This window comes from Catenulispora sp. GAS73 (genome assembly GCF_041262085.1).
Lineage (GTDB): Bacteria > Actinomycetota > Actinomycetes > Streptomycetales > Catenulisporaceae > Catenulispora.
In genome coordinates this window covers 1-113,245 of sequence record NZ_JBGCCM010000025.1, presented here as the reverse complement: position 1 = coordinate 113,245, position 113,245 = coordinate 1, and the positions used below count along the sequence as shown (strand labels likewise).

Here is a 113,245-nt window from a genome sequence, read left to right as displayed (position 1 = left end):
GCGTATCGCCGCCGGGGGGCCGACTGCGACGGCGGGCCAGACCCTTGAGGCGGTCCAAGACAGCCGCCGAAGGCTGCGCGTGCTGGCGGCGGTCGACCGCGGAGCCGCTGATCCCGTCGGGCACGCTCAGGTCGCGACCAGGACTGAGGCACTCCTTTCCATCCTGGACGCCGCAGCGCCGGTGGAAGGGGTGCTCCGCGCCACTCTCGGCCACCCCTCTGTGGGTTTGTGGGCCAGGGCGTGTGTTTCCGGCCGGGCCGGCGTCGACCACCTGGCGTCGGTGGCCGCCGCGGCGGCTGTGCGCGCCGACCTCGACGTGCAGGTCCCAGTCCCGGTCCACAGGGCGGGTGTGGTGCTTCCCGGGTTGGGTATCCTGCCGGTCAGCGGGGTCCGCAGCGCCGTGGTGGCCAAGGGCCGCCGCGGTTGGGAGGTCCGGACCGACCGGGAAACCCACCTCATACCGTTCGGCACGGACCGGCCGGCCGAATCGGCCGGCTGGCGCACTCCGCACCTGTTCACGTTCCCCGGTCGCACGACGGGGTGGGACTGGACGGTCTCGGCCGAATTCGCCGATCCGTTTCTCGCCCTCCCCGCCTGGCGGGCGCCGGCGTTGACAGCTCTGCCCTCGGCGTTCGTCGCCGCCGTTCTGGGGCCGGCCTGGCGCGTGCTCGCCGAGCGGCATCGCGACAACGCCGCCGAGGTCCGAACCGGCGTCTCGCTCGTTGTACCCCTGCGCCGCGGAGTGCGGGCTGACCTTGTGAACGCGACCAGCCTCGACGCCGCCGGTGCGGTGTGGCTCGGGCTGCCCGCTCCCGCGCTGCGGCTGGCGGCGGCTCTCGTGCACGAGGTGGAACACGGCAGGCTGGTGGCGCTCCACGACCTCGTACCCTTGTATGCACCCGAGACAGCGGCTCGTCACCGGGTTCCGTGGCGTGACGTCCCCAGGCCGATAGGAGCGTTGCTGCACGGGTTGTTCGCGCACGCGGCTGTGGCGGAGTTCTGGTCGGTCGAGACCGCCGCCGGGCAGGAAGGCGCCAAGCAGCAGCTCGAGCGCTGCCTGCGCTGGACTACGGCGGCGCTACGAGGGTTCACCGACCGGCACGCGTTGACCCCGTCCGGCGCCGAAGTGGTCGAGTATGTGGCGGCGCGACTGGATCTTGTGACATACGGTGATCGAGGCCTCACTGGAGATACAGTGACTTCATATACGAAGGCGTCCGCCGATCCTCGGCGGCAGCCCGTCTCGCAGGAGATCATTGTGGACGACGAGCAGGTGCGCGCCGAGGACCCGAAGGGTGCTGAGCCGCCGACGAAGCCGACCGTTCCGCTCGGCCCCGCGGCCATCGTTTATGCCTCGATGGACCGCATGTGGGCCGAGTGGGTCCGGGAGCAGTACGAACGCGCGGGGACCAGCGCGAACCTCGTCCGGTACACCCGCGACCCCAAGACGACGCTTGGCCTGCAGATCGACGCAGCCCTCGTTGACTTCAGCCAGGTCGTCGTCTTGTTCAGTCCCCAGTTCATGGTGTCCGTCTCGGGAGAGGACGCCGAGTGGCAGGACGCCATCGACCGGTCATACGACCGCAAGGAACGCGTGGTACCGATCCTGGTGGGGCGCTGCGAGCTGCCAGGCGGTTTCTGGCGCCTGGAGCCGGTGAACCTGTTCGGGGTCGACAACGAACAGATGGCTCGGCGGCGACTGCGAGCCCGCAGCGGCCTGGCCGACCAGGTGGGCGAGGGTGCCGGCTTCGTCCGGTATCCGGGCCGCGAAGCCGTGCTGGTGAACCACATCCCGGCCCGCAACCCGCAGTTCACGGGGCGCCGCGAACATCTGGACCGGATCCGCACCGGGTTGACAGGCAACCGGGTGGCGCTCTTGCCGCAGGCGCTCTATGGCCTGGGCGGCATCGGCAAGACCGAGATCGCGCTGGAGTACACCCACCGCTTCGGCACCGACTACGACCTGATCTGGTGGATCCCCGCCGACGACCGGGCCACCGCCCGCGAGCGGCTGGCCGAACTCGGCGTCGCGCTCGGTTGCCAGGACCCCGAAACCGACCAGGGCGAGCGGGTCCGGTTCGCCCGCGAAGCGCTGCGCCGAGGCGAGCCCTACTCGCGGTGGCTGCTCGTCTTCGACAATGCCGATGACATCGACAGCGTGCTTCCCGAGCTGCCGGGTTCCACGCAGACCGGCCATGTGCTCATCACCTCGCGCAATCCCGACTGGGCCGGCCACGGTGACAGCGTCGAGGTGGACCTGTATCCACGACGTGAGTCCGTGGAGTTCCTGCGTCGGAAGGCACCCCGGATCAGTGTGAAAGACGCCAACGGCCTGGCCGACGCGGTCCAGGACCTGCCACTGGCGCTGGAGCACGCCGCCAGTTGGTACAGCCAGACCGGTGGTGATGCCCAGACGTATCGCCGGCTCATGGAAACCGAGTTCGAGCCCTTCTTCGAGCAGACAGAGGAGCTGAACCGGCGGCACAACTATTTCAATACCGTCGCTTCCACGTGGCTTGTGACCCGGAACACACTGAAGGACGATCAGCGGACCAGTGCCATCAAGCTGCTCGAGCTGCTGGCCTTCTTCGCTCCCGTACCGATCCACATGGACCTGATCCAGGCCGTGCCGGCCGATGTGCTGCCGGCCAGCCTGGCGGCCGAGCTCGCCGACGACCAGTCCCGGCAGCGAATGGTGAACGCCATCTCCAGCCGGTCGCTGGCCAAGGCCCACCCGGCCGAGCCGGGCCGCGGCCAGGTCTTGGAGATGCACCGGCTGGTACAGCTGTTCATCGCCACCACCGTGAAACCCCCAGAGGCCGAGAAGTACCGCGCCGCAGTGCGTGCCGCGCTCGCGGCCACGCGCCCGGCCAACCCTCTCGAGCCGCGCAGCTATGCTGGCTTCGTCGAAGTGATAGCGCATCTCGAGCCCAGCGGCGCCCTCACCGGCGAGGACCCGGCTATGCGGCTGCTAATCATCGACACTTGCCGCAGCCTGCTGTCTCAAGGTGAGTACCGCTCGTGCCTGCGGCTCATCGACAAGGCTCTTCCGCTGTGGCAGCATCGGTTGGAGTCCTCCGACGACGAGATGTTGACCCTGCAGCGTGCCAAAGCCCTGGCTCTGGGCAATCTCGGCGACCAGCAGGCACGTCTGGAACTCGACCGGGAGGTCTACCGCATCGCCGTCGAGGCCCGCGGTGCCAACGACGAACGCGCGCTGCGAGCCCGGGGCGGTATCGCCTCTGCTCTGCGCTCGCTGGGCTTGGTGTCCGAGGCCGAAGAGGTCTGTCGCGATGTGCTGGAGCGAACCAGGGTCAAGTACGGGCCCGACGACCCCGAAACCCTGCGTGCCATGCATAACTACGCGGGCCACCTCCGACTGGCGTCCCGTCCGGACGAGGCACTGCAGCTTGACACCGTCGTCTATGACAAGCGCGTTGCCCGCGACGAGGCAGAGTTCTCGGAAACCCTGGGCACTCGTACAAGTATGGCCCATGACCTCCGTGAACTGGGCCGAGTGTTCGAAGCTGTGCAGGTGCAGGAGGACAACTACGCCACCTGCGTAGACGTCCTGGGTGCAGCCAATCCCGAGACCATGCGCGCCACGATCGAGCTGGCCGTTCTGCGCCGTCGCACCGGCCGCTACGAGGAGGCGTTCGACATCGGCCAGACGTCCGTCGAGCGCCACAAAGCCCGCTATGGCACAGAGCACCCGGAGTACATCTGCGTCTTGACGAACTTTGCGGGCGACTGCCGGTTCGTCGGCGACCTCGATCGCGGCTTCGACGCCGCTAGGGATGCGCATACCAAGGCGAGCAAATTGCTGGCCGCACCACACCCGACCCGCGCCGTGACCGCCACCAACCTCGCGGTGTTCCTGCGTCTGAAGGGTGACCTGAATGGCGCGACCGCCCTGGACGCCGAAGCCCTTGCCGAACTGACCGAGGTCCTCGGCGAGGCCAACCATTACACCCTGGCCTGCATGATCAACCTTGCTGACGACGCCGCGTTGGCCGGCGACCTCCAACAGGCCCGGACCCTGCACGAGAAAGCTTGGGGTTGGCTGGGCCGGCTGCGCGGCGAGCAGCACAGCCACACCATGTTGGCGAAGGCGAACCTGCTGCTGGACCAGCTGGCCCTCGGTGAGGTGGGCGAGGAAGCGCTGGCAGAGCTGCTCGCCGACTCCGAGAAGGCTGCGCGCCGCGGGTTCGGGCTGACATCGTCGGAGCGGGCTGCGATCGCCGAGCGGCGGTGGCTGAACTGCGATCTGGACCTACCAATGTACTGACGACTCGGTTCATCGCTGTGGGCGCTCGGCCGACCGGACGGTCCGGTCTTACCGCGTGCTGTCGGTGATCATCGAGGACGCGGGTTGCTGTGGTCCTGCCTGACGGATTTCGTCGAAGATTCCGCGTCGAATGAGGTCAGGTGAGGGCGTCGATCCATGCCGTCAGGCGCCAGCCTTGGGCGGTCATGATGTTGGGGTCGCGCAGGGTGTCGGTGAGCATGGACATGCCCTTGGTAAGCGGCGACGAGTTCGTGAGTTCATCGGCGCCGACATCAAAGTGACCTGCATTGGGATCCGCGCCCCGAGGCCAGAACTTGATTATGGAATGGTGGCCCCGCAGCCTTCGTGCCAGCAGCTAAATCGAGCGCTACCTTGCAGTGCGGGCGACTGCCGCACTTGACCTGCGGTCAATGGGGTTAGCCTCACTCCGGAGAAACGCCAGGTCAGCGACCTGTGGTCGTGAGCCGCGTTGCTGTCGAAGTCGTGCATAGCGTTCGCTGCCGCGCGTTGAGTGCGGACCATGGGTTGCCTCCAGCCCCCAATTGGCCCCCAAAACATATCAAGGGCCTCAATCCGATCCCTCGGATTGAGGCCCTGACCTGCGACGTCCCCGTCGGGCTGACAGGATTTGAACCTGCGACCCCTTGACCCCCAGTCAAGTGCGCTACCAAGCTGCGCTACAGCCCGCTGCCCGCACTAGCGGGCAGGAAGACAATACCGCACCCGGGGCCTTTGAATCACATCGGTTGGCGGCGGCGCGCCGGGTGGGGTGTGGGCGGGGGTGGGTGTCCTACTTCTTGCGGTCCTTGTTCTTCTGGCGGACCTTGACTGAGATCTGGATGGGGGAGCCGGTGAAGCCGAACTCTTCGCGGAGGCGGCGTTCGATGAAGCGGCGGTAGCCGCTCTCTAGGAAGCCGCTGGCGAAGAGGACGAAGCGGGGGGGTCGTGTTGATGCCTGGGTGCCGAAGAGGATTCTTGGCTGCTTGCCGCCGCGGAGGGGGTGGGGGTGTTCCGCTACCAGGGTGCCTAGGAAGGCGTTTAGTTTGGCGGTGGGGACTCGGGTTTCCCAGCCTTCTAGGGCCTGTTCCAGGGCTGGGACCAGCTTGTCTACGTGGCGGCCTGTCTTTGCCGCGAGGTTGACGCGGGGGGCCCAGCGGACTTGGACCAGGTCGCGTTCGATTTCGCGTTCGAGGTAGAAGCGGCGTTCCTCGTCCATCAGGTCCCACTTGTTGTAGGCGATGACTAGGGCTCGGCCGGCTTCGGCGACCATGGTGATGATGCGGAGGTCTTGTTCGGTTAGGGAGTCGCTGGCGTCGACCAGGACTACCGCTACCTCTGCTTTTTCGATTGCTGCCTGGGTGCGGAGGCTGGCGTAGAAGTCGGCTCCGTAGGTGTGGTGGACGCGGCGGCGGATGCCTGCTGTGTCGACGAAGCGCCAGGTCTTGTCGCCGAGTTCGATCAGTTCGTCCACCGGGTCGCGGGTGGTGCCGGCGGTGGCGTCGACGACGACGCGTTCCTCGCCGGCCAGTTTGTTCAGGAGGGAGCTTTTGCCGACGTTGGGTTTGCCGACCAGGGCTACGCGGCGGGGGCCGCCCACGATCTCGCCGAAGCGGACCGCGGGGGTCTCCGGGAGGACGTCCAGGACGGCGTCCAGGAGGTCGCCGGAGCCGCGGCCGTGTAGCGCGGATACCGCGAAGGGCTCGCCGAGGCCCAGGTTCCACAGCGCGGCTGCCTCGGCCTCCGCGCGCTGGTCGTCGACTTTGTTCGCGGCCAGGATCACCGGCTTGCCGGCGCGGCGCAGGACGCGGACCACGGCCTCGTCGGTGTCCGTGATGCCGACGTTGGCGTCCACCACGAGCATCACCGCGTCCGCGGCGTTGATCGCCGCCTCGGCCTGGAAGGCGACGGCCTTGGCCATGCCCTCCACGTCGCGCTCCCAGCCGCCGGTGTCGACCAGGGTGAAGCGGCGGCCGTTCCAGTGCGCGTCGTACGACACGCGGTCGCGAGTGACGCCCGGCATGTCCTGTACGACCGCCTCGCGGCGGCCCAGGATGCGGTTGACCAGGGTGGACTTGCCCACGTTGGGGCGTCCGACCACTGCGAGTACCGGCAGTCGGACGCCTTCGCCCTCGCCGCGCTCCCAGTCCTCCGAGTCGAGTCCTTCGGCGTAGGCCTCGTAGTCGAAGTCCTCGTCGAAGTACTCCTCGGCGGGGGCGGCGCTCGCGGCGCTCAGGTCGCCGGGAGTGTAGTCCTCGGTCTCGGGCTGCATCAGGGGGTCCTCATGTCTTGATCAATGCGTCGGGGAAAACGTTCGGTCGGCGGTTCCCCTGCTCAGGGGGGCCGCCGACCGGACAGGTCAGTCTTCGGGTCCGGGTCCGTCTCTAATTGTCGCGCCCGGTGAGCTGCTTGGCGTACTGCACGTGCGCCGCCAGGCGGACCCGCAGCTCCTCGCTGATGGCGGCGATCTTCTGCCGCCGGCCCAGGCCCTCGGACCCCAGGGACAACTCCTCCAGGCTCACCGGTGTTCCGTACACCAGGTCCAGGTGGGTGCGCGGGGTCGGCAGCGAGCCGACCGTCTTGCCGTTCGAGGCCGTCCCCAGGCACGCCACCGGCAGCACCGGGGCGCCGGTGGCCAGTGCGAAGTAGGCCAGGCCGTTGTGCACCGACTCGAACTCGCCGGTGGTGCGGGTGCCCTCCGGGAAGACGCCCAGCACGCCGCCGGAGCGCAGCGTCGCCAGCGCGGACTGGATCGCCGCGCGGTCCGGGTGGTCCCGGTCGATCGGGATCTGGCCGAACCCGTATTGCAGTATCGGGCCCAGCGGGCCGACGAACATCTCCTTTTTGACCAGGAAGTGCACCGGGCGGGGCGCGACGCCGGCGATCAGCGGGCCGTCCAGGAAGCCGGTGTGGTTGCCGGCCAGCAGCAGCGGGCCGTCGGTCGGGACGTTGGCCGTGTTGTGCTGGGTGACGTGCCACAGCGAGTGCATCAGCGGCACGCCGATGCGGTGCGCGCGCTTGGCGCCGCGGGCGCTGGGCGTGTGGTTGTGCGCGGCGGAGTGGTCGCGGTCGCGGCTCTGTCCCGGACCCTGCCCCGGACCGGAACCGGAACCGGAACCGGAACCCTGACCCTGCCCCGAGCCCTGGCTGCCGGGCGCGCCTACGCCCGCACGGGCCCGGACCCGCCAGGGCACCGACGGTCGGTCGTGTGAATCGCGGAGAACCTTCATCTGGTGAGTCCCACCCCTTGGGAAGCGGCGTCCGGGGCGGGGCCCTGGGCCGCGTGGATGACGATGTCGGCGACCTTCTCGATCACCTGCTCCAGTGTCAGCTCGGTGGCGTCGACCACCACCGCCCCCGGCGTCGCTTCCAGCGCGTTGGTCCGGTTGTCGATGCTGTCCCGGCGGGTCAGTGCGTCGCGCGTGGCAGCCACGGTGCCGGCCCCGCCGCCGTTCTCGCTGTTGCGGCGGGCCGCGCGCGCGTCCTCGGATGCCGTCAGGAAGACCTTGGCGTCGGCCCGCGGGGCCACCACCGAGGCGATGTCCCGGCCCTCGACCACGATCCCGCCGATCCCGATGATCTCCCGCTGCAGCGCGATCAGCCGGGCCCGGACCTCGGGCACCGCGGCCACGGCGCTCACCGCGCCGGTGACGTCCGCCTCCCGGATCGCCACCGCCACGTCGTGCCCGTCCACGCTGATCGCCGGCGCCGCCGGATCGGTCCCGGAGACGATCGCCGGCGCCTCGGCGTCGGCGGCGATCGCGGCCGGGTCGCCGAGGTCGACCTTGTTCTGCAGCATCCAGTACGTCATCGCCCGGTACTGCGCGCCGGTGTCCAGGTAACGCAGCCCGAGCCGCGCGGCGACCCCGCGCGACACGCTCGACTTGCCCGACCCGGAGGGGCCGTCGATGGCGACGACCGTTCGGGACAGGGCCTGCTGGCTGGGCAGCGACATGCGGGTGACTCCAAGTGAGGTGGTCGACAGGGGCGAGACCTGCGGCGCTTCAAGACTGAACAAGACTATCTGGTGGTGTGGCTCACGGGTTTCGCATTGGCCTGGAGGTCCCCGAAATTGATGGGGTGGGTCATCGGATGTTCGGCGGAGGTTCCGGGCCCGCATCCGGCGCCTGGACGCGGACGGCGTCGCCGGCGTCGTTGGCGACGGCGCCGCGGCCGTCCGGGATCGCCGGATGTGTGATTGGTCTCAAAACGAAACACTGAGCGGTGTGCGCGCGGGCGCGCCTCGGCGGCGCGCCCGGTTTATACGGTTCCGCTGGATCTGTCAGGGCACGACGACGTGCGAAATCCCGACCCCGCCCCGGGTGTCGGCGCCGTACCGCTCGATCTCCTTCTTCAGATCCAGCGGCAGCGTGAAGGAGCCCTCCGGCAGCTGCGCGTCGCCGACCCGGTCGGCCGGCACCAGCCACGACATCTCGAACTCCAGGCCGTCCGGGTCGTGCGCGTACAGCGCCTTCGTGGTCCCGTGGTCGCTCGCGCCGACCAGCGCGCCGTGCGTCTTCAGGATCTCCTCGAAGCGCGCCAGCTCCGTCAGGGTGTCCACCTCCCACGCCAGGTGGTACAGCCCCACCCGGGAGCGCCCGGCCTCGGAGGACCCGGCCTGCGAGCCGATCGCGAACAGGCCCAGGTCGTGGTCGTTCGTCGAGCCCGGCGCGCGCAGGAAGGCGGCGTTCGGAGCCTGCGTCAGCACCTCGAAGCCCAGCAGGTCGCGGTAGAACGCCACGCTGCGATCCAGCTCCCGGACGAACAGCACGGCATGGTTGAGACGGGTCACAGGCATTGTTCGACTGCTTTCTTCCGGAACGGGCGACCTCCATCGTCGCCGGACGCTCTACACTGCCGCAAGCGCGGATCGGCTGCACGGCAGGACGACCTGGGGGAGTGCGTTGAGCGAGGGTGGACTGCCCGGGATGGGCCTGAAGCTCGGACCGGAAGTGCTGCGGGTCTCCGACGGCGTGTGGTACTCGGCCACCGGCGCCGACGGCCGCACGCTCGGCGTGCTGCGCTTCGATCCGGCCCGGGTCAAGGCGGCCGGCGGCGTCCAGCGCCTGGTCGAGCGCACCGTCGCGGCGCGCGGCGGACTGCTGCCGGGCACCCTGCCGGTGCTGGACCTGGTCCAGGACGCCGGCCTGATCTGGCTGATCACGCCGGTGGTGCCGGAATCCGCGGACGCCGCCCGCACTGTCGAGCTGCTGCTCGGCACGACGCCGGTGTCGGCCCCCGGCGGCGTCGTGAACGGCCACGGGACCCAGGTGCCTGCGAAGAAGGACCTGAAGGACGGCCTGCCCAGCCGCATCATCCGCACCCTCGTCGGCCTGGTGCTGGTCGGCGCGGTGCTCGGGGCCGCGGCGTTCGCGGCGGTGAAGCTGAAGGAGAAGAAGCCCACGACCCCGGTGCAGATCTCCAGCATCTCGGTGCACAACTTCGCCCCGGTGCAGCCCTCAGGCATCTGCGACACCTCGGTGGACATGGTCGCGGAGCTCACGACGAACGGCGGAACCGGCGTCGTGGACTACGAGTGGGACATCCCGGCCAAGAACCACACGACGCAGGCCGTCGCCGGGACGGAGACGGTGAGTGGCAAGTCGCCGAAGGTGCATCTGGCGTGGCAGCTGAAGCTGTCCGGGAGCGGGACGGTGACCGCGACGTTCCGGATCACCAATCCCGAGGTGCTGGCGGCGGGGGCGGAGACGGCGAGCGCTGGAGATCTGAAGTATCAGTGTCCGTAGTTCTGTGCGGCACCCCCACACCGAACAGGAGCGCCGTCAACCTCCCGCCGCCTCCAGCAAAGCCTGCCCCAGATAGCCGTCACCCCGCGCCGCCGGCACCATCGCGAACAAGGCGCTGGTCTCGTGCGTGGTGAAGCGGTTCAAGGCGTCCATGTCGCGCGTCAGGTGCTGCTGGACCGGGATGAAGGCGCGCCCCGGGTCGGCCTGCCAGGCCAGGAACAGCAGGCCGGCGTCCGGCTCGCCGTCGGGGGTGAGGCCGTCGTCGTAGCTCAGGCCGCGGCGGAGCATGGCGGCGCCGCCGTTGTTGGCCGCGGCGGCCAGGCGGATGTGTGCGTCGCCGCGGATGGCGAGGGAGCCGTCGGGGTTCTGTGCCGCGAGGTTGACCGGGGTGTGCTCGACGCCGCCGGACAGGGGAGCGCCGGTGGCCTTGTGCCGGCCGATCACGCGCTCCTGCTCGGCGGTGGTCTGCGCGTCCCACGAGGTCAGCAGCATCCTGATACGCCGGAAGACGAGGTACGAGCCGCCGCGCATCCAGGTGGTCGCGGCGTCGGGGGCGACGTAGACCTTGCTCGCGAAGTCCGGCTGCGCGGCGGTCGGGTTGTTGGTCCCGTCGAGCTGGCCCATCAGGTTGCGGCCGGTCGCGGTGGGATCGGGCGAGGAGCCCGGCGCGCGCGAGAAGCCGGACATGATCCAGCGCGGCTTGGCCGTTCCGGCGGCGAGGCGGGTGAGCGTGCGCAGCGCGTGGAAGACGACGAGCGCGTCGTCGGCGGCCAGCACGACGCCGAGGTCGCCGTCGCTGCGCGCGGGATCGAGCTTCTCGGCGCGGAAGGCGGGCAGCGGCGCGAGCTGCGGCGGCCGGGAGGCGGGATCGAGGCCGGCCTTGCCGAACAGCGAGGGGCCGAAGCCGACGGTGATGGTGAGCGAGCAGGGTCCGCTGCCGAGCGCGGTGGTGTCGGCGTCGCCGCTCGGGGTGCGGCCGGCGGTGAGGTCGGCGATGGCGGTGGTCCAGGTTTGCATCAAAGCTTTGAGATGACCGGCGTCGGCGCCCGGGACGAGGTCGAACGCGGCGACGGTGCCGTGGCCCTGCTGGGTCGCGGGGACGGAGATGCCCGCCTGGTGCGGGAAGGGGGTGGCGACGGTTGTGGTGCCGAGGCCCGCGACGAGGCCGCCGGTGGGATTCGCGGAGTGCCCGTTGCCGCTGCCGTTGTCGTTGAGGAGAAGCGCGGAGGCCGCCGCACCGACCGCCACGCCACCGATGCCGGTGGTGCCGACGGTGAGGAAGGAACGGCGGCTGGGCCGGGTGCGGGAAGCGGCGGTCGGGGATTCAGTGCTGTCTTCGATCATTGATGTTCTCACTTGCCCACGGCGACGTTCAGAATGACCGTCGCCTGGTCGATGTCGGTGGTCCGAACCGTCACCAGCACCTGCCACGCGCCGGACATCGGCACCAGCACGTTGCTCGCGGTGTGGTGCCCGGGCCCGGCCGCCTGCAGGGTGATCTTGATCGGCCCGAGCTGCTGCGCCGGCAGCGCCAGCGAGGCGTCGACCTCGGGCACCGACTCCGGCTTGCCGGTCTTGTCCAGGACCGTGATCTGCAGCTGGTCCGCGCCGACGCGTGCCGGGTCCAGGGCGACGTCGACCGTGCCGGTCCCGTTGGCGGACCCGGTGTCGAACGGGGACGAGACGGTCACCGGACCGGCCTTCGGCGCCGGCTCGGAGGCCGGCTGCGACTCCACGAGCAGCGCCGTCACGGCCAGCACGACGATCGCCAGGCCGAACTCGGCGGCCACCGAGCGCCTCAGCCGCGCCAGATCCGGCGACGACGCCGCCAGGATCCGCCGCGCCAGGAAGCCCAGCGCGATCAGGACCAGGAAGATGCTGGACTTGATGATCAGCATCCGGCCGTAGTCGGTGTTGAACAGCGGGTCCCAGTGCCGGACCTGGCGCCAGCCCTGGTAGACGCCGGTGGCGGCGAGGACGCAGACGGCGGTGAAAGCCGTGGTCGAGAAGCGGCGGACCAACTTCAGCCGTGCCTCGTCGTCGATCCCCGCGACCCGCGGTCCGAGGACCGAGGCGGCCAGCGCGGCCAGCCCGCCGATCCACGTCGCCATCGCCAGCAGGTGCAGCACGTCGGCCGGCAAGGCCAGCGCGACCTGCGAGCCGGTGCCGGAGTGGTCGGCGATGGACCAGGTCGCGGCCAGCGCGACGGCGACCGCCGCCCCGAAGCCGCCGGCAGCTTGGCGAGTTCGTACCGAGGCTTCGGCGAGCCGCGTCGCGATCCACGACACCATCACCCCGGCCGCGCCGAGCAGGATCAGGCGCCAGGCCAGTGCCGTGCCGAGCCGGGTGTGCAGGGTGGCGCGCAGGACGTCCACGTCGAACGTGCGGCCGAGGCCGAACCCGCCGCCGTAAGGACCCTGCAACAGCAGGCTCGCGACGGTCCCGACCAGCAGCGTGAACCAGCCGCCGCCGATCAGCAGCCGCAGCCGGCGGTCGGGCGCCAGCTTCGGCGCGAAGGCGATGAGCAGCAGCGAGCCGCCGGCCAGGGCGGCGAAGCCGAGGTAGGCGAGCCAGCGGGCGACGCCGTAGACGACGCCGACGGTGCGCGATCCGCTCGGCGCGGCCTCGGCGCCGCCGGAGTTCGGTGCGGAGGTGGTGCCGATGGAGAACGTCCAGGCGCCGCGCACCGGATGGGAGTCCGCTGAGATGACGCGCCAGGAGACGACGTAGGTGCCGTTCTTCAGGCCGGACTTCAGGGGCACGCTCGCGGTTCGCGGCTGGCCGGCGAGGTGGTCCGCCGAGCCGATCTCGACCTGCGATCCGTCGGGGGCGAAGACGCGCAGCGCGCCGAGTTGGAGCGACACGGCCTCGTTGTAGGTGACGGTGACGCGGGTCGGGGCCGTGGGGAGCACCGCGCCGTCGGCCGGGTCGGTCGAGACCACGGTGGCGTGCGCGGAGGCGGCGGGCGCGACGGCCAGGCCCCATACGCACAGGACCGCTGTCAGGACTGCGACGACGCGGCGGCGTATGAGGCCTTTGCCATGGGCGCTGCTGGTCACTGGCCGGGTGCCGGGTCGAGGATCCCGATCACCGGCGCGGTCACGGTGATCGGCCCGGACGCGGCGAACGTGAACGTCAGCCGCACCGTCGTCCCCGGTTTGAGGGGGCCCGGATCGTCGATCATGAGGTGGTTGCCTCCGGGGGAGAAGTCCAGGCTGCCGTGCGCGGGGACCGGGGCCGAGGAGAGGGCGACCATCAGCGCGCCGTTGGTGGTGTGCATTGTGGCACGGCCGGTGGAGGCCGTGACGCCGGTGAGCGTGTCGTCCCCGCCGCCCTTGTTGGCGATGGTGAAGTACGCCGCCGCCTCCGCGGGGTTGGCCGGCTCGCGCACGTAGGCGTCGCTCACCGCCAGCTTCGCCGAGTGCACCTCGGCGTCGCCGCCGGACCACAGCAGCAGGCCGGCCCCGGCGGCGAGCACCGCCACCGGCGCGACCAGCGCGCCGGCCTTCAGCGGGAGGTTCATGACAGCAGTGTGATGTCGTGGGCGATGTCCTTCGGCGCGACGCCGGAGAGCCAGACGACGTGCGCGAGGCCGTCGGTGCCGAAGGCGTTGACCTGGGTGCCGTGGTCCACCTCGACCGAGCCGTCCGGGTTCTTCTTCGGCGGCTCCACCGGCGTCGCGGCGAGCTTGGCGGCGTTGTCGACCTGCGCCACGGTGCCGGTCAGGCCGATGAAGGAGGGGTCGAACTTGCCCAGCCAGGCCTTCATCACCGGGCCGGTGTCCCGGTCGGGGTCGGTGGTGACGAAGACGACCTGGACCTTCGCGCGGGTGTCGGCGGGGATCAGGCGCAGGGCCGAGGCCAGGTCGGCCATCGTGGTCGGGCACTCGTCGGGGCAGTGGGTGTAGCCGAAGTAGACCAGGGTGAGCTTGCCGGCGGCGTTGGCCTTCAGGTCGTAGGGCTTGCCGTTGAAGTCGGTGAGGGTGACCGGCGGGATCGGGGTGGGGATCCCCAGCTCGGTGCCCTTGTACTTGGACTGCTGCGAGGAGACCTGGGAGGCCTGCGCGACCTCCTGGGAGGGGCTGGCGCAGGCGGTGCTGAGCACGGCCAGCGCCCCGATGGCGGCCGCCATCGGGACGAGGCGTGCGATCCGCGTGGATCGCGGGTTCATTTCTTCTTCTCTCCGGGTCGGGATGTCGGGAAGTCGGGGTCAGGAGGGCTGGTTGTTCTTGCGGCGCAGGGCCACGATCGCGGTGCCGAAGCCCAGGACGCCGATGCCGAGGCCGGCGATGCCCAGGGTTCGGGCGGCTGAGTCGCTGGTGCCGGCCGCCTTCGCGGTCGCGGCGGTGTCGCTGTTGGCGTCGGCGGCCAGGCTGACTGAGGGGGCAGTGGTCGGGGCGCCGGTGGCGGTGCTGCCGGTGGTCGTGCCGGTGCCGGTATTAGTGCCCGTGCCCGTCGCGGCCGCCGGGGTCAGGTGCAGCACCGGCGCCGGGTGGCCGGGTTCGGGCTGGCCGGGCTGCTGGACGTCGATCCAGCGCACGACGGTGCCGTCGGAGTAGGTCTGGAGCGCTTTGAAGACGATCTTGTCGGTGTCCTTCGGCAGCGGGCCGAGCGAGACGTCGAACTCCTGGAACTGCCCCGGGTCGATCTTGCCGCCGGTCCAGACGATCTTGGACACGGCCTGCGTGACCTGGCCGTCGTCGGTCTTGATCGGCGTCGCCAGCTGGCTGGTGGTCGCGGTCGCGGTCCACCCGGGCACCGGCCGTACCGAGACCGAGGCGATCGGGTGGTCGACCGGGATGTCGACCTCCAGGCTGGTGGTCGAGGCGTTCGCCTCCTCGTTCGGGACCCGGAAGGAGACCTTGGCGTAGCCGCCCTGCGGTTCGGTGTTGGGGTTCACGGTCACGTGCGCTTCGGCGGCCGAGGCCGCGGCGACCAGCGAGACGACCGCGGTGGCGAGCAGGACGGTGGTCCGGCGCGTGCCGGAGGTGAGCTTCGTGGACATGCCTATCCAGGGGATGGGCCACGCGGTTTTGGGCGTGGCGGATCGATGACGGTGTGGGGAGGCCGCATCGCGACAGGCGTGCTTGGGAAGCTTCGATGAGTCCCGACGCGTGTCAGGCGAACGCGGCGGCCGTCATCGGCGGACCGCGCCGCGCCAGGTCGAAGCGCAGGAGCCGGTCGGGACCGACGCGGAACGGGGTCCGCGTGGCGATCGCGACGGCGTGGCGCGGAGGCGTCCACGCCACGAGCGCGACGACCAGCAGCACCAGCGGCGCGATCAGGGCGAGGCCGAGCGTCCGGGCCAACGACCACACCGCCGCCTCGCCGCGCCGCAGCCACCAGGAAGCGACCAGCGCGGCGACGACGTGCGCGGCGAGCATGCCGCCGGTCATCGAGTGTTGCGGCGGGGCGGCGGGCATGGCAATGTTCTGCATCACCTGCGTGACGCCGGCCGGCTCGGCGTGTCCGCACCAGAACTCGCCGCGCGGCGGCATCGCCATCGGCATGGTCATGGGAGCGGAGCCGCGCTGCGCGGCGGCGAAGAGCTCGTGCAGGCCGACCTGAACGCCGGCCATCAGCACGAGGATGGTCGGCAGCCCGAGCTCACGCTGCGTGAGCGGCGCCACGACCAGCACCACGGCCGCCCCGCCGACGAGGAGCGCCCACACAGGGATCGCGCCGACGGAGAACGCGTCGTGACCGACCGCGCCCACGAGCACGCAGAGCGCCGCGAAGACCACGGCGCGCGCTGCGCGCAGGGTCGTCGGCTGCGGTGGCTGCGGTGGTTCGGCGGTCGGCATGGCACCAGACATGGTGCCAGGCGGGGGCGCGCGGGACGGCGGCGGGGTCAGGGTTTCGGCCGACTCGTTCTTTCACCCCGCCCCATCCGGGGGTCACACCACCCTCGGCTCAATGATCCCAGATCGTCAAGGCCCGAATGAAGTACTCGCGCGCCTGAACCGCCCGATCGGCGCAGCGCTACGCAGCCGCCAGCATCCGATCCAGCCGCCCCAGCGCTCGCCGCGTCGCCAGCGCGATCCCCGGGGCCGAGGCGCGGATCGCCGCAGCGGTCGGGAGTGCCGCGTCGATGGCCATGGTCCAGGCGACGCGGGTGCCGGCGGGGGTGTCCAGGACTGCCCACTGCTCGGCCATGGCGCGGATGCCGGGGACGGTGGTGCGCTCGATGCGGTACGCGTACCTGGTCGGGGTGTCCCAGGCGAGGATCTGCTCGTGGAAGGCCACGCCTCCCAGCAGCTTCACCCGGCGTTTCGTGCCGACGCCGAAGGGGCCCGGGCCGCCGTACTCTGCCTTCGCCACTGCGCCGTACCAGCGCGGGAGGTCGGCCACATCGTGCGCTATGGCGTCGAAGACCGCTTTCGGCGCGGCGGTGAGCGTGCCGGCGAAGGACAAGCGGATCGGGGCCGTGTTCAGGAAGTCGAGGTCTACCGGTCGCGTCGCGTACATGCGCTTACTTTAGGTGCTCAGCTTATGCGACTGACCAGCAGAGCCCTGTCGTCCCCCGCGTACGCCTCGCCGGGCAGCAGCATCAGGTGCCGGCACACCGTCTCCGGCGGCTCCGCGCACACCAGCTGCGCCGCCATGCGCAGCCGCTCCATGCCGTCCTCGATGTCGTCGCCGGGCTTCTCGACCAGGCCGTCGGTGTACAGCACCAGCGTGTCCGAGGGCACCAGCGTGAACTGCGCGACCGGGCGGTGCTCGGTCTCGCGCACGCCGAGCGGCAGGCCTTTGGCCTGGTCCAGCCAATGCGTGACGTACGCTCCCGCGCGCTCGACCACCAGCAGGGGCGGCGGGTGGCCGGCGCCGCTGTAGCGGACGCGGCCGGTGGCGCGGTCCAGGACCAGGACGCAGGCGGTCGCGGTCGTGTCGTTCGGCAGGTACGCCGACACGAAGCGGTCCAGACGCCGCAGGATCTCCGCCGGGTCGTGCGTGTCCAGGGCGTAGGCGCGCAGTGCGTTGCGCAGCTGGGCCATCACCACGGCTTCGCCGAAGCCGTGACCGGCCACGTCGCCGATGACCCAGGTGACGGTGCCCGGGACGGGCTCGAAGACGTCGTACCAGTCGCCGCCGACGTTGTGGTGGCGGGCGGCCGGGACGTACTCGGCGGCCGTCACCAGGCCTTTGACCTCCAGGACGGAGGGGAGCAGGGAGCGTTGGAGGCGTTCGACGATGCGGGCGTCGTCGTCCTTGGGCGCGCGAGGACGCCCCGGCGCGGCCGCCTGCTGCGGCCGCGGTTCCTGCGCGTGCACGTCACCTCCAACGCGGGGATACCGGCTCCGGCGTATCCGAAAGCCCAGTTCATTGTGCAGGATCATGGTGTCGCCGCGCCGTGGTGACCACCGGGCGTCGGCATGGCGGCATCGAGACCGACACCGTCCGTCGTACTCAGAGTATTCCCTCCGTGACTCACTACGGAGTAGGAGCCGCGCTTTCGTGCCGAAAAGCGACCCGATTCTTACCGCTCTCACAGCCGTGGGAAGCTGGGGACGATGAAGTACCGCTTCCTGTTCCGCCCCGCCTGGCTCGCGGCGATCACGGCCCTGATCGTGCTCACCGCGGCCTTCGTCGGCCTGGGTATGTGGCAGTGGTCGCGGGCGCACCGCACGCACAAGCTGAGCCCGCAGGCCGCCGCGGCGTACGTGACGCCGGCCCCGCTGGCCCAGCTCCTCAAGGACGGCTCCCCGGCCACCGACGACGCCATCGGGCACGCGGTCAGCGTCTCCGGGGTCTTCGACGGCGCGCACCAGCTCCTGGTGCCGGACCGCCGCTTCCCGGACGGCCCGATCGGCTACATCGTCATCGCCCCGCTGAAGCTCTCCGACGGCGGCGTCGTGGTCGTCAGCCGCGGCTGGTCGGCGCAGCGGATCATCCCGCCGCCGACCCCGTCCGGCCAGGTCACCGTCACCGGCTGGCTCTCCGCCGAGGAGCCCGCCGACGGCGCCCCGCCGGACGCCGCCGACGCCGCCGCGAAGGATCCGGCGCACCTGATCGCCTCGGTGGACGTGGCGACACTGGTGAACACCTGGCCGTATACCAACCTGGACCAGGCCTACGTGAACGAGCTGACCCCGGGCGCCGGAGACCTGACTCCGATCCCGGCGCCCGCACCGCCTAACACCTCGTCCTGGTACATCCTCAACGTCGGCTACACGTTGCAGTGGTGGTTGTTCGGTGTCGTCGGCCTCTGCTGGTTCATCATCTACGTCCGCCGCCTGGCGAACCCGGTCGAACCCGAGGAAGACGAGGAAGACGAGGAAGAACTCACTCAGCCTGAGCAGGCTCCGGCGACGGCTCCGTAGCGTCCCCGCCCTGCGCGCCGACCGCGACCGCGGTCTTGGTCCGCGCCGCCTTCGCCGCAGTCTTGGCCTTCTTCTTCGCCGCGCGCTCCTGCGCCTCGGCCAGCAGCCGCTGCGTGTCCTTGACCACGATGCGCTCGTAGTAGAAGGCCAGGAACGGCACCACGCCGACCAGCAGGATCAAGATGGTGCGGATCGGCTTGTACCGGGCCCGCAGGCACAGGTCGAGCGCCACGATCAGGTACAGCATGTAGCCGTAGCCGTGGATGATCGCGACCGGCTTCTCCAGCGTCTTGTTGTGCGCCCACAGCTGCAGCGGGATGACCACGAAGGTGAGCAGCAGCAGCATGGTGCCGGTGAACAGCGCCATCACGCGGTAGCGCTTGATGGCACCGGAGGTCAGCGTAGTCATTCGGAGGACCTGTCCTGGTTTCGGCGTTCGGTTCCCCGCGAGCCTACTCGCCGTTCCTCGGCGCTCCCGAAGGCGGTCGCCAATGCGGCGCCGACCGCTGCCGCCGCGGCGATCGCGACCAGGACCGGCCGGTACGCCCCGCTCGACGCCGGCAGCGCGACCAGCGCCGTCGCCCCGGCGATCAGCGCGGCCAGCGTGATCAGGAACACCGGGGAGGCGGTCCGCCGCAGCACTCCCGGCGGGATGGTGAGCACGTCGGTCAACAGCAAGTAGCCGGCCAGCAGCACGGCGTCGACACCGGCGGCCCACGCCTGCGGCTTCTCGCACGCGACCAGCACCACGAACGCGCCGACCAGCAGCGTGTTGCGATGGACCGTCGCCACATGGTGGATGCGCATCGACGTCAGGACTGGCCGGCCGGTGTACGGCTGCGCGAGGGCGGAGAACACCACGACGCAGAAGGCCAGCTCCAGGACCGATTCCGCCTTCGGCGGCCAGGACCACATCGGCACCCGGGTGCCCATCACGGCCATCACGATGCCGTAGGCGGCCCAGAACAGGGGGCTGACGAGCAGGCCTTCGACGAAACCGCCCCCGCTGGAGTCAGTACCACCAGCGCCGCCATCGCCGGCCGCACTCATCGCGCCCTCCCGGCCAGCGGAGCCTGCTGCAACGGAGCCAGCGCCAGATCCAGCGGCTCGATCCCGTCCCACGTCACCACGGGCACCCCCAACTCCCCGAGCACGAACCGCACCGCCTGCCGGTCGAGCCGCCACAGCCGCAGCGCCAGCGCGTCCAGGTGGTCCGGCTTGGCGCCGGTGGTCGGCGCCGGCTCGTGTGCCAGCACGTCGATCACCACCAGCGGGTGCCCGCGGTCGGCGAGCTCGCTGATCGCCTCGACCACGCCGGGGTCCAGCAGGGGGCTGAAGACGTAGACCATCGCCCCGCGCGGCAGTACACGCGTCGGCAGCCGGCTCAGGCCGCCGATCTCGTACGTGAAGTCCTTGCGCAGGTCCATGACCGTCTGCGCGATCCGGTACAGGTATCCGTTGCCCGATCCCGGCGTCAGCCACTGGACCCGGCCGGACAGTGTGACCAGGCCGATCCGGTCGTGCGCCTTGAGGTACGCCTGGGCCAGGCCCGCCGCGCCGCGCACCGCGGTGTCCAGCGTCGAGCGCGGGCGCGGGTTGTCCGGATCCGGCGGCTGCGGCAGGTCGGACAGCGCGTCCACGACCACCACCGCCTCCGCGGCGCGTTCCGCCTCGAAGGTGTTGACCTGCAGCTCGCGCCGCCGGGTGGTGGCCGGCCAGTTGATCCGGCGCTGGCGGTCGCCGAACACGTACGGCCGCACCTGGATGAACTCCACGCCCTCGCCCGGCGTGCGCGCCGAGTGCTCGCCGAAGCGGTCCGGGAAGCGCACCGGGGCCAGCGTCGTGTCGTCGGGGGCCGGGACCGGGAAGGCCTCGACCTCGCCGAGGCCGGCCTGCAGCGAGGTGAGCCGGAGTCCGGCGGTGTCGTGGACGTCGATCGCGACCGCGCCGAGCGACCACCGGCCCCAGCGCGGGACCAGCAGCTTCACGGTGATCACGCCGCCGGTCAGCTCCAGCGACTCCAGCGTCACGCCGGAGGGCGCCGGGGCCCCGCCGAAGTCGTGGTCGTCGCGGGAGCGCGGCGGCAGGTACTCCTGGCGGGTCCAGCCCGCCGCGGCGTCGGCGGCCAGCCGGATGGTCGCGGTCAGCGTCTCGCCCTCGAAGCAGCGCCGTTCCGGGACGTCGACCTCGGCGCGGAGCCGCTTGGGGTGCGTGCCGCCGTGCGCGGTGAGCATCAGCAGCGGCACCGCGGCCAGCGGCACACACCACCACGCGCCGAAGACCACGGCCGGGACCACCGCGCAGACGGCGGCGGTCAGCAGCCGGGCGGCGCGCAGGGAGGGGCGCCAGACGGCGGGGGCGGTCGAGGCGGTCGAGGCGGTCGAGGGTGCGGTGCCGGGCTTGGCTGCCGAGCCCGGCTTCGGCGTGGCCGTGGTCGGCGACGACAGAGAAGACAGGGAAGACAGGGAAGAGATGGATGCCCGCGGTGCGCCGACCGAGGCCGCAGCCGAGTTCGAGGCGCGGGCCGCGGCCGCTGCGCCGGGGTTCGGCGTCGCGGCGCCGGCCGAGCTCTGCGGCGGCTCGCTCATCGGTGCGCGCCGGCCGACTTCTGCGCCGGCTCCTGAGCCCGGCTCGGCGCGGCGCCGCCGGTGCCGTTCGCGCTGGCAGCATTAGCACCGGCACCGGCCACGGCGTCCTGCTGCCGCGGCAGCGTCCGCGGCGTCGGCGTCGCGGCCAGCAGCGAGGCCACGACCTCGTCCGCCGACACCCGCCGCACCCACAGCTCCGGCCGCAGGGTGATCCGGTGTGCCAGCGCCGGGACGGCGACGGCCTTCACGTCCTCGGGGATCACGTAATCGCGCCCTGACAGCACCGCGCGCGCCCGCGCCAGCTGCACCAGCGCCAGGCCGCCGCGCGGGCTCGCGCCGACCTGCACCTGCGTCGCGGCGCGGGTGGCGTTGACCAGGGCCACCACGTAGTCCACGACGTCGGCGGAGACCTCCACCGTCTCCAGCGAGGCGCGCATCGCCAGCAGCTCGGCGGCGTCGACGATCCGCGCCAGCTCCACCTTCTCGGCCCGGCGGTCCAGGCGGCGCAGCAGCATCGCGGCCTCGTCGGTCGGCGGCAGGTATCCCATCCGGACCCGCAGCAGGAACCGGTCGAGCTGGGCCTCCGGCAGCGCGTAGGTGCCCTCGTACTCGATCGGGTTGTCCGTGGCCAGCACCACGAAGGCCGGGTCCAGCGGGTGCGACTTGCCGTCCACCGACACCTGGCCCTCGCCCATCGCCTCCAGCAGCGCGGCCTGGGTCTTCGGCGGCGTGCGGTTGATCTCGTCGGCCAGCAGCAGCTGGGTGAAAACCGGGCCGGGCCGGAACACCATGTCGCCGCCGCGCTGGTCGTAGAACGGGGCGCCGGTGACGTCCGAGGGCAGCAGGTCCGGGGTGAACTGGATGCGGGTGAAGTCCAGGCCCAGGGTGGTGGCGAAGGACCGGGCCATCAGGGTCTTGCCGAGCCCGGGCAGGTCCTCGATCAGCACGTGGCCGCCGGCCAGCACGCCGAGCAGGACCAGCTCCAGGGCGGCGCGCTTGCCGACGACGGCCTTCTCCACCTCGTCCAGCACGGCGAGCGCCTTGCGGCAGGTCTGCTCGGGGGTCAGGTCGTCGGACATCGCGTCTCCTCTGGTCTGGTCTGGCTGCCCGCTCACATCCGCTCCAGTCGCTCGATCAGCTCGGCGACCGCACGGACCGGGATCTCGGCGGGCCTGCCGCCCGGCGGGTTCGCGCCCGCGGCGGCGGTGGTACTCGTGATCGCCGCCGGATCGACCAGCGGCCACAGATCTGTTCCGATCAGCTGCGCGGCGGCCTGCGGGTTCCGGTACAGGTTCACGCCGTGCTTCTCGGCCACGCGCGCCGCCGCCAGCCGCGTCAGCTCCCTGCGCAGCCCGCGTTCGTAGCCGCCGCGTTCGCGGGTGTTGCGGAGCATCGAGCTGTACCAGGCCACCCCGATGTAGTGGCGCTCCAGCACACGCTCGCGGACCTCGGTGTCCATCCCGAGGGTGCGGCCGGACACGGTGTACCAGGCGCCGATCGCGATGGCCGCGACGCAGGCGCCGAGGGCCGGGCCCAGCCAGCGGGTGCCGAGGACCAGCTCGGCGACCGAGCCGACCACGGCCGTCATCGCGACCAGCGCGACGCCGATCGCGATCCACCGGCGGCGCTCGACGCCGGACAGTCCGTCCATCAGCCCCTCCCGGTGGTCTGTGTCGATGCCGATGCTGATCCTGATGCGGCCGCCGCTGCAGCCGTGGCAGCCTTGGCTTGCGCTCTCGCGGCTTCCAAGGATTCCGCGCGCACCCGCAGATGCTCGGAGATCGTCCGCAACGCCTCGCGCGCCGCATCCCGCTGGCTCTCGGCGATCGGGTGGTGCGAGAAGCGGGCCTCGCGGAACAGGTCGGTGAGGTTGCGCGCGGGCTCCTCGGGGATGAGCTGCGCCCCGGTGACGCGGCGCAGGAACTCCTCGGGAGTGTCGGTGGCGCGCCGCAGTCCGCCGCCGGCGCTGACCGCCAGCTCCATCGCCGAATAGCAGGCGATCACGGCTTCGCGGGCGTCGCCCTCGTACTCCAGCGCTTCAGCCCCGGCCGCGACGGCCTCGGCGAGCTGTTCGAGCTCGGGGACCAGCGACTCGAAGTCGATCGTCTCGACCGGCTTGCTCAGCCAGCGGCGTGACAGCAGCCGGATCAGCATGAAGGCGACCAGTGCGACCGCCGCCGCGATGATGAGGATCAGCACGGTGTCCACGATCCAGGCGGCGATCGACGCGCCGGGGCGGCCGGTGGCCGGCTTCAGCGTCACGCCGGGGTCGATCTTGGGGGTGCGCGTGCGGGATCCCGAGGGATTGGGGGCCACCGGATACGGCGGCGGAAGCTGGGGTTTGCGCCCGAGGAACACCAGGCCTATCGGGGTCAGGACGGCGGCCGCGGCGAGCAGCACGGCGGTGGCCGTGCCGGCCCGGTGCAGGACGCCGTAGCCGTCGTCCCGGTGCTTGGCGAAGTTCGTGGCCACGACGACCAGGACGATCACGGCGCCCAGCGCCATGGCCGGCCGGGCGCCCTCCCACAGGCCGGTGCCGACGCCGGGGTTGAGCGGGCCGTCGTGCCGGGCCGCGACCGCCATCGCCGCGACCGCGAGGACGACCACCGCGGCCGGCAGCCAGCGGCGAGGCCTGCCGGGGGTGCTGGACTTGGCGGGGTTGCTGGGCTCGCCGGGATTGCCCGTCATGCGGTTCCGGCGTTCTGCTCCGCGGCGCGCTTGGCGCGGATCTTCGCGGCCTGCCGGGCCAGCGCGTGCTCCAGGCCCCGGTCTATGTGCCCGCCGACCTGGCGGACCTCCTCGATCTCGGCGCTGGCGGCCTGGTGCACCTCGGACGGGATGGTCTTCAGGTTGGCCGGCAGGGCCTTGACCGCCTCCCACAGTGAGATGTCTTCCATGCCCATGGCCAGTTCGGTGTGCTTGCGCATCAGGGTGACCAGATGGCGCCGGCGCATGTGGGCCAGGCTGTCAGCGGCCTTCAGCGCGATCGCCCAGATCAGCAGGTTCAGCACCGGGACCGCGATCAGCCAGGTCGCGTAGTGGATGTTGTCCGCGGTCAGCCAGGACGGCCGGTGGTGCATCCGCTCGGCGGAGTGCTTGACCTGCTGTTCCATCCAGGCCGGGAAGCCCATCACGGTCGCGGTGCCCAACGAGGTCAGCGCGAACGGGATGCCTATGTACGCGCCCCAGCGCGGCCAGGTGGTCGTGGCCTGCAACCGGTGGCGCAGCCGCATGAAGGGGCACGGGAACAGCACCGACGCCAGGTTGCCGGCGGCGATCGGGGCCAGCGGCAGCTCGGCGATGATCGGCCAGTTGTGCTTGACCCAGTGGTGGTCCTTGGTCAGCAGGATCACCAGGCCGGCGACGCCGAAGGCGAATCCGGCCTCGAAGATGTAGAGGACCTGGTTGCGCACGCGCAGCATGCGCGCCGGGTCGCCGCCGCCGGACAGGACCCTGATGGCCCACTCGGGCTCGGCGGCCAGCTGGTTGGTCAGCGAGGCGTCGGCGACCGCGGTCAGCACGGTGGTGACGATCAGGGTCAGCGGATCGCGCACCTGGTGCCCGAAGGGGTCCCAGTACAGGAAGGCGCCGGTGGCCAGGCCCATGCCCATCGAGGCCAGCATCCCGAACAGCCAGTCCGGCCACACCCTCAGCACGCGGATGAGCTCCCGGGGGAGCGTCACCTTCGGCGCCGGGAGCGGGTTGGCTCCGGCCAGGGCCGTCGTGACGGCCTCGGTCATGGTGTGGCTCCCCCCTGTCGCGCCCCGTGAAGGCTACTTCATGGCTCGCCAAGGGAGGATAACCCGTTTGGGCGAGCCACGGCGGGTGATGGGGCCTCCGCGATCAGTAACCCGTCTGGCAGATTATGACAAAGCGGCCAGGCCCGGCGAAGACCAAGCTGGTCGGGGACAGCTCTGTCTTCTCGGTGCGGTTGCCCCAGCAGGAGGATGTATGGTCACGGTCCGCGATGTGATGACCGAGGCACCCAAGTCGGTGCTGGAATCGGACAACCTGGTGCACGTGGCCCGGGTGATGCGCGACGAGGACGTCGGCTGCGTGCCGGTGGTCGACGGCGCGGGCAAGCTGCTGGGCATGCTCACCGACCGCGACCTGGTCGTCGAGGCGATGGCCGCGAACGACGACCCGACCGTCCGGCAGGCCGGGGAGATGATGCGCGGCGGGATCCACACCGTCGACGCCGACGCTCCGGTGACGAACGCGGTGGAGACCATGGGCCGGCACCGGATCCGGCGGCTGCCGGTGGTGTCGGGCGGGAAGCTGGTCGGCGTGGTCGGGGTCGCGGATTTGGCCAAGAATTTGCCGACCGCGGCGGTCGGCGAGCTGATGGCGCTGATCTCGAAGTCGGGCCACAAGGACAAGCTGCCGTAAAGCGGTCAGGTGGTTGATTCGGGGGTGGCCTGAGAGCGTGACCCCTGGAATCGGTCCGGGCCGGAGGTGAACGTGTCGCCTCCGGCCCGGACCGTCGTTGTGCTCGTGCTCGTGCTCGTGCTCGTGCGAAGGGCTACTTGCCCAGGCCCACGGACGCCAGCCACGTCTTGGCCACGTCCGAGGTGTCCTTCTTCTCGGTGACGACCTGCTCCACCAGCGAGGTCAGCGTCGTGGTGTCCAGCTTGGCCGAGACCGCGTTCAGCGCGTCCACGCCGGCCTGCGGCAGGTTCTTCTTGTCCACCAGCGGGATCACGTTCTGCACGCCGAACAGGCCCTTGTCGTCGTCGAGCACCACGAAGCCGTTGGTCTTGATGGCCGGGGTGGTGCTGTAGAGGTCGACGACCTGGGCGTCACCGTGCTGGAGCGCGGAGACGGTCTGCGGGCCGGAGTTGTCCAGCGCCTTGAAGTCCTTGAAGGTCAGCCCGTACTGGGACTGCAGGCCCAGCAGGCCCTGCTGCCGCGTCTTGAACTCCGGCGCCGAGCCGATGACCAAGTCCTTGGCGTAGGGGCCGAGGTCGGAGATGCTCTTCAGGCTGTCCTTCGTCGCCAGCGCCTGGGTGACCACGAGCGAGTCGTTGTCCTGGGCGGCGGCCGGCTGCAGGATCTCCAGGTTGGCGGGCAGCTTCCCGCTCACCGCGGAGTCCACGGCGGACTGGGTGGTCTCGGTCGCGGTCTTGTCCAGGTAGGCGAGCAGGGCGCCGTTGTACTCCGGGACGACGGTGATCGAGTCCGACTTCAACTGCTGGAACAACACGTCGCGCTGCCCCACGTTGGGTTTGCGCTCCACGGTGATGCCCTTGGCCTCAAGTGCCTGGGCGTAGATCTCCATGAGCAGCACGTTCTCCGGGAACGCCGCCGAGGCCACGACGACCTTCGAGCCGCTCTTGGAGCTCGACGAGCAGGCGCTCAGGGCGCCGGTGGCGGCCAGGGCGAGCGCGAGTGCTCCGCCGACGACCCGGGTCTTGGAACCAGTAGTGCGAAGTTGCATGGTTATTCCCCTCCAGACACATAGACATGTCGAACGTAGCAACCGCCGCCGACAGCGGCAGCCTTCCCACAAAGCCGTTTCGAGACCTTTTCGAGACCGTTTGTGGCTGCGACCGGCCCGGTCTGGATCAAGATGCTGTGGCCGAGGGTTCAGTGGCGTATCGGCCATCCGCGTTACACGGTCGGGTGATGCGTGGTCGAGCTGGGTGCGGGCGTGGCCCCGACCTGCCTACGGCAGCGCCGGCTTGCCGCCCGGTTCGGTCGGCAGCCCGGCGGCGGCCCAGGCGCGGAAGCCGCCGACCAGGTCGGTGGCGTGCGTCAGGCCCAGCAGCTGCAGGTCGCGGGCGGCCAGGCTGGAGGCGTAGCCCTCGTTGCAGAACACGATGACCCGCGACTCGGCCGTGACGCCGGGCAGGCGCCACTCGCTGTCCGGCGAGAGCCGCCACTCCAGGTGGATGCGCTCGACCGGCAGCGCGCCGGGGATCTCGCCCTCGGCCTCCCGGTTCGCGAACGGCCGGATGTCGATCAGCAGCGCACCCTCGCCGCGCAGCGCGTCGGCATCCTCCGGCGTGACGCGCGTCAGCCCGGAGCGGGCCTTCTCCAGGAAGGCGTCCACGGAACTCAAACCAGGTCCTCCAGGCTCTCGTACTCCCGGGTGGGGAGCAGCGGGGGCGAATAGGCGTGCACGGTCGCGGCAGGACCGATACCCGATTGCCGGACGCTATGCGCGCGATCGCCGCCGAATCCCAGACCGTCACCGACCTGTAGCTTCCGTACCCCGATGGGCCCGCCCGGGTACCGGTGCTCCTCCTGCACCTCGCCGGTCAGCACGGCGAACGAGCCGGCGGCACCGCCGTGGTCGTGGGGCCGCGTCCCCTGCCCGGGCAGCCAGCTGAGCAGCCACACCTCGACCCCGCGGGTCAGGGCCAGCCGCGTCCACCAGCGCTGCGGCTCGGTGTACCGCACCAGCGGACGGAGGCGGTCGGCGTAGGCGCCGCCGGCCAACGCCGCGGTCAGGTCCCTGAGCTGCGTCGGGGTCCACAGGGGGCGGTCGGGGATGACGAGGTCGCGCAGAAAGGGATCGGCGACGTCGTAGTCGAGGTTGGCGCCGAGGCCGAGGTCAGGCGTGGGCGTCTGCAAAGCCGAGGACATGTCTGCTCCGAGGTCCGGGATGTGAGGTCGAGGTCGGGAAGGCCTCGGTACACATGCAGGACGCCACGCGCAGCAGGTCGACCGGGCGGTCGGACCAGGCGAGCAGCGGAGCGGACATGCGCAGATGCTGACACGTGTGGGCGCTGCCGTGGCGGAGGCGCCCGGGATGTGGACGCGGGCGCGTCTCATGGGGTGTCGGATGGCGGACGCGGGGTGTCCGGGATGCGGACAGCAGCCGCCTACCGCAGCTTCGCCGCCTTCAGCCAATCATCCGCGACCACATCGATGTCCCGCTTCTGATTCATCACCTGCGCCATCATCCCCGCCAGCGCCGCCGTGTCCAGTTTCGCCGACACCTCGTTCAGCGTGGCCACCGCGACCGGCGTCATGCTGTCGCGGTATGCCAGCGGCGTCACGTTCTGGGCTGTGAACACCTGTTCGGGGTCGGTCAGGACCTTGAAGCCGCGCGAGGTGATGTTCGGGTCCGTCGTGAACAGCGTCGCTACCTGCACTGAGCCGTCGGCGAGGGCTTTGACCGTGATCGGGCCGGCGGTGTCGAGGGAGGCGAAGCTCTTGAACGTCAGGCCGTACTTGTCCTTCAAGCCCGGGAGGCCCTGGTAGCGCTCCTTGAACTCCGGGGGTCCGCCGATGCTCATCGAGGGTGCGTAGGGCGCCAGGTCCGCGATCGAGGCCAGGTGGTCCTTCGCGGCTGTCGCGGCCGTGACCACCAGGGCGTTCTTGTCCTCGGCGGGGGAGGAGTCCAGGATCTCCAGTTTCGCGGGCAGCTTCGCCCGCAGCTCGGCGTTGATGTCGGCGGTGGTGGCGGCGCGCGTCTTCGAGTCCAGGTACGCCAGCAGCGCGCCGTTGTACTCCGGCAGCACTGTCAGCGAACCCTGCTGTACCTGCTGGTACAGCACCTCGCGGCTGCCGACGTTGAACCGGACGCCGACCTTCACACCCTTCGCCTTCAGCGCCGAGGCGTAGATGTCGGCCAGCAGCACGTTCTCCGGGAAGTTGGCCGAACCGACCGTCACCTGGCCCTTCTTCGGGCCGGGGACCAGGGGGTTGCCGCTGGTGCAGGCGGTGATCGCGAGTGTGGCCGCGGCCAGAGCGGTGGCCGCGGCCGTCGTCGACAGCAGGGTGCTGGAGGTCTTGCTCATGCGGGGCGTCCTTCGTGCGTGCTGAAAGCCGGCCCCCCTGCTTGGCGTTAAACGGTCTGTTTCTTCTGCCTCAATCCCGGAGACACCAACAACTTCCGCAGGACCGCGAAGAACACCAGGTTCAGAATCGCCGCGATCACGATCAGGATCGCGCCCCCGGCCACCATCCCGTAGTCGGTCGTCGCCAGGCCGTCGATCACGAACCGCCCCAGTCCCCCGAACGAGGAGTACGCCGCGATCGCCGTGTTCGCCACCGCGTTCACCGCCGCGAACTGGAACCCGGTCAGGATCAGCGGCAGCGCCGCTGGCACCTCGGCCCGCCACAGCACCTGCCACGGCCGCAGGCCCATGCCCTTGGCCGCGTCGGTGAGCTGCGGGTCGACGTTCCGCACGCCCTCGTAGGTGTTCAGCAGGATCGGCGGCACGGTCAGCGCCACCAGCGGGATCATCACGGCGCGGAACTTCACGCCCATGACCACCACCAGCAGCACCACCAGGCCCAGCGTCGGCAGTGCGCGGGCCACGTTCGCCAGCGAGGTGACCAGCAGCCCGCCGCGCTTGACGTGCCCGGTCAGCAGGCCCAGCGGGAAGGCGATCAGGGCCCCGATGAGCACCGCCTCCACCGAGTACTCGAAGTGCTGCAGGAACCTGGTCGGGATCCCGTCGGACCCGTGCCAGTTCGCCGCCGTGGTCAACCAGCCCCAGGCCTGGCTCAGGACGTTCACGCCGACCTCCGCTTGTTCCACGGCGTGAGCAGCCGCTGGGTGACCACCAGGAGCAGGTCGCAGGCCAGGGCCAGCGCCACGATCACCACGATGCCGGTGATCGCCAGGTCCGACCGGCTCAGCTGCGCCGCCGCCGTGAACAGGGCGCCGAACGCCCCCACGCCGATGACCGTGCCGACGCTGACCATGCTGACGTTCCCGACCGTCGCCACCCGCAGCCCGGCCATGATCGGCGGCACCGCGAGCGGCAGGTCCACGGCGATCAGGCGGCGCGCGCCGGTGTAGCCCATGGCCACCGCGGCCAGGCGGACGTCCTCGGGGATCCCGCGCACGCCCTCGACGATGTTCGGGACCAGCGCCGCGAGGCTGTAGAACGACAGCGGGATGATGACCGTGGTCTGCGTCAGTCCGGTGGAGGGGACCAGCAGCACGAACAGCGCGATGGACGGCAGCGAGTAGATGACGGTCAGCAGCCCGACCACCGGCGCGTAGATCTTCGGGAAGCGCACGCACAGCAGCGCCACCGGCATCGCCAGGATCAGCCCGAACAGCACCGACAGCAGCGCCATCGTGAGCTGCTGCTGGATCAGCGAACCGTATGTGCCCAGATAACTGGGGATGTGGGGGAACAGGCCCGCGGACCTCATCAGACGGTCTCCGGGTTTTCGCCGGTGCCGGTGTCTGGAACAGCGTCGCTGATCTCGGAAACAGTGTCGCCGATCCCCGAACCGCCGATCGGCTCGGCGTCCGGGCTGTCGCCGCGGATGGCCGCCGGAGTGCTGCCGTCCTGCGCCGCTCTGATCGCCGGCACCAGTTCCTCGACGGACGCCACGCCGATGACCCGGCCGCCGTCCCCGACGCCCACCGCCCGGCTCGACGGCGACAGGATCGCCGAGTCCAGCGCCGCGCGCAGCGAGTCCGTCTCGGCGTCGAACGTGTGCCCGTACGACGTCAGGTCCCCGACCGGCACCCGGCTCAGGTCCCCGTCGGCCGGCACCTGGTCCGCCGGCAGCCAGCCCAGCGGCTTGTGCTCGCCGTCCACGACCAGCAGCCACGGCTGCGAACCCCGGCGCGCCAGCACCTCGGCGGCCGGGGCGTCGAACGCCACCACCGGCTCGGGCCGCAGCGGCACGCCGGAAGAGGAGAAGAAGGACAGCCGCCGCACTCCGCGGTCCACTCCCAGGAAGCTCTCGACGAACGCGTTCTTCGGATGCGCCAGCAGCTCGGTCGGGGTGTCGAACTGCTCCAGCACCCCGCCGGTGTTCAGCACCGCGACCTTGTCGCCGAGCTGGATCGCCTCGTCGATGTCGTGGGTGACGAACAGGATCGTCTTGCTCAGCTCCGACTGGAGCCGCAGCAGCTCGGTCTGCAGGTCCTTGCGGACCACCGGGTCCACGGCGCTGAAGGGCTCGTCCATCAGCAGCACCGGTGGATCGGCGGCCAGCGCCCGCGCCACGCCGACGCGCTGCTGCTGGCCCCCGGAGAGCTGGAACGGGTAGCGCTTCGCGTGGGACTCCTCAAGCCCGACGGTCGTCAGCAGCTCCATGGCCCGCTCGCGCGCCTTGTCCCGGGACCAGCCCAGCAGCCGCGGCACGGTCATCACGTTGGCCAGCACCGTCCGGTGCGGGAACAGCCCGGCGTTCTGGATCACGTAGCCGATCCCGCGCCGCAGCTCCGGCGCGGACTTCGACCGCACGTCCACCCCGTCGATGAGGATTTCGCCGCTGGTGGGGTCGATCATCCGGTTGACCATCCGCAGCAGGGTGGTCTTGCCCGACCCCGACGGACCGACCAAGACCGTGATACGGCCGCTCTCGGCGGTCAGGTCGGTCGCGGCGACAGCCACCGTCCCGTCCGGGTAGGTCTTTCCGACCTGCACGAAGGAAATCACCCCGCGAGCCTAGCCGCTCGGTCCGTCAAAGGTCGGTCAAGTACAGGCGAGTACAGGCAAGCTCCACGATGCGAACAGTGCCTGTCTCATTCTTATTATGATCCGCATACTAGAACCTGTTGCAGTTTTGCGCGCGTGCCCCTACCGTCCGCACCATGCGAACCCCGCTCTCGGCATCCCTGGGCCTCGAATTCCCCCTGTTCGCGTTCAGCCACTGCCGCGACGTCGTCGCGGCGGTCACCCGGGCCGGGGGCCTGGGCGTCCTGGGCGCCGTCTACTTCACCCCCGACGAGCTGGAGACCGAGCTGCGCTGGCTGGACGCGCACACCGACGGCAAGCCGTACGGCGTCGACGTCGTCATGCCGGCCTCGGTCTCCACGTCAGTGGACGAGGTCTCCGCCAAGGACTCGGCACGGACGAGCATGGAGGAGACGCTCAAGTCCTACATCCCCGCTCAGCACCGCGACTTCGTCGAGGGCATCCTCGACAAGTACGAGGTGCCCGAACTCCCCGCCGACGGCGACCACAGCCACCAGCTGCTCGGCTGGACCGACGCCACCGCGCGCCCGCAGGTCGAGGTGGCCCTCGACCACCCGATCGCGCTGCTGGCCAGCGCGCTGGGCCCGCTGCCCGCCGACATCGTGGAACTGGCGCACCGGAACAACGTGCGCACCGCGGGCCTGGCCTCCAGCGCCCACCACGCGCGCAAGCAGGTCGACTCCGGCGTCGACATCATCGTCGCGCAGGGCACCGAGGCCGGCGGCCACACCGGCGAGATCTCGACCATGGTCCTGATCCCCGAGGTCGTCGACGCGGTCGGGGACACGCCGGTGTTGGCCGCCGGCGGCATCGGCAACGGCCGCCAGGTCGCCGCCGCGATGGCGCTGGGCGCGCAGGGCGCCTGGACCGGCTCGATCTGGCTGACGGTCGCCGAAGCCGACACCGATCCGCGCGTGGTTCCCAAGCTGCTCGCGGCGTCCTCGCGCGACACCGTCCGCTCCCGCGCCCTGACCGGCAAGCCGGCCCGCCAGCTGCGCACCGACTGGACCGACGCCTGGGAAGGCACTGATTCCCCCGGCACGCTGCCGATGCCGTTGCAGTACATGCTGGTCTCCGAGGCGCACCGCCGCATCGCGCGCGCCGGGCGCACCGAGCTGATGGGGATGCCGGTCGGGCAGATCGTCGGCTCGATGACCGACGTACGACCGGTGCGGGAGGTGATCTACCAGCTGGTCGAGGAGTACGCGGCGGCCGTCGAGCGGCTCGGCGCGATCACCGACGCGTGACGGCCGCGTGACGACCGTTGCGTGACAACCGACGCATGACAGACGTCTGCTGACAGACGGCGCGGCTGTTCGCGACTGCGAACGCCCGTAAGGGGTAGAGGCGGAAAATCATCCACATCCGCCGATAACCGTGCGGTCACCGCCTGTCACGCCGTACTCTGCGAACTGGCACCGGTGACCCCTGCGGTCGCGGTGCCCCAACCGGTCGCGCCGAGGGCAGACGCGAACGGGGCACCGGGGTCTCTTTCCGCGCTCTAGAGGCCCCGGTGTCGGCTGTTCGTCTAACGTGAGCCGATGGGCGACTTCGTATATGAGCAGAGCCTGGTCCAGGCCTTGCTGCGGGAACAGCACCCTGATCTGGCGGACCTGGAGATCCGGGACGTCGCCGGGGGTTGGGGCAACCAGCAGTTCCGCCTCGGAGACGAGTTGGCGGTGCGGCTGCCGCGCTACGGCGAAGCCCCGTTCCAGTTGCGCCAGGAACAGAAGTGGCTGCCGGTGTTGGCCGAGCGGCTGTCGCTGCCGGTTCCCGTGCCGGTGCGCATCGGAGAACCCTGCGAGCTGTTCGAGCACCCCTGGACGGTGATGCGCTGGGTCGAGGGTGAGCCAGCCGATCAGACGCCGATCACCCGCGCCGAGTCGGCGGAGAGCCTGGGGGCCTTTCTCAGTGCGCTGCACCACGACGCCCCCGCGGATGCTCCGGCCTATCCCCGGCATGCCGGTCCCAGTGCCGTGCAGCCGGGGGACTTCGAGCGGTGGCTCGACAAGATCGAGGGCCATCCGAGCGCCGACGACGCGCTGAAGGTGTGGCAGAAGGCTGTCGCGGCGCCGGTCTGGCAGGGCGTGCCGCAGTTCCTGCACGGGGATCTGCATCCGGCCAACGTGATCGTCCAGGACGGCGCGCTGGCCGGGGTGGTCGACTTCGGGGACATGGGGGCCGGCGATCCGGCGATCGATCTGTCGGCGGCCTGGATCCTGTTGCCCGCGGGTTCCGCGAACCGGTTCTTCGAGGTCTACGGACGCGCCGACGAGGCCGGCATCGCGCGGGCCCGCGGCTGGGCGGTGCTGCGGGCCCTGAATCTGATCGCGATCGGCCGGGCCGGGCGGCTGGGCAAGCCCGGGGGCAAGCCGACCTGGGAACCGGCCGGGTACGCCACGTTGGAGCGTGCGCTGGCTGAGGTTTGAGAGCTGTCGGCAGAGCTGTTTTCGGTGGTCGATCGGACCAATAAGAACTCGTTCTAGTTTCGCCCCGCGAAACCCTTGCAGCCTCTCAGGGGCCGTGTTGTACTCCACTACTGACGATCCATCAGATGTAGTAGGCGGGAGTCGCGCATGGCAGGGCTGGGTTTCTGGAAGATCGCGCAAGCCGACCCCGACTGGACCGCCGTCGTCGAGGAAGCCGGCGCCGAACACAAGGCCGGCGACGTCCTGGCGCGCGCCAACCAGACCGTGCACGCGCTGCGCGCCCTCGGCCTGGCCGACGGCGACGGGCTCACGCTGCTGATGCCGAACCTGGTCGAGATGGTCGAGATCTACGCCGCGGCGCTGCAGGCCGCCTGGTACTACACGCCGATCAACTTCCACCTGGCCGGCCCCGAGGTCGCCTACATCGTCCACGACGCCGAGGCCAAGGCGTTCTTCTGCCACGCGCGCTTCGCCGACATCGGCCTGGCCGCCGTCGCCGAGCTGGAGAAGGAGGGGCACGGTCTGCCGAAGGAGGCGCTGATCAGCGTCGGCGGCGACATCCCCGGCTTCACGCCGCTCGCGCAGTTCCGCGCCGGGCACAGCACCGACCTGCCCCAGAACCGCAGCTACGGCACCGCGATGCACTACACCTCCGGCACCACCGGCAAGCCCAAGGGCGTGCGGCGCGCGCTGTCGGGTCAGGACCCGGACATGATGGCCGAGCTCGGGACCGTCCTGCCCGGCTTCTTCGGCATCAAGCCCGGGGACGGCGGCGTGCACCTGGTCACCTCGCCGAACTACCACACCGCGGTCACCCAGTTCGGCGGCACCGCGCTGCAGATGGGCCACACGCTAGCGCTGATGGACAAGTGGACGCCGGAGGGCACGCTGGAGATGATCCAGCGGACCAGGGCCACGCACACCCACATGGTCCCGACGCAGTTCCACCGCATGCTGCACCTGCCGGACGAGGTGAAGCAGCGCTACGACGTCTCCTCGATGAAGGTCGCGATCCACGCCGCCGCGCCGTGCCCGCAGCACGTCAAGCGCGCCATGCTCGACTGGTGGGGCCCAGTGATCTACGAGTACTACGCCGCGACCGAGGGCGGCGGCACCATCGCCACCCCCGAGGAGTGGATCGCGCATCCCGGCACGGTCGGCAAGGCCTGGCCGATCAGCGAGGTCAAGGCGCTGGACGACGACGGCGCGGAGGTGCCGGTCGGCACGCCGGGCACCGTCTACATGAAGATGGGCGTCGGTGACTTCGAGTACAAGGGCGACAAGGCCAAGACCGAGGCCAACCGCCGCGACGGCTTCTTCACCGTCGGCGACATCGGCTACTTCGACGAGGACGGCTTCCTCTACCTGTGTGACCGGAAGATCGACATGATCATCTCCGGCGGCGTCAACATCTACCCGGCCGAGATCGAGGGCGAGCTGCTGCGGCACCCGGCGGTCGGCGACGTCGCGGTCTTCGGCATCCCGGACGAGGACTGGGGCGAGCAGATCAAGGCCGTGGTCGAGCTCAACGAGGAGTATTCGGCCTCTGACGAGCTGGCCCAGGAGATCATCGCCTCCCTGGACGGCCGATTGGCGCGGCTGAAGTGGCCCAAGACGCTGGACTTCATCGACCAGCTGCCGCGCGAGCCCAACGGGAAGCTGTTCAAACGGCGGCTGCGCGACCCGTACTGGGCCGGTCACCAGAGCGCGATCTGAGGCGGGGCCACGATGACGACTCAGGGTTCTTCAGCTTCCCAGACCTCTGATGAGCGGGTCCCGCATGTCCTGGAGTTCCCCGGCGGCTACACCCGCTCCACCGGCCCGGTGATCGGACGCTTCCTGACCGGTCTGCGGTCCGGCCGGATCTACGGTGTGCGGACGCCCGACGGCAAGGTCCTGATCCCGCCGACCGAGTACGACCCGGTCACAGCGGCCGCGCTGGGCGCGGGAGACGACGACTGGGTCGAGGTCGGCCCGGCCGGCACCGTGACCAGCTGGGCCTGGGTTGACGAGCCGCGCGGGGACCATCCGCTGGACCGGCCCTTCGCGTGGGCGCTGATCCGGCCGGACGGCGCGGACACCGCGCTGCTGCACGCCGTGGACAGCGGTTCGAAGGCCGCCATGGCGACCGGGATGCGGGTGCACGCGACGTGGCGGGCCGAACGGACCGGCTCGGTCAAGGACATCGCGTCCTTCGCGCCGGGGGAGGGGCCGGCCGAGGTGCCGGTCCTGGCCGGAGAGGCGGAGCTCGAACCCGTCTCGGTGGTCACGCTGCCGCACCGTCTGGAGTACCGGCTGCGTCCCGGGACCGTGTGGAACCACTTCATCGACGGCATGGCCGTGGGGCAGATCCGCGGCACGCGGTGCCCGACGTGCGGGAAGGTCTACGTTCCGCCGCGCGGCGCGTGCCCGGCGGACGGGCTGCCCGCGACCGAGTGGGTCGATCTTCCGGACACCGGCGTGCTGACCACCTTCGCGGTCAACAACGTCCCGGCGGCCGGCGCCCCGGAGGTGCCCTTCATCAGCGGCTACGTGCTGCTGGACGGCGCCGACATCGCGATGCTCGTGCTGGTGTCCGACGTGCCGTGGCAGGACGTGCGGATCGGGATGCGGGTGAAGGCGGTGTGGGTGCCGGAGGCTGAGCGGACGCGGTCGGTGAAGAACCTGAAGTGGTTTGCGCCGACCGGCGAACCGGACGTCCCCTACGAGCGCTTTGAGGAGTACGTGTGATGAGGGACGTCGCGGTCGTCGCCTTCGCGCAGAGCGAGCACAGCTTCTCCGACCTCGGCTGGACCGAGGCGGATCTGGTCACGCCGCTGGTGAACGAGGTGCTGGAGGCCACCGGGCTGACGCGGTCCGAGATCGGCTTCACCTGCTCGGGGTCCAACGACTACCTGGTCGGGACGCCGTTCTCGTTCGTCGCGGCGCTGGACACCATCGGCGCCTGGCCGCCGATCTCCGAGAGCCATGTGGAGCAGGACGCGGCGTGGGCGCTGTACGAGGCGTGGGTGCGGATCCAGCACGGGGACATCGACACGGCGCTGGTGTACGGGTTCGGCAAGGGCACGGTCGGGGACCAGGTCGGCATCAGTTCGCTGGGATACGACCCCTACTACCTGGCGCCGCTCGTGCCGGGGCATGTGGCGATGGCTGGGCTTCAGGCACGGGCTTTGAAGGACGCCGGGTTCGACGTCGATCCGGATCCGACGCCGCCACCGGCCACCGACGGCGCCGCCGCGGTGATTCTGGCGGCCGGGGACGTGGCGCGGCGTGTGCGTGCGCGGCCGGCGTGGATCACCGGCATCGATCATCGGATCGAGCCGCACAGCGTCGGGGCGCGGGATCTGACGCGGAGTGTTTCGGCTCGGCAGGCTGCTGAGCGCGCCGGGGTCGGTTCCGGCTCCGGCGCCGTCGATTTCGCCGAGTTGCACACGCGCTTCGATCACGAGGAGGTCTTGCTGCGGCGCGAGCTGGGCCTCGATGAGAAGACCGTGGTGAACGCCTCCGGCGGGCCGCGGAAGGCTGATCCGATCATGGCGACCGGGCTGATCCGGATCGGCGAGGCTGCGGCCCGGATCCATGACGGCAGCGCCGGCCGGACCGTCGCGCACGCCACCGCGGGCCCGTGCCTCCAGCACAACTTGGTGTGTGTGCTCGATTCCGAAGGGCAGGACTGACCATGGGCAACCGTTGCGCCGTGATCGGCGTCGGTCAGACCGCCTACCGCACCAAGCGTGCCGACGTCTCGTTGGCCGGGCTGGTGCGGGAGGCGGCCTTGCGGGCGCTGGAGGACGCCGGGCTGACGTTCGCCGACATCGACTCGGTCGTGCTCGGCAAGGCCCCGGACATGTTCGAGGGCGTCGCCACGCCCGAGCTCTACCTGGCCGACGCGCTCGGGGCCGCCGGGAAGCCGATGATGCGCGTGCACACGGCCGGCTCGGTCGGCGGCTCGACGGCGCTGGTCGGGACCTCGCAGGTGCAGGCCGGGGTGCACGAGCGGGTGCTGGTGGTGGCGTTCGAGAAGCAGTCGGAGTCGAACGCGACGTGGGCGCTGTCCACGCACTCGCCGTTCTCCGCCTCGCTGGTGGTCGGGGCCGGCGGGTATTTCGCGCCGTATATCCGGGCCTATATACGGCAGTCCGGTGCTCCCGGCAATATCGGGATGATGGTCGCGGTCAAGGACAGAATCAATGCCTTGCGTAATCCGTACGCGCATTTGAAGATCCCGAACATCGACCTCGCGATGGTCGAGGAATCGATGATGTTGTGGGATCCGATTCGCTATCTGGAGACCTGTCCTTCCTCCGACGGCGCGGTGGCGATGGTGCTGGGGTCGGAGCGGGCCGCCTCGGCCGCGGTGGCGGCGACGGGGCGGCGTCCGGCGTGGGTGCACGGTGCGGCGATGCGGTCGGAGCCGATGGGGATGGCCGGGCGGGACAGCGTGGACCCGCGGGCCGGGCGGGACTGCGCGGCCGACGTCTACCGACAGGCCGGTGTCACCGAGCCGCGGCGGCAGTTCGCGGCGGCCGAGGTGTACGTGCCGTTCTCTTGGTACGAGCCGATGTGGCTGGAGAACCTCGGCTTCGCGGAGAAGGGCGCGGGCTGGAAGCTGACCGAGGCCGGCGCGACCGCGTTCGACGGGGACATCCCGTGGAACCCGTCCGGGGGCGTGCTTTCGTCGAATCCGATCGGGGCCTCGGGCATGATCCGCTTCGCCGAGGCGGCGCAGCAGGTGCGCGGCCAGGCCGGGGAGCATCAGGTGGCTGCTGCCGTCGACGGTTCGCGGTTGGCTTTGGGGCACGCTTATGGCGGCGGGTCTCAATTCTTCGCGATGTGGGCGGTGGGGGCGAACAAGCCGTAGGTTCATTGATCGTTTTCAGGCTTGTTTTCGAACGCTCACAGATGAGAATTCAACATTTTGCGCCGGTCATATGCCGCACTTGGCGTCATGTCCGGCGCCGTGTCCAACCGTAAAAGAGGGAGGGTATTGCGACGCCGTTCGGCTCGGCGTAACGTCCGCGTTCAACACCGGCGCGGAAGGGCTGAACGCGGCCGGTCACATGGGCTGAAGTGCGGTGAGACGGTGTGGCGACAGTCGATTTCATTCAGGCGAGTTGCACGTACCCGGAGGGAAAACGCAAAGCGGTTGACAATCTGACGCTTTCGGTGGCGGACGGCGAGTTCCTGGTGCTGCTGGGACCGTCCGGCTGCGGCAAGACCACGGCCCTGCGCATGCTCGCCGGGCTGGAGGACGTCCAGACCGGTCAGGTCATGGTCGACGGCGAGGACCTGGAAGGGGTCCCGCCGGGCGAGCGCGACCTGGCGATGGTGTTCCAGAGCTACGCGCTGTTCCCGCACATGTCGGTCGCCCGGAACCTCGGCTTCCGCATGGAACTCGCCGGCGCCCCGCCCTCGGCCGTGTCGCGCCGCGTCCGCCGCATCGCGGCCGAGCTGGACCTCAGCGACCGCTTGGACCGCCTGCCGAAGACGCTGTCCGGCGGCGAGCAGCAGCGCGTGGCGATCGGCCGCGCGATGGTGCGCGAACCGCGCGTGTTCCTGATGGACGAGCCCCTCGGAGCGCTGGACGCCAAGCTGCGCACCTCGGCCCGCGCCCGGATCGCGTCGATGCAGCGCAAGAGCGGCATCACGACCCTGTACGTGACCCACGACCAGGTCGAGGCCATGGCGATGGGCGACCGCATCGCGATCATGAACCGCGGGACGCTTCAGCAGGTCGACACGCCGCGCAGGCTGTACGACCACCCGGTGAACGAGTTCGTGGCCGGGTTCGTGGGCTCGCCGGCAATGAACTTGGTGCCCGGGACGTACAAGCACGGCTGGGCCCTGATCGGCGAGTCGGACGTGTACGAGGTACCGGTGGAGGTGGCGCAGCCGCTGACGTCCCCGTCGGTGCTGGTGGGCTTCCGCCCGGAGCACGCGACCTTCGCGGCCCCGGGCAACGGGATCTACGCGACGGTGAGTTTGGTGGAGCGGCTCGGGCACACGGCGTACGCGCACTGCGAGATGGGCGTCGGGCGGGGGCGGCGGACGGTGATCGTGCGCTGCGAGGAGTATGAGGCGCCTCGGGTGGGGGCGCAGCTCGGGGTGGTGCCGGATCCTCGGGAGATTCATTTGTTTGATGGGTCGAGCGGGTTGCGGGTGGGGCGGTAGGGGGCGGGGCGCAGGGCTACATGCTGCTCGCCACCGCTAGCCAGTACCGCTCGCCAGTTGCTGCGTTTGCCACCGGCTCAGCGCTGGGTCGTGGCGATGATGCGTGCGGAGAGCGCGTCGAGCTCCTGTTCGCCTTGCGCGAGCTGGGCTTGGGCGGCCTGGTAGTAGGCGGGGTGGTTGGTCGCGGCGGCCAGGGCGTCGGTGGCGCCGGCGACGTAGGCGCTGAGGGCGGCCTGCCAGGCCGTGGCACCGACGGTGTCGGGCATGGCGGCCAGCTGCCCGACACTCCCGACCTCGTCGCACAGGCCCTTGGCGGCGGCGGGGACGGCCGCGGCGTCCTGCTGAACGATGATGCCGTGCAACGAGGCGGCGTTGGCCCGCAGAGCGTTGACGCTGGGCGTGGCCATGATGGCCCAGCCCCCGATGGAGGCGATCGTCCCGCTGCCGCCGGCGACGGACTTGGCGTTGCCGAGCGCCGCCGCACACGACGCGCTGGCCCCGGCCGCGGCGGGGTTGCTGGCGCTGGGAGCGGCGCTGGGACTCGCGCTGGCGCTGCTGGTGGTGGCTGCGGGATTCGCCACGGCGGCGTTGCCGTTGGAGCCAGCGCCGCCGCCTCCGCCGCCGTTGCCGGTCGCCGAGGTGGAGGCGCCGGCGGAATTCGAGCTGCCGGTGTTGGTCGACAGCAGATGCCACCCGAACGGTCCGACGGCACCCACCACAGCGAGCGCCGCCACGACGCCGAAAGCGATCCGGCGATCGAAACGGTCATCGGCCGCACCGGACTCGTCGTCGCGGGCCGGGGGCGTTTCGGGCGGCGTTGTGGTCATGGGTCCACGGTCGGACGGGGTGAGGGCGGGTGCCAGTGGGGTGAGCCTTATGGCTTATGGCTGAGATCGGTTCATTGATGCGGTGCCGCACGCTTGTGCGGGACGGGCTAAGGCGGTGCGGCGGGGCACGCTGCTGTGCGGCTGTAGGCCGTGCGGCGTGATGTGGCATGGCTTGGCGGTCGGCCCGGGGGATGGAGATGTGGCGCAGTCGGCGCTCGGGCCGCAGTGGCTGCCGGATCGGCGCGACTGCTGGCCGGTGAGGGGTGTAGGCGCGGTGCGGTGCTGATGTTGGCGGCGAGTGGCGATGCGGCGTGCGCGGGTGTGGCACGGCTCGGAGGCTGGCTGCGGATGGAGGTGTGGCGAGCGTCGGCGCTCGGGCCTTCACGGCTTCAGCGGCGGCGCGGCCTCGTGGCCGGTGAGCGGTGTGGCTGTAGGCCGCGAGCGGTGGTGCGGCGTGCGGGGTGGCGTGGCTCGGCGGCTGGCTGCGGATCGAGGTGCGGCGAGCGTCCAGGCTCGGGCCTTCGTGGCGTCGGCGCGGCGTCGTGGTCGGCGAGCACTGTGCGTCGGGGCGGTGTGGCTGTAGGCCGCGAGTCGTGGTCCGGCGTGCGCGGGTGTGGCGTGGCTTGGCTGTGGGTTGCGGGTGGAGGTGAGGAGGGCGTCGGCGCTTAGGTCGCCGTGACTGCGGCATTGGTGTGTGGGGTGTTGTGCGGTTGTGCGTCGAGAGTGGTGTTTGGTCGTGGGCATGGCTTGGCGGCCGACGGTGGATGGTGATGCTGCGGCGTGCGCGGGATCCAGGTGGTCGTGGTCGGCGGGCAGTGCGCGGGTGGTGGGTTCGCGGCGTGTCCGAGCGTGCCGGACGATCGAGGGTGCTCGTCGGAGGTGCGGCGCCGCTGGCGTGGCGGGTCGGTGGTCGCTTGGGCGGCGCTGCTGTCGGCCGCAAGAGAAAGGGTGGGTGCTTGCCGGAGGTGCGGCGTGGGCCGTGTGGCGGGGCGGCGGGCAGTGCGTGTGTGGTGGGTTCGCGGCGTGCCCAAGGGCGCCGGATGGTTGAGGGTGCTCGCCGGAGGTGCGGCGTCGGCCGTGTGGCGGGTCGGCGGGCAGTGCCCGGGTGGTGGGTTCGCGGCGTGTCCGAGCGCGTCGGATGGTTGAGGGTGCTCGCCGGAGGTGCGGCATCGGCGGTGTGGCGGATCGGCGGGCAGTGTGTGGATGGTGGGTTCGTGGCGTGTCCGAGCGCGCCGGATGATCGAGGGCGCTCGCCGGAGGCGCGGTGCCGGTGGGGAGGGCGGCGCTTGCGTCGGGAGGTGCGGCGGGCGCGTCAGGCTGCGTTGGGGGTGCGGCTGGGGGTGTCGCCGGGTTTGGGGGCTTCGGTGCCGACGTCGGTGCCTACGGTGGGGCGGGCTGGGGTTGTGGAGGCGGCGATGGCGATTGTGCTCAGGAGGGTGGCTGCTGCCAGGGAGATCAGGGTGCCGGTGGCGTGGGGGCGGATGGACATCAGCCAGATGGCCCAGGTTGCGGTGATGGCGGTGATGCGGGCGCTGGCTAGGAGGACCGGGTCGCGGACCAGGGTGGCCAGGTGTGGGGGGAGGGGGCCTTCGGGGGCGGCGTTGGCGGCGTCGAGGAGGCGGGTTGCGGGTCTGCCGCTGAAGCCGCCGCCGACTACTGAGATGCCGACCACTATGCCGATGGCTGCTACTACCCAGGCGTCGCCGAAGTGGAAGTCGGGGTCGTGTGCCACGAGGGCCAGGCCGCAGCCGGTCATCAGGAGGGTGGCCAGGGGCATCTGGACGGGGAGGGCTCGGGCGGCGCGGACCGCCAGGCGGAGTTCGGCGACGGTGGTCGCGCGGCTTGCCGCGGTGACCGCGTAGACCTCCAGGCCTATGCCGGCGACCAGGACCACGGTGCCTATCACGTGGCCGAAGAGCAGCCAGGCGTCGATCATGGTGGTTCCCCCTCGGAGCTTTTGGTTTCCTCTGGCTTCTGCTTTGTCTCCCCGCGACTTGCCCCTGGTCCGCTTCAATCGGGTTGATTCGGTGTGAAGTGGATGAATTCAGGATAGATCGGTGGGATGCGGGTATGCCAGCGCCCGAATGGGTGAAGTGTGGGGAACTAGACAGTTGCCTGATATACCTTGCGCAGGGTTTCGTGTACGGTCCAGCGGGTCTTCGCGCCCTCGGTGAGGAGCGCCACGTCGCCGGGGCCCACCTCCAGCGCCGTCCCGTCCTCGAACTCGATCGTCGCGCGGCCCGACAGCACCACGAACAGCTCGTCCGCTTCTGTGTCGGTGACCACGCCGGGCGTCATCTGCCAGATCCCGCGCAGCACGCGGCCGTCGTCCGACTCGCTCAGCACCAGCTCCGAGACCTCCGGCGTACCGGCGATGACCTGCGAGGGGTCCAGGGGGACGGGCTCCAGGGCGGCATCGGCGACGGAGAGGGCGAAGCCTAGAACAGAGGTGCGATCGTCAGACATGCACGGCACCCTATCCACGCCGAACCTGCCCGCCCACGGTACTGGTGTCACCGCTATCGGGTAGAAATTGACACTGTGGAGGCGCTGGAGCAGAAGAACACGGAGGGAAGGCCGGACGACAAGCCGACTGAGGTTCCGTTGCTGGACGTGCCCAATGCCCCCGAAACGCCGTCGCAGACCGCCGTCGACAAGCCGCGGCCGCCGACGGCCGCCGACGATCCCCGGCAGGCCGCGCGGCGCACGGCCCGCCAGTCGGCACGCCAGGCCAAACCCAAGCCGCCGCGCGAACCAGCGGCGGAGCTGTCCTATGCGCAGGTCGTGCTGCACCTCGAACTCAGCCACCTGGACCGCGCCTTCGACTACCTCGTGCCGTCCGACCTGGACGCCGACGCCCAGCCCGGCGTCCGGGTCCGCGTCCGCTTCGCCGGCCAGCTCGTCGACGGCTTCATCATCAGCCGCGTCGCCGAGTCCGACTTCGCGGGCCGGTTCGAGTACCTGCAGAAGGTGGTGTCGCCGCTCCCGGTCCTGACCCCGGAGATCCTGGACCTGGCACGCACCGTCGCCGACCGCTATGCGGGGACGCTTGCAGACGTCCTCCGTCTGGCGGTGCCGCCGCGCCACGCGAGCGCGGAGAAGACCTCTGCGAAGGAACCGGACCTGGGCCCTGGAAAGCCCGTCGACGGAGCGCCATGGGGCGTCTATGGCGGCGGCCGGGAGTTCATAAAGGCTCTCCAACGCAAGACGGCGCCCAAGCTCCCGCGCGCGGTGTGGACCTGCCTCCCGGCCACAGACTGGGCCACCGCTATCGCGACTGCCATGTACGCCGTGGCGACCGACGCTGTCGTGTTCCCGGAGCCTGAGCCGGCTCCGCTCCCGGCGAGTACCGAGGAAACCGAGACCGCAGAAGTCGCCGTGGACCCCGACGCGATCGTGATCGCCGACGACCCGGCCATCCCGGACCTCGCCCCCGATCCGACCGATCCCGCGCTCCCGGACCCGGACCTGCCCACCGACTACGACATCGACCCCGAGAACCTCAGGGATCTGGATGACGATCGCTATAGCGACGCGGAAGCTGAGTCCCCTAAAGAGCTCCCCGATAAAGGTCCGGCCGACGTAGTAAGTGCGGCAGCCAGTGCCAGCGTCAGCGCGGTAGTGAGTGGCGAAACGCACAGCGCAGCAGACCCCCTCCACGTCCCCGGCCGAGGCGCCCTGGCCATCGTCCCCGACCACCGCGACCTGGCCCGCCTGGACGCCGCCCTCACCGAGATCGCAGGCCCCGGCCACCACGTCGTCCTGTCCGAAGAACTCGGCCCCGCCAAGCGCTACCAGAACTGGCTGGCCGTCCTGCGCGGCGACGTGAAGATGGTGATCGGCACCCGCTCCGCGATGTTCGCCCCGGTCGCCGACCTCGGCCTGGTCGCGGTCTGGGACGACGGCGACGACCTTCACGCCGAACCTCGCGCCCCCTACCCGCACGTCCGCGAGGTCCTCCTCTTGCGCGCGCATGCCACAGGCGCGGCAGCACTTATCGGCGGCTACACGTGTACCGCGGAAGGTGCGCAACTAGTGGAGAGCCGATGGGCATATCCGCTTACTGCGTTCCGCTCTACAGTGCGCGCGAAGTCGCCCCTGATCCGCACTTCTGGAGAGGAACTGGAGAAAGAAAGAGATCCGGCCGCCGCAGCCGCGCGCCTGCCCAACCTTGCCTGGCGTACCGCGCGCGCCGCCCTTAACGACGGCCCGGTCCTCGTCCAAGTACCGCGCGGCGGCTATGCGCCGTCCCTGGCGTGTATCCGCTGTAGAAAACACGCGCGCTGTAACCACTGTCACGGCCCTCTAGAACTCTCCTCAGGGCACGCCATGGCGTCCTGCCTATGGTGCGGACGCCCAGCCGGCGGCTGGCGCTGCGACAACTTCGTCAATGACCGCCCCTGCGGCGGCGACCGCTTCCGCATGCTCACCATCGGCGTCCACCGCACCGCCGAAGAACTCGGCCGCGCCTTCGCCAACACAAAGGTCATCTTCTCTGCCGGGGACACAGTCCTGTCACAGGTGTCCGACAAGCCCGCGCTCGTAGTGGCGACCCCTGGAGCAGAACCCGTAGCAGACGGCGGCTATGCGGCCGCGCTCCTCCTGGACGGCTGGTCCCTCCTCGCCAGAAGAGACCTCCGCGCGGGAGAAGAAGCCCTGCGCCGCTGGCTTAACGCCGCCGCACTAGTACGTCCCGGGGGAGAAGGCGGCAAGGTCGTCATCATGGCCGAGCCGGGACTGGCGCCGGTCCAGGCGCTCGTGCGCTGGGACCCGGTGTGGCACGCCCGCCGAGAACTAGTCGACCGCGGCGAGCTGCACTACCCGCCTCTGGCCCGGGTGGCGGAACTCACCGGTACCCCTGCTGCGGTCGCTGAGGAACTGAGCCTGCTCCGCCTCCCCGAAGCGGCCGAGATCCTCGGGCCGGTCCTGGTGGATGTCCCGAGATCGGATGACCGGGCCGCGCAGAAGCCTGACACCCGGTCCGGCAAGAACACCGACCCCCTGGGCCGTCGGGAGGGAGCAGACAGGCCCCGCGCCGCTGTTGAGGACAGCCCCCGCCAGCAACTACACCGCGCCCTGGTCCGCGTCCCGCGTCGGCTCGGAGGAGACCTGGCCGAGGCCGTCCGGGAGGCCCAGGGCGTCCGCAGTGCCCGCAAAGCCGAGGAATGGGTCCGGGTCCGCATCGATCCGGTCCAGATCGGCTGAACACCCTCTGCCTGGTGTGCACAGTGTGCGGGTGGATACCGAACCGGTACGCTCCGCCACCGCCGCCGGGCTCCGTACACTGGATAGCTGAATCCCGTATACCCATGAACGGAGCGCGACCCTTGACCGTCCAGCCGATCCGCCTCTTCGGCGACCCGGTCCTGACCACCCCGGCCGCGCCGGTCGTCGACTTCGACAAGGAGCTCCGCACCCTTGTCAAGGACCTCAGCGAAACCATGCTGGACGCCCCCGGCACCGGCCTGGCCGCCCCGCAGATCGGCGTCGGCCTGCGGGTCTTCACCTGGCACGTCGACGAACAGCTCGGCCACCTGGTGAACCCCAGCCTCGACCTGTCCGACGAGGAGCAGGAGGGTGACGAGGGCTGTCTGTCCATCCCGGACCTGGCGTTCCCCTGCAAACGCGCCCTGCGCGTGGTCGCCAAGGGCTGGAACATGCACGGCGAGCCGGTGGAGATCGAGGGCAGCGAGCTGCTGGCGCGCTGCATCCAGCACGAGACCGACCACCTGGACGGCGTGCTGTTCATCGACCGGCTGGACCGCGAGTGGCGCAAGAAGGCGATGCGCGCGATCCGGCTGGCCGACTGGGCCAACGAGGGCGGCCCCGAGCCGGTGGTGAAGGTGTCCCCGCACGCCACCTTCGGGCGGGCGATCTGACGATGCGCATCCTGTTCGCCGGCACCCCCGAGCCCGCGCTGCCCTCCCTGCGCGCGCTGCTGGACTCCCGTCACGAGGTGGTCGCGGTCCTGACCCGCCCCGACGCCCGCTCCGGCCGCGGCCGCCGCATGGAGGCCTCGCCGGTGGCGAAGCTGGCCGAGGAGGCCGGTGTCGAGGTGCTCAAGCCCGAGAAGGTGCGCGACCCGGCGTTCCTGGAGCGGCTGGCCGAGATCGCCCCGGACTGCTGCCCGATCGTCGCCTACGGCGGCCTGATCCCGAAGTCGGCGCTGGACGTCCCGCGCCACGGCTGGGTCAACCTGCACTTCTCGCTGCTGCCGGCCTGGCGCGGCGCGGCTCCGGTGCAGCAGGCGCTGCTGCACGGCGACGAGATCACCGGCGCCTCGACCTTCCTGCTGGAGGAGGGCCTGGACACCGGCCCGGTCTTCGGCACGGTCACCGACGAGATCCGCCGCACCGACACCAGCGGCGACCTGCTCGCCCGGCTCGCCGAGTCCGGAGCCCGGCTGCTGGCCGCCACCCTGGACGCCATCGAGGACGGCACCGCGCGCCCGGTGCCCCAGCCGGCCGACGGTGTCACGCTGGCCCCGAAGGTGCTGGCCGACGATGCCCGCATCGACTGGACGGCCCCGGCGCTGCGGGTGGACCGGCTGGTCCGCGCCTGCACCCCGGCCCCCGGCGCCTGGACCGTCCTGCCGGGCGCGGACGGCGAGGAGGACCTGCGGGTGAAGATCTTCCCGGTCACCGCGCTGCCCGGCAGCACCGAGGTCCCGCCGGGCCGGATCGTGCAGGACTCGCGAGGATTGATGGTGGGCACCGGCAGCGGGCACACGGTGCGGCTCGGCGACGTGCAGCCGCAGGGCAAGCGGCGCATGCCGGCCGCGGACTGGGCGCGCGGCCTGCGGCTGACCGGGGACGAGGCGTTCGTCTGAGCCGTCCGGCCTGGTCCGCACCACCCACATCGTCCATGTCTCGTCACAAAGGAACAGCGATCCCTCCCATGGCACCGCGTACGTCCACCTCCACCGCCGACCCGGCCCGCTCCGCCGCGCTCGAAGTCCTGGAGGCGGTCCGCACCCGGGACGCCTACGCGAACCTCCTGCTGCCGCGGGTGCTGCGCGACCGCGGGCTGACCGGCCGCGACGCGGCGTTCACCACCGAGCTGTGCTACGGCACGCTGCGCGGGCTCGGGACGTACGACGCGATCATCGCCGCGTGCGTGGACCGCGAGCTCGACGCGGTGGACTCGGTGGTGCTGGACGCGCTGCGCCTGGGCACGCACCAGCTGCTGGCGATGGACGTCCCGCCGCACGCCGCCGTCTCCACCACGGTCGACCTGGTGCGCGCGGTCTCCAACGAGGGCGCCTCGCGGTTCGCCAACGCGATCCTGCGGCGCGTCGGCCAGGGCGACCTGCAGGCGTGGATCAACCGGGTCGCGCCGAACTCGCAGGAGGACCCGGAGGGCTTCCTCGCGGTGTCGCGGTCGCACCCGCGCTGGATCGTGTCAGCGCTCTGGGACTCGCTGCAGGCACACCGCGGTGCGCAGCGGGCGCACGAGGACATCGGAGAGCTGCTGGACGCCGACAACGCGCGTCCGGGGGTCACGCTGGTGACGCGGCCGGGTCTGGCGCGGGTCGAGGAGCTCACCGATCTGGGGGCGCTGGCGGCGCGGTACTCGCCGTACGCGGCGTATCTGGCCGGCGGCGACCCGGGCGCGCTGGCGCCGGTGCGCGAGGCGCGCGCCGGGGTGCAGGACGAGGGCAGCCAGCTGGTCGCCATGGCGTTGGCCGCGGCGCCGCTGGAGGGCCGGGACGAGCGGTGGCTGGACATGTGCGCCGGTCCCGGTGGGAAGGCGGCGCTGCTGGCCGGGCTCGCGCTGGAGCGCGGGGCGTCGCTGCTGGCGAACGAGATCGCGCCGCATCGGGCCGAGCTTGTTCGCAGGGCTTTGCGGGGGTACGGGGAGCGGCTGGTCGGTGCGGGCGGTCCGGACGGTGCGGACGGTGCGGACGGTGCGGACGGTGCGGACGGTGCGGGGGAGGGCGCGGCCGACCTGAAGACTCACGCGGCGACTCACGCGGCCGACAGTGATGCCGGACCCGGCACTCTCCAGGTGATCGCCGCCGACGGCATCCGTGCGCCCTGGAAGCCGGGTTCCTTCGACCGCGTCATGCTCGACGCCCCCTGTACGGGCCTCGGCGCATTGCGCCGCCGCCCGGAGTCGCGCTGGCGGCGCTCGCCGGACGATCTCGAACGGCTGACCCGCGTGCAGCGCCGTCTGTTGTCCTCTGCGCTCGACTCTGTACGGCCCGGGGGACTGGTCGCCTATGTGACGTGCTCTCCGCATCTGGAAGAGACGCGCGACGTGGTCCGGCAGGTGGTGAAGGCGCGGCGGGACGTGGAGCGAGTCGACGCGCGGCCGTTCCTGCCCGGCGTGCCCGATCTCGGTGGCGGTCCCGATGTCCAGCTCTGGCCGCATCTGCACGGTACCGACGCCATGTATCTGGCGCTTCTGCGTCGTTCCTAAGCCCGATCGCCTCCGCGCACTGTCTCAAAACGATCACAGGTTCGTCCCTAGCACGTCTGGGCCGTGACCTTTTGCGCCCTCCAGGTGGTCTGGAGGTTTGGCAGAGGTGGTGCATACGGCGTTGGGGCGGGGTGGGGTGGCGTGAGGTCTTCCATAGGTGTGTCCGTATTAAGGCGGGCCGGCTTGTGGGCTCCATTGGGCGGAGCGGCGGCAGCGATGGTGGCGGCAGCGTGGATAGCGGCGCCGTTGGGGCCGCACCACTTGCCTCTGCCAACGCGTTCGGAGGGCCCTGCATTGGGGGCCGACGGCGGGGCGGCCATTAGCGCGAACCCTGTGGCGGTTCCGCAGAGCGGGGATCCTGTTGCACCTGATCAGGCTCGCTATACGGTCGCACTCAAGAGCGACGACACCGGGCACTCCTGGAGCGGGAACGAGACGATCTCGTTCGCGAACTCCGGGACCGTCCCCATTACGGAGTTCTGGATAAGGCTGTGGGGGAACGGTGACGCCGGCTGTAGCGCTACGCAGCCGGAACGCATTAGCAACCTGAGCGGCGCCTCTATAGCCGAGACAGAGCAGAAGTGCACAGCGTTCCGCATAGTGCTCGACAGTCCGTTGGCGCCTGGAGCGCGTACAGAGGTCGGGTTCGCGCTTGCTATAGACGTACCGGTACGGGCCGACCGGTTCGGAGTGAACGGCGTCGACACGTACCTGGGGAACGCTCTAGCGGTTCTGGCCGTAAAGGACGAACACGGCTGGGAACTGCCGCCGTACGTCGACTTCGGGGAGAGCTTCTATTCGCTGACCGCGGACTACGACGTCACTCTCGACCATCCAGCCACGTTGCAGGTTCCTTCAACAGGGGCGGTCGCGGAGGAGACTTCCGAGGGGAACCGGGTCATCACGCATATAACGGCACCCAAGGTGCGCGACTTCTCATGGTCGGCCGGCGCCTTCCACCACGCGAGCATGACCAGCGCTACCGGCGTGACGGTCGACGCGTACTGGCCGAACTCGGAGAGCGATTCGAACTGCCAGTCCTTGATGCACTATGCGGCCAGCGCTATAGACGCCTACTCAGCCCGCTACGGCGCCTATCCCTATCCACGGTTCTCGATCGTCTTCGACGAGTTCGGGTCGGCCTTCGACGGGATGGAGTACCCGAACTACGTCCTGGCCTCCGCCAACCAGGGGGCCGTCGCGCACGAGGTCGCGCATCAGTGGTGGTTCGCGCTGGTCGGGGACGACCAGTACCGGCATCCGTGGCTCGACGAGGCGTTCGCGGAGTACAGCGCGGAGGAGTTCCAGGGTGCCACGACGCCCGCGCACAACTGCGACTGGATCGCTCCTGACGAGCGCATGGACGCCGCCATGGACACCTATGAGAAGGCCGGCGACTACCTCTACCACGACGCCATCTACCACGAGGGCACGTGCATGCTGTTCGACCTGGAACACACCCTGGGCCGCGCCGCCATGGACCGGATGCTGCGCGGGTTGTTCACCAAGTTCGAGTACGGAGTCGAACGCCCGGCCGATGTGCGGGCGATGGCGCAGAGCGTGGCGGGACGGGACCTGTCCGCATTCTGGGTGAAGTGGCGTAACACCGGTGACTGACGGCGGGCGGGGGTAGTGTGCGGGCTCCCCGACCGTTGAGGAATTGGTGAGATGGTGAATTCGGGATTCTCCTTCGAGGCCCTTCAAGAGCGTATGCCGACCGAACCCGCACGCGGCCTGGCAGACCACGGCACCGGCGACTTCGCCGACGGGTTCCTGCAGTTCCTGGCGCCGGAAGCCCTCGACGACTCCCTGGCCGAATGGCTCGGCGGCTTCCAGCCGTCCCGCGTGCCGTTCGCGCGCACGGCCCTCGGCGATCTGCTCTATATACGCGATCTGAGGGAGCGAGCCGCCGCGCTCGGCCTGGACGCCGACGAGGTGGAGTCGGCTTACGACGTGTCCGTGGTCGACGTCCGCTACAAGAAGGTGAGCGTTCTGGCGTTCTCTTTCGCCGAGTTCACCGAAGGCGTGTCAGACCCTGAGTTCCTGGAGGAGGAACTGCGCAAGGACCTCTACGACGCCGCGGTGACCCGGCTCGGCCGCCCCGGCGCCGACGAGATCTTCACGTTCGTCCCGGTGCTCTCGTGCGGCGGCAGTGAAGACCCGGCGAACCTTGAGCGGGGCCAGGCGGACGTCGCGCTGTCGATCTTGTACCAGTCCTGAACCAAACCTCTTTGACCCGGCCGGCCGCCTTGACCAGACTCCTCGCTCATGACGCAACAGCAGCGGCCGGTCGCCGTGGTGACCGGAGTCGGCAGGCGCGCGGGGATCGGCGCGGCGATCGTGGACACGTTGGCGCGCGACGGATGGGATATCGGGTTCACCTACTGGCGTCCTTATGACGACCGCATGGACTGGGGACGCGACGAAGAGGCGCTCGCCGCCATCACCGCTGATGCCGAAGCGCACGGTGCGCGGGTACACGCGGTCGAGGCGGACTTGGCGGTCGTGGAGGCGGCTGGAGAGGTCTTCGTTAAGGTGCAGAGCGCTCTGGGCGGCGTCAGGGCTCTGGTGATGGCGCACTGCGAGTCGGTGGACTCCTCGATCCTCGACACCACGGTCGAGTCCTGGGACCGGCACTTCGCGGTCAACGCGCGGGCGTCGTGGCTGCTGGTCCGCGAGTTCGCCACGCGGTTCGCGCAGCCGCACGGCACCGGTCGGATCATCGCACTGACCAGTGGGGCGATCGTGCACAACGTGCCCTACGGAGCCAGCAAGGCCACGCTCGACCGGCTCATGGTGGCCGCCGCCGTGGAGCTGCGGGAGCTCGGCATCAGCGCCAACGCCGTCGATCCGGGGCCGACGCAGACCGGGTGGATGGACGACAATCTCGCCACCTACCTCAAGGAGCGCACTCCTTTGGGGCGCAACGGTGTTCCGGCGGACTGCGCGGAGCTGGTTTCGTTCCTGTGTTCGGAGCGCGGTGGCTGGGTGAACGGTCAGGTGATCAACAGCGATGGGGGTTTCAACGCAGCCCGGTGAAGCTCTGCGTAGTCACTTCAAGCCGAGGATCCCCACCGCCTGCTCCCGCATCTCCACCTTGCGCACCTTGCCGGTGACCGTCATGGGGAACCCGTCCACGATGTGCACATAGCGCGGGATCTTGTAGTGCGCGAGGCGCCCTTCGCAGAACGTGCGGACAGCCTCTGCGGTCAGCGGTTGTGCGCCGGGCCTTAGCCGGACCCAGGCCATCAGTTCCTCGCCGTACTTCTCGTCGGGGACGCCGATCACTTGGACGTCCTCTACGTCGGGATGCGTATAGAGGAACTCCTCCACCTCGCGCGGGTACACGTTCTCGCCGCCGCGGATCACCATGTCCTTGATGCGGCCGACGATGGCCACGTAGCCGTCGGCGTCCATCTGCGCGAGGTCGCCGGTGTGCATCCAGCCGTCGCTGTCGACGGCTTCCGCGGTGCGCTCGGGTTCGTCCCAGTAGCCGAGCATGACGCTGTAGCCACGGGTGCACAGTTCGCCGGGTTCGTCGTAGCCGAGGGTGGCGTCGGTGTCCGGGTCGACGATCTTGATCTCGACGTGCGGATGGACGCGGCCGACGGTGGCCACGCGGCGTTGGAGACTGTCGTCGCGGCGGGTCTGGGTGGAGACCGGAGAGGTCTCGGTCATGCCGTAGGCGATGGTCACGTCCGTCATGCCCATCTCGCCGATGACCCGCTTCATCACCTCGACGGGGCACGGGGAGCCGGCCATGACTCCGGTGCGCAGTGAGCTGAGGTTGTAGGCGTCTGGGGACTTCTCCAGGAGCGCCAACTCTGCGATGAACATAGTGGGGACGCCGTAGAGGACGGTGCAACGCTCTTCAGAGACCGCGCGCAGAGTGTCTGCAGGGTCGAACAGTTGCCCCGGGAGGACCATGCAGGAGCCGTGGCTGGTGGCTCCGAGGTTGCCCATCACCATTCCGAAGCAGTGGTAGAGGGGCACCGGGAGGCAGACACGGTCCTCGTGGGTCCACCCCTGGACTTCGGCGACCATATAGCCATTCCCCAGGACGTTGCGATGCGACAGTGTGGCGCCCTTGGGGAACCCTGTGGTGCCGGATGTGTACTGGATGTCCACGGGGTCGTCTGCGTGCAGGCGGGTTTCGCGTTCGGCGAGCGCCGTGGCGGGAACCGTCGTGCCGCGCTCTACGAAGGCGGTCCAGCCGGGCGTGCCGATGAAGACGACGTCCTGGAGCTCTGGGCAGTCCTCACGTACTGCGTTCACCATCGCGACGTAGTCGCTCGACTTCACTTGGGTGGCGGCGAACAGCAGGCTGGTGCCGGACTGCTTGAGGGTGAAGCGGATCTCGTGGTCCCGGTAGGCCGGGTTGAGGTTCACCAGGATCGCGCCGACCTTGGCCGCCGCGTACTGGACCAGAACCCATTCGGCGCAGTTCGGCGACCAGATCCCCACACGGTCGCCCTTGGCGACGCCGGCGGCGAGCAGGCCGCGCGCCAGCTCCGCGGTCGCGGCGTCGAACTCCGCGTACGTCCAGCGCCGGCCGGTCGCGCACTCCACCAGGGCCTCGCGCTCCGGGAACGTCGCGGCGATCCGCGTCAGGTTCACGCCGATGGTCTCATCGGGCAGGGACGGGGAGTCGGGGCCCTTGCGGTGCGCTTCGCCCCGGGTGCCAGCGTCGTCATTGCCGCTCATGCCGTCTCACCTGTGCTTCTCTAGAGGCCGACGTCAGGATTCGACACTAGTGGGCCGGTGGACCTTCGTCGATGGGCCGCGCTGAGGGGCGTTCTTCCGGGCAAAATCAGCGCCGTTCTCAGGGACGCTCTCAGGGGTTCGCGGTAGTCTCCGCCGCAACAACCGACGACGGCGGCGACGCGGTGCGGCGGTGACCGGTTCCCCGCCGCCGTGGCGGCAAAGCGTCAGGCGTGCCGGTCTCCTTCGCTGGTCGGCTGTGGTCGGATGATGAAGAGGTGTCTGCGATCGGAGGTGTGATGCGACAGGACGGAGGCTGGCTTCCCAGCCCTGAAGCGCGGCCCACCAGGGCTCTGGCGCTGCTGATCACCGGCCTGACCGACGACGCGGTGGCCCGCCGGCTGGCGGTGAGTCGCCGGACGGTGCAGCGCGCGGTGCGGGACCTGATGGACGCCGCGGGCGCCCGGACCCGGATGCAGCTCGGCCATCACGCGGCGTGCGTGGGTCTGCCGCTGCCTGATCTGCCGTCGGCGGCGGAGCCCCGGGACCAGCCGGCGCCGGCCGACCTGCGGCTGCTGGCGCTGCTGCTGGAGGACGCGCGGGTGGACCGCGTGCTCGGGGTCAGCCCGCGCAGCGTCGAGCGGGAGGTGCGGCGGCTGATGACGCTGGCCGGGGCGAAGAGCCGGGTGCAGCTGGGGTGGCTGGCGACGCGGTGGGGTTGGTTGTAGGCGCGGGTGGCGAGATGTGCCGGGCGCGGGGCGAGGTGGGGCGAGTGCTGACCGAGGCTGAGGGGCGGGGCGATCGCAGGCGGACTGCTCGCCGGCGCTGGCCGAGCGCGGGATGCGGGTCGACCGACCGGTCGGGCTGTCGCCGGCTGAGCGTGGGCGGCTGCGGGCTGTAGCGCAGGGGCTGAGCCCATCGGCATGATCGCGGCAGTGGCCGCCGTGTCATGATCCGCGACGGATCCCGGCTCGCGGATCTGCCAGACTTTCCCCATGAGCTCCGTCCAGATCTCCCCGTCCATCCTCTCCGCCGACTTCGCGCGCCTGGCCGACGAGGTCTCCGCGGTGCCGTCGGCCGACTGGATCCACGTCGACGTGATGGACAACCACTTCGTGCCGAACCTGACGCTGGGGCTGCCGGTCGTGGAGTCGCTGGCGAAGGCCTCGCCGCGGCCGCTGGACTGCCACCTGATGATCGCCGACCCGGACCGCTGGGCGCCGGGCTACGCCGAGGCGGGCGCGGGGAGCGTGACCTTCCACGTGGAGGCCGCGCACGCCCCGATCCGCCTGGCGCGCGCCATCCGCTCGGCGGGAGCCCGCGCCGGCATGGCGCTGAAGCCGGCGACGCCGGTCGAGCCCTACGAGGACCTGCTCCCGGAGCTGGACATGCTCCTGCTGATGACGGTCGAGCCGGGCTTCGGCGGCCAGAAGTTCCTGGACGTGGTGCTGCCGAAGATCCGCCGCGCGCGCCGGATGATCGACCGCCACGGCGGCTCGATCTGGCTGCAGATCGACGGCGGCGTCGCGGCCGACACGATCGAGCGCTGCGCCGAGGCCGGCGCGGACGTGTTCGTCGCCGGCTCGGCGGTGTACGGAGCGGAGGACCCGGACGCGGCGGTCCGGGCGCTGCGGGCTCAGGCTGAGGCGGCGGGGGCGCGGGTCGCCTGAGGCGGGCAACGGCAGGCGGCCGATCGCTGGGAGCTGATCCGGCGGCGGCGCTGTGGGCGGGTGCGGCGAGCGAGCGCGATATGTCGGTTGCCCGGCGCCAGCGCTACTGCGACGGCGCCGTGGCTTCTTCCACGGGGCGGACCAGGCAGAAGCTGACCGCGGACTGCTGCTCCACGTCGGCGCGGCCGGGGGCGTGGAGGCGCTTGCAGATCTCGGGGTCGGGGCGGTCTTCGCGGGCTGTCACCTTGCGGCCGTCGAGGTTGGCGGCGGCCTTTTGGGAGATCTTGGCGGTGATGTGGCCGGTGGCGTCGACCTTGACGAAGTCGCCGACTTTCACGTCGGTGACCGTGAAGGATGAGTGCTTGAGTGTCGCGGCCACGATGCCGCCGATCGTCGCCACGACCAGCAGGGACAGGATCAGGCCGCGGGGCCGGCGCGTTCGGCGGCGGGCGGGGGCTGCCGGGCCGTGTGGGCGTTGGCCGGTGGGGGTGGGGCGGCGGGTTTCCGCGATCGGGGGCTGTACGCGTCGGCGCTGGTCAGTGGCCTGCGATGGGCGCTTGGCGGGGCCGGTCGGGCGACGTGGGGGCATGGCGCCGTGTGCGCGCGGCGCGGTCGCTCCAGAACCAGAACCAGAACCAGAGCCGGCACCAGAGCCAGATGAGGTGCCCGGAGTGCGCGATCCAGTGTTGGCCTGACGGCGCTGGCCGGTCGAGCCCGAGCCCGAGCCGTTGATCGGCCGCCGCGCCACAACCGTCGGCGCGATGGCCGGTGCAACCGTCGGGGCAACAGTCGGCGCGACAGCCGTAGCCGCCGGCGGCACCTCCGGCGCCGTCAGCAGCCGCCGCGCCGCAGCGATCCCGAGGCGTGCCGCCGGGTCCTTCTCCAGCAGTCCGGTGATCAGCGGGGTCAACCGCCCCGCGCGCACCGGGGGCGGGGCCTCGTCCAGGATCACCGCGGTCAGGGTTCCGGTCGCGGTCTCGCGGTGGAAGGGGGAGAAGCCCTCGGCCGCCTGGAACAGCGTCACCCCCAGCGAGAACAGGTCGCTGATCGCGAGGCCTTCGGTTCCGCGCGCTCGCTCGGGCGCGATGTACTCGACCGAGCCCAGGAAGCTTCCGGCCGCCGTCAACGCAGTGTCCGTAGTGCCGATGGCGATGCCGAAGTCGGTGAGCAGCACGTGCCCGTCGTCGGCCAGCATCACGTTCGCCGGCTTCACGTCCCGGTGCACGATGCCCGCCGCGTGCGCTGCCTCCAGCGCGTCCAGCAGTGCGCCGGCGACCAGGGCGGCGTGCGCCACGGACAGTGGCCCGTACTCCTCGACGTGCTCCTCCAGTGTGTGGCCGGCGACCAGTTGCATCACCGTCCAGGGGGCGCCGTCCTCGACCACGACGTCGTGCACGGCCACCACGTTCGGGTGGTCGCGGAGGCGGGCCGCGTTGCGGGCTTCGCGCTCGGCGCGGCGGAGGCGCTCGTCGGCGTCGGGGCCGGGGGTGGCCGGGAGCCAGACCTCCTTCACCGCGACCTCGATGCGCAGGGCTTCGTCGGAGGCGCGCCAGACCCGGCCCATGCCTCCGGCACCCAGGCGTGCCAGCAGACGGTACCGGCCGCCGATCAGCCGGCCGGGCTCTGCCTGTCCAGCCATCCGCGTCCCCCCGCATCAATGGTTTGTGTCCGAGATCAGGCTACGTGCATATCTTCGCGGGCAGCCTACTGTCCGGGAAGTCAAAGCAGCGTCGGGACGTCCGGCTTCCCGACAAAACTAGAACGTGTTACATTCTGGGGCGAGAGTCGGGGTGACGCGCACCACGCTCGGGTGACCCGGGAATGAATCGCGTGGCACACTGGTTCGGAACGACGAACGCGTGCTCCGGGGTCGGTGAAATTCCGAACCGGCGGTGACAGTCCGCGAACCGCTCGTCCGCTTCGGCGAACGGGTGGCCGATCCGGTGGAATTCCGGGACCGACGGTTAAAGTCCGGATGGGAGGCTGCACGCGACGGGCGTGCCGCCTCGCTGTGTCCGCACAGCTTCCGGTGCGGACCACGTCCCGTCGCGGCGTTCGCGACGGCTGCCGCCGAGCTGGGCGGAGTATGCCGTGGCGCGCCGCCTCCCCTCACGCACCCCCTTTCCCGGAGTCCCGGGTTCGACCGCGTGCCGACCGGCACCGGCAAGAGGCGGATTGCGGATCTAAGAGGGAGCACACCGTGTTCACAGGCATCGTCGAAGAGCTCGGCCGCGTCGTCGCGCTGGACGTGGAAGGCGACTCCGCGCGGCTGCGCGTGGCCGGGCCGCTGGTCACCTCCGACGCCGAGCACGGCGCCTCCATCGCCGTCAACGGCGTGTGTCTGACCGTCATCGAGTCCGGGACCGAGGCCGCCGAGGCCGGGGAGTTCACCGCGGACGTGATGGCCGAGACCCTGGTCAAGTCCAACATCGGCGACCTCAGGCCCGGTGACCCGGTCAACCTGGAGCGCCCGATGAAGCTCGGCGCGCGCCTGGGCGGGCACCTGGTGCAGGGGCACGTCGACGGCGTCGGCACCGTGCTGGAGCGCATCCCGGGCGAGCACTGGGAGGTCGTCCGGGTCTCCCTGCCCTCCGCGCTGTCCCGCTACGTCGTCGACAAGGGCTCGATCACCGTGGACGGCATCTCGCTGACCGTGGTCGAGGCCGCCGCGGACTCCTTCACCGTCAGCCTGATCCCGACCACGCTGGAGCTGACCACGCTGGGCAGCAAGGGCCCCGGCGCCGCGGTGAACCTGGAGATCGACGTGATCGCCAAGTACACCGAGCGGCTGCTCGGCCTCGGCGACACCGCCGCCGACCAGCCCGACCAGCCCGACCAGCCCGACCAGCTCGGCCGCCCCGAGAGCCAGACCGCGGCGCCGACCATCGGCGGGCAGCGGGCGTGAACGGGGCCTTCCACTGGGCCAACCTGGTCGCCTTCCACCTCTTCGGGGAGACGGTCAAGTGGTCCGACCTCCTGGGCAACCTGCTCGGCCTGGCCACGGTGGCGCTCGCGTTGCGCCGCTCGATGTGGGCCTGGCCGGTGCAGATAGCCGGCTGCGTGCTGCTGTTCGGCGCCGACATATCGGCGCACCTCGGCGGCACCGCGGCGCGGCAGGTCGCGCTGGCGGTAATGGCTCTGTACGGCTGGTTCCGCTGGAGTTCGGTCCGCAGGAATGACCACGACATCACCATCCGATGGGCCGGCTGGCTGGAGCGCGCGCTCCTGGTCGCAGGGCTGGGTCTTGGGACCGTCGCGTTCGCTCTAGTGCTCAAGCACTACAACGCCTCGTGGGCGCCGTGGCCGGACGCCTACATCTTCATCGGCTCGCTGGTCGCCACCGTGGCCCAGGCCAAGGGCTACGTCGAGTTCTGGTTCGTCTGGATCGCCGTCGACATCGTCGGCGTCCCCCTGGCTTTCAACAACGGCCTGCCGGTGTCCGGTCTGGTCTACGTCTTCTATTTCGCGATCGTCGTCGCGGGCCTGCGCCAATGGATGATCAAGGCGCGCGCCGAGTCCCCCAGCTTGCGGCAGCCGGTCCCCGCTGCCGACACCCCTTTGAAGGAGGCCGTGATATGAGCGCCCCGGAAGTCGCTGAGCCCATCGTCCTGGACACCATCGAGCTGGACACCATCGAGCGCGCCCTGAAGGAGTTGGCCGCCGGCCGGCCCGTCGTCGTGGTCGACGACGAGGACCGGGAGAACGAGGGCGACCTCATCTTCGCCGCCTCGCTGGCCACCCCCGAGGTCGTCGGGTTCACCATCCGCTACTCCTCCGGCGTGATCTGCGTGCCGCTGCCCGCCGCCGACGCCGACCGGCTCAACCTGCCCCCGATGACCGCCGTCAACCAGGACCGCAAGGGCACCGCCTACACGGTCTCGGTGGACGCCCGCGACGGCGTGACCACCGGCATCTCGGCCGCCGACCGGGCGCACACCATCCGGACGCTGGCCGCCGCCGACACCACGGCCGACGACCTGACCCGCCCCGGCCACGTCTTCCCGCTGCGCGCGAAGGACGGCGGCGTGCTGGTCCGCGCCGGCCACACCGAGGCCGCCGTGGACCTGTGCCGGCTGGCCGGGCTGCCGCTGGCCGCCGGCATCTGCGAGGTCGTCGAGGACGACGGCTCGATGTCCCGGTTGCCGCAGCTCGCGAGGTTCGCCGAGGAGCACGACCTGGCGCTGATCTCCATCGCCGACCTGATCGCCTACCGCCGCCGCACCGAGAAGTCGGTCACCCGGGCCGCCGAGACCCGGCTGCCCACCGCCTTCGGCGAGTTCCGGGCCGTCGGCTACCGCTCGGACGTGGACGGCATCGAGCACGTCGCGCTGGTCAAGGGCGACCTCGGCGAGGGCGAGGACGTGCTGGTCCGGGTCCACTCCGAGTGCCTGACCGGGGACGTCTTCGGGTCCCGGCGCTGCGACTGCGGCCCGCAGCTGCACGCCGCGCTGCGCGCCGTGGACGTCGAGGGGCGCGGCGTCGTGCTCTACATGCGCGGCCACGAGGGCCGCGGCATCGGCCTGATGCACAAGCTGCGCGCCTACGAGCTGCAGGAGCGCGGCCACGACACCGTGGACGCGAACCTGGAGCTGGGCCTGCCGGCCGATGCCCGCGACTACGGCACCGGCGCGCAGATCCTGACCGACCTCGGAGTGCGCTCCATGCGGCTGCTGACCAACAACCCGGCCAAGCGCTCGGCGCTGGAGGGGTTCGGCCTGCGGGTGACCGGACGCGTCCCGCTGCCCGGCAACGTGACCGCCGACAACATCCGCTACCTGCGGACCAAGCGCGACCGGATGGGGCACGACCTGCCCGACCTGGAAGATGTGGACGGACTCGGCGGCCTGGACGCCGCCGACGCCGAAGCACTCGCCTCGGCCATCGTCGGCTGACACCCACCCGGCCGACCACCTCGCAAGATCGGGACGCGACCGGCGTCCACGGTCTGGAAGACTTGCCCTCGCGCGCCGCACGGACACGCGGGGCCACGAACGCAACAAGGAGTGAACAACAGTGAGCGGAGCGGGAGCGCCGACCATCAGCATCGAGGGTGGCGCCGACCTCAAGGTCGCGGTGGTGGCCGCGCAGTGGCACACGCAGGTCATGGACGGCCTGGTGGCCGGGGCCGAGAAGGCGCTCGCCGAGATCGGGGCGGAGCACGACCTGTTCCGCGCACCGGGCTCCTTCGAGCTGCCGGTGATCGCCAAGGCGCTGGCCGAGGCGGGGTCCGGCTACGACGCCGTGGTCGCCCTCGGCGTGGTGATCCGCGGCGGCACCCCGCACTTCGAGTACGTGTGCGCCGCCGCCACCGACGGCCTGAACCGGGTCGCCCTGGACACCGGCACGCCGATCGGCTTCGGCCTGCTCACCTGCGACACCGAGCAGCAGGCGCTGGACCGCGCCGGCCTGCCCGGGTCGAAGGAGGACAAGGGCCGGGAGGCCGTGGAGGCCGCGGTGGCGACCGCGCTGGTGCTGAAGAAGATCGGGGTGCGGCGGTGAACGCCTCGCCCACAGCCGACGAACCCGTGGAGGTGCCGGTGGGAACCGCGGTTCCGATCACGTCCAAGAGCTTCGAGACCCTGTTCGGCGAGCTCGCCGCCAAGGCCGAGCGCGGCGAGGAGGGCTCGCGCACGGTCGAGCTGCTCGGGCTCGGCGTGCACGCCATCGGCAAGAAGATCGTCGAGGAGGCCGCCGAGGTCTGGATGGCCGCCGAGTACGAGGACGGCGACCGGACGGCCGAGGAGATCTCGCAGCTGCTGTACCACGTCCAGGTGCTGATGCTGGCGCGCGGGCTGGAGCTGGAGGACGTCTACAAGCATCTGTGAGCGGCTCCGGGTGAGTGTCGTCGAGGGCCTCGCGCGGTCGCGCGGGGCCCTTCGACGTCTTCTCCAGGGGTCGTCCCGCGTCATCCCACCGAGTGAACACCCCGGCGCGCCCCGGCGACCGTGGTCGATACTGGCCGGTGGAACACCGTCAACGACCGGTAACCGAAAGGTCACACGCCATGCTGCGCATCGCACTGCCGAACAAGGGATCGCTCTCGGAGGCGGCCACGGCGATGCTGCATGAGGCCGGATACCGGCAGCGCAAGGACGGCAAGGAGCTGATGGTCGTCGACCCGGCCAACAACGCCGAGCTGTTCTTCCTGCGCCCGCGCGACATCGCGACCTACGTCGGGGCGGGCCGGCTGGACGTCGGCATCACCGGCCGCGACCTGCTGCTGGACTCCGGGGCCTCGGCCGAGCCGATCATGGACCTGGGCTTCGCGCGCTCGACGTTCCGCTTCGCCGCGCTGCCGGCGACCGTGGAGCAGGTGACGAAGGAGTCGGGGGCGGCGGGCCTGGCCGGGCTGCGCATCGCCTCGGCGTACCCCGGCGTGGTGCGCGAGTACCTGGCCGCCGCCGGGGTGAGCGCCGATGTGGTGAAGCTGGACGGCGCGGTGGAGGTGTCGATCGCGCTGGGCGTGGCCGACGTCGTCGCCGACGTCGTGGAGACCGGCACCACCCTGCGCCACGCCGGCCTGGAGGTCTTCGGCGACCCGATCCTCACCTCTGAGGCGCAGCTGATCCGGCGGGTCGGCGCCGAGGACAGCCCCGCGGTGGAGCAGTTCCTGCGGCGCCTGAAGGGCGTCATCACCGCGCGCGAGTACGTCCTGATGGACTACGACATCCGCGCCGAGAACGTGGACCGCGCGGTCCAGGTCACCCCGGGCATCGAATCGCCGACCGTGTCGCCGCTGCACGACAAGGGCTGGGTCGCGGTCCGCTCGATGGTCCGCCGCGCCGAAGCCCAGCGCATGATGGACGACTTGTGGGATCTGGGTGCGAGGGGAATCCTCGTCACGGATATCCTCGCGTGTCGGCTTTAGTTGTCATGGGTTCGTTGAGCCCGGGAGAAACGGACCAGCGTGCAGGTGACGGACAACCACGATCACGACCACCAGGCCCCCGGACCTCTGGACCCGTACAGCCTCCCGGTCCCCGATCGAGTCCCGCAACTCCCCGCGACCTTCCGGCCGCAGCGCACCCGCATCGCGGTGCTGGCGGTGTCCACGGCGCTGATCGTGACGCTGGTCGTCGTGGCCTTGATACTGCCCGACACCGGCTCCACGGCCTGGTCGGTCCCCGAGCGGGTGGCGTTCGCGGCGCTCGGCCCGGCCATCTCGGCGGGGCTGTACCTGCTGGCGCGCCCGAAGATCGTCGCCGATGAACGAGGGCTGACGATCGTGAACACCGCACGGACGCAGCATCTGGAGTGGGCGCAGATCGTCCGGGTGAACCTTCGCCCCGGGGATCCGTGGGTGCTGCTGGATCTGGACAGCGGCGAGGTGTTGCCGGCGATGGGGATCCAGGCTTCCGGCGGGAAGGCGGCGCGCAAGGCCGCCGGAGAGCTGCGGGCCCTGGTGGACGAGCACACCAGGACCGAGCGCGACGACTAGCCGGTGGCCTAAGCGGCACCCAGCGAAGCGGTGGCCAGCTTCAGCGCGAAGCCCAGGAACAGCGAGCCGATCCCGCCGGTCATGGACGCCGCCAGGCGCTTGCGCCGGCGGAACGCGCTGGCCAGCCGGTGGCCGGTGAAGATCAGCACGCTCAGATACCCGGCCGAGAACAGCATCACGATCGTCGACAGCAGCGCGAACGCCTCCGTCGGGTGCGCCGCCTGCGGGTTCACGAACTGGGTCAGGAACGCCAGGTCGAACAGGATCGCCTTGGGGTTCAGCAGGCTGACGATCAGCGCGCGCCGGAACGGCCGCTCGGCGGCTTCCACCGCCTCGGCCATCGCCGCCGCGCCCGCCGCGCCCGCAGCGCCCTCGGCGTCCGCGGCGCCGGCCGTGTCGGCCGCCTGCCGGCGCACACGCAGCGCCTTCACCGCCGAGCGCACCATCCCGAACCCGAGCCAGGCCAGATAGGCCGCGCCGAGGTACTTCACCACGTCGAACGTCGCGGGCGAGCGCTTCAGCATCGAGGCCGCGCCGGCGGCGGTCAGCGTCAGCAGCACCGCGTCGCCGAGGAACACGCCGCATGCCGCGCGGTAGCCGGTGCGCACTCCCTTGCGCGCGCCGACCGTCAGCACGTACAGCGAGTTCGGACCCGGCAGGAGCACTATGAGCAGCGCGCCGAGCACGAAGGTCGGCAGATCAACAGTCCCGAGCATGCCGCGAAGCTTCTCATACCGAGCTCTGCGTGCGCGCCTGGTTTCACCGCTTGAAATCGGCGAAGGGATCCTGCCCCGGAGCTTCCCGGTCCTGCTCGGGGTGCTCGGCCGCGTGCTCCTCGCGCAGCACCCGCCGCAGCACCTTGCCGATCATGTTGCGGGGCAGGTCCTCGCGGAACGCGATCAGCTTGGGCACCTTGTACGGCGCCAGGTGCTGGTGCGCGAAGACGTCCAGCTCCTCGGCGGTGGCCGACATCCCCTCGGCCAGCTGGATCACCGCCTTCACCGTCTCCCCGCGGTACGGGTCCGGCACGCCGATCACCGCCGCGTCGTAGACCGCAGGGTGCTCGCGCAGCACGTCCTCGATCTCCGAGGGGTAGATCGAGAACCCGGAGGCGATCACCACGTCCCGTTTGCGGTCGATCAGCGTCACGTAGCCGTCCGGCGACATCACCCCGATGTCGCCGGTGTACAGCCAGCCGTTGCGCAGCGCGAGCTTGGTCTCGTCCTCCTGGTTCCAGTAGCCCTGGAACAGCTGCGGCCCGAACACCACCAGCTCCCCGGCCGCGCCGATCGGCAGCACGCGGTCCTGCCGGGACTCGTCGACGATCTTCACGTGGGTGTTCGGCAGCGGGAGCCCGATGGTGCCGGGCCGGGAGTTGGCGTTCAGCGGGTTGGCCAGCGTGACCGGGGAGGACTCGGTCATGCCGTAGCCCTCGGCGAGGCGCCCGCCGGTCGCCTTCTGGAAGGCGTCGATGGTCTCCACCGGCAGCCGCATGGCGCCGGAGATGCAGGTCCGGATGGAGCGCAGGTCGTATTTGCCGATCTTCGCGTGCTCCAGCAGCTTGGAGTAGATCGGCGGCACGCCGGGGAACACCGTGGGCCGCTCGTGTTTCACCGCGTCCAGCACCAGCTCCGGGTCGAACGTCGGGAGCAGGACGAGCGTCCCGGCCAGCCGCACGCCGGTGACCACGCACAGCATCAGGCCGTAGACGTGGAACAGCGGCAGCACGCACAGCACCGACTCCCGCCCCGCCACGGCGTTCTGGTCCCACGCCTGCACCTGGTGCGCGTTGGCGACCAGGTTCCGGTGCGTGAGCATGGCGCCCTTCGGCCGGCCGGTGGTACCGCCGGTGTACTGCAACACCGCCAGGTCCTGTGCCGGCTCCACCGGCTCCTGCTCGACCGGGCCCGGCGAGGTCTCCAGGAACTCCGCGTACGGCACGGCGCGCGCCCCCGGCGGCAGCGGTGTGATCAGCCGCTCGCGCTTCTCCCGGGCCGCGCCGATCGGCAGGTCCAGCAGCTTGCGCTTGAAGGAGGGCAGGAAGTCGGCCAGGCAGACCGAGATGACGTGCTCGACCGCGGTGCCGGGCCGGGCGGCGTCCAGGGTGGCGTAGGCGCCGTCGAAGACGATCGCCACCTTCGCGCCCGAGTCGGTGAGCTGGTGCCGCAGCTCGGAGTCGGTGTAGAGCGGGTTGCAGGCGACCATCACGGCGCCGAGGCGGGTGATCGCGAAGAACGCGGTGACCGCCGCCGGGCAGTTCGGCAACACCAGGGCAACGCGGTCGCCCTTGTGCACGCCGAGCTCGCGCAGCGCGCCGGCCAGCCGGTCGACGTCCCGGCGCAGCTGCTTGTAGGTGGTCTTGCGGCCGAAGAACACCAGGGCGGTCCGGTCCCCGAAATCGCGTGCCGCGTCGTCCAGGAGCCTGGTCACCGGGACGTCCGGGACGGTCACGTCGGTGGGCACGCCCGCTGCGTAGAACCGCAGCCAGGGCCGCTCCGCATAGGGATCGGGCACGGCTGTAGACGGGGCGGTCTGGCTCACAAGCGGAGTCAAACATGTATTGAGAACGTTGTCAGTAGCCCCTTTGGACACAAGATCGCAAAATCCGCTGTTCACTCCATGATTTGCGACGCGAAGCGTCTCGTTAACGGGCGGCGGTGGGAGACGGGTGGGCTTTCGACTCTTCACACAGGGGTTACGGGCGCTAGAGTCCGAAGGATGCGCTACATCATCATCGGCGCCGGCGCGGTCGGCGGCACCATCGGCGGCCGGCTGGCCGAGTCGGGGCGGGACGTGGTCCTGGTCGCACGCGGTGCGCACCTGGAGGCCCTGCGGCGGGACGGGCTGCGGCTGCTCACCCCGGACAGCGATTTGCGGCTGCCGATCCCGGCGGTCGCCGGGCCGCAGGAGCTCGGCGAGCTGCGGCGGGACGACGTGCTGGTGCTCTGCGTGAAGTCGCAGGACACCGCCGGCGTGCTGAACCAGTGGGCGCAGGCGCCGGTGGCCGGCGGCGGGACGGCTGCGGAGCTGCTGCCCGTGGTCTGCGCGCAGAACGGCGTCGAGAACGAGCGCACGGCGCTGCGCCTGTTCCAGAACGTCTACGGGCTCTGCGTCTGGCTGCCCTCAGTGCACCTGGAGCCGGGCGTGGTGGCGGCGAACTGCACGCCGCAGTCGGGCATCCTGACGGTCGGCCGCTACCCGGACGGCGTCGACGACGTCATCAAGCAGATCGGCCACGACCTCGGCGAGAGCCGGTTCGACGCGCCGGTGGTCGACGACGTGATGCGCTGGAAGTACGGCAAGCTGCTGAGCAACCTGGGCAACGCCATCGAGGCGGTGGGCGACGTGGCCGCCGACGACGACCTGGCCGAGCGGCTGATCGAGGTGTGTCGGCAGGAGGGGATCCGGGTCCTGAACGCCGCCGGCATCCCGTTCGTCGGCTCCGCCGAGCGGGACGCGGTCCAGGGCGATCGGATGACCTTCACCGAGATCGCCGCGGCGCCGCGCGGCGGCGGCTCCAGCTGGCAGAGCCTGGCGCGCGGGACCGGGTCGATCGAGACGGACTACCTGTCGGGCGAGATCTCACTGATCGGGCGGACTCATGGCGTTCCGACTCCGGTCAACGCGCTGATGCAGCGGCTCAGCGCGCAGTTCGCCGCCGAGGGCCGGGCGCCGGGGAGTCTGCCGCTGACCGAGCTGGCGGCTTTGGTGGAGCAGGCTCAGGGGTCTGCGGGCTGATTCCACGCGGCGGCGCGGCCTGATCTGAAGAGGCGACGCAACCTTTCCGGTTCCCGGTCACTCATGTGTCTCGATCGACGGGAATCGGGAGGGGCGCATGGGCGACCAGGCACGGCTGGAGGAGTTCGCCGACTACGCGGCGGCTCGGCAGAGCCATCTGAAACGCACGGCGTACTTGCTGTGCGGGGACTGGCATGAAGCCCAGGACCTCACGCAGACCGCGCTCCTGAACCTGTGCAAGGCGTGGCACCGCGCGAAGCGGGCCGACTCCATCGACGCCTACGCGCAGAAGACGCTCATCAACGCCTACCTCGGCGGGCGGCGCAGGCGGAGTCGGGAGCGCGAGGTCCATGCCTCGGTCGCGGTGACGACCTCGCCTTTCGCCCGCGAGGACCAGCCGGATCTGCGGCTGGCGCTGCTGGCCGCGCTGACCGAGCTGCCGCCGCGCGGCCGGGCCGTGGTGGTGCTGCGGTTCTGGGCGGACTTCAGCATCGAGGACACGGCCGCCGCGCTCGGATGCTCGACCGGCAATGTGAAGAGCCATTCGTCGCGGGCCCTGGCCAAGCTGCGGGAGCTGCTCGGGGATTCCCTCGCCGACTTCGAGTACTCGCGGGAGGGCGGGCAGCGATGAAGAGCACTGAGGAGATGTCGGGCGAGACGGCGCGCGAGCTGTTCGGGATGGTGTTCGACGAGGACGGCGTGGCGGTGCCGCCGGACGATCTGGCGCCCGGAGCGATGGCCGGGTACCGGCGGTTCCGGCGTCGGCGGACGGCCCTGGCCGGGGCGGGGGCTTCGGCGGCGCTGGTCGGGGTCGCGTGCGTGGCGCTGCTGGTGGCCGCCGGCGGGACCGGGCAGCCGGGGACGGCGCCGGGGGTGCGGTCGAGTGCTGAGACGACGGTGACGCCGATGGGGCCGGAGACTGGACCGACCACAGGACCGACCACAGGACCGGCCATCGGACCGACGACATCGTCTCTGGAGAGCAGCGGCAGCCGTGCCGTGGACTGCTTCAGCAACTTCGTGGCGGACGGCGACCGCGCCAAAGCGCAGGCGGACTGCCGACGGGCCGAGTCGCTGTGGCAGGCGGTGTTCGCCGGGCTCGCGGTCAGAGGGGCGCGGAATCCGAGCTTCGCGCAGATCAGGGCTGGGTTCGTGGCACGGGTCGAGGTGCGGAACGCGGCTGCGCCATCGCTTTACGGCCACGTTCAGCCGCAGGTCGTCCAGGATTGGACCGACGCCCGACAAGAGAATGCGGACGTCGGCTCCCAGTCCTGGTCGGGCTTCGACATCTCGACCGGACAGGGGACGATCATCGTCTCCGCCGACTACCGGTCGGGCGCGAACAGCAGTACCCACCTGCAGTGCTTGGGGGTGAGCCCTTGCGAGTCCGTGCCGCTCGGCGACGGTTCGGTGGCGGAGGTTTCCAGCACCGGCGACGCGCGCGGCTATCTGGTGACTGTCCGGGCCCCGAGCGGCGATGCCTACCGCATCTCCTTTACCAGCGACTTCGACCCGAGCTACGTCGACGTCCCATGCTCGGCGCCCGGCGGCCACTGCTATGCCAACCTCACCGACGGCTCCATCCGGCCCGGCGCGATCCCCGCCTCCGACCCGGTCATCGACGCGCCCGTGGTGACCCAGCCTGTGTTGACGGAAATTCTGAAGCGGCCCGCGTTCGCCGCGCTGGTGCAGGGGTACTTCGCCGGCAAGCTGGGACAGCCTGGTTCGTAGTCGCCGCCGCGTTGCCACCGCCGCGAGCAAGCGGTGGCGACGCGGCCGCTAAGCCCGCCCGACCACGATTGCCGACCCGTGCCCGAATAACCCCTGATTCACCGCCACGCCGACCCGCGCCCCGGCGACCTGCCGCGCTCCGGCATCGCCGCGCAGCTGCCACGTCAGTTCGCACACCTGTGCGATGGCCTGCGCCGGGATGGCCTCGCCGAAGGAGCTCAGGCCGCCGCTGGGGTTCACCGGTACCCGGCCACCCAAGGAGGTCGCGCCGTCGTGCAGCAGCTTCTCGGCGTCGCCGGGTTCGCAGAGCCCGATCTCCTCGTACCAGTCCAGTTCCATCGCGGTGGTCAGGTCGTAGACCTCCGCGAGGTCCAGGTCCTGCGGCCCGAGCCCGGCGGCCTCGTAGGCCGCGTGCGCCAGCGACTCGCGGAAGGAGTGGGCCGCCGGTTCCGTGGTGGCCATCGAGTCCGAGGCGAGGTACGGGAAGTCCGGGACGGTTCTCGGGTACGTCGGTGTCGGCGCGGAGACGGCGCGGATGCGGACCGCGTCCTTGTTCAGCCGTCTGGCGTAGTCCTCGGACGTCAGAACGACTGCCGCGCCGCCGTCGCTCGTCGCGCAGATCTGCAACAGGCGCAGTGGGTCGCTCACCATCGGCGAGTTCAGCACGGTTTCCGCGTCCACCTCCGCGCGGAAGCGTGCGTTCGGATTCAGGGATCCGGCGCGGGCGTTCTTCACCTTCACCGCCGCGAAGTCGTTCTCCGTCGAGCCGCGCAGGGCCATCCGGCGGCGCGCGTAGAGGCCGAAGTACGCCGGGTTCGTCGCGCCGAGCAGGCGGAAGCGCAGCCAGTCCGGGTCGTCGGGGCGGTCGCCGCCGACCGGGGCGAAGAAGCCCTTCGGCGTGGTGTCCGCGCCGACCACCAGGACCACGTCGGCCAGGCCGGCCAGGATGTGCGCGCGGGCCGTGGACAGGGCCTGCGCCCCGGTCGCGCAGGCCGCGTAACAGCTGGCCACCGGTGCGCCCTGCCAGCCCAGCGCCTGGGACAGCGCGGAGCCCGCGACGAAGCCCGGGTAGCCGTTGCGGATCGTCTCGCCGCCGACCACCAGCTGTACGTCGCGCCAGCCGATCCCGGCGTCGGCCAGGGCGGCGCGCGCGGCGACCGAGGCGTACTCCACGAAGGGTTTCCCCCACGCGCCCCAGGGATGCATCCCGACGCCGGCCACTGCGACGGAGTCCGTCCTGCTCATGTGTGCACCTCGGATGGGCCGATCGGGCGCCAGTTCCAGACCCGCTCCTCAACTCCCAGCGAGGAAACGAGGGTTCCGGGGACCAGTTCCATGGCCATTCCGACACGCAGGGACTCCGCGGCGACGTCCGCCGGGACCTGCCCGAGCACGATCATGCGCTCGGCGGCCAGCTCGACGGCGGCCAGCGCGTAGGGGGCGAACTCGGTGTCGGCGGGGCGCGGATAGGGCGGCGGGGGAGCGTAGCGGGCGTCCGTGTACGACCACAGAGTGCCGCGGGTCGACAGCGGCTCAGGGCTCTGTTCCAGACCCTCGCAGCCGGGGTCGGGGCAGCCGGGGACGGTCCGCGGGGGGAAACTCAGGGCGCCGCACGCCGTGCAGCGGCCGGCCAGCAGGGCGAAGCCCTCCGGGCCTTCGCGGAACCATCCGTCGGTTCCCGGAGCGGCCGGTATGCCGTCAGTCATGGATCTGACGGTATATCAGATTCGCCGCTCCGGGAACGTCGGCCCGCGGGTGGATCAGGGGATGGATCGGTACTGCGCCCGGCGCCCGTCACCGGGAAAGAGCCGGTGGGACAGAGCCGGTGAAGAGAAGGTGGCGTTCTCGCACGGTGTGGTGCGGTTGCGCTGTGCGCTTGCGCGCCGTTCAGAGCCTGCTAGGACCAGGCGGGCTCGGTGGACGTCGCCGTCTCGGCTCAGTCGTCGACGCGGCGGCGGCTGCCGCGCTGGTCGTCGAGCCGGCCGAGCACCCCGGGCAGCCGCTCAAGCAGCCCGACCAGCTGGTCGAACTCCTCGTCGGTGTAGGAGCGGCGCAGCGAGCGGTCCAGGGCCCGCACCCGGCGCTTGGCGGCCTCGTAGGCCTCCTTGCCGCGTGCCGTGACCTCCGCGTCGATGACGCGGCCGGCCCCCCGGCCGAACTCGCGGGTGATGTAGCCCTTGCGCTCCAGCGCGGCGACCAGCCCGACCATGGCCTGCGGAGTCACCGAGACCGAGCGGGCCAGCGTCGCCGAGGAGGCTCGGCGCAGGTGGACCAGTGCCTGCAGGACGCCGTACTGGGCCTCGGTGAGGTCGAGTTCGGCGAGCAGGCGTGTCATGTGCCGGGCGAGCTCACGGTCGCACATCGTGAGCAGCCACGGCAGGTAGCCCGTGGAGGGCCGGTAGCGGACCGGGCGATGGCCGCGGCCGGCGAGTGATCCGCCGGTGGCGGGGACCAGTTCCTGGTCGTCCTCGTCCTCGTGCTCGGCGGTGTGTGCAGATGTGTGTTCTGACACAGCGGGTCTTCCCCCCTTGCGTGTTGGTGCCACTCCCACTGCCACGTTCCCGCCAACGTGGTGACAGCGCTCATGTTGCGTGTCGAGTGGAATGGACTTGTTCAAGCCCATCATATTCACGGAATGGGCACTACGACAGCAGGTCTTCGCTGTAGATCTGTGTACGCAGATTTACGGATGTTGAGAACAGCCGATTGAGGGTATACGCGCAGGGCAGCCCAAGGGCGCCGTCACCCGGTGTGACTCGGGCGCGGCGCAGCGCGAAACAGGGCTCTGAGGTGCACACACAGTACGCTCAGAGCCGCCGGTGGACTCCATTGCGGGGGGTGCGGAGTCCGGATAAAGGGGGGTGTGTTCGGTTGTCCGCAGGCGGATACGGACGCTCCACCCGCGCTGCCGGATCACCTGGGGGGAGAGGGAGACAGGGCGCGGGTGGAGCGGTTTCGTACTCGGCGACACCGTGCGGGCTGGTGCGGTGGGTCGGCCGGTCCTGCATCACTGAGGCTACCGCGCGGACACGCTGAGTTGACGATCATGGCGTACTTCTTGAACCAGACTTTGCCGTTTCTTGGTACAACCCCTTCGGACGTGTACCGATGTCCCAGGCCCAGCCCCTGATCGCCTATCGTTGCTGTTTGTGAATCGAGGCAGGGCGGGCGACTACGACGACGGGTACGGCTACGAGCATGACGCGTACCAGGCCGGCTACGGTTCCCCTGACCACGACCCCGACGCCACCGTCAACATCAACGACTACGACGGCGAGTTCGACGACGGGTCGTACCAGGACGACGGTTACTACGCCGAGGGCGACGGGTACGACGACGGCGCCTACGACGACAGCTACGACGGCTACGACGACGGCGACGACGGCTACGACGACGAAGACGGCGTCGAGCTCAGCGAGGACGGCCTCCCGGTCTCCAACCGCGTCCTGACCATCCCGAACCTGATCAGCCTGGCCCGGCTGGCCGGCGTCCCGCTGTTCCTGGGCCTGGTCCTCTCGCCGTACTACGGCGGCCCGAAGTACGACGTCTGGGCCCTGGTGATCCTGGCGCTGTCCGGGTTCTCCGACTGGCTGGACGGCAAGCTGGCCCGGCGCTGGAACCAGATGACCAAGTTCGGCGCGATGATCGACCCGCTGGCCGACCGGCTCTACATCCTGGCCACCCTGGTCGGGCTGACGATGCGGCAGATCATCCCGCTGTGGCTGCCGATCGTGCTGGTCGGGCGGGACGTGGCGATGCTGGTGCTGATCTCGCCCAAGCTGCGCAAGGCCGGCTACGGCGTGGCGCTGCCGGTGCACTTCCTGGGCAAGGCCGCGACGTTCAACCTGCTCTACGCCTTCCCGCTGCTGCTGCTCGGGCAGATCAGCGAGAAGCCGAACCACCTGACCGACATCGCGAACATCTTCGGCTGGGCGTTCGTCGGCTGGGGGACCGCGCTGTATCTGTTGGCCGGCGGGATGTACTTCGTGCAGGCCCGGCAGCTCACCCGCGACGTCGGGCGCTGAGGCGCGCGTCGGCGGAAGCTGGGGGGACATGTCAAGATGGCCTCCATGCCCACGCCGCCCGACGCCCGGAACAGCGCGCGCCGCGACGCCTCGATGTCGCTGCTGACCAGCCTGCTCAACGACACGCTGGACCCCGGGTATGCCGAGACCGCGGCGCGGCGCAAGGCGAAGGGTGAGGACGCCGGGGGCAGCCATTGGACCAGGCGCCCGTCGCCGACCGTGCTGTTCGGGGTGGCCGCCGTCGCGCTGGTGCTGGTGATCGCCGCGATCCAGACCCACCGCCAGGCGCCGGCCGCCGAACGCGAGCGGCAGCAGCTGATCTCGCGCGTGCAGGACGCCGAGCGGAAGAACTCCGCCGACGAGTCCATGATCTCCACGGTGCGCGGGCAGCTCCAGGCCGCGCAGGCCGAGGCGCTGGGACCGGAGCAGGGCAAGGCGTTCACCGCGATGTCGGTGGCGACCGGGGCCTCGCCGGTGACCGGGCCGGGGCTGGAGGTCGTGCTCAACGACGCCGCCGGCGCCGACAATCCCTCCAGCACCGACCCGCGGCAGAACGGCACCAACCAGAGCCGGGTGCTGGACCTGGACCTGCAGCACGCCGCGAACGGGCTGTGGGCGGCCGGCGCGGAGGCGGTGGCGATCAACGGGCAGCGGCTCACGGCGCTGTCCGCGATCCGGACCGCGGGGTCGGCGATCATGGTGGACTTCCGGCCGCTGTCGCCGCCGTACACGCTGCAGGCGATCGGGGACCCGAAGTCGATGGCGGCGAAGTTCGCGGACGGGGCGGACGGCCGGTACCTGTTCGAGCTGAAGTCGCAGTACGGGATCGGCTTCACGACGGCCACCAAGAACAAGCTGAGCCTGCCGGCGGCCACGCAGCTGACGCTGACCGACGCGGTGCCCGCGCCTTGAGGGGCGCTGTGAGGCGGGCTTCGAAGGGGGCTTCGAGCGGAGCTTCGAGTGCCGGTGCTCCGGGGGTCCCCGGGGGTTCGGTACGGTGGCCCCAGCAGTTTTCCGTATCAGGTTACGGGCGCACTCCGCGCCGGGACGACCAGGGCCTGGTCAAGGCCGGGATGACTGAGACCGAGATGACTGAGACTACCGAGACTACCGAGATGACTTGGAGGGCGTCGTGATCGCGGCGATCGGACTGGTGATCGGCGTGATCGCGGGGGTGGTCTTCCACCCCACGGTGCCCGCGGGACTGGCCCCCTACCTGCCGATCGCGGTGGTGGCGGCGCTGGACGCGGTGTTCGGCGGCGTACGCGCCCTGCTGGACGGGATCTTCGACGACAAGGTGTTCGTGGTCTCCTTCGTCTCCAACGTGCTGGTGGCCGCGCTCATCGTGTACCTCGGCGACCAGCTGGGCGTCGGCTCGCAGCTGACCACCGGCGTGGTGGTCGTGCTCGGCATCCGCATCTTCTCCAACGCCGCGGCCATCCGCCGGCACATCTTCCACGCCTGAGAAGGAGCGCCGGGTGCAATCGCGGTCGGGGAACGAGCCGGAGCCGGATCCGCAGGAGTCGGCGGACGGCGCCGGGGCGGGGGAACGGGATCCGTTCACGCCCAAGGTGCCGCCGGTCGGCGAGGACGAGGACCGGGACCAGGACCGGGATCAAGACCGGAACGAGGGCGAGGGCGAGGCGGAGGCTGACGAGGCCGAGGCTGAGTCAGGCGCGGATCTCGCCGAGACGATGGACCTCCGGAGCCTGTCTGAGGAGCCCGAGGTCAAGAGCGTGCCCCGGCGGCCGAAGAAGCATGCCGGGCCGATGTCCTCCGAGACGGTGAAAAAGCCGATCGGCGAGAGCGACGACGAGCCTGACCAGCCGGAACAACCAGCTGAGTCGGCGCTTGATGAGACGGTGAGTCTTGAGGACTCGGCCGCCGCAAGTGATGATGAGGATGCTCGCGAGCCTGAGCCGGCGCCTGCCGAGACAGTGAATCTCCGGGATCTGCTTCCGGAAGAGTCGGCTGCCACTGAACCCGAGCCTGAGGCTGAGTCTGAGGCCAAGTCAGAGGCCGAGCCAGCGGCTGAGCAAGATCGCCCGGAGCTCGCCGAGACGGTGAATCTCCGGGACCTGCTTCCCGAGGGCCCTGAGGGCAAAAGTCCCGAAGAGCAGGCGAAGGAGCAGCCGGCCGAACCCGAGCCCCCCATCCGCCGCCGCACGTCCCCCGAGGGCGAGCCGCTCCGCCGTCGTCCCATGCCCGGCGGCCAGCCGCCGCGGCGCCCGGGGCCGGGTCAGGACCCGCGCCGGGGGCCCGGATACCCGCACGCGGGCGATACGGGTCCCCGGCGGCGTCCGCCGTCCGAGCACGCGCCGGACCGCGCTCCCAACCGCCGCCCGGCGCCCGAGTCGCGTCCGGGCGCCGCAGCAGCAGCCGCCTCCGGCCCGGCAGCGCCCGCGGCGCCCGCCAAGCCGGTCTCCGTCTCCCTCGGCCGCCGGCGGCTCCTCGCCGCGTTCTGGCCGCCGCGCATGTCGCGCAACCAGGCCGTGGTCGGCGTGCTGTTGGGGGCGCTCGGCGCGGCCCTGGCGATCCAGGTGCACGCCACCAACACCTCCGACGAGATCCTGCGCGGCGCGCGCAGCGACGACCTGGTCAACATCCTCGACGAGGTGACCTCGCGGGGGCAGAGCCTCGACGCCGAGCTGCGCAACCTGGAGACGCAGAACGCGGCGATCCAGGACAGTGCCGACAAGGCGCAGGCGGCGCTGGCGCAGGCCCAGCAGAAGGCCAAGGACCTGCAGATCCTGGCCGGTACGGTCAAGGCCAAGGGCTCCGGCATCACGCTGACCATCACCGATCCGCAGAACCAGCTGAAGTCCGCGACCTTGCTCAACGCGTTGGAGGAACTGCGTGCCGCCGGGGCCGAGGTGGTGCAGGTGGACGGCGTGCGGGTGGTCGTCTCCTCGTCCTTCGTGGACACCGCCGACGGCGGGATCGCGCTGGACGGCCACGAGCTGACCCAGCCCTACGTCTACAAGGTGATCGGCGACCCGAACACGCTCGGGCCCGCCATGCAGATCCCCGGGGGCGTGGTGGCGACCGTGAAGTCCTCACCCGGGGCCAACGCCGCGATCACGCCCGGGCAGGTGCTCGTCGACGCCGTGGTGCCGGTGCCGAACCCGGACTACGCCAAGGCCGGATGAGGCGTGACGGGGCCGGTGGGCCCCGGGGTCCGGCATGGTCCAGAATATGAGCGCGGGCCCACCGGCCCGTGGCGGCCGCCGCGCCGTCGACACCGTGTGAGGAAAGGGCGGCAAGGAAGCCGATGACCCCCGAAGAGCTGAAGTACACCGCCGAGCACGAGTGGGTCCGCTCCGGCGACGCCGACAGCGTCCGCGTCGGGATCACCGACTACGCCCAGGAGCAGTTGGGCGACATCGTCTTCGTGCAGCTGCCCGAGGTGGGCGCCAAGATCACCGCCGGTGAGCCGTGCGGCGAGCTGGAGTCCACCAAGAGCGTCAGCGACCTGTACGCGCCGCTGACCGGCACGGTCACCGCCGTCAACGCCGAGCTGGACTCCTCACCCGAGCTGGTGAACTCCGACCCCTACGGCGAGGGCTGGATCTTCGACGTCCAGCCCGACGACGCCTCCGAGGTGGACGCGCTGCTGGACGCCAAGGGCTACGAGGCCACCATCGCCGAGTGAGCCGTGCCCGGCCCCGCGCCGGTATGGTCCGGAACCGGCCCGATCCGGTTCCGGACCTTCGTGTTCGCGCCCCGCGTCGCCGAGCGCGCCGGCGCGGCTGATTCGAAGGCTGATACGACGTAGTCTGGGTGGATGGCGTGGATGTCAGAGCACGAAAGACACGTCATCTCGGCGCGTTCCGGTTGACCTCGACAAGAGGCGCCCCATAAGTTGCGACCAACGCAGGCGGCAGCCACAACCGCCACAGTGAATACTCCGGGAGGCCCACGACATGCCGTTCTGCACCAGGTGCGGGAACGCCAACCAAGCGGGGAGCCGCTTCTGCTCGCATTGCGGCACCGCATTGGCCGAGTCCCCGCTGCCGGGTGACCCCTTGGTGCCCGAGGGGGCGGCGGAGCGGACCTCGACGATGTCTCTGGTCAGCGTGGAGGCCGCCGCGGAAGCGGAGGTCGGCGGCGGCGGGGAGGAGACCGAGCGGATCGGCCTGGGCCCGGCGGACCGCGAGGCGCTGGCCGCGCTCCCGGCCGGCTCGGCGCTGCTGGTGGTGCGGCGCGGCCCGAACGCCGGCAGCCGGTTCCTGCTGGACGCCGACGTCACCACCGTCGGGCGCAGCCCGGACAGCGACATCTTCCTGGACGACGTCACCGTCTCCCGCCGGCACGCCGAGTTCGTGCGCAGCGCGCAGGGGTTCCTGGTGCGCGACGTCGGGAGCCTGAACGGCACCTACGTGGACCGCAACCTGATCCAGGAGGCGCTCCTGCGGGACGGCGACGAGGTGCAGGTCGGCAAGTACCGCCTGGTGTTCCACGCGGGCTGAGCCGACCCCGGCGGCCGCTCGGCGGCCGTGCTTTCGCAGACGGTCTAGCTGGGGGGCCGGCAGAAGAGGTGAGGAGAGCGGCGTGTCCGGCGAGGCGCTCACCATCGGCGAAGTCATCGGCCGGCTGGCCGCCGACTTCCCGGACTTGACCGTGTCCAAGATCCGCTACCTGGAGAGCGGCGGCCTGATCAGCCCCGGCCGGACCCCGGCCGGGTACCGCAGGTTCAGCGAGGACGACGTCGAGAAGCTGCGCTGGGTACTGGCCGCGCAGCGCGACCAGTACCTGCCGCTGAAGGTGATCCGGCAGCACCTGGCGGCCGACGGGCCGCGGGTGACGCTCGGGGACGCCGACGCCATAGTGGCGGCGCTGACCTCGGGGGCCGATCTGGCCTCCGCGCCGGATCCGGACGCCGAGGCGCAGGCTGATCAGGGCCCGGCCGGCCCGGCCGGGCCGGACAATGCCGGTCAAGACAGCGCCGGCCGAGACAACACTGGTCGAGACAATGCCGATCAGGACAACGCGGCACTTCCTCCGACGGCCACGCTGACCCCGCCGCTGCCACCGCTGCCCCGGACGCGCGCGGCCACGGTCGCCGATCCCGAGTTCTACCGGGTCACCCGAGCGGATGTGGGAGAGCTGCATCTGGGGCGTGAGGCGCTGGCCAGGACGGCGGGTGTGTCCGAGTCCTTCCTCGATGATCTGACGGCCTACGGTCTGCTGCCGAATGTCGAGGCCCACGGCGGCGACGCGGTGTTCATCGTGCGGGCCGCCGCGGCGCTGACCGAATACGGGCTCGACCCCCGGCACCTGCGGCCGTTGTTGCTCGGCGCGCGCAATACCGCCGGACTGCTCGGCACGCTGCTGCCGACGCGGCGCCACGACGGCGTCACCGGCTCCGGACGGCAGGCGGCGGCGTCCCGGGCGTCCTCGCGCACCGCGGAAGCCTCAGCGGCGGCTGTGAAGCTCTACGCGGCGCTGCTGCGGGCGGAGCTGGCCGCGGCCAACGCTCCGGTCGCGCACGTTCCGCACCTTCCGCAGGCCGCCGCCGCGAGCCGCAGCGCTTCGGTGCCGGCCCCCGTACCGGAACCAGAACCCCAGCCCACCGCACCCGCGGCCCCGGCTTCGCCGGCCGCCGCCGACCCCCCGCCGGCCGCGTCCGCACCGGTATCCCGGGAATCTTCCAGCAACCCCGGCATGCCCGGCGGGCCCGCAGCGCGATAGGGTGGACACCGTGAACGAACTCGACGTCGTCGGCGTCCGCGTCGAGATGCCGTCCAATCAGACGATCGTCCTGCTCCGCGAGGTCAGCGGCGAGCGGTACCTGCCGATCTGGATCGGGGCCAACGAGGCCTCGGCCATCGCGCTGGCCCAGCAGGGCGTCACGCCGCCGCGCCCGCTGACCCACGACCTGTTCCGGGACGTGCTGGCCGCCTTCGGCCGGCAGCTGCTGGAGGTCCGCATCACCGCGATGCGCGACATGGTCTTCTACGCCGAGCTGGTCTTCGACGGCGGCCTGCAGGTCAGCGCGCGCCCCTCGGACGCCATCGCGCTGGCGCTGCGGACCGGTGCCACCATCTACGGGGCCGAGGAAGTGCTCGCCGAGAGCAGCATCCTGATCCCGGACGAGCAGGAGGACGAGGTGGAAGTGGAGCGCTTCCGCGAGTTCCTCGACCAGGTCTCGCCCGAGGACTTCGGCGCCTGACGGTCCGAGGCTTCTCGGCGCCCGACCCTCCGTCGTCCCGTTCCTTGCGCATCGCCGTGCGGCTGCGGAACCGGTTCCCTGTGCTCACCGCGAAGGTCGGATAGTCCGATTCACGAAGACACGCCCGATGCCTCCCGGGCGATGTCGTTGACCGGCGCCCCGTGCCGCGCATACGGTCGAAGACAGCTAGAGGCAGACGTAACTGGAGGGGTGAGCCGAGACCGTGGCCCGGACGGCCTACGCCGGCCGCCGACGGCCGCGGCGCCGATCGGCACCGACGAATCGGGTTTGCGGAGACTGATCGACGTCAAGGAATCCGGGCGAGGGATCTTTCCCGACAACACGGATCGGCGTGGGTTCCCTCACTGGGGCTCTTCAAGCGGAAGGCCAAGCACATGACCGGGACGGGCGCTGCGAGCGGGAGCGGGTTCCCGCGCGCGGTCGGACCGGGCGACCTGCCGGCCGCCCCCGCGCGGCGGCCGGAAGCCCCGCCGGCCGGCTACCGCGGGCCGACGGCCTGCGCCGCGGCCGGGATCACCTACCGCCAGCTGGACTACTGGGCCCGCACCGGCTTGGTCGAGCCGACGATCCGGTCCGCCACGGGCTCCGGGTCGCAGCGCCTGTACAGCTTCCGCGACATCATCGCGCTGAAGATCGTCAAGCGCCTGCTGGACACCGGGGTCTCGCCGCAGAACATCCGCATCGCGGTCGGCTACCTGCGCGCCCGCGGCGAGGCCGACCTGGCCGGCGTCACCCTGATGAGCGACGGCGCGAGCGTCTACGAGTGCACGTCCCCGGACGAGGTCTTCGACCTGGTGCAGGGCGGCCAGGGGGTGTTCGGGATCGCCGTGGACGCGGTGTGCCGCGAGGTCGAGGGGACGCTGAAGCAGTTCCCCGGGGCCGGCGAGGACGTCGCCGGCGGCCCCGGCGGGTCCGGCGCGGGCTCCCCGGGCGTCACCGGCAGCGGTCCCGGCGGCCAGGGCGACGCGTCGCAGGCCGTGGACGAACTGGCCCGGCGGCGGCGGATAAAGGCGGTCTGAGAGCGGTGGCCCCCGGGTTTTCCCGGACCGGGGCGGCGCCGATCCGGCGGAACCGCGGTCCACGGCCCCGCGTCTACTGCACGTGACCCGAATTCCGCTGCGCCGGTGGCTGTCCCAGCGAATGCCCCGGACCCGAAAGAGCCAGCGCCGGCTGTACCAGGCCGCGGTGCTCGCCGTGGTGCTGCTGTTCGCGCCGGTGACCGCCGTGCGGGCCTACGCGTCCCCCTATCAGCGCAACGCAGCCTCGGTGCCCTACGAGCCGGTCGCGATCGTCTTCGGCGCGGGCGCCCCCAACGGCCAGCCGACGCCGTACCTGGCGCGGCGCCTGAACGTGGCCCTGGACCTGTACCAGCGCGGCAAGGTGACCGTGATCCTGGTGACCGGCGACAACTCGCACCCCGGCTACGACGAGCCCACCGTGATGCGCGACTACCTGGTGGCCCGGGGCGTGCCGACGGCGCGCATCGTGCGCGACTTCGCGGGCTTCGACACCTGGGCCTCGTGCGCCAGGGCCAAGAAGATCTTCGGGGTCGATCACGCCACGCTGGTGACGCAGGACTTCCACATGCCGCGGGCGCTGCTGCTGTGCCGCGCGGCGGGGATCGACGGGTACGGAGTCTCCGACACCGGCGAGTCCGTGGACGGCGAGAACGAGCTGGTCCACGACTCGGCGCGCGAGGTGCTGGCCGGGATCAAGGCCTGGGGCCAGGCTGTGTTCCAGCCGACTCCGGTGCTGGGGAAGAAGGAGACCGGCGTGGCGGCTGCGCTGGCGGCGGCCGGAGTCAAAGCCGCTGCGCTGTCGCGATGAGGACCCTGTAACCGAAGGGGACGGTGTCCTCAGGGTCCTCAGGCGTGATCGAGTCGCGAAGGGCGTCACGGAAGACTTCGCGGAGACGCGCCATGGCGGCCTCGTCGAGCGGCTCGAAATCGTAGAGGCTGGAGATGCCGGCCCACACCTGGTCGAACGGGCCGCCCAGATCGAGGGTCACCTTCTCGACCACCACGGGGGCGAAGCCGGCCGGGCTCAGGATCTCGTCGAGCCCGTCGCGGCTGCGGGTCCTGCGGTCGCCCAACCGCGGCATCCGCTCGGCCTCGGGGACCTGCTCGATCTCCTCGGCGGCCAGCGCGCGGAACCGGTCGTAGGCCTCGCCGAGCAGCACGCCGTCGCCGACCACGAACGCCAGGACCCCACCCGGCGTCAGGACCCGGGCCACCTCGGCCGCGACCTGGTCGATGTCGGCCATCAGCATCAGCGCCATGTGGCAGACGCAGGCGTCGAAGCCGCTGTCGGGGAACGGGAGCGCCTGGGCCCGCGCCACTTCGAGCCTGGTGCCGGACAGCGCCGGGCGTTCGCGGGCGAGCGCCAGGGTCTCCGGAGACAGGTCCACCCCGGCGAGTTGCCTGCCGCCCTCCTCGGCCAGGAGTTCGAGCAGGAAGCCGTCGCCGCAGCCGAGGTCCAGGACGCGCTCGCGGCCGGCCACCCGGTCGCGCAGGAGCTCGTAGCTGGACCGGCCCTCCGGATCGTGGGCGTGGCCGAGCCACTCCGAGGTCACCGCCGGGTGCTCGGCGTGGAATGCGTGGAGGAACGCTTCTTGCGATGCGGCACTCGTCATATCAACAGGCTACGGATGCCGGAGGCCGAACGGCGGACTACACGGCTGATTCCAAGGGGTGGCCGGTAGCAGGACCGCAGCTGACGAGCAGACCCGCGAAACGGCTCAGCAGCAAGCATGGGTGACCCGGACGACCTCCCTCAGCCTGGTTGGCTGTGGGTGGGCGGCCGGGGCGGCCAGGCGCCGCTGATCAGCCGTTTCGCCCGGCTACCTCTTGGAATCAGTCGTGTAGCGTCGAGGCATGATCACAGGTACGCACGCGATCCTCTACAGCACCGACGCGGAGGCCGACCGGGCCTTCCTGCGGGACGTGCTCGAATTCCCGCACGTGGACGCCGGCGGCGGATGGCTCATCTTCCAGCTGCCGCCGGCCGAGCTCGGCGTGCACCCGGCCGAGGGTCCGGCGGCTGGCGAGCTCTACCTGATGTGCGACGACCTGGACGCGACGCTGGCCGTGCTGGCCGCTCGGGGCGTGCACTCGGTGGGGGAGCGGGACGAGGCTCGGTGGGGGGGGTGCGGGCGTGGATTCCGCTGCCGAGCGGGACGCGGCTCGGGTTGTACGAGCCGCGGCATCCGGTGGCCCGGGGTCTGTGATCAGCCGGTGATCAGCCGGCGTTCTTCAGCCCGCGCCGGATCTCGTCCAGGATCCCCGGTGCGGCACGCTCGATCAGGTCCATGACGTGCTCGAAGGCTTCGTCGTCGTCGTAGTAGGGGTCCGGCACGTCCAGGTCCGGGCCGGCCGAGGGGTCGAAAGAGCGCAAGAGTCGGATCTTGTCCCGGTCCTGTTCGTCGCGGGCCAGGGCTCGCAGTTCCCGGAGGTGGCCGGCGTCCAGGGCGACGACGAGGTCGTAGTCGTCGAACCAGCCGCGCTGGAACTTGCGGGCGGCGTGGTCGGAGGTGAAGCCGTGGCGCCGCAGGGTGCGGACCGTGCGCCGGTCGGCGGCGTCCCCGGCGTGCCAGCCGCCGGTGCCGGAGCTGTCGGCGATCGCGTAAAGGCCCTCGTCCTCGATGTACTTGCGCAACACGTGCTCGGCCATGGGGGAGCGGCAGATGTTGCCGGTGCAGACGAAGGTCACGCGGTACGGGCCGCGGGCAGTGGTGTCGGACATGTGATCGATTCTCTCCGGTTCCGGGTGCCGCGGGGAATCGGCGGGTCGGAACGCCCGGTTTGGGACGGGATCGGGAGCTTGAGCGATGAATCGGTGAAGCGGCAGCTCAGATGCCGAGAAAGCACGCTTTCCGCGCTACCTCGGCATCTTCCGCCAGACGGCCTGCGGAACGAGCCTCGCGACGAAGTACGCGGGCCGCAGAGCCCCCGGGACCCAGACCCGGATACGGCGCTTACGCAGGGCTTTCACCACCGCGTCGGCGACTTGGTCGGGGGTGCTGGACAGCGGCGCGGGACTCATGCCCTCGGTCATGCGGCCGATGACGAAGCCGGAGCGGACCAGCAGGAGATGGACGCCGGTGCCGTGCAGCCGGTCGCCGAGGCCGCTGGCGAAGCCGTCCAGACCGGCCTTGGCCGAGCCGTAGACGTAGTTCGCGCGGCGGACGCGCAGGCCCGCGACCGAGGAGAAGACCACCAGGTCGCCGCGGCCCTGGGCCTGCAGCAGGGTGGCCAGCACGGTCAGGACGCTGATCTGGGCGACGTAGTCGGTGTGCACGACCTGGACGGCGTGCGCCGGGTCGCGCTCGGCGAGCTCCTGGTCGCCGAGGATGCCGAAGGCGACGATCACGACGCCGACCGGCCCGGCGTCGGCGAAGATCTTGGTCAGCAGCCCCGGATGCGCGGCGACCTCGTCGGCGTCGAACTCGACGCGGTGGATCTCGCGCGCGCCGGCCGAGCCCAGCCGCGCCTCCTCGACCGCCAGCTCGTCGCTGCGGCGCGCGGCCAGGACCACTGTGCGGCCCTTGGCCAGCCGCTCGGCGACCTTCAGCCCGATCTCGCTGCGTCCGCCGAGCAGGAGCACGGCGCCTTCTGTCATCGCACCCGGAGTCACGGTCGCTCAGTCTGCCAGGTGCGCGTGTCGGATCGGGGCGGGGTCGTTCGTGGAACAGGTGAGAGGCTCCCCGACCGGGGCGCCGCGGGAGCAGAGGAGACGCGACATGAAGCTCACGGCCACGATCCAGGTATCCGTCGACGGTGTGCTGCAGGGCAACGGCGGACTGCACGAGATCGACCGCAGGACCGGGTTCGAGCGCGGCGGGTGGGCCAGGCCGCTGTTCGACAGCGAGTCGATGGCGTATGTCGACGAGCTTTACCAGCGTGCCGACGCGTTCTTGTTCGGTCGGCGGACGTACGACGTGTTCGCCTCGTATTGGGGCGCGATGGCGAACGAGGCCAGTCCCATCGCTGCGGCGCTGAACAGCCGGCCCAAGTACGTGGCCTCCACGACGCTCACCGATCCGGTGTGGGCGGACACCACGGTCCTGGGCTCCGGCGGGGGCTCCGACCTGGCGGCGGCCGTGCGGGAGCTGAAGGCGCGGCCCGGCGGCGAGCTCCAGCTGCACGGCAGCGGCGAGCTGGCTCGGTGGCTGCTGGAGCACCGGCTGGTCGACGAGCTGAACCTGCTGGTGTGCCCGGTGGTCGTCGGCGACGGCGCGCGGCTGTTCCCCGAGCGCGGGCTGGACATGGCGCTGGAGCTGGTCGAGTCGCACGTGTACCCGAAGGGGATCACGCTGCTGGTGTACCGGCTGGGTGGGCGTCCGGAGTACACGCGGGACGTGGTCGACGCGGATGCCTGAAAAGAATCTTCCGAGCCGTTGTCGGATCGGGGCGGCGGGGTTCGTGGTACAGGTGAGCGGCAGCCTATGAGGGGCGCCGGCGACGTACAGGAGTTGGTCTGAGATGCAGTATCTGGTTTCCGTGCTCTTCGATGCTCCGGGGCGGGCCACCGAGGAGGAGGACGCGGCGATCGACGTGTTCAACGCGAAGCTGATCGCCGACGGGCACTGGGTCTTCGCAGGCGGGCTCGGCGAGCCGGTGAGCGCGACGGTGATCGACAACCGGGGCGCGGGGGAGCCGATCTTCAGCGACGGGCCCTACGTCGAGTCGAAGGAGTTCCTCGCCGGGTTCTGGATCATCGAGGCGGAGGACCTCGACGTGGCGCTCAAGCTCGCCGCCGAGGGGTCGAAGGCGTGCAACCGGCGGGTCGAGGTGCGGCCGTTCCTGTGAGCGAGAGCGGAACCGGCGCCGACCGCGACGTGAGCGAGGCCATCACCCGCGCGCACCACGAGGAGTGGGCGCGGGTGGTCGCGACCATGACCCGGCGCTTCGGCGACCTCGACGTCGCCGAGGAGGCGGCGGCCGAGGCGTTCGCGGCGGCGGTCGAGCACTGGCCGGCCGAGGGCGTGCCGCCGAACCCCGGCGGCTGGCTGACCACCACCGCGCAGCGCAAGGCCATCGACCGGATCCGCCGCGAGAGCAAGCGGGGCGACAAGCAGCGGGAGGCTCAGATGGCACAGATATCGGTGTACGACGACGCACCTGAGCCGCTCGGCGCCATCGAAGACGAACGCCTCCGCCTGATCTTCACCTGCTGCCACCCGGCCCTCGCCGAGGAGACCCGCGTCGCGCTGACGCTGCGCATGGTCGGCGGTCTGACCGTGGCGGAGATCGCGCGCGGCTTCCTGGTGCAGGAGACCGCGATGGGGCAGCGGATCACCCGCGCGAAGGCGAAGATCAAGGCGGCGCGCATCCCCTACCGCGTGCCGTCGGCGGAGGACCTGCCGGCCCGCGTGACCGGCGTCCTGTCGGTCCTGTTCCTGGTCTTCAACGAGGGCTACCTGGCGACCGGCCCGGACACCGATCCCGTCCGCCACGAACTGACCGCCGAGGCGATCCGCCTGACACGCCTGATCCGCACCCTGCTCCCCCAGGACGGCGAGGTCGCGGGCCTGCTGGCCCTGATGCTGCTCATCGAGGCCCGCCGCACCGCCCGCGTCTCCAGCAGCGGCGAACTGGTCTCCCTGGACGAGCAGGACCGCGGCGCGTGGGACCGGGCGCTGATCGCCGAGGGCCACCACCTGGTGCGCGAACGCCTGGCCACCGGCAAAGCCCCGGGCCGCTACCAGATCCTCGCGGCGATCAACGCGGTACACACCTCGGCCCGCGACGTCCGCGACACCGACTGGTCGCAGGTCGTGGCGCTGTACGACCAGCTCGCGCGCCTGGACCCCTCGCCGATCGTCACCTTGAACCGCGCCATCGCGGTAGCCGAAGTCGACGGTCCGGAAGTCGGCCTGGCCGCAGTCGACCGGCTCGCCGAGCGCTTGCAGGCCTACCACGCCTACCACGCGGCGCGCGCCGACCTGCTGCGGCGCGTGGGGCGGAGCGCCGAGTCGCGCGCGGCTTATGACCGGGCGATCGAGCTGGCCGGGAACACCGCGGAGACGGCTTATCTGGTGCGGCGGCGGGATCAGTTGGCCGGTTGATGCTGCGCCGATCGCGGCCAGCCACCGCCCCGCCGGAGCCGGTCAGTACCAGCGGCATCAGTCGTCGATCTCCAGCTCCATCGCCAGCCCCGCGACCGCCACCAAACCCGGCGTCCGGAACGTCGACACCCGCGCGATCCGGCCGCCGCGCAGTGTCAGGACCTGGATCGACTCCGCGGCCAGGACGCGGTCGTCGTCGCCGGAGTAGACCGCGAAGGCCGGCTGGCCGTTGGCGGTGATCGGGATCATCCTGCGGTGCTTGCCGTGCCTGTCGAGGCGGTAGGTCAGCAGCCGGCGGACCATCGCCGCGCCCTGGAACCACATCGGCTGCGGCGGCATCTCGTAGATCGCGTCGTCGGTCAGCAGCTCCATCAGCGTGTCGACGTCGGCCTCCACGAACGCCCGGGCCCAGCGGTCCAGGATCACGCGCTGCTCGGTTTCCGTCGGTTCGGCGACCTCCTCGACGTTCGGGGCCACGTCCGCCAGCCGGGCGCGGGCCCGCTTGAGCAGGCTGTTCACCGCCGTCACCGTGAGCTCCAGCAGCGCCGCCACCTCCGCGGCGCGCCAGCCGAGGACGTCGCGCAGGATCAGCACCGCGCGCTGCCGGGGCGGGAGGTACTGCAGGGCCGCGACCAGGGCCAGGCGCAGGCCCGCGCGGGCCGCGACGACCGAGGCCGGGTCCGCGCCGGCCGTGGCGGAGATGCCCGCGGTGCCGGTCACGCCGGGGGTGCCGGTCGTCAGGACCGCGTCCGGGAACGGCTGCAGCCAGGTGATCTCCGGCGGGATCGGGCTCAGGTCGCCCTCGGGGTCGGTGTGCGGGGCGCCGATGCCGGCCGGCAGGGGACGGCGCGCGCGGTGCTCCAGGGCGGTCAGGCAGGCGTTGGTCGCGATGCGGTACAGCCAGGTCCGCAGCGAGGCGCGGCCCTCGAAGCCCTCGTAGGAGCGCCAGGCCCGCAGGTACGTCTCCTGGACCAGGTCCTCGGCGTCGTGGATGGAGCCCAGCATGCGGTAGCAGTGCGCGAGGATCTCCGGACGGAAGGGGTCGGCCAGCCGGACGAAGTCCTCCTCGACCCGCATGTCGCTCCCCGCCGTCGCTTGGTTCGTCACCATGGTCATCGCACTCTCCCGGCGCCTCAAGACTGGCACGTTCATGCCCTCGGCGGTACCGACTTCGCCCGACGCCGGAAGTGGGCGCTCCCGCGGCGACCAATCCGGGCCGCGGCGGGGGTCAGAACCGGCATGAGTACCGCACACACCGACACAGACACCGACACGGACACAGATCGAAAGCCGCCGATGACGGCCGCGCAGCGTTGGGTCCTGACGCTGACCTCGCTGGCCGCCTTCATGATCGCGCTGGACGGCACCATCGTCACCACGGCGCTGACCACCATCCGAAGATCGCTGCACACTTCCGTCGAAGCGCTGGAGTGGACCGTCAGCGCCTACATCCTCACCTTCGCCGTGCTGATGCTCACCGCCTCGGCGCTCGGCGACCGCTTCGGCCGCCGCCGGGTCTTCGTCGCGGGCCTGGCGCTGTTCACCGCGGCCTCGGCCGCCTGCGGCCTGTCCTCGACCGTCGGGGAGCTGATCACGGCGCGCGCCGTGCAGGGCGTGGGCGCTGCGGTCATCATGCCGCTGGCCATCGCGCAGCTCGGCGCGGCGTTCCCGCCCCGGGAGCGGGGCCGCGCGATGGGCGTCTCGGCCGGCATCATCGGCCTGGCCACGGCCGGCGGGCCGTTCGTCGGCGGCGTCGTGGCGCAGGGCCTGGCCTGGCAGTGGCTGTTCTGGGTCAACGTCCCGGTCGGGGTGCTGGTCATGGCCGGGGTGCTGCTGAAGGTGAGCGAGTCGCGCGGCCCGCAGGCTCGGCTGGACCTGGTCGGCGTCGGACTCACCACCGGCGGCGTGTTCGGCCTGGTGTGGGCGCTGGTGCGGGGCAACGACGCGGGCTGGCTGTCGGCCGAGACGCTGGGAGCGCTGGCCGCCGGGGCCGTGCTGACCGTCGGGTTCGTGCTGTGGGAGCGGCGCTCCCCGGCGCCGATGGTCCCGATGGGCTTCTTCAAGGCCCGGGCCTTCTCGGCGGGCAACGTCGCGAGCTTCACGATGACCGCCTCGATGTACGCGCAGCTGTACTTCCTGGCGCAGTACTACCAGGCCGTCCTGCACTACGGCCCGTTCGGCGCGGGGGTCCGGATGATGCCGTTCACGGCGACGCTGCTGGTCTTCGGGCCGCTGTCCGGGCGCCTGGCGGACCGGTTCGGCGAGCGCCGGCTGGTGGCCGGCGGCCTGACGCTGCAGGCGCTCGGGCTGGCGGCGATCGGCGTGCTCGCGGGGCGGCACGTCGGTTACGGGGCGATGGTGCCGGCGCTGATCGCCAGCGGGGCCGGGGTGTCCACGGCGATCCCCCCGACGCAGAAGGCGGTGGTCAGCTCGGTGCGGCCAGAGCAGATCGGGCAGGCTTCGGGCGCTTTCAGCATGCTGCGGCAGTTCGGGGCGCTGTTCGGCACGGCCGTGTCGGTCGCGGTGTTCGCGGGTTCGGGGAGCTACGCGAGCGTGTCGAGCTTCACGCACGGGTTCACCGCGGCGATGGAGACCGCGGCCGTGCTCTCGGCCGTCGGGGCTGCGGCGGGGTTGCTGCTGCCGAAGCTGCGTCGTGCGGGTGCCGGCGTGGCGTCGGCGTCGGCTGCGGCCGCGGAGCCGGAAGCTGTCGCGGCACGCTGAGTTCGTACCGGTACCGGGCAGCAGAAAACGGTTGTGGCCGGTCCGAACCCCCGGACCGGCCACAACCGTCGGCGACATCGGCGATACCCGCGCCGTGCGCCCGCACAGAGACGAAGGCGATAGCCCCCTTACTGCCCGCCGCCCTGTGCAGCCTGCGAATACCCCTCGAACTGGTTCATCTCGCGGTCGTACCGCGTGGTCAGTCCGTGGCCGTACGCGTCCCAGAACGTCATCCGCTGGCCGTGCACCGTGGTGTGGGTGTTGCCGTAGATGGTCTGGTCGTAGTTGATGCGGGCGTCGTGGAACGCCTGCTGGAACTGGTCCGGGGTCATCTGCTCCAGCGTGGCCATGTTGTCGGGGGACACCGAGTTCGCCGAGCGGGTCGGGTCGTCGCCGGTGGCCATCGAGTTCAGGATCGCGCGGGTGCCGCCGATGCCGCGCATGTGGGCGCTGGAGGCGATGGCGGCGCGGATGCCGGGGTCGGTGAAGTCCTGGGCGCCTGCCTGGTCGGCGTGCTGGCTGAGCAGGTTCGCGACCACCGCCTGCTCCTCCGGGCTGCCCTGGCCGTACTGGTTGCGGGCGGCCATGATCTGGTCGTAGCCGTTGTGCATGCTCTGCCGGAAGCCGTAGACCTCGGGGACGCCGCCCTGGTTGCCGCTGGCGCCCTCGGAGTGCATCAGGCCGGTGACGAAGCCGTTCGGCAGGGCCTGGTGCGTGCCGGCCGCGGCGGTCGTGGCCGCCGCGGCCGGCACGGTCGGGGTGTGGGCCGGGGTGGCCGCGGGGTTGGCGGGGTGCTGTGCGGCGGGGGGCGCCTGTCCGTTGGTCTGGCCGCCGTTCAGCGAAAGGCTCTTGTAGCTGTCGGCGGTCTTCTGGTCCAGCGCGTTGTAGTCCTTCAGTACCGTGTTGATCGCCCCGGTGAGCGTCTCGATGAAGCTGACGACCTTGCCCAGGCTGCCGGTCAGCTGGCTGTGCAGGCTGTTGTTGGCGCTGCCGACGGCCGAGCCGATGCCCGCGAAGCTCATGATGTCCAGGACCAGGGTCTCGATCTCGCCGACGACCGAATGCGAGCCCCCGGTCACGGACTGGAGCTGGGACAGCGCCGTCTGCACTCCGGGCGTGGAGACGGTGAACGGCGGGAGCGAGCTGCTCCCGATCTGGCTGGTCATGAACGCTCCCTGTCGAGGTCGTGAGTAGGACTGCCGGCGAACGGATCCGACCGGAGCGGCCGCCGCGAGGACGGCGGCCGCCGGCCGTGATTACAGATCGCCGCCGATGACACCGGGGGAGACCGGGGCGCTGGCGCCCCAGACGTCCTCGGTCTCGACCAGCCAGGCCGGGATGCGCCGGTTGGCGTCGCCGCCGGCGGCCCCGCCCATGCCGCTCATCGGCATCATCGGCATCATGCCGCCGCGGCTCGCCGCGGCCGCCGCCGCGCCGCCGGCGCCCAGCGCGCCGCCGCCGAAGCTGTTGGCGACCTGGGCCTCGGTGGCGGTGAGGTTCCTCGCCGCGTCGGCCGCCGCGTTCGCCGCGGACGGGTCCGCGGTGACGCCCTTGATCGGGCCGATGCCGCCGCCGCCCCCGCCGCCGCCGAACTTGCCGGCCAGGTACCGGGAGCCGAGCACCCCGGCGGTGTCCACCGCCGCGTGCTTGGACGCGTCGTCCTTCGAGCCGTTCGGGTTCGCGACGGGCGTCAGGCGGCCGGTGATCGGGGTGTTGGTGTTCAGCTGACTGTTGTTCTGCCCTGGCAGCATCCAGTTCTGCCCGACGGAACCGGACACGCCGGAGGTGGCGAACTTGCCGCCGGCGGCCGCCGCGGCCGCCGCCAGGCCGACCGTGAACATGTCGCCGAACAGCGATTGCGAGCCCTGGTTCTGCTGGCCCGGAGTCGTGGGCTGCCCGGGAACCTGGTTCTGGTTGTTCGTCTGGGTGTCGGTCAGCAGGATCGGGACGCCGTTGCCGTTCAGCCGCAGCTGCGTGGAGCCGGGCCCGAGCCCGGTGCCCGGGCCGGTGCCGTTCACCGTCGGCGTGGCGCCGCCGGGGGTCGGGGGGAAGCGGTTCTGGGCGACCACGTAGCTGTCGGCCAGGGTCCGCATCACGGCCACCGCCTGCGCGTGCGCGGCGTTGGCGGAGTTGACCGCGGCCTGCTGCGCCTGCACCGCCGACACCGCGCGGGCCTGGTCGGCCTGCATCTGCGCGGCCGCGGCCGGCGAGGTGGTGGCGTCGATCGGCAGCGGGGTGGTGGCCAGCGCCAGCGTGGTCGGCGGGACCACCGGCACGTCGACCGGGGCCGGCATCGCCGCCCGCGCCGCGGTCAGCGAGTCGACCGCGTCGAAGGTCAGGTCCCGCATCTGCAGGGAGGTGTCGGCGACCTTGCGCAGGCCGGTGACCAGGTCGTTCACCATCCGCTTGTACTCGTCGGAGGCGGTACCGGTCCACTCGCCGTCGAAGTGCCGCAGCCGGCCCTCCAGGTTCGAGGCCTGCTCGTGCAGCATCTTGCCGGTGGCGTCCCAGGTCTGGGCCTGGGTGGTGCCGGAGGCCGGGTCGCTCTCGAAGAGCATCTGCGACAGCTGCGGCAGTGTGTACTGGTTGAAGTCGGTGACTCCGTCGGAAGTCGGAGACGTGGGCATGGTCACGAACCTCCTTGCGAGGAGCCGGGGAGTGTGGCGGTCCAGGGCGCGTCCTGGTTCGGGGCCGGCGGCGGCGTCCACAGCGAGGAGTCAGAGCCGCCGCTGTCGAAGGAGTCGTCGAACGTCGTGCCGCCGGAGGTGTTCGTGCTCGGCGGCGGCTGGTTCGCCTTGGACTTGCCGACGACGCCCAGCAGCGCACCGCCCAACAACGCGCCCGCGACCGGCACCGCCGTCAACGGCGTGCCGGGGAAGGGTCCGCTGGTGTTCTGGTTCGGGACCCAGTTGGGGTTGGTCTGCGTCGAGACCGGGGTCGCGATGACCTGGTTGCCCTGGTTGTTCTGCGTCGGATCGCTGTACGGGTACTGCTGGTTCTGGTTCTGACCGCCGTACTGGTCTCCGTTGCCCCACTGGCTGGAGACGGGGCCGCCGCCATACGTGTTCTGGGGCGGGCCGCCGAGGGCGTAGGCGATGCCCTCGTCGGCGGTGCGGTAGCCGTCGGCCACGGTGCCGGTGACGTCGCCGGCGAACGCGATCGCCTGTTTGACCTGCCCGAGCAGGTTGAACATCTCCTCGATGGCGGCCTGTTCGCCGGCACCCAGGGACCAGGCCTCGTGGAAGGCGCCGTACTGCGGCGGCGTCCCGGACATGGTGGCGAGATGGTCCATCGGGGCCTGAAGGCTCTGGATCTGCGTCGTGAACTCGTCGGCGAAATCAGTCAGCGACTTCAGGTGGATGGAGAAGGACTGTTCGGGCGAGGGCTCGGACATCGCTCACAGCTCCTGGTGGATTTGTCGGGGCTGGTGGGCCCGGACCCGGCCGCCGAGGCGGCCGGAGCCGTGGGCACGGCCGGCGGGAGGGGGGGTCCCGCCGGGGTTGGGGGGTGCGCCGTGCCCGACGGCGGTCCGGTCAGGCGAAGTAGTTCGCGTTCTGGGTCTCCAGCGAGATCTGCAGGTCGTGAGCCTCGTTCACCTTGGCCGAGAACTGGTTGATGGTGGCGATGATGTCGTTCGTCGCCGCGCGCAGCTTGGTCTCGGCCTGGTCGGCCGCGACACCGGCGGACGAGCCGGACTCCACCCAGGTCTGCTTCATCGGCTGCAGCGTGCGCAGCAGCTCCTCCAGGTAGGAGGTGAGGGCGGCGGCCTTCGCGGACAGCGAGCCGGCGCTGGACTGCAGCGCGCCGAAATTGACGCTGATCTGATCGGCGGTCATGTCGGTGAGATCCCTTCAGGTGTCGGTCGGTGGGGGAAGATCAGACGCCGCCGAGGCGGGACAGCACGCTGTTGCTGTTGCCGGCGCTGCTGGCCACCTGACGCAGGGTGTCAGACACCTGCTGGTCGCCGGCGCCGTAGTTCTGGAAGCTCTTGTTCACCAGGTCCGACATGACGTCGATCTCGCGCGAGGCGACCGTCATCTGCTCCTGCAGCTCCGTGTGCAGGTTCCAGAAGGCGATGGCCTGGTTGCCCTGGTACTGGGCCAGGGTCGAGGTCAGGTCGTTCTCCAGGTCGGACATGGTCTTCTTCGCGTTAGCGGCGCACTCCGTGAAGCCCTGGATCGCCTGCGTCATCGCAGCGGCATCGCTCAAGAAACCGGGACCGGCCACGAGGGCCACCTCCTTCTGTCTGGCTGACTGGGAACCCGTGGGTCGGGGGTGGCCGGAGCATCCTCCGGCCGATAACCGATACGTTAGGGAATCTGTGCACTACCACCACACGGCACAACTGCCGGTCGTAGCGACGGCACAAGTACCCACGCGATCGGCGCGGTACCGTCAGCACTCTTATCCGCTGCCGGAACCACGCCGCTCATTCGCCTTCTGTTTCTGTTCAGTTCTGCCGGTGACGCTTACTTGGCCGGCGGCGTCCACGCCACCTGGGCCTGCCCCGGCGCCGAGCGCCGGTGCACCAGGATCCCGCGCCCGGGAGGCTGCGGCCCGGCCTTCACGTTGCCCAGCAGCGGCCCCTCGTCCTTGCTCCCGGACATCACCAGGCCCGGGGAGCCGAGCTCGCGCATCCGTTGCAGCACCGGCTCGAACAGGCCGCGTCCGGCCCCGCCGGCGCCGCGCGCGACCACGAGGTGCAGGCCGATGTCGCGGGCCTGCGCCAGGTACTCCAGCAGCGGCTGCAGCGGGTTGCGGCCCGGGATCGCGACCAGCTCGTAGTCGTCCACGAGCACGAACAGGTGCGGGCCCTTCCACCAGCTGCGGTCGCGCAGCTGCTCGGGGGTGACCTCCGGGCCCGGCAGCCGGCGGCGCATGGCCTCGGCGAGGTTGCCGACCAGGTCCACGGCGGCCGGTTCGGCGGCCGCGTAGCCGAGCAGGTGCTCGCCGGTGACGGCGTCCAGCATCCCGCGCCGGTAGTCGATGACCGCGATCGCGGCCTGCTCGGGGGTGTAGTCGGCCATGATGCCGGCCGCGATGGTGCGCATCAGGCCGCTCTTGCCGCTCTCCACGTCGCCGAAGGCGATGAAGTGCGGGTCGGCGTCGAAGTCCGCGTACACCGGCTGCAGGTCGGCCTCGGAGATCCCGAACGGCACGGCGCGGCCGTTGCGCGGCGTCGGCAGCAGGGCTCTGACATCGGTCGGCGCGATCTCCGCCGGGAGCATCCGGACCTGCGGTGCGGCAGGTCCCGTCCAGGCCGCGGCGATCCGCTGGACCAGGTCCGCTGTGCCGGCGCCGACGGTCTCGGCAGAGGTCCCGCCGTCGATCCGCGGCAGCGCGGCCAGGAAGTGCAGCTTGTCCGGCGTCAGGCCGCGGCCCGGCCGCCCGGCCGGGACGTTGTTCGCCGCCCGGCGGTCGATCAGGGACTCGCCCGGGTCGCCCAGGCGCAGCTCCAGCCGGGTGCCGATGATGTCGCGCATGGCCGGGCGCACGGTCATCGCCCGGCCGTTGGTGATGATCACGTGGATGCCGAAGCCCAGACCGCGCTGCGCGATCGCGGTGATCGGCTCCTCCAGCGCCTCGTAGTCCGCGCGCAGCGTGGTCCAGTCGTCGATGACCAGGAAGACGTCGCCGAAGGCCCGGCCGTCCATGGCGTAGGCGGCCAGCTCCGCGCGCCGGGCGCGGAACGCCGCCGCGGAGTCCACCGCGGCCTGCGCGAACAGCTGCTCGCGCTCGGCCAGCAGCGCGGTCAGCTCGCCGACGATGCGGCGCACGCGCTCGCCGTCGCGCCGGGTGGCGTACCCGCCGACGTGCGGCAGCCCGCTGACCGAGGACAGCGCGCCGCCGCCGGTGTCCAGGATGAAGAACTGGACCTCCTCCGGCGTGTGCGTCAGCGCCAGCGAGCTGATCATGGTCCGGACCATCGTGCTCTTGCCGCTCTGCGGGCCGCCGATGATCATCGCGTGCCCGGCGGCTCCCGACAGGTCCACCCACAGCAGGTCCCGGCGCTGCTCGAACGGCTTGTCCACCAACGCCAGCGGCACCGTCAGCCGGCCCAGGCCGCCCCAGCCGGCCGGGCACAGCCCGCGCGCCGGATCCACGGCCAGGTTGGTCAAGATGGCGTCCAGCGACACCGGCTCGTCCAGCGGCGGCAGCCAGATCTGGTGCGCCGCCGGGCCCTTGCCTTCAAGTCGGGCGACCATCGCGTCCATGATGCTGGGCCCGCCGCCGCCGGCCGCCGGGGCCAACAGCTCCGCCGGGTCCGGCTCGGCGGTCGGCGGCGGGGCCGCGGTGTCGACGACCCGCTCCAGCGTGAACGGCAGGATCCGGCGGTGCGCGTTCCCGGAGGAGCCGCGGCGGCGCGCCGGCATGGGGCCCGAGACGTACGCGGCCTTGAACCGCAGCAGCGTCTCGGTGTCCGTCTTCAGATACGCCGACCCCGGGACCGACGGCAGGTGGTAGGCATCCGGAACGCCGAGCACCGCGCGGCTCTCGGCCGCCGAGAACGTGCGCAGACCGACCCGGTACGACAGGTGCGCGTCCAGTCCACGCAGCCGGCCCTCCTCAAGACGCTGCGAGGCCAGCAGCAGGTGGATCGCCAAGGACCGGCCCAGGCGGCCGATCATCACGAACAGGTCGATCATCTCCGGCCGGTTCGACAGCAGCTCGCTGAACTCGTCGATGATGACCAGCAGCGCCGGCAGCGGCTCCAGGTCCGCCCCGCGGTCGCGGGCCCGCTCGTAGTCGCGGACCGAGGCGTAGTTCCCCTTCTCCCGCAACAGCTCCTGACGCCGCAGCACCTCGCCGTTGATGGCGTCGGCCATGCGATCGACCAGGGTCAGCTCCTCGGACAGGTTGGTGATGACCGCGCACACGTGCGGCAGCCCGGCCATGCCGGCGAACGTCGCGCCGCCCTTGAAGTCGACCAGCGCCAGGTTCAGCGTCTCGGAGGAGTGGGTGGCGACCAGGCCGGCGACCAGGGTGCGCAGCAGCTCGCTCTTGCCGGAGCCGGTCGCGCCGATCACCAGGCCGTGCGGCCCCATCCCGTCCTCGGCCGCCTCCTTCAGGTCCATCTCCAGCGGCCGGCCCTCCGGGTCCAGGCCGATCGGCACCCGCAGCCGGTCCCGCGCCGAGCGCGGCAGCCAGGTGCGGGCCACGTCGAGCTCCTCGGGGTCGCCGATGCCCAGCAGCTCCGGCAGGCCGAAGTTGGCCGACATCGGGGAGGCCGCCGCCGTCGGCGCGCCCTGATACGCCCCGGCCAGCCGGCGCGCCAGCGCCTCGGCGGTGGCGGCGTCCATCAGGTCCGGGTTGCCCAGGAACTCCAGGTGCCGGTCCTTGCCCTCGCCGACGACCATGCCCATGCGGTCGCCGGTGACGTGCAGCCGGCCCTGGTACGGCCGGGCGATCGGGGAGGGCTCGGGGCCGGCCAGGTCGATGATCGTCACGCCCTGCAGTCCGGACAGCGGCGCCAGCGTGGTGTCGCCGAAGGTCCGGCCGCCGTCCACCACCACCAGCAGGTGCGGGTTGTCGGTGCTCGCCCCGCGCCCGGAGCCGAACGACGGCCGCGTCCCCAGGTCGCTGCCCAGCAGCTCGGCCAGCGTCCCCAGGTCCCCGGCGGCCAGCCGGGCCGGGCCGACCGCGTCGGAGTTCGCCGCCTGCGCCTGCGCGTGCGGCAGCCACTTGGTCCAGTCCCAGGTGGCGCGGCTGTTGTCGGCCAGGCACAGCGCGATCTTCAGGTCCTCCGGCGAGTGGAACGTGGTCAGCTGCGCTATCAGGGCCCGGACCAGCGGCACGGTGGTGTCGCGGTCGCCGCTGACCGAGACCGAGGCGAACGCCCGCAGCGACAGCGCCACCGGCAGGTCCGCCACCGTCATGTAGGTGCGGATGAACTGCCGCAGCGAGGCCGAGGACACCGGGTCCAGGTCCTCCAGCGGGGCGGTCTGCGGCGCGCGCAGCGGGGTCGCCAGGCGCTGCGGGCCGCGGCCGACCCGGGCGTGCCCGAAGTCGTCGTCGGTCCGGCGCCGCTCCCAGGCCCGGCCCTGGGCCACCCGCAGCCACAGATCGGCCGGCTCCGGGCGGGTGACGGTCAGCGTCGCGCGCTGCGCGGCCGCCACGTCCCGCACCTGACCGCGCAGGGCCGCCAGGTACCGGTGGTAGTCCCGGCGCTCGTTGTTGATCTGTGCTTTCTTCTGGGCGCTGCCGCGAGTGAGCGACATCAGGATCATGCCGATCATGGTGCTGCCGTACAGGGCGCCGAAGACATACGTCATCGCACCGCCCTTGCCGCCCATCGAGTAGAACGACATGGCGCCCATGCCGAGCATCATCGGCAGCATGAACATCAGCTGGTTGAGTCCCGCGCCCGAGCCCTTGGCCAGGACCGGCGGAGCCTGCAGCTGGATCTCCCCGTTCGGCGACCCCGCACCCCGGCGGTCGGTTCGCGCGGGCGGGGTCAGGGTCGTCGGCATCACCGCTACGTCACTCCCGCAATCGTTCTTCAAGATGCGCGCTCAATGTACGGGCACGGGGGCTAAGGACAGGTGGGTACTTTTGCCGTCCACCAGCTCCAGGCCGCCGTTCTAGCCTGAAGCTCGATCATCGACGACCCTTGTGACTTCCACCCCCGACTACCAGGCAGGCGGTGCGACATGTTCGTGATACCGAACTCCAGCGCTATGGACGCCACCGCGATGGGCGGCGGCCCCGGCACTTTCGTGGCCCAGATAGCGACCGGCTCCCCGGAGAGCATCGAGAAGCTCGTTGCCCAGCGTCTCAAGCAGGCTGAGCAGTTCCTCTCGCTGATCAACCAGGCGCGGACCGCGACCCAGACCCTGGAGAAGGCCTGGGGCGGGCACGCCTCGGAGACCGCGGTGAAGAAGTTCACGGACACGCTGAACTCCTTCGAGCAGATCGTCAAGGTCATCCAGGTCTCCTCCGACCTGCTGACCACCTCCAGCACCCTGATCAAGGCCGCCCAGACCGGGTACACCAGCGTGGTCAACGCGGTGAACCCGACGGTCCAGGCGCTGGCCTCGAACTGGTGGACCTACTGGGCCGCGGTCTCGCTGTCCACCTCGGTCAGCGCCGCGCTGCGCGCCTTCATCAACGGCATCGAGGCCATGCTCTCCGCGCTCGGCGGCGGCCAGCTGATGCAGGAGGTCACCACGGTCATCAAGATCATCGGCGACATCGAGAAGCTGATCGGCTCCGGCTCGCACGGCACGCAGGTCCCGCCGTCGGGCTCGTTCACCGGCCCCTCCAGCACCGGCTCCACCAACCAGCTGAAGGCCCCGCCGCAGATCGCCAGCACCACCGGCCAGAACGTGGCCAACAGCGGCGGCCAGGACCCGTCGCTGGCGCAGACGATGAGCCAGTACCAGCAGAAGATGAACAGCGGCATCGGCACGCAGTTCCAGAACGGCGGCTCGCAGAACGGCGGCGTGCAGAACGGCATGCCTGGCGGGGGCGGCGTCCCGTACACCCCGCCGCAGGTCCCGGTCGGCAACGGTGCGACGATCCCGGGCCAGAACCAGACCCAGAACGGCCAGTTCCCCAACGGCCAGTTCCCGAACGGTCAGTTCCCGAACACCCAGATCCCGAACACCCAGATCCCGAACTTGAACCAGTTCCCGCAGGGTCAGTACCCGACCAACGCCCAGTACCCGCCGCAGCAGTCGGTGGGCAACGGCCAGAACAGCGGCTGGAACGCGGTCAACCCGCCGGCCAACTCCGACACCCCGGTGGTCGCGCACCCCACGACCCCGACGCCGACCACGCCGACGACCCCCAGCACCCCGACGACGCCGAGCACCCCGGCCACGCCGGCCACCCCGGCCGGCGACATCACCGTCACCACCACGTACGACGGCGTCAGCACCACCGTGACAATGCCGGTCGGAACGCAGACGGATGTCACTCTGGTGGACCCGACGAATGGCAGCCAGGTCCACGAGCACATCACGGCCGGCGTTTCCTGAGAATTCACAGAACAGGCCGTGGCGGAGGCGGAGTAAATAGCCCATGGAAAGCATCGACTTCTCGACCAATGTGAATGCGCTCATGGAGCGTATTCGCGACCAGCAAGCGGATATCGAGCGCATTCAGCGTGAGCTGGAGGTGATGGAGGTCGTCGGCGCCAGCCGGGACGACGAGGTCCGGGTGACCGTGCGCGGCAACGGCCAGGTCGTCTCGGTGGACATCGACGAGCAGGCGATGCGCGAGAGCGACGCCTACGAGCTCGGCCAGCTGGTCAAGGAGGCGGTCAACGACGGCCTGCAGCGGGTCGCCGAGGCCGGCAGCCAGAAGTTCAAGCCGATGATCGACGCGGCCCAGTCCGCACCGGGGAGCTGAGCGGCGTGGCGGGAAGTCACTCGGCCGGCGGCGCGCTGACGATGACCTCGTCGGCGCCCGCCGGCGAGGCCGGGCCGAGCCGGATGACCTGGGCCCGGCGCGCCACCGTAGTGAGCCCGCGGGCCCGGGTCGACGTCGCGCTGCCGGTGCAGGCCACGTTCGCCGAGCTGGTCCCGGAGCTGGTCCGGCTCTCCGACGCGCAGCGGCACACCGGCCCCGGGCACACGGGCTGGGTCCTGACCCGGCTCGGCGGCTCGCCGCTGCCGCCGGAGCTCACCGTCGCGGCCTCCGGGTTGCGCGACGGCGACGTGCTCTACCTGGTCCCGCGCGAGCGCCAGGGCGCGCCGCTGCTGTTCGACGACGTCATCGACGCGATCGCCAGCGCCTCGGAGAACTCCGACGGGGCCTGGCGGCCGAGCACCGCGCACCGGGTCGGCGTGGCCGGCGGCGCGGTGGCGATGGCCGGCTCCACAGCGCTGCTGTTCGCCCTGCTCTCCGGCAAGGTCGCGGCACCCGCTGCGGTCGGCGGAGCGCTGGTCGTGCTGCTGGTGGCCGGCGGTCTGCTGGCGCGCGTGGTGCACGACCGGCGGGCCGCGATCGCGTGCGTGGCCGCGGGTCTGCCCGGCGCGGTGCTGGCCGGTCTGTCGGCCGCTCCGCCGCACCGGCTGCTGCCGCTGCACGGCGGATCGGCGGCGCTGGGCCTGGCGGCCCTGGCCGCCTACGGCGCGGCGGCGATCGTCACCGTGAAGCACTACTCGGCCTGGTTCGGGGCGCTGGCCGGGGCGGCCGCGCTCGGCGGCGCCACGGCCGCGGTGGTCGGGCTGGCGGACGTCACCGCGGCGCACGCCGGCGTGGTGCTGGCCGTGCTGTCCACGGCGCTGGCCGCCGGGGCGCCGATGCTCTCGATGCGCCTGGGGCGGCTGCCGCTGCCGCGGGTGCCCTCGGACATCACCGCGTTCCGCGAGAACGAGGAGCCCACGCTCGGCCCGGACGTGCTGAACCAGACCACGACCGCGCAGCGGATGCTCACCGGCCTGCTGGCGGCGCTCGGCCTGTCCGCGGTCGCCGGGTCCGTCGCGGCGCTGAAGGCGCCCGGGACCTGGCCGGTGGTGTTCGTCAGCCTGCTGAGCGTGGTGTGGATGCTGCGCTCCCGGTCCTACACCGACACCGTGCAGCGGGTGCTGCTGGTCGGCAGCGGCCTGGCGTCGCTGACCTGGCTGGCCGGCTCGCTGGTGGTGCGGCACGAGGAGTCGCTGCTGCTGGCCGGGGTCTCGGTGCTGGCGCTGGCGGGCCTGGGGTGCTTCGTCTACGCCCGGCACGCCGGGCAGGGGCGGCACTCGCCGTACTGGACCCGGTTCATGGACGTCGCGGAGTTCCTCAGCGTGGTGGCCCTGCTGCCGATCGCCGGGGTCGCGCTCGGGGTGTACCAGCATCTCGGGCACATCAAGCAGCACTGATCCGCGGTACTGAAGCTCTGATTGACGGGGCACGGCGGCCGGGCCTTTCGGGCGGCTCGGCCGCCGGTTTTTCGGCGGATGCCGACAATCGGGCCCTGATCAGGACGACGTCCTGATCAGGGCCCGATGTTTTCGCCTCTCGGCGACCGTCAGTGGTGGATCGCCAGCGGCATGGTCCGCAGCACGAACTCCTGCTGCCGGCCGTTGGCCCGGATCGCCGGGAACGGCGGCTTCAGGCTCTCGGCGTCGACCCCCGCGATCCGCAGCGCGGCCTCGCTGCGCACCCGGCCGCGCGCGGTCCGGCTCAGCGTGTACGAGGCGCAGGTGAACGCCGCACCCGGGGTCCAGCGGCCGAGCAGCGCGGCCGGGTCCAGCGCGCGGTGCGGCTCGTAGCAGATCTGCCGCAGGGTGCCGGCCGACCAGTCGCGCCAGGTCTCCAGGACCGTCGGCGGGGCCGGGTCCGCGCCGTGCAGCGCCACCATCAGCTCCTGGCCGAGCTCGGCCTGGTCCAGCGCGTCCGCGCCGTAGCCGGCCTCGTCCAGCCGGGCCACCAGGCCCAGCGCGGCGCTGGCCACGGCGCGCGCCGAGCCGAGTTCGCCGCCGCCGCGGGCCAGGGCCGCGGACGGGGCCTGGCGCGGCCGGTAGCGCAGGGCGAGCCAGGTCACGCGCATCGGGGCGAGCTGCTGCGGCTGTTGTTGCTGCGAGGACTGTGAGGCCTGTGCAGACTGCGAGCCCTGCGATGCCGACGCCGGCGACGCCGATCCGGACTGCCGCGCCGGTTGCTTCCCGGACTGCTTCGCCGGCTGCTGTCCCGGCGGCGGCATGGCGCCGGTGATGGCTTGCATGGTCATGGTCTCGGACAGGTCCGGGGAGGGCATGGCGGTCAGGCTCTGCGTCACGGACAGGTCCGGCGGCGGCATGGTCTCCAGACTCTGAGTCTCGACCAGGTCGGGGGAGAGCGCTTCCGATGACGACTGCCGGCCCTGGTGTCCGTGCCGGCCTTGCTCCGCCTGCTCGGCCTGTTGCTGGAGCGGGGCCTCGGGCGGCGCCGCCGTCCAGACCACCAGCTGTGCGCTGGCCAGCGGGATCGTGGTCCCCGCGTAGGCCGCCTTGAGCACCTCGATCAGGGTCCCGACATGCGGGTCCTCGGTCGTGCGCAGCCGTACCGCGGAGACCCAGCCGCCGTCGGAGGCCGCCAGGCCGACCCGGTTGCCGGCCCGGTCCACGTACTCGCCCAGGCCCAGATCGGGCAGCAGGGCGGCCAGCGGTTCGGCGGTGCCGGTACCCGGCCCGTCCTTCTTGCGGCGCGTGTTGACCCGGCGGTAGCGGTAGCGGCCCTGGGTGTCGGTCCACTGCGCCAGATGCCGGCCGCGGAAGCGCACGGAGGTCAGGCCGACCAGCGCGCCCGCGCCGGCGTAGGCCGTGGCCTCGGTCGCGGTGGAGTGGCCGTAGCCGGCGACTGCGGCCAGCGCGGCGGCCTCCCAGGCCACGGTCTGCCAGCCGCGGACCGGGGCGATCCAGTCCAGGGCCGCCGAGCCGCGCGGCACCGTGGCCGGGTCGGGCACGGCCGCGGGGGAGACGGCGGCGGTCGGGATCGGGGGAGAGGAAGCCATGATCTCGGCCGCCGGCGCGGCGTGACTGCTCATCGCGGACACCATAATTTCTTCGAGCCGGCGGGAAAACTGACGTTAAACGCCTGTCGGCGCCCACCGGAGACGCCGTCGGGAATTCGACGCGAACCGGCCCCCGCATATGCTTTTGGCGCTCGCTTATCATACGTATACTGGCTTCGGTTCGTACAGCGCTCCAGCCATCCTTCAATGGCGGAAAACGTCGCGGCGGACCGCTCGATTTCCGATCACGAGAAATACCGGGGCGCGCAGTGTGGACTGAGCGGGACCAGATCCAGGCGTACCAGTTCCTCCGACGGCGGCTGGTCTCCGCCTTGGTCACCTCCGACCCCAACCACCCGACCCCGCCGCACCGGCGGCTGGTGATGGGCACCGTCCTGGGCGCCGTGGCGACGATGCTGACCGCGGCCGGCTTCGGGGTGTCCGGGATGCTGGCGCCCAGCCCGCCCCCGGACTGGCAGCACACCGGGCTGGTGATCCTGGACCAGGACGGCGGCGGCCGCTACGTCATGGACAACAGCGGCATCCTGCACCCGGTGACCAACCTGGCCTCGGCGCGCTTGCTGGCCAACGGCGTCAAGACCGTCTCGGTGCAGTCCAAACTGCTCCGCAACGCCCCGCGCGGTGCCACCCTCGGCATAGCGAACGCCCCTGACATGCTCCCGGACGCGACCAACCTGATCGGCGCCCCGGACCCGGTGGCGTGCTCGCGGGCGACCTCGGACATCCCCAAGGAGACCGGCCCGGTCGCCGCGCTGCTGCTGGCGCACGCCGGCGACGGCACCGCGACGCTGAGCACCATGGTGTCCGTCCCCGACGGCCGCGGCCTGCTGGTGCAGACCCCGAAGGGCGACCGCTACCTGATCACCGGCGGCCTGAAGTACCGGATCGCCGACGACAACGTGATGACCGCCCTGGGTTATCAGGCCGCTTCGATCCTCCCGGTCGCGGCCGCCTGGCTCAACGCCGTGCCCTCCGGCCGCGACCTGGTCCTGATGGCGGTCCCCGGCGTCGGCGCCGCCGGACCGCACGTCGGCAGCGCCAAGCGCAAGGTCGGCGAGGTCCTCACCGTCGACAACGCGGTGGCCGGCAAGACCCTGTACTACCTGGTCCGTGCCGAGGGCCTGGAGCCGATCCCGCAGATCGAGGCGGCGCTGATCGTGGCGGACAACGCCAACGCCGCCGCCTACACCGACGGGTCGCAGACGCCCCGCCCGGTCTCGGTCTCCGACGCCACCGCGGTGTCCGCGAGCCCGGCCGGCGACGACGCCAAGGGCTACCCGGCAGGCGTCCCGGCCCCGGTCGGCGCCCTGGGCAACGGCACCGTGGTCTGCGCCACCGGCGATGGCACCTCCCCCGCGCAGATAGCCCTCGGCACAGCCTTCCCCCTCCCGCCCGGCGCCCGCACCGTCCCGACCGGCGCCCCCCAAGGCGGCACCATCGCCGACGAGGTCTACCTCCCCCCGGGCACCGCCGCCCTGGCGACGATCCACGCCGACCCGGCGCCCCAGAACTCCCAGACCACGCCGCCCGCCCCGCCGGTCTACCTCATCACCGACGCCGGCACGAAGTACCAACTCACCGACGACCAGGCCCGCCCCGCACTCGGCTACGGCAACACCGCCCCCGCGACACTGACCAAGAACGCGCTGGGGATGCTGCCCACCGGGCCGAACCTGGACGAGGCCGACGCGCAGAAGGCCGTGGTGGTGGGGAACTGAGGAGTCAGAGTGCAGCGGGCGCGACTTCGCTCAGCGCCTCTTGCAGCCGCTCGACCTGCTGCTGCGCCTGCGCTTGCGTGCGCATGGTAAGCGGGAGGACAACACGGGCCCTGCCATCGATCATGACCACGCACGGGGAGTAGTTGCCTCCCCGGCTCATCGGCCCGACCCGCACCTCGGCGATCCCGTCGCGCGGAATGATGATCGGCGCCGGCTTGAAGTAGTAGACGCGCACGGCGTCGGGTGTGACCTCGACGCGCATCTGCAGGCCCAGCCAGCCGAAGAACGTGCCCGCCGCGATGAGGGCGAGGCTGAGGACGGCGAACATCGCGACCAGCGCGGCACTGAAGTGGATCGAGGCGAGCCAGATCGGAAACGCGATGAACGCCAGGTCCCAGACCACGATGATGGCCTTGAGAGGCGTCAGACTCATTGCGGGCCGCAGCGTCACTTCCTGCATGGGGGCGATCATATATCAGCTCTGATGAATACTCCAGGCGCGAATTTTCATCTCAGCTGTCGTTTTTAGACCGTTTCATCCCCGTCGACAGGCACCCACAACGTCACCGACGTCCCGTTCCCCACCCGCGACCCGACCCCCGCCGTCCCGCCGACCTCGGCCATCCGCGCCGCGATCGACTCGCTGAGCCCGAATCCCGGCTGGTGCGCCGCCGGGTCGAACCCGGCCCCGAAGTCGCGCACCACCACCGTCAGCCCGTCCGGCTCGTCCCAGACCCGGACCAGCGCCTCGGCGACGCCGGAGTGTTTCAGCACATTGCGAAGCGCCTCGCGGGTCGCGGCCAGCACCGCCGCCCGGCGCTGCGGCGTCAGCCCGTCGTCGCCGTCCGCACCGTCCACGCCCTCGGCCGCGTCCAGGCGCATCCGCAGCCCGTCCCGCGCCAGCTCCGTGCCCAGCCCGACCAGGCCCTCGACCACGCTCGGCGTGCTGCGCGCCGCCGTGCGGCGGGACAGCTCCCGGCGCAGCGCGACCGCCTCGGCGTGCGCGACCGCGCGCACCTCGCGCAGCCGCCGCGCCGCGTTGTCCGCGTCGCCCGGCAGCGTCAGCGCGATCGCCTCAAGGGTCTGCAACACCGTGTCGTGCAGCGAGCGCCGCACCCCGGTCCGCAGCCGCTCGGCGTCCCGCTCCAGCACCGCCAGCACCCCGGCCGACACCAGCACCGCGACCAGCAGCACCGCGACGTCGCCGAGGAACGAGGCGGTCACCATCGCGACGCCGTGCGACCGGACGGCGTCCGAATCGGCGATCATCGCCAGCCGCACGACCATCCCCAGCGAGGCGGCGCCCAGTCCGGCCGCGACCCCGCGAACCAGCGTCCACAACGCGACGCAGCCCGCGAAGTACTGCCACGACACCTCGACCGCGCGCACCGACGGAGTGGAGATCGCGCCCATCGCCAGATTCCCGGCGACCGCCAGCAGCGCGTCCACGAGCAGCACCATCCGCACCGGGACACCGCGCAGCGCGCCGAACCCGAGCCCGGCCGTGGCGGCCACCAGCGCCGCGCACAGCGCCAGGATCGCCAGGCTCCCGGAAGCCCCGAAGCCGCCTACGTAGACCAGCGCCGCGGCGGGCAGTACCCCGATCTGGAACGCCAGCGGAAGGAAGACGGCGTACTCGGCCCCGTCGGCGCCCGACCAGTCCCGCGCCGCCAGATCCCGGATCCGGGTGCGTCCGGCCGGAGCGACCAGAGCCCCCGGCCGCCCCGCACGCTCCGCCGCCCGTGCCGACACTGTCCCCACCGTCCGTGCACGTCCCGCGAACCGCCCCGCCGCCTGCGCGAGCCTCAGCACGCCGCCGACTCGGCCAGCACGCCGAGCTCGATCGCGGCCCGCGTCATGTCGGCCCGGCGGCGCGCGCCGATCTTGTCGCGGATCCGGTCCAGGTAGGAGCGCACGGTCCGCACGCTGATCCCCATCGCCATCGCGATGTCCCGGTCCCGCTCGCCGGCGGCCACCAGCCGCAGCACCTGCTTCTCCTGCCCGGACAGCTCCAGACGCGGACCGGCCTGCCGGTTCTGCTCGGTGGTCAACACGATCGAGGCCAGGGTCGGCGAGACGTAGCTGTTGCCGGCCGCTATCTCGCGCACCGCGCGCAGGATCTCGGTCCCCTCGGACTCCTTCGACAGGAATCCGCGGGCGCCGGCCGAGATCGCGCCGAGCACGTCGGACTTCGCGGCCTCGCCGGACACCACCAGCACGCGGTTGCCCATGCCGTTGATCTGCAGCACCGCCGCGGAGCCCTTGACTCCCGGCAGCGTCAGGTCCAGCACGACGATCCCGTCACGGCGGGGCCGGCAGGCGACGAACTTCCCCACGCTTCCGGCGACCACGTCCACGTCCATGTCGCCGGCCTCTTCGAAGAGCCGGGTGAGGGCGTCGCGGTAGAGGGGGTGGTCCTCCACGACGCTGACGGGGATACGGGAAGACTCCTGCTCGGGGCGGACGCGGGTGGCTTCCATGGCTCGCCTCTCATGGTGCTCGGGGGCGGTAGCGGGCCGGCGGGTGGACCGGACCGCGGGGGGCGCGGGGTCGTCGCCGGCGTCGGCCCGCTGTGAGGACCACGCCGACGCCGACGCAGCACCCAGTGTCATCACCCTTAGTCGACGCGTCGTCGGTAAAACTACGTAACCCGCTACTACCTCTTACAGAGCGGCGCTACCTACCCGACTGAGTCGCGGTACTCACCCCGCCGCGCTGCCCTACCTGTACGGCCGACCTGCAACGGGCAACCGACTGGCGTCGTAAGCGACAAATAAACAGAATGAAAGGTCTCGGTCACCGGGGCTGGGTACAGTCACACCCATACCTGTGTGAAGTAAAAACTTCTCTGTTGTTCCCTCGGAGCGTCAGGGGTCGACAACCTTGGGGGAGGTGCGCGTGCTTGCCATCGGTTCGCCACAAGCCTGGCAGGCTCTGGTCGGGCGGGAAGCCCAGGCCCAGCGGATGGCCGAAGCCGTCACGGCCTTGGCCTCGGGCCGGGGTGCCGTGCTGGAGATCGCCGGGGACCCCGGGATGGGCAAGACCCGGCTGCTCGGCCGGCTGGCCCAGCTCGCCTCCGGGCACGGCGCCCGCGTCGCCCGGTCCACCGCGCTGCGCGGGAACACCATCCCCCGCCAGCTGTTCCGGGACGCCTGGGCCGACGTCCCGGCCCCGGAGACGTCCGACTCCGACGACGACGAGGCGTTCCGCCGCATCCGCGCCGGCCTGTCCGACTGGGCCTCGGACCCGATCGGCGTCGGCGGCGCCGTGGTCTTCGACGACGTCCACCTCGCCGACGAGGCCTCCACCCGGCTGCTGGCCCGGCTGATCCGCACCCCGGTGCCCGGCCCGCTGCTGATGGCCATCGGCCACTGCCCGCGCCGCACCGGCTCGGTGCTGCTGGAGGCGCTCGACGACGGCACCCGCACCGGCACGGTGGTCCGGGTCGAGCTGGACGCCCTCGACCTCGGCGCCGTCAACCAGCTGCTCACCGCCTGGTCCGGCGGCAAGGAGATCGACCCCGGCTACCTGGAGCAGATCCGCGCCGCGGCCGACGGCAACCCGCGCAACCTGCGGGTGCTCACCGCCGCCGGCTGGCGTCCGGAGCTGTGGCCGGACAGCCCCGGCGAGGACACCGGCGCGCTGCTGCGCGAGGGCGCGTCGATGGCCGCCGAACTCGATTCGCTGACCCCCGAGGAGACCGCGGTGGTCAGCGCCGCCGCGGTGCTCGGCGGTCCGTTCCGGCCCGAGGACGTCGCCGCCATCTGTACCGCTTTCACCCCCGGAGTCGGGCTCGCCGGCATCCTGGACGCGCTGGACGACCTGGTCCGCGCCGACGTGGTCCGGCACATCGCCCCCGGCGCGCGCTTCGCCTTCCGGCATCCGCTGCTCGGGCACGTGGCACACGAACGCGCGCCGCTGCCGACCCTGCTGGCCGCACACCAGCGCGCGCTGGAGCTGCTCAGGTCCCGCGGGGCTTCCGCCGTCGATCTCGCGCGGCACGCCGAGCACCTGGTCGGCACCGACGCCACGGCAGCAGCCCCACTGCTGGCCCGCGGCGCGAGCGAGATCCTGCCGGACGCGCCGGAGACGGCCGTGCGGTGGCTGCGCCTGGCGTTGCAGACCCCGGTCGGGGAGCGGCCCAGCGCCGAGCGCGACGCGCTGATGCTCGAATGCTGCCGGGCGCTGTCCGCCGCCGGGCGGTTCGAGGAGGCCCGGGCGCTGGCGCACGACGTGCTGCGCGACGACACCTGGCTCACCGGGCCGCTGCGCCAGCGCGCGTACGCGATGCGGGTCGCCGCCGAGCGGCAGCTCGGGCGGTACGACGAGGCGTCGGCGGTGGCCAGCGCGGCGATCGAGGCGCTGCCCCGGCCGCTGACCGCCGGCGCCGCCGAGCTCGCGTTCGAGTACGGGGTGCTGCACCTGTACCGCGGCACGTTCGCGTTGGCACGGCCGGTCGTGCACGAGGTCGCCGCGGCGGTGAAGGCCGCCTCCGACGCCGCGGCCGCCGGGCTCGCGACCGACGGCACGGGTCCCGTTGCGAACGCTGCCGGTGCCCCCACGGCACCCGGATCGCTCGACACTTCACATGACGTTGACACGTATTTGATCGATATACCGTCGGCCCCCGAAGCCCGCGCCGCGGCGGCGGTCCGCGTCCTGGCCGCCTTCGGCGACGCCTTCCTCGGCGAGACCGCCGACGCGATCCCGGCCCTGGTCGAGAGCGCGCGGCTGGTCGACGGCCTGCCCGACGCCACCGCCGCCCGCAACCCCGAACTGCTGGCCATGCTCGGCTGCGGCGAGATGTTCATGGAGGGCTACACCGCCGCCTCCCGGCACCTGCGCCGCTGCCTGACCATCGCCCGCAAGGGCGGCCCGCAGCAGATGAAGCTCAACGTCCTGCTCGGTCTGGCCTTCATCGACCAGCAGACCGGCAACCTCCAGCGCTCCGAGGAACTCGCCGAGGAGGCCGGCCGCGTGGCACGCACCACCGGCGCCGGCGACGGGGTCAGCATGAGCGAGGCGCTGCGCGTCGGCGCGATGGTCTGGACCCGCCCCCGCGCCGAAGCCGCGGCGGTGACGGCGGCCGCCGAGCACGCCGTCCGCATCGCCCGCCCCGGCAACGGCTGGTGGTCCGGCTCGGCGGCGATGCAGCTGGCCCTGGTCCGCATGGTCAACGGCGACGCCGCGGGCTGCGTGGACGCCCTGCTGGAAGGCGGCGGCGGCCCCGAACTGCGCAAACTGCAACCGGCCTACCGCCCGATGCTGCTGGCGATGCTCTCCTCGGCCGCGCTGCGCTCCGGCCGCCCGGAACTGGCCCGCCAGGCCGCCCGCGACGCCCAGGAGGCGGCGGAGGCCTCGGGGCTGTCGGTACAGCGCTCGTACGTAGTCCGCGCCCAGGCCGCGCTCCACGCGGCCGAAGGCGACCACGACACCGCGGCGAAGCTGTTCGAACAGGCCGCCCTCGGTTTCCGCCGCGCCAACCGCCCGATCCAGCACGCCTGGACCCTGGTCGCGGGCAGCGCCTCGGCGGCACTCGCCCTCGGTCCGACGATCGCCGCCACCTGGCTCGACTCCGCCGAGGAAGTCGCCCGCATCCACGGCGCGGCGCGCATCGAGGAGGAGGCCGCCGACCTCCGGACGCGCCTCCTCTCCGGCGGTGGCTCCGGCGGCGGCGCGGCACGCCCTACGGCGCAGCCGGCGCTCCCGGCGACCGGCACCGCCGAGGTGGCCGGAACGACCGGCGCGACCGCGACGGCGACCGCCTCGGCCGCAGCGACCGGCGTGGCGGTGGCGGGTGTGGCGGGCGTGCCTGGCGTGCCTGGCGTGCCGAGTCCGGCGTCGTCGCCGACGCCGTCACCGGTGCCGGGCAAGGGCGGCGTCCCGATCCCGGGACCACTGCAATCGGACGACGTCCGCGCCCTGCTGACCGAACGCGAACGCGAAATCGCCGCCCTGGTCGCCACCGGCCGCCGCAGCCGCGCGATCGCCGACGAGCTGTACTTGAGCCACCGCACGGTGGAGACCCACCTGGCGCGGATCTATCGGAAGTTGAACGTTTCGTCTCGGACGGCGCTCGCGCACCTGCTTCAGGGTACTGATTCGGCCGGGCCGGACTGAAGGCCCGGGTCCTCACTCCTTCGCCTACTCCTTCACCCCGCTGCCCAAAGCCGCCGAGGTGAAGTGCCGCTGCGCCACCAGGAACAGCACGATCACCGGGACCGCCAGGACGCACGCGCCAGCCAGGATCACGCCGTACGGGTTGGCCGCGGTGGCCGCGTTCGTCGACACGTACTCGCCGAGGGACACCGCGAGCGGCTGCATCGCGTGCTTCTTCGTGATCAGGAACGGCCACAGGAACTCGTTCCACGGCCCGATGAACGTGATCACCGAGGCCGTGAGGATCGCCGGCTTCGTCAGCGGCGCCGCCACGAGCAGCAGCGTGCGCACCTCTCCGGCACCGTCGATGTGTGCGGCGTCGAACAGTTCGTCCGGCAGGGAGACGAAGAACTGGCGGAAGATCAGCACCGCCGTGGCGTTCACCGCGAACGGCAGGATCATCCCCAGGTAGTTGTCCGCCAGGCCGTAGTCCCGCACCACGAGGATGTACAGCGGGATCATCATCACCTGGAACGGCAGCACCAGGACCAGGATCAGCATCCCGGCCACCGCCGGCTTGCCCGGGAAGCGCAGCCGCGCCAGCGCGTACCCGGCGGGCAGCCCGACGACGATGGTCAACACCACCGTGCCGAGCGTGAAGATCGCCGAGTTCGCCAGCGAGGGCAGCAGCGAGATCGCGCGGTTGACGTCCCGGTAGTTCTGCAGGCCGAGGTTCCCGGCCTTCGGTATCAGGCCACTGAAAGCGCTGTCGGCGCGCAGCTGCAATGAGCCGACCACCATGTAGTACAGCGGGAAGACGCTGGCCAGCGCCCCGAGGGTGACGAAGCCGTACGTCGTCAGGCGTCGCAGAACCCTGCCCGTCGATCCGGGCGTTGCGTTACTCACGGTCCTCACACTCCTTCCCGGGACTGGGCCAGCCGGCGCGCGCCGGCGCCGAGCCCGGCCACCAGCAAGACGAACAGCGTCAACAGGATCCCGATGGCCGCGCCGACCCCCGGCTTGCCCTGTTCGACGCCGTCCTGGTAGATCAGCAGCGCCGGTGACATGGTCGCGCCGTTCGGGCCGCCGCCACCGGTGAGCAGGTAGGGCTCGGTGAACAGGTTGGCGCCGACGATCAGCGCCAGCGTGGTCACCAGGATGGTGATGTTGCGCAGCGCGGGCACCGTGATCGCCCGGAACTGTCGCACCGCTCCGGCGCCGTCGATGCTCGCCGCCTCGTAGAGCGAATCAGGGATCAACAACACTCCGGCGAGGTAGAGCAGGACGTAGAAGCCGAGCTGTTTCCACGTCACCTCCAACGCGATCACGACCATCGCCAGGTGCGAGTTGACCAGCCACGACGGATTCGGCGCCGCGGAGCCGAGTACGTGGTTGATCAGGCCGCTCTGGCTGAACAGGAAGTACCAGACGCCGATGACGGCGATGCTCGCGGTGACGTAGGGCACGAAGAAGGCTGAGCGGAAGAAGGCCTTCATGCGCGTCAGCCTCGCCAGGACCGCGGCCAGCGTCATGCCCAGGATCACGGTCAGCGGGACGTTGATCACCAGGAACTCGCCGATGTTCAGGAACGACCGGCGGAGGAGCGGGTCCGAGAGCGCTTCGCGGTAGTTTTTCAGGCCCACGAAGGGCTGCGGGACGGAGGCGCCTGGTGCCGCGTATACGTAGTCGAGTACTGAGATGCGGATGCCTTGGATGATCGGCACTGCGTAGACGATGACGAGGTAGACGCCGTATGGTGCGGCCAGCCATAGGCCGATGAGGGTCTTCGACCTCGGGCCTCCTCGCTTCGCGCGGGTCGTGTGGGTCGCGCGGGTTGCGCGGGTCCCGTGAGTCGTGTGGGTCGCGCGGCTCGTGTGAGACATCAGCCCCGGCCTACTTGGCGACGTCGGACACGACGGTGCCGGCCGCGTCGTGCAGCCACTGGCTGGTCGCCTGCTGGCCGAAGACCACGGACTTCAGGTAGCCGTTGCGGAAGTCCTGCCACATGGTCACGCCGTTGGCCACGTTCGGCACCTCGACGGTCCGGCCGGCCTGCTGCGCGAACAGCGTGTACTCGGGGTGCGCGGCGAAGTAGGACGCGTAGACGCCCGGCAGGTCGGTCCGCAGCGGCATCTGGCCGGTGGTGCTCAGCAGCGTGCCGTCGTTGTCCTGGTCGGTGGCGAACTTCAGGAAGTCCCACGCGCTCTGCCGGTTGTTGCACGCGGTGAACACCGAGACGGTCTTGGAGTCGGCGAAGGTGTGGATCTGGTCGGCCGGCATGCCCGCCGACGTCGGCACCGGCACCGCGCCCCAGTTCACCTTGCCCTGGTGGCTCGCGATGGCCCACGGCCCGACGATCGCCATCGCCGACTTCTTGTCCGCGAACGCGTCGCCGTTGTACTTCTCCTTCGGGGCCTGGTTCTTGGCGTAGACGCCGGCCCAGAAGTCGGCGACGGCCTGGCCTGCGGCGTCGTCGAAGGTGGCCTTACCGTTCGCCACCAGCGGCTGCCCGCCGCTCTCGGCGATGTAGAGCGGGTAGTAGTCGAACCAGTTCTGGAAGAACTCGTTGGTCGGCGCGGGCGCGATGGCGTACTGCGCGACGCCGGAGCCGACGAGCTTCTGCGCGGCGGCGTCGAAGTCCGCGTAGGTGGCGAGGGCGGGGTGGTCGGGATCGAGGCCGGCGGCCTTGAACATGTCCTTGTTGTAGAAGATCATGACCGGATTGCTCTTCCACGGCAGCTGGTAGTACTTGCCATCAGAGCTCTTGTATTCGGACGCGACGGCGGAGCCGCTCCGCCCCTCGATGTAGGAGGCGCCGTCGGAGAAGTCGTTCAACGGCACGAGGCCGCCCTGCTTCACCCACCCCGAGATCGCCGACGGGGAGCCGTTGAAGACCAGGCACGGAGCGTTGCCGGCGGCGATGGCCGCGGTGATGACCTCTTCGGAGCTGGTGCCGGCGGGGATCTCCTCGCCGGTGACTTGCTGGTCCGGATGCGCTTTGTTCCACGATGCGACGGTTGCTTTGCCCCAGGACACTTCTTGGGCGTTGTTGGAGTACCAGATTTTGATCGGTCCGCTTGTTGGCTTGCCGGCGCTAGCGCCTCCGGAGCTGCATGCTGCCAGGGTGAGGGTGAGGGCTGTGCAGGTTAGGGCTGCGATGGCGGTGGTGGTGGCGGTTGAGTTGGCGGTGGCGGTGGTTGAGGCGGCGGTGGCGGTGGTGGTGAACGTGCGTATTTTTGGCATGGTTGATCCTCCCTAATCCGGCGTAAGAGGTTCCAAAAACCCCTTCCCAGGATCAAGGGAATCAAAGCTCGAAGTCGTGTCCAGTCGGGATTTGCGGGGGGTGGTGGTGGGTGGTGGTTGTCTGCTGTTGGTTGCCTGCTGGCTGGCTGGCTGGCTGGCTGGCTGGCTGGTTGTTGTCGGTTGTCGGTTGTCGGTTGTCGGTTGTCGGTTGTCGGTTGTCGGTTGTCGGTTGTCGGTTGTCGGTTGTCGGTTGTCGGTTGTCGGTTG

The 113,245-nt window shown here is 71.1% G+C and carries 104 protein-coding genes, 1 tRNA gene, 1 pseudogene and 1 riboswitch; of the genes and pseudogenes, 51 read left to right on the top strand and 55 right to left on the bottom strand.

Annotated elements, in window-relative coordinates:
- Positions 1–280: 280 nt before the first annotated feature.
- On the top strand, positions 281–4,288 hold the full coding sequence (fxsT, locus tag ABH935_RS32910; protein ID WP_370381846.1) for an FxSxx-COOH system tetratricopeptide repeat protein: 4,008 nt from the start codon (positions 281–283) through the stop codon (positions 4,286–4,288).
- A 613-nt stretch (positions 4,289–4,901) separates the two neighbouring features.
- On the opposite strand, the gene ABH935_RS32905 is transcribed toward fxsT, so the two are convergent.
- The 5 genes from ABH935_RS32905 to ABH935_RS32885 form a co-directional block, all read right to left on the bottom strand.
- Positions 4,902–4,975 (bottom strand) — tRNA-Pro (locus ABH935_RS32905).
- Between the two features lie 103 nt (positions 4,976–5,078).
- Positions 5,079–6,557: a ribosome biogenesis GTPase Der gene (gene der, locus ABH935_RS32900; protein WP_370381845.1), complete on the bottom strand. Its 1,479-nt coding sequence runs from the start codon at positions 6,555–6,557 to the stop codon at positions 5,079–5,081.
- Between the two features lie 112 nt (positions 6,558–6,669).
- On the bottom strand, positions 6,670–7,515 hold the full coding sequence (locus ABH935_RS32895; RefSeq protein ID WP_370381844.1) for a lysophospholipid acyltransferase family protein: 846 nt from the start codon (positions 7,513–7,515) through the stop codon (positions 6,670–6,672).
- Positions 7,512–8,240 (bottom strand): (d)CMP kinase, encoded by a 729-nt coding sequence (gene cmk, locus ABH935_RS32890; protein ID WP_370381843.1) that lies wholly within the window; start codon positions 8,238–8,240, stop codon positions 7,512–7,514. The genes ABH935_RS32895 and cmk overlap by 4 nt, the downstream gene beginning before the upstream one ends.
- Positions 8,241–8,567: 327 nt before the next feature.
- On the bottom strand, positions 8,568–9,083 hold the full coding sequence (locus tag ABH935_RS32885; protein WP_194921828.1) for a VOC family protein: 516 nt from the start codon (positions 9,081–9,083) through the stop codon (positions 8,568–8,570).
- 106 nt (positions 9,084–9,189) lie between these two features.
- Between ABH935_RS32885 and ABH935_RS32880 the strand changes: the two genes are divergently transcribed.
- A complete protein-coding gene (locus ABH935_RS32880) occupies positions 9,190–10,032 on the top strand; it encodes a hypothetical protein (protein ID WP_370381842.1) in 843 nt (280 codons plus the stop codon).
- Between the two features lie 36 nt (positions 10,033–10,068).
- Here ABH935_RS32880 and ABH935_RS32875 read toward each other — a convergent pair whose 3' ends face one another.
- The 8 genes from ABH935_RS32875 to ABH935_RS32840 all read right to left on the bottom strand — a co-directional run bounded on the left by ABH935_RS32875 (position 10,069) and on the right by ABH935_RS32840 (position 17,302).
- The gene (locus ABH935_RS32875) at positions 10,069–11,376 is read right to left on the bottom strand and encodes a Dyp-type peroxidase (protein ID WP_370381841.1); all 1,308 of its coding nucleotides are present in this window, start codon (positions 11,374–11,376) and stop codon (positions 10,069–10,071) included.
- Between the two features lie 8 nt (positions 11,377–11,384).
- Entirely contained in the window at positions 11,385–13,091 is a 1,707-nt protein-coding gene (locus ABH935_RS32870) for a FixH family protein (RefSeq protein ID WP_370381840.1), read from the bottom strand.
- Positions 13,088–13,555 carry a copper chaperone PCu(A)C gene (locus ABH935_RS32865; RefSeq protein WP_370381839.1) on the bottom strand — a complete coding sequence of 156 codons (468 nt, stop codon included), beginning with the start codon at positions 13,553–13,555 and terminating at the stop codon, positions 13,088–13,090. The genes ABH935_RS32870 and ABH935_RS32865 overlap by 4 nt, the downstream gene beginning before the upstream one ends.
- Positions 13,552–14,202: an SCO family protein gene (locus ABH935_RS32860; RefSeq protein ID WP_370381838.1), complete on the bottom strand. Its 651-nt coding sequence runs from the start codon at positions 14,200–14,202 to the stop codon at positions 13,552–13,554. Before ABH935_RS32860 ends, ABH935_RS32865 begins: the two co-directional genes overlap by 4 nt.
- A 39-nt stretch (positions 14,203–14,241) precedes the next feature.
- Positions 14,242–15,036: a YcnI family protein gene (locus ABH935_RS32855; protein WP_370381837.1), complete on the bottom strand. Its 795-nt coding sequence runs from the start codon at positions 15,034–15,036 to the stop codon at positions 14,242–14,244.
- 112 nt (positions 15,037–15,148) lie between these two features.
- Positions 15,149–15,847 (bottom strand): hypothetical protein, encoded by a 699-nt coding sequence (locus ABH935_RS32850; RefSeq protein ID WP_370381836.1) that lies wholly within the window; start codon positions 15,845–15,847, stop codon positions 15,149–15,151.
- Between the two features lie 166 nt (positions 15,848–16,013).
- Complete coding sequence (locus ABH935_RS32845) at positions 16,014–16,499, bottom strand: SRPBCC family protein (protein WP_370381835.1); 486 nt, start codon at positions 16,497–16,499, stop codon at positions 16,014–16,016.
- Positions 16,500–16,516: 17 nt separating this feature from the next.
- Positions 16,517–17,302, bottom strand: a complete 786-nt coding sequence (locus ABH935_RS32840; RefSeq protein ID WP_370381834.1) for a PP2C family protein-serine/threonine phosphatase — start codon at positions 17,300–17,302, stop codon at positions 16,517–16,519.
- Between the two features lie 240 nt (positions 17,303–17,542).
- On the opposite strand from ABH935_RS32840, the gene ABH935_RS32835 reads away from it, so the two are divergent.
- Positions 17,543–18,352, top strand: a complete 810-nt coding sequence (locus tag ABH935_RS32835) for an SURF1 family protein (protein ID WP_370381833.1) — start codon at positions 17,543–17,545, stop codon at positions 18,350–18,352.
- Here the strand turns inward: ABH935_RS32835 and ABH935_RS32830 are convergent.
- From ABH935_RS32830 to ABH935_RS32800, 7 genes are read right to left on the bottom strand one after another with little or no spacing between them, the layout of a single operon-like run.
- Positions 18,315–18,761 carry a DUF3817 domain-containing protein gene (locus ABH935_RS32830; RefSeq protein WP_370381832.1) on the bottom strand — a complete coding sequence of 149 codons (447 nt, stop codon included), beginning with the start codon at positions 18,759–18,761 and terminating at the stop codon, positions 18,315–18,317. The genes ABH935_RS32835 and ABH935_RS32830 overlap by 38 nt on opposite strands.
- Positions 18,758–19,402 (bottom strand): hypothetical protein, encoded by a 645-nt coding sequence (locus ABH935_RS32825; protein ID WP_370381831.1) that lies wholly within the window; start codon positions 19,400–19,402, stop codon positions 18,758–18,760. Before ABH935_RS32825 ends, ABH935_RS32830 begins: the two co-directional genes overlap by 4 nt.
- Positions 19,399–20,940: a DUF58 domain-containing protein gene (locus ABH935_RS32820; protein WP_370381830.1), complete on the bottom strand. Its 1,542-nt coding sequence runs from the start codon at positions 20,938–20,940 to the stop codon at positions 19,399–19,401. Before ABH935_RS32820 ends, ABH935_RS32825 begins: the two co-directional genes overlap by 4 nt.
- Positions 20,937–22,019: an AAA family ATPase gene (locus ABH935_RS32815; RefSeq protein ID WP_370381829.1), complete on the bottom strand. Its 1,083-nt coding sequence runs from the start codon at positions 22,017–22,019 to the stop codon at positions 20,937–20,939. The genes ABH935_RS32820 and ABH935_RS32815 overlap by 4 nt, the downstream gene beginning before the upstream one ends.
- 32 nt (positions 22,020–22,051) lie before the next feature.
- On the bottom strand, positions 22,052–22,591 hold the full coding sequence (locus tag ABH935_RS32810) for a hypothetical protein (RefSeq protein WP_370381828.1): 540 nt from the start codon (positions 22,589–22,591) through the stop codon (positions 22,052–22,054).
- Entirely contained in the window at positions 22,591–23,628 is a 1,038-nt protein-coding gene (locus ABH935_RS32805; RefSeq protein ID WP_370381827.1) for a DUF4129 domain-containing protein, read from the bottom strand. Before ABH935_RS32805 ends, ABH935_RS32810 begins: the two co-directional genes overlap by 1 nt.
- On the bottom strand, positions 23,625–24,680 hold the full coding sequence (locus ABH935_RS32800; RefSeq protein WP_370381826.1) for a hypothetical protein: 1,056 nt from the start codon (positions 24,678–24,680) through the stop codon (positions 23,625–23,627). Before ABH935_RS32800 ends, ABH935_RS32805 begins: the two co-directional genes overlap by 4 nt.
- A gap of 211 nt (positions 24,681–24,891) precedes the next feature.
- Between ABH935_RS32800 and ABH935_RS32795 the strand changes: the two genes are divergently transcribed.
- The gene (locus ABH935_RS32795) at positions 24,892–25,329 is read left to right on the top strand and encodes a CBS domain-containing protein (RefSeq protein ID WP_370355300.1); all 438 of its coding nucleotides are present in this window, start codon (positions 24,892–24,894) and stop codon (positions 25,327–25,329) included.
- 133 nt (positions 25,330–25,462) lie between these two features.
- Here the strand turns inward: ABH935_RS32795 and ABH935_RS32790 are convergent, their stop codons facing one another.
- The 7 genes from ABH935_RS32790 to ABH935_RS32760 form a co-directional block, all read right to left on the bottom strand.
- The gene (locus ABH935_RS32790) at positions 25,463–26,377 is read right to left on the bottom strand and encodes an ABC transporter substrate-binding protein (RefSeq protein WP_370381825.1); all 915 of its coding nucleotides are present in this window, start codon (positions 26,375–26,377) and stop codon (positions 25,463–25,465) included.
- Positions 26,378–26,605: 228 nt separating this feature from the next.
- Complete coding sequence (locus tag ABH935_RS32785; RefSeq protein ID WP_370381824.1) at positions 26,606–27,001, bottom strand: rhodanese-like domain-containing protein; 396 nt, start codon at positions 26,999–27,001, stop codon at positions 26,606–26,608.
- Positions 26,998–27,528, bottom strand: a complete 531-nt coding sequence (locus tag ABH935_RS32780) for a cysteine dioxygenase family protein (RefSeq protein WP_370381823.1) — start codon at positions 27,526–27,528, stop codon at positions 26,998–27,000. The genes ABH935_RS32785 and ABH935_RS32780 overlap by 4 nt, the downstream gene beginning before the upstream one ends.
- A gap of 239 nt (positions 27,529–27,767) precedes the next feature.
- Positions 27,768–28,688, bottom strand: coding sequence for an ABC transporter substrate-binding protein (locus tag ABH935_RS32775; protein WP_370381822.1), 921 nt, complete (start codon positions 28,686–28,688; stop codon positions 27,768–27,770).
- Between the two features lie 47 nt (positions 28,689–28,735).
- On the bottom strand, positions 28,736–29,413 hold the full coding sequence (locus tag ABH935_RS32770; RefSeq protein WP_370381821.1) for an ABC transporter permease: 678 nt from the start codon (positions 29,411–29,413) through the stop codon (positions 28,736–28,738).
- A complete protein-coding gene (locus ABH935_RS32765; protein ID WP_370381820.1) occupies positions 29,410–30,060 on the bottom strand; it encodes an ABC transporter permease in 651 nt (216 codons plus the stop codon). The genes ABH935_RS32770 and ABH935_RS32765 overlap by 4 nt, the downstream gene beginning before the upstream one ends.
- Positions 30,060–31,304, bottom strand: coding sequence for an ABC transporter ATP-binding protein (locus ABH935_RS32760; RefSeq protein WP_370381819.1), 1,245 nt, complete (start codon positions 31,302–31,304; stop codon positions 30,060–30,062). The genes ABH935_RS32765 and ABH935_RS32760 overlap by 1 nt, the downstream gene beginning before the upstream one ends.
- A gap of 155 nt (positions 31,305–31,459) precedes the next feature.
- Between ABH935_RS32760 and ABH935_RS32755 the strand changes: the two genes are divergently transcribed.
- From ABH935_RS32755 to ABH935_RS32725, 7 genes are all read left to right on the top strand, one after another.
- The gene (locus ABH935_RS32755; RefSeq protein ID WP_370381818.1) at positions 31,460–32,590 is read left to right on the top strand and encodes an NAD(P)H-dependent flavin oxidoreductase; all 1,131 of its coding nucleotides are present in this window, start codon (positions 31,460–31,462) and stop codon (positions 32,588–32,590) included.
- A gap of 294 nt (positions 32,591–32,884) precedes the next feature.
- Entirely contained in the window at positions 32,885–33,772 is an 888-nt protein-coding gene (locus tag ABH935_RS32750; RefSeq protein WP_370381817.1) for an aminoglycoside phosphotransferase family protein, read from the top strand.
- 147 nt (positions 33,773–33,919) lie between these two features.
- Positions 33,920–35,488 (top strand): acyl-CoA synthetase, encoded by a 1,569-nt coding sequence (locus ABH935_RS32745; protein WP_370381816.1) that lies wholly within the window; start codon positions 33,920–33,922, stop codon positions 35,486–35,488.
- A 12-nt stretch (positions 35,489–35,500) separates the two neighbouring features.
- Positions 35,501–36,502, top strand: a complete 1,002-nt coding sequence (locus tag ABH935_RS32740) for a Zn-ribbon domain-containing OB-fold protein (RefSeq protein ID WP_370381815.1) — start codon at positions 35,501–35,503, stop codon at positions 36,500–36,502.
- Positions 36,502–37,449, top strand: coding sequence for a lipid-transfer protein (locus tag ABH935_RS32735; RefSeq protein ID WP_370381814.1), 948 nt, complete (start codon positions 36,502–36,504; stop codon positions 37,447–37,449). Before ABH935_RS32740 ends, ABH935_RS32735 begins: the two co-directional genes overlap by 1 nt.
- 2 nt (positions 37,450–37,451) lie before the next feature.
- Positions 37,452–38,633 carry a thiolase domain-containing protein gene (locus ABH935_RS32730; RefSeq protein ID WP_370381813.1) on the top strand — a complete coding sequence of 394 codons (1,182 nt, stop codon included), beginning with the start codon at positions 37,452–37,454 and terminating at the stop codon, positions 38,631–38,633.
- Between the two features lie 224 nt (positions 38,634–38,857).
- Positions 38,858–39,943 carry an ABC transporter ATP-binding protein gene (locus ABH935_RS32725; protein WP_370381812.1) on the top strand — a complete coding sequence of 362 codons (1,086 nt, stop codon included), beginning with the start codon at positions 38,858–38,860 and terminating at the stop codon, positions 39,941–39,943.
- Positions 39,944–40,020: 77 nt separating this feature from the next.
- Here the strand turns inward: ABH935_RS32725 and ABH935_RS32720 are convergent, their stop codons facing one another.
- From ABH935_RS32720 to ABH935_RS32710, 3 genes are all read right to left on the bottom strand, one after another.
- Complete coding sequence (locus tag ABH935_RS32720) at positions 40,021–40,770, bottom strand: hypothetical protein (protein WP_370381811.1); 750 nt, start codon at positions 40,768–40,770, stop codon at positions 40,021–40,023.
- 1,312 nt (positions 40,771–42,082) lie between these two features.
- Complete coding sequence (locus ABH935_RS32715; protein ID WP_370381810.1) at positions 42,083–42,706, bottom strand: hypothetical protein; 624 nt, start codon at positions 42,704–42,706, stop codon at positions 42,083–42,085.
- A gap of 167 nt (positions 42,707–42,873) precedes the next feature.
- On the bottom strand, positions 42,874–43,236 hold the full coding sequence (locus ABH935_RS32710; RefSeq protein ID WP_370381809.1) for a cupin domain-containing protein: 363 nt from the start codon (positions 43,234–43,236) through the stop codon (positions 42,874–42,876).
- A 75-nt stretch (positions 43,237–43,311) separates the two neighbouring features.
- Between ABH935_RS32710 and ABH935_RS32705 the strand changes: the two genes are divergently transcribed.
- The 7 genes from ABH935_RS32705 to ABH935_RS32675 all read left to right on the top strand — a co-directional run bounded on the left by ABH935_RS32705 (position 43,312) and on the right by ABH935_RS32675 (position 52,230).
- Positions 43,312–45,975, top strand: a complete 2,664-nt coding sequence (locus ABH935_RS32705; RefSeq protein ID WP_370381808.1) for a primosomal protein N' — start codon at positions 43,312–43,314, stop codon at positions 45,973–45,975.
- 122 nt (positions 45,976–46,097) lie between these two features.
- The gene (gene def, locus ABH935_RS32700; RefSeq protein ID WP_370381807.1) at positions 46,098–46,649 is read left to right on the top strand and encodes a peptide deformylase; all 552 of its coding nucleotides are present in this window, start codon (positions 46,098–46,100) and stop codon (positions 46,647–46,649) included.
- A 2-nt stretch (positions 46,650–46,651) separates the two neighbouring features.
- A complete protein-coding gene (gene fmt, locus ABH935_RS32695) occupies positions 46,652–47,599 on the top strand; it encodes a methionyl-tRNA formyltransferase (protein WP_370381806.1) in 948 nt (315 codons plus the stop codon).
- Positions 47,600–47,667: 68 nt separating this feature from the next.
- Positions 47,668–49,191 carry an RsmB/NOP family class I SAM-dependent RNA methyltransferase gene (locus ABH935_RS32690; protein WP_370381805.1) on the top strand — a complete coding sequence of 508 codons (1,524 nt, stop codon included), beginning with the start codon at positions 47,668–47,670 and terminating at the stop codon, positions 49,189–49,191.
- 333 nt (positions 49,192–49,524) lie between these two features.
- Positions 49,525–50,808 carry a M1 family metallopeptidase gene (locus tag ABH935_RS32685; protein ID WP_370381804.1) on the top strand — a complete coding sequence of 428 codons (1,284 nt, stop codon included), beginning with the start codon at positions 49,525–49,527 and terminating at the stop codon, positions 50,806–50,808.
- Between the two features lie 51 nt (positions 50,809–50,859).
- Positions 50,860–51,411, top strand: coding sequence for a T6SS immunity protein Tdi1 domain-containing protein (locus tag ABH935_RS32680; protein WP_370381803.1), 552 nt, complete (start codon positions 50,860–50,862; stop codon positions 51,409–51,411).
- Positions 51,412–51,459: 48 nt separating this feature from the next.
- A complete protein-coding gene (locus ABH935_RS32675; protein ID WP_370381802.1) occupies positions 51,460–52,230 on the top strand; it encodes an SDR family oxidoreductase in 771 nt (256 codons plus the stop codon).
- Between the two features lie 12 nt (positions 52,231–52,242).
- Here the strand turns inward: ABH935_RS32675 and ABH935_RS32670 are convergent, their stop codons facing one another.
- Positions 52,243–53,895 (bottom strand): AMP-binding protein, encoded by a 1,653-nt coding sequence (locus ABH935_RS32670; protein ID WP_370381801.1) that lies wholly within the window; start codon positions 53,893–53,895, stop codon positions 52,243–52,245.
- Between the two features lie 296 nt (positions 53,896–54,191).
- Between ABH935_RS32670 and ABH935_RS32665 the strand changes: the two genes are divergently transcribed.
- Together ABH935_RS32665 and rpe are read left to right on the top strand one after the other, a co-directional pair.
- The gene (locus ABH935_RS32665) at positions 54,192–54,620 is read left to right on the top strand and encodes a helix-turn-helix domain-containing protein (RefSeq protein WP_370381800.1); all 429 of its coding nucleotides are present in this window, start codon (positions 54,192–54,194) and stop codon (positions 54,618–54,620) included.
- A gap of 267 nt (positions 54,621–54,887) precedes the next feature.
- Positions 54,888–55,562: a ribulose-phosphate 3-epimerase gene (gene rpe, locus ABH935_RS32660; protein ID WP_370381799.1), complete on the top strand. Its 675-nt coding sequence runs from the start codon at positions 54,888–54,890 to the stop codon at positions 55,560–55,562.
- Positions 55,563–55,665: 103 nt separating this feature from the next.
- On the opposite strand, the gene ABH935_RS32655 is transcribed toward rpe, so the two are convergent.
- Positions 55,666–57,201: a serine/threonine-protein kinase gene (locus tag ABH935_RS32655; RefSeq protein ID WP_370381798.1), complete on the bottom strand. Its 1,536-nt coding sequence runs from the start codon at positions 57,199–57,201 to the stop codon at positions 55,666–55,668.
- Between the two features lie 216 nt (positions 57,202–57,417).
- Positions 57,418–57,555: riboswitch (FMN riboswitch) on the top strand.
- Between the two features lie 207 nt (positions 57,556–57,762).
- Here ABH935_RS32655 and ABH935_RS32650 point away from each other — a divergent pair.
- The 7 genes from ABH935_RS32650 to ABH935_RS32620 all read left to right on the top strand — a co-directional run bounded on the left by ABH935_RS32650 (position 57,763) and on the right by ABH935_RS32620 (position 63,000).
- Positions 57,763–58,467, top strand: coding sequence for a riboflavin synthase (locus ABH935_RS32650; RefSeq protein WP_370381797.1), 705 nt, complete (start codon positions 57,763–57,765; stop codon positions 58,465–58,467).
- The gene (gene pnuC / locus ABH935_RS32645; RefSeq protein ID WP_370381796.1) at positions 58,464–59,141 is read left to right on the top strand and encodes a nicotinamide riboside transporter PnuC; all 678 of its coding nucleotides are present in this window, start codon (positions 58,464–58,466) and stop codon (positions 59,139–59,141) included. The genes ABH935_RS32650 and pnuC overlap by 4 nt, the downstream gene beginning before the upstream one ends.
- Positions 59,138–60,454, top strand: a complete 1,317-nt coding sequence (locus tag ABH935_RS32640) for a bifunctional 3,4-dihydroxy-2-butanone-4-phosphate synthase/GTP cyclohydrolase II (RefSeq protein WP_370381795.1) — start codon at positions 59,138–59,140, stop codon at positions 60,452–60,454. Before pnuC ends, ABH935_RS32640 begins: the two co-directional genes overlap by 4 nt.
- 121 nt (positions 60,455–60,575) lie before the next feature.
- Entirely contained in the window at positions 60,576–61,061 is a 486-nt protein-coding gene (gene ribH / locus ABH935_RS32635; RefSeq protein ID WP_370381794.1) for a 6,7-dimethyl-8-ribityllumazine synthase, read from the top strand.
- Between the two features lie 56 nt (positions 61,062–61,117).
- Entirely contained in the window at positions 61,118–61,387 is a 270-nt protein-coding gene (locus tag ABH935_RS32630) for a phosphoribosyl-ATP diphosphatase (protein ID WP_370381904.1), read from the top strand.
- 179 nt (positions 61,388–61,566) lie between these two features.
- A complete protein-coding gene (gene hisG, locus ABH935_RS32625) occupies positions 61,567–62,430 on the top strand; it encodes an ATP phosphoribosyltransferase (RefSeq protein WP_370381793.1) in 864 nt (287 codons plus the stop codon).
- Positions 62,431–62,475: 45 nt separating this feature from the next.
- Positions 62,476–63,000 carry a PH domain-containing protein gene (locus ABH935_RS32620; RefSeq protein WP_370381792.1) on the top strand — a complete coding sequence of 175 codons (525 nt, stop codon included), beginning with the start codon at positions 62,476–62,478 and terminating at the stop codon, positions 62,998–63,000.
- An 8-nt stretch (positions 63,001–63,008) separates the two neighbouring features.
- On the opposite strand, the gene leuE is transcribed toward ABH935_RS32620, so the two are convergent.
- Together leuE and ABH935_RS32610 are read right to left on the bottom strand one after the other, a co-directional pair.
- Complete coding sequence (leuE, locus tag ABH935_RS32615) at positions 63,009–63,716, bottom strand: leucine efflux protein LeuE (protein WP_370381791.1); 708 nt, start codon at positions 63,714–63,716, stop codon at positions 63,009–63,011.
- 43 nt (positions 63,717–63,759) lie between these two features.
- The gene (locus ABH935_RS32610) at positions 63,760–65,541 is read right to left on the bottom strand and encodes an AMP-binding protein (protein WP_370381790.1); all 1,782 of its coding nucleotides are present in this window, start codon (positions 65,539–65,541) and stop codon (positions 63,760–63,762) included.
- A gap of 177 nt (positions 65,542–65,718) precedes the next feature.
- Between ABH935_RS32610 and ABH935_RS32605 the strand changes: the two genes are divergently transcribed.
- The 3 genes from ABH935_RS32605 to ABH935_RS32595 all read left to right on the top strand — a co-directional run bounded on the left by ABH935_RS32605 (position 65,719) and on the right by ABH935_RS32595 (position 68,469).
- Positions 65,719–66,738, top strand: a complete 1,020-nt coding sequence (locus ABH935_RS32605; protein ID WP_370381789.1) for a ketopantoate reductase family protein — start codon at positions 65,719–65,721, stop codon at positions 66,736–66,738.
- Between the two features lie 97 nt (positions 66,739–66,835).
- The gene (locus tag ABH935_RS32600; protein WP_370381788.1) at positions 66,836–67,369 is read left to right on the top strand and encodes a SigE family RNA polymerase sigma factor; all 534 of its coding nucleotides are present in this window, start codon (positions 66,836–66,838) and stop codon (positions 67,367–67,369) included.
- Positions 67,366–68,469 carry a hypothetical protein gene (locus tag ABH935_RS32595; protein WP_370381787.1) on the top strand — a complete coding sequence of 368 codons (1,104 nt, stop codon included), beginning with the start codon at positions 67,366–67,368 and terminating at the stop codon, positions 68,467–68,469. Before ABH935_RS32600 ends, ABH935_RS32595 begins: the two co-directional genes overlap by 4 nt.
- Before the next feature lie 48 nt (positions 68,470–68,517).
- On the opposite strand, the gene ABH935_RS32590 is transcribed toward ABH935_RS32595, so the two are convergent.
- From ABH935_RS32590 to ABH935_RS32580, 3 genes are all read right to left on the bottom strand, one after another.
- A complete protein-coding gene (locus ABH935_RS32590) occupies positions 68,518–69,714 on the bottom strand; it encodes a lipid-transfer protein (protein WP_370381786.1) in 1,197 nt (398 codons plus the stop codon).
- Positions 69,711–70,175, bottom strand: a complete 465-nt coding sequence (locus ABH935_RS32585; protein WP_370381785.1) for a Zn-ribbon domain-containing OB-fold protein — start codon at positions 70,173–70,175, stop codon at positions 69,711–69,713. Before ABH935_RS32585 ends, ABH935_RS32590 begins: the two co-directional genes overlap by 4 nt.
- Positions 70,176–70,405: 230 nt before the next feature.
- Positions 70,406–70,981: a MarR family winged helix-turn-helix transcriptional regulator gene (locus tag ABH935_RS32580; RefSeq protein WP_194920589.1), complete on the bottom strand. Its 576-nt coding sequence runs from the start codon at positions 70,979–70,981 to the stop codon at positions 70,406–70,408.
- Between the two features lie 934 nt (positions 70,982–71,915).
- Here ABH935_RS32580 and ABH935_RS32575 point away from each other — a divergent pair.
- The 11 genes and pseudogenes from ABH935_RS32575 (at position 71,916) to ABH935_RS32525 (ending at position 80,514) form a co-directional block, all read left to right on the top strand.
- The gene (locus ABH935_RS32575; RefSeq protein ID WP_370381903.1) at positions 71,916–72,494 is read left to right on the top strand and encodes a CDP-alcohol phosphatidyltransferase family protein; all 579 of its coding nucleotides are present in this window, start codon (positions 71,916–71,918) and stop codon (positions 72,492–72,494) included.
- Positions 72,495–72,539: 45 nt separating this feature from the next.
- Positions 72,540–73,406: a DUF881 domain-containing protein gene (locus ABH935_RS32570; RefSeq protein ID WP_370381784.1), complete on the top strand. Its 867-nt coding sequence runs from the start codon at positions 72,540–72,542 to the stop codon at positions 73,404–73,406.
- A 220-nt stretch (positions 73,407–73,626) separates the two neighbouring features.
- Positions 73,627–73,959 carry a small basic family protein gene (locus tag ABH935_RS32565; RefSeq protein ID WP_194920582.1) on the top strand — a complete coding sequence of 111 codons (333 nt, stop codon included), beginning with the start codon at positions 73,627–73,629 and terminating at the stop codon, positions 73,957–73,959.
- Positions 73,960–73,972: 13 nt separating this feature from the next.
- Positions 73,973–75,643 (top strand): DUF881 domain-containing protein, encoded by a 1,671-nt coding sequence (locus ABH935_RS32560; protein ID WP_370381783.1) that lies wholly within the window; start codon positions 73,973–73,975, stop codon positions 75,641–75,643.
- A gap of 122 nt (positions 75,644–75,765) precedes the next feature.
- Positions 75,766–76,146 carry a glycine cleavage system protein GcvH gene (gcvH, locus tag ABH935_RS32555; protein ID WP_370381782.1) on the top strand — a complete coding sequence of 127 codons (381 nt, stop codon included), beginning with the start codon at positions 75,766–75,768 and terminating at the stop codon, positions 76,144–76,146.
- A 271-nt stretch (positions 76,147–76,417) separates the two neighbouring features.
- Positions 76,418–76,486 (top strand): annotated as a pseudogene (locus ABH935_RS32550) (zinc-ribbon domain-containing protein); the annotation flags it as partial.
- A gap of 69 nt (positions 76,487–76,555) precedes the next feature.
- Positions 76,556–76,963, top strand: coding sequence for an FHA domain-containing protein (locus ABH935_RS32545; RefSeq protein ID WP_370381902.1), 408 nt, complete (start codon positions 76,556–76,558; stop codon positions 76,961–76,963).
- Positions 76,964–77,045: 82 nt separating this feature from the next.
- Entirely contained in the window at positions 77,046–78,185 is a 1,140-nt protein-coding gene (locus ABH935_RS32540; RefSeq protein ID WP_370381781.1) for a MerR family transcriptional regulator, read from the top strand.
- Between the two features lie 10 nt (positions 78,186–78,195).
- A complete protein-coding gene (locus ABH935_RS32535) occupies positions 78,196–78,666 on the top strand; it encodes a bifunctional nuclease family protein (RefSeq protein ID WP_012787332.1) in 471 nt (156 codons plus the stop codon).
- A 395-nt stretch (positions 78,667–79,061) separates the two neighbouring features.
- Positions 79,062–79,706, top strand: a complete 645-nt coding sequence (locus ABH935_RS32530) for a MerR family transcriptional regulator (protein WP_370381780.1) — start codon at positions 79,062–79,064, stop codon at positions 79,704–79,706.
- Positions 79,707–79,827: 121 nt separating this feature from the next.
- Positions 79,828–80,514, top strand: coding sequence for a vancomycin high temperature exclusion protein (locus ABH935_RS32525; protein ID WP_370381779.1), 687 nt, complete (start codon positions 79,828–79,830; stop codon positions 80,512–80,514).
- On the opposite strand, the gene ABH935_RS32520 is transcribed toward ABH935_RS32525, so the two are convergent.
- A complete protein-coding gene (locus ABH935_RS32520; RefSeq protein ID WP_370381778.1) occupies positions 80,489–81,319 on the bottom strand; it encodes a methyltransferase domain-containing protein in 831 nt (276 codons plus the stop codon). The two genes, ABH935_RS32525 and ABH935_RS32520, sit on opposite strands and share 26 nt — an antisense overlap.
- A 241-nt stretch (positions 81,320–81,560) precedes the next feature.
- Here ABH935_RS32520 and ABH935_RS32515 point away from each other — a divergent pair, with 241 nt between their 5' ends.
- Positions 81,561–81,998: a VOC family protein gene (locus ABH935_RS32515; protein ID WP_370381777.1), complete on the top strand. Its 438-nt coding sequence runs from the start codon at positions 81,561–81,563 to the stop codon at positions 81,996–81,998.
- Here the strand turns inward: ABH935_RS32515 and ABH935_RS32510 are convergent.
- Together ABH935_RS32510 and ABH935_RS32505 are read right to left on the bottom strand one after the other, a co-directional pair.
- Entirely contained in the window at positions 81,925–82,428 is a 504-nt protein-coding gene (locus ABH935_RS32510) for a low molecular weight protein-tyrosine-phosphatase (protein WP_370381776.1), read from the bottom strand. The genes ABH935_RS32515 and ABH935_RS32510 overlap by 74 nt on opposite strands.
- A 135-nt stretch (positions 82,429–82,563) precedes the next feature.
- Positions 82,564–83,304, bottom strand: a complete 741-nt coding sequence (locus tag ABH935_RS32505) for an SDR family NAD(P)-dependent oxidoreductase (protein ID WP_370381775.1) — start codon at positions 83,302–83,304, stop codon at positions 82,564–82,566.
- Positions 83,305–83,425: 121 nt separating this feature from the next.
- On the opposite strand from ABH935_RS32505, the gene ABH935_RS32500 reads away from it, so the two are divergent.
- From ABH935_RS32500 to ABH935_RS32490, 3 genes are all read left to right on the top strand, one after another.
- Positions 83,426–84,064 carry a dihydrofolate reductase family protein gene (locus ABH935_RS32500; RefSeq protein ID WP_370381774.1) on the top strand — a complete coding sequence of 213 codons (639 nt, stop codon included), beginning with the start codon at positions 83,426–83,428 and terminating at the stop codon, positions 84,062–84,064.
- A gap of 103 nt (positions 84,065–84,167) precedes the next feature.
- Positions 84,168–84,494: a YciI family protein gene (locus ABH935_RS32495; RefSeq protein ID WP_370381773.1), complete on the top strand. Its 327-nt coding sequence runs from the start codon at positions 84,168–84,170 to the stop codon at positions 84,492–84,494.
- Positions 84,491–85,753: an RNA polymerase sigma factor gene (locus ABH935_RS32490; protein ID WP_370381772.1), complete on the top strand. Its 1,263-nt coding sequence runs from the start codon at positions 84,491–84,493 to the stop codon at positions 85,751–85,753. The genes ABH935_RS32495 and ABH935_RS32490 overlap by 4 nt, the downstream gene beginning before the upstream one ends.
- Before the next feature lie 57 nt (positions 85,754–85,810).
- Here ABH935_RS32490 and ABH935_RS32485 read toward each other — a convergent pair whose 3' ends face one another.
- Positions 85,811–86,869, bottom strand: coding sequence for a sigma-70 family RNA polymerase sigma factor (locus ABH935_RS32485; protein WP_370381771.1), 1,059 nt, complete (start codon positions 86,867–86,869; stop codon positions 85,811–85,813).
- Between the two features lie 123 nt (positions 86,870–86,992).
- Here ABH935_RS32485 and ABH935_RS32480 point away from each other — a divergent pair, with 123 nt between their 5' ends.
- On the top strand, positions 86,993–88,474 hold the full coding sequence (locus tag ABH935_RS32480; protein ID WP_370381770.1) for an MFS transporter: 1,482 nt from the start codon (positions 86,993–86,995) through the stop codon (positions 88,472–88,474).
- A 128-nt stretch (positions 88,475–88,602) separates the two neighbouring features.
- Here the strand turns inward: ABH935_RS32480 and ABH935_RS32475 are convergent, their stop codons facing one another.
- From ABH935_RS32475 to eccCa, 6 genes are all read right to left on the bottom strand, one after another.
- Positions 88,603–89,640 (bottom strand): hypothetical protein, encoded by a 1,038-nt coding sequence (locus ABH935_RS32475; protein WP_370381769.1) that lies wholly within the window; start codon positions 89,638–89,640, stop codon positions 88,603–88,605.
- Positions 89,641–89,730: 90 nt separating this feature from the next.
- Positions 89,731–91,101: a WXG100 family type VII secretion target gene (locus ABH935_RS32470; protein ID WP_370381768.1), complete on the bottom strand. Its 1,371-nt coding sequence runs from the start codon at positions 91,099–91,101 to the stop codon at positions 89,731–89,733.
- A gap of 2 nt (positions 91,102–91,103) precedes the next feature.
- Complete coding sequence (locus tag ABH935_RS32465) at positions 91,104–91,868, bottom strand: hypothetical protein (protein ID WP_370381767.1); 765 nt, start codon at positions 91,866–91,868, stop codon at positions 91,104–91,106.
- A gap of 139 nt (positions 91,869–92,007) precedes the next feature.
- Positions 92,008–92,310 (bottom strand): WXG100 family type VII secretion target, encoded by a 303-nt coding sequence (locus ABH935_RS32460; RefSeq protein ID WP_370381766.1) that lies wholly within the window; start codon positions 92,308–92,310, stop codon positions 92,008–92,010.
- Positions 92,311–92,350: 40 nt separating this feature from the next.
- Complete coding sequence (locus ABH935_RS32455) at positions 92,351–92,701, bottom strand: WXG100 family type VII secretion target (RefSeq protein ID WP_370381765.1); 351 nt, start codon at positions 92,699–92,701, stop codon at positions 92,351–92,353.
- Positions 92,702–92,943: 242 nt separating this feature from the next.
- Entirely contained in the window at positions 92,944–96,945 is a 4,002-nt protein-coding gene (gene eccCa / locus ABH935_RS32450; protein ID WP_370381764.1) for a type VII secretion protein EccCa, read from the bottom strand.
- A gap of 180 nt (positions 96,946–97,125) precedes the next feature.
- Here eccCa and ABH935_RS32445 point away from each other — a divergent pair, with 180 nt between their 5' ends.
- The 3 genes from ABH935_RS32445 to eccD are packed head-to-tail and all read left to right on the top strand — an operon-like array spanning position 97,126 to position 100,284.
- On the top strand, positions 97,126–98,454 hold the full coding sequence (locus ABH935_RS32445) for a hypothetical protein (protein ID WP_370381763.1): 1,329 nt from the start codon (positions 97,126–97,128) through the stop codon (positions 98,452–98,454).
- A gap of 43 nt (positions 98,455–98,497) precedes the next feature.
- Positions 98,498–98,827: a YbaB/EbfC family nucleoid-associated protein gene (locus ABH935_RS32440; RefSeq protein ID WP_370381762.1), complete on the top strand. Its 330-nt coding sequence runs from the start codon at positions 98,498–98,500 to the stop codon at positions 98,825–98,827.
- Between the two features lie 5 nt (positions 98,828–98,832).
- Positions 98,833–100,284 carry a type VII secretion integral membrane protein EccD gene (gene eccD / locus ABH935_RS32435; protein WP_370381761.1) on the top strand — a complete coding sequence of 484 codons (1,452 nt, stop codon included), beginning with the start codon at positions 98,833–98,835 and terminating at the stop codon, positions 100,282–100,284.
- Between the two features lie 149 nt (positions 100,285–100,433).
- Here eccD and ABH935_RS32430 read toward each other — a convergent pair whose 3' ends face one another.
- On the bottom strand, positions 100,434–101,930 hold the full coding sequence (locus tag ABH935_RS32430) for a type VII secretion protein EccE (RefSeq protein WP_370381760.1): 1,497 nt from the start codon (positions 101,928–101,930) through the stop codon (positions 100,434–100,436).
- 236 nt (positions 101,931–102,166) lie between these two features.
- On the opposite strand from ABH935_RS32430, the gene eccB reads away from it, so the two are divergent.
- On the top strand, positions 102,167–103,636 hold the full coding sequence (eccB, locus tag ABH935_RS32425) for a type VII secretion protein EccB (protein WP_370381759.1): 1,470 nt from the start codon (positions 102,167–102,169) through the stop codon (positions 103,634–103,636).
- Between the two features lie 4 nt (positions 103,637–103,640).
- Here eccB and ABH935_RS32420 read toward each other — a convergent pair whose 3' ends face one another.
- The 3 genes from ABH935_RS32420 to ABH935_RS32410 all read right to left on the bottom strand — a co-directional run bounded on the left by ABH935_RS32420 (position 103,641) and on the right by ABH935_RS32410 (position 106,116).
- The gene (locus ABH935_RS32420) at positions 103,641–104,096 is read right to left on the bottom strand and encodes a hypothetical protein (RefSeq protein ID WP_370381758.1); all 456 of its coding nucleotides are present in this window, start codon (positions 104,094–104,096) and stop codon (positions 103,641–103,643) included.
- Between the two features lie 65 nt (positions 104,097–104,161).
- Entirely contained in the window at positions 104,162–105,388 is a 1,227-nt protein-coding gene (locus ABH935_RS32415) for a sensor histidine kinase (protein ID WP_370381757.1), read from the bottom strand.
- Positions 105,389–105,441: 53 nt separating this feature from the next.
- On the bottom strand, positions 105,442–106,116 hold the full coding sequence (locus ABH935_RS32410) for a response regulator transcription factor (protein WP_194920442.1): 675 nt from the start codon (positions 106,114–106,116) through the stop codon (positions 105,442–105,444).
- A gap of 418 nt (positions 106,117–106,534) precedes the next feature.
- On the opposite strand from ABH935_RS32410, the gene ABH935_RS32405 reads away from it, so the two are divergent.
- Positions 106,535–109,756 (top strand): LuxR C-terminal-related transcriptional regulator, encoded by a 3,222-nt coding sequence (locus ABH935_RS32405; RefSeq protein WP_370381756.1) that lies wholly within the window; start codon positions 106,535–106,537, stop codon positions 109,754–109,756.
- A gap of 24 nt (positions 109,757–109,780) precedes the next feature.
- Here the strand turns inward: ABH935_RS32405 and ABH935_RS32400 are convergent, their stop codons facing one another.
- The 4 genes from ABH935_RS32400 to ABH935_RS32385 form a co-directional block, all read right to left on the bottom strand.
- Positions 109,781–110,641, bottom strand: a complete 861-nt coding sequence (locus ABH935_RS32400) for a carbohydrate ABC transporter permease (RefSeq protein WP_370381755.1) — start codon at positions 110,639–110,641, stop codon at positions 109,781–109,783.
- A gap of 5 nt (positions 110,642–110,646) precedes the next feature.
- On the bottom strand, positions 110,647–111,459 hold the full coding sequence (locus ABH935_RS32395; RefSeq protein WP_370381754.1) for a carbohydrate ABC transporter permease: 813 nt from the start codon (positions 111,457–111,459) through the stop codon (positions 110,647–110,649).
- Between the two features lie 169 nt (positions 111,460–111,628).
- On the bottom strand, positions 111,629–112,978 hold the full coding sequence (locus ABH935_RS32390; RefSeq protein WP_370381753.1) for an extracellular solute-binding protein: 1,350 nt from the start codon (positions 112,976–112,978) through the stop codon (positions 111,629–111,631).
- Positions 112,979–113,039: 61 nt separating this feature from the next.
- Positions 113,040–113,245, bottom strand: a 206-nt coding sequence (locus ABH935_RS32385) for a hypothetical protein (RefSeq protein ID WP_370381752.1), incomplete at its 5' end; no start/stop codon positions are given.

Coding starts and splice junctions, on each gene's coding strand:
- ABH935_RS32820 (WP_370381830.1), bottom strand. CDS start 20,940: ATGAGCGAGCCGCCGCAGAGCTCGGCCGGCGCCGCGACGCCGAACCCC.
- ABH935_RS32475 (WP_370381769.1), bottom strand. CDS start 89,640: ATGACCAGCCAGATCGGGAGCAGCTCGCTCCCGCCGTTCACCGTCTCC.
- ABH935_RS32670 (WP_370381801.1), bottom strand. CDS start 53,895: ATGAGCGGCAATGACGACGCTGGCACCCGGGGCGAAGCGCACCGCAAG.
- ABH935_RS32860 (WP_370381838.1), bottom strand. CDS start 14,202: ATGAACCCGCGATCCACGCGGATCGCACGCCTCGTCCCGATGGCGGCC.
- ABH935_RS32480 (WP_370381770.1), top strand. CDS start 86,993: ATGAGTACCGCACACACCGACACAGACACCGACACGGACACAGATCGA.
- ABH935_RS32655 (WP_370381798.1), bottom strand. CDS start 57,201: ATGGCTGGACAGGCAGAGCCCGGCCGGCTGATCGGCGGCCGGTACCGT.
- ABH935_RS32750 (WP_370381817.1), top strand. CDS start 32,885: ATGGGCGACTTCGTATATGAGCAGAGCCTGGTCCAGGCCTTGCTGCGG.
- ABH935_RS32465 (WP_370381767.1), bottom strand. CDS start 91,868: ATGTCCGAGCCCTCGCCCGAACAGTCCTTCTCCATCCACCTGAAGTCG.
- ABH935_RS32390 (WP_370381753.1), bottom strand. CDS start 112,978: ATGCCAAAAATACGCACGTTCACCACCACCGCCACCGCCGCCTCAACC.
- ABH935_RS32470 (WP_370381768.1), bottom strand. CDS start 91,101: ATGCCCACGTCTCCGACTTCCGACGGAGTCACCGACTTCAACCAGTAC.
- ABH935_RS32600 (WP_370381788.1), top strand. CDS start 66,836: ATGGGCGACCAGGCACGGCTGGAGGAGTTCGCCGACTACGCGGCGGCT.
- ABH935_RS32765 (WP_370381820.1), bottom strand. CDS start 30,060: ATGAGGTCCGCGGGCCTGTTCCCCCACATCCCCAGTTATCTGGGCACA.
- leuE (WP_370381791.1), bottom strand. CDS start 63,716: ATGCTCGGGACTGTTGATCTGCCGACCTTCGTGCTCGGCGCGCTGCTC.
- ABH935_RS32720 (WP_370381811.1), bottom strand. CDS start 40,770: ATGACCACAACGCCGCCCGAAACGCCCCCGGCCCGCGACGACGAGTCC.
- ABH935_RS32530 (WP_370381780.1), top strand. CDS start 79,062: ATGACCGGGACGGGCGCTGCGAGCGGGAGCGGGTTCCCGCGCGCGGTC.
- ABH935_RS32545 (WP_370381902.1), top strand. CDS start 76,556: ATGTCTCTGGTCAGCGTGGAGGCCGCCGCGGAAGCGGAGGTCGGCGGC.
- ABH935_RS32500 (WP_370381774.1), top strand. CDS start 83,426: ATGAAGCTCACGGCCACGATCCAGGTATCCGTCGACGGTGTGCTGCAG.
- ABH935_RS32830 (WP_370381832.1), bottom strand. CDS start 18,761: ATGACTACGCTGACCTCCGGTGCCATCAAGCGCTACCGCGTGATGGCG.
- rpe (WP_370381799.1), top strand. CDS start 54,888: ATGAGCTCCGTCCAGATCTCCCCGTCCATCCTCTCCGCCGACTTCGCG.
- ABH935_RS32865 (WP_370381839.1), bottom strand. CDS start 13,555: ATGAACCTCCCGCTGAAGGCCGGCGCGCTGGTCGCGCCGGTGGCGGTG.
- ABH935_RS32675 (WP_370381802.1), top strand. CDS start 51,460: ATGACGCAACAGCAGCGGCCGGTCGCCGTGGTGACCGGAGTCGGCAGG.
- ABH935_RS32665 (WP_370381800.1), top strand. CDS start 54,192: ATGCGACAGGACGGAGGCTGGCTTCCCAGCCCTGAAGCGCGGCCCACC.
- ABH935_RS32795 (WP_370355300.1), top strand. CDS start 24,892: ATGGTCACGGTCCGCGATGTGATGACCGAGGCACCCAAGTCGGTGCTG.
- ABH935_RS32815 (WP_370381829.1), bottom strand. CDS start 22,019: ATGTCCGACGACCTGACCCCCGAGCAGACCTGCCGCAAGGCGCTCGCC.
- ABH935_RS32855 (WP_370381837.1), bottom strand. CDS start 15,036: ATGTCCACGAAGCTCACCTCCGGCACGCGCCGGACCACCGTCCTGCTC.
- ABH935_RS32885 (WP_194921828.1), bottom strand. CDS start 9,083: ATGCCTGTGACCCGTCTCAACCATGCCGTGCTGTTCGTCCGGGAGCTG.
- ABH935_RS32680 (WP_370381803.1), top strand. CDS start 50,860: ATGGTGAATTCGGGATTCTCCTTCGAGGCCCTTCAAGAGCGTATGCCG.
- ABH935_RS32640 (WP_370381795.1), top strand. CDS start 59,138: ATGAGCGCCCCGGAAGTCGCTGAGCCCATCGTCCTGGACACCATCGAG.
- ABH935_RS32800 (WP_370381826.1), bottom strand. CDS start 24,680: ATGACCGAGGCCGTCACGACGGCCCTGGCCGGAGCCAACCCGCTCCCG.
- ABH935_RS32445 (WP_370381763.1), top strand. CDS start 97,126: ATGTTCGTGATACCGAACTCCAGCGCTATGGACGCCACCGCGATGGGC.
- ABH935_RS32775 (WP_370381822.1), bottom strand. CDS start 28,688: ATGAGCAAGACCTCCAGCACCCTGCTGTCGACGACGGCCGCGGCCACC.
- ABH935_RS32805 (WP_370381827.1), bottom strand. CDS start 23,628: ATGACGGGCAATCCCGGCGAGCCCAGCAACCCCGCCAAGTCCAGCACC.
- ABH935_RS32850 (WP_370381836.1), bottom strand. CDS start 15,847: ATGTCTGGTGCCATGCCGACCGCCGAACCACCGCAGCCACCGCAGCCG.
- ABH935_RS32590 (WP_370381786.1), bottom strand. CDS start 69,714: ATGAGCAGGACGGACTCCGTCGCAGTGGCCGGCGTCGGGATGCATCCC.
- ABH935_RS32570 (WP_370381784.1), top strand. CDS start 72,540: ATGCCCACGCCGCCCGACGCCCGGAACAGCGCGCGCCGCGACGCCTCG.
- ABH935_RS32595 (WP_370381787.1), top strand. CDS start 67,366: ATGAAGAGCACTGAGGAGATGTCGGGCGAGACGGCGCGCGAGCTGTTC.
- cmk (WP_370381843.1), bottom strand. CDS start 8,240: ATGTCGCTGCCCAGCCAGCAGGCCCTGTCCCGAACGGTCGTCGCCATC.
- ABH935_RS32585 (WP_370381785.1), bottom strand. CDS start 70,175: ATGACTGACGGCATACCGGCCGCTCCGGGAACCGACGGATGGTTCCGC.
- ABH935_RS32895 (WP_370381844.1), bottom strand. CDS start 7,515: ATGAAGGTTCTCCGCGATTCACACGACCGACCGTCGGTGCCCTGGCGG.
- ABH935_RS32410 (WP_194920442.1), bottom strand. CDS start 106,116: ATGGAAGCCACCCGCGTCCGCCCCGAGCAGGAGTCTTCCCGTATCCCC.
- ABH935_RS32835 (WP_370381833.1), top strand. CDS start 17,543: ATGAAGTACCGCTTCCTGTTCCGCCCCGCCTGGCTCGCGGCGATCACG.
- ABH935_RS32845 (WP_370381835.1), bottom strand. CDS start 16,499: ATGTACGCGACGCGACCGGTAGACCTCGACTTCCTGAACACGGCCCCG.
- ABH935_RS32605 (WP_370381789.1), top strand. CDS start 65,719: ATGCGCTACATCATCATCGGCGCCGGCGCGGTCGGCGGCACCATCGGC.
- ABH935_RS32690 (WP_370381805.1), top strand. CDS start 47,668: ATGGCACCGCGTACGTCCACCTCCACCGCCGACCCGGCCCGCTCCGCC.
- ABH935_RS32430 (WP_370381760.1), bottom strand. CDS start 101,930: ATGAGCAGTCACGCCGCGCCGGCGGCCGAGATCATGGCTTCCTCTCCC.
- ABH935_RS32745 (WP_370381816.1), top strand. CDS start 33,920: ATGGCAGGGCTGGGTTTCTGGAAGATCGCGCAAGCCGACCCCGACTGG.
- ABH935_RS32810 (WP_370381828.1), bottom strand. CDS start 22,591: ATGGACGGACTGTCCGGCGTCGAGCGCCGCCGGTGGATCGCGATCGGC.
- ABH935_RS32485 (WP_370381771.1), bottom strand. CDS start 86,869: ATGACCATGGTGACGAACCAAGCGACGGCGGGGAGCGACATGCGGGTC.
- ABH935_RS32520 (WP_370381778.1), bottom strand. CDS start 81,319: ATGACGAGTGCCGCATCGCAAGAAGCGTTCCTCCACGCATTCCACGCC.
- ABH935_RS32875 (WP_370381841.1), bottom strand. CDS start 11,376: ATGATCGAAGACAGCACTGAATCCCCGACCGCCGCTTCCCGCACCCGG.
- eccCa (WP_370381764.1), bottom strand. CDS start 96,945: ATGCCGACGACCCTGACCCCGCCCGCGCGAACCGACCGCCGGGGTGCG.
- ABH935_RS32730 (WP_370381813.1), top strand. CDS start 37,452: ATGGGCAACCGTTGCGCCGTGATCGGCGTCGGTCAGACCGCCTACCGC.
- hisG (WP_370381793.1), top strand. CDS start 61,567: ATGCTGCGCATCGCACTGCCGAACAAGGGATCGCTCTCGGAGGCGGCC.
- ABH935_RS32790 (WP_370381825.1), bottom strand. CDS start 26,377: ATGCAACTTCGCACTACTGGTTCCAAGACCCGGGTCGTCGGCGGAGCA.
- ABH935_RS32740 (WP_370381815.1), top strand. CDS start 35,501: ATGACGACTCAGGGTTCTTCAGCTTCCCAGACCTCTGATGAGCGGGTC.
- ABH935_RS32715 (WP_370381810.1), bottom strand. CDS start 42,706: ATGATCGACGCCTGGCTGCTCTTCGGCCACGTGATAGGCACCGTGGTC.
- gcvH (WP_370381782.1), top strand. CDS start 75,766: ATGACCCCCGAAGAGCTGAAGTACACCGCCGAGCACGAGTGGGTCCGC.
- fmt (WP_370381806.1), top strand. CDS start 46,652: ATGCGCATCCTGTTCGCCGGCACCCCCGAGCCCGCGCTGCCCTCCCTG.
- ABH935_RS32525 (WP_370381779.1), top strand. CDS start 79,828: ATGCCCCGGACCCGAAAGAGCCAGCGCCGGCTGTACCAGGCCGCGGTG.
- ABH935_RS32510 (WP_370381776.1), bottom strand. CDS start 82,428: ATGTCCGACACCACTGCCCGCGGCCCGTACCGCGTGACCTTCGTCTGC.
- ABH935_RS32515 (WP_370381777.1), top strand. CDS start 81,561: ATGATCACAGGTACGCACGCGATCCTCTACAGCACCGACGCGGAGGCC.
- ABH935_RS32420 (WP_370381758.1), bottom strand. CDS start 104,096: ATGCAGGAAGTGACGCTGCGGCCCGCAATGAGTCTGACGCCTCTCAAG.
- ABH935_RS32710 (WP_370381809.1), bottom strand. CDS start 43,236: ATGTCTGACGATCGCACCTCTGTTCTAGGCTTCGCCCTCTCCGTCGCC.
- ABH935_RS32755 (WP_370381818.1), top strand. CDS start 31,460: ATGCGAACCCCGCTCTCGGCATCCCTGGGCCTCGAATTCCCCCTGTTC.
- ABH935_RS32440 (WP_370381762.1), top strand. CDS start 98,498: ATGGAAAGCATCGACTTCTCGACCAATGTGAATGCGCTCATGGAGCGT.
- ABH935_RS32495 (WP_370381773.1), top strand. CDS start 84,168: ATGCAGTATCTGGTTTCCGTGCTCTTCGATGCTCCGGGGCGGGCCACC.
- ABH935_RS32735 (WP_370381814.1), top strand. CDS start 36,502: ATGAGGGACGTCGCGGTCGTCGCCTTCGCGCAGAGCGAGCACAGCTTC.
- ABH935_RS32780 (WP_370381823.1), bottom strand. CDS start 27,528: ATGTCCTCGGCTTTGCAGACGCCCACGCCTGACCTCGGCCTCGGCGCC.
- ABH935_RS32825 (WP_370381831.1), bottom strand. CDS start 19,402: ATGAGTGCGGCCGGCGATGGCGGCGCTGGTGGTACTGACTCCAGCGGG.
- ABH935_RS32460 (WP_370381766.1), bottom strand. CDS start 92,310: ATGACCGCCGATCAGATCAGCGTCAATTTCGGCGCGCTGCAGTCCAGC.
- der (WP_370381845.1), bottom strand. CDS start 6,557: ATGCAGCCCGAGACCGAGGACTACACTCCCGGCGACCTGAGCGCCGCG.
- ABH935_RS32505 (WP_370381775.1), bottom strand. CDS start 83,304: ATGACAGAAGGCGCCGTGCTCCTGCTCGGCGGACGCAGCGAGATCGGG.